The sequence below is a fragment of the Spirosoma terrae genome, from assembly GCF_010435915.1.
Lineage (GTDB): Bacteria > Bacteroidota > Bacteroidia > Cytophagales > Spirosomataceae > Spirosoma > Spirosoma terrae.
This window is the reverse complement of the sequence record NZ_JAAFZH010000003.1, coordinates 230,687-346,029: the sequence shown is the minus strand read 5'-3', so window position 1 is coordinate 346,029 and position 115,343 is coordinate 230,687. Positions and strand designations below refer to the sequence as shown.

Annotated in this window: 96 protein-coding genes; 44 read left to right on the top strand and 52 right to left on the bottom strand. The window is 47.4% G+C overall.

Translation table 11 applies throughout. The features are described from left to right. Window positions 1-82: 82 nt before the first annotated feature. Complete coding sequence (locus GK108_RS09375; protein ID WP_163946345.1) at window positions 83-676, bottom strand: YbhB/YbcL family Raf kinase inhibitor-like protein; 594 nt, start codon at window positions 674-676, stop codon at window positions 83-85. A gap of 86 nt (window positions 677-762) precedes the next feature. After that, window positions 763-1,446 (bottom strand): hypothetical protein, encoded by a 684-nt coding sequence (locus GK108_RS09370; RefSeq protein WP_170305387.1) that lies wholly within the window; start codon window positions 1,444-1,446, stop codon window positions 763-765. Between the two features lie 356 nt (window positions 1,447-1,802). Between GK108_RS09370 and GK108_RS09365 the strand changes: the two genes are divergently transcribed. The 5 genes from GK108_RS09365 (at window position 1,803) to GK108_RS09350 (ending at window position 5,646) form a co-directional block, all read left to right on the top strand. Further along, window positions 1,803-2,156: a PadR family transcriptional regulator gene (locus GK108_RS09365; RefSeq protein WP_163946342.1), complete on the top strand. Its 354-nt coding sequence runs from the start codon at window positions 1,803-1,805 to the stop codon at window positions 2,154-2,156. Between the two features lie 25 nt (window positions 2,157-2,181). Next, the gene (locus tag GK108_RS09360; RefSeq protein WP_163946340.1) at window positions 2,182-2,724 is read left to right on the top strand and encodes a hypothetical protein; all 543 of its coding nucleotides are present in this window, start codon (window positions 2,182-2,184) and stop codon (window positions 2,722-2,724) included. 160 nt (window positions 2,725-2,884) lie between these two features. After that, the gene (locus GK108_RS31250) at window positions 2,885-3,241 is read left to right on the top strand and encodes an alkaline phosphatase family protein (protein ID WP_246224775.1); all 357 of its coding nucleotides are present in this window, start codon (window positions 2,885-2,887) and stop codon (window positions 3,239-3,241) included. A gap of 36 nt (window positions 3,242-3,277) precedes the next feature. Beyond that, on the top strand, window positions 3,278-4,537 hold the full coding sequence (locus tag GK108_RS09355; RefSeq protein WP_246224774.1) for an alkaline phosphatase family protein: 1,260 nt from the start codon (window positions 3,278-3,280) through the stop codon (window positions 4,535-4,537). Between the two features lie 83 nt (window positions 4,538-4,620). Then, window positions 4,621-5,646, top strand: a complete 1,026-nt coding sequence (locus tag GK108_RS09350) for a PA14 domain-containing protein (protein WP_163946337.1) — start codon at window positions 4,621-4,623, stop codon at window positions 5,644-5,646. A gap of 52 nt (window positions 5,647-5,698) precedes the next feature. Here the strand turns inward: GK108_RS09350 and GK108_RS09345 are convergent, their stop codons facing one another. From GK108_RS09345 to GK108_RS09330, 4 genes are all read right to left on the bottom strand, one after another. Next, complete coding sequence (locus GK108_RS09345) at window positions 5,699-6,790, bottom strand: hypothetical protein (RefSeq protein ID WP_163946334.1); 1,092 nt, start codon at window positions 6,788-6,790, stop codon at window positions 5,699-5,701. Window positions 6,791-6,793: 3 nt separating this feature from the next. Then, on the bottom strand, window positions 6,794-7,546 hold the full coding sequence (locus tag GK108_RS09340) for a hypothetical protein (protein ID WP_163946331.1): 753 nt from the start codon (window positions 7,544-7,546) through the stop codon (window positions 6,794-6,796). Beyond that, entirely contained in the window at window positions 7,518-8,075 is a 558-nt protein-coding gene (locus GK108_RS09335; RefSeq protein WP_163946328.1) for an RNA polymerase sigma factor, read from the bottom strand. The genes GK108_RS09340 and GK108_RS09335 overlap by 29 nt, the downstream gene beginning before the upstream one ends. A gap of 149 nt (window positions 8,076-8,224) precedes the next feature. Beyond that, window positions 8,225-8,674, bottom strand: coding sequence for a winged helix-turn-helix transcriptional regulator (locus GK108_RS09330; protein WP_163946325.1), 450 nt, complete (start codon window positions 8,672-8,674; stop codon window positions 8,225-8,227). Window positions 8,675-8,776: 102 nt separating this feature from the next. On the opposite strand from GK108_RS09330, the gene GK108_RS09325 reads away from it, so the two are divergent. Continuing rightward, window positions 8,777-9,625, top strand: a complete 849-nt coding sequence (locus GK108_RS09325) for an SDR family oxidoreductase (RefSeq protein WP_163946321.1) — start codon at window positions 8,777-8,779, stop codon at window positions 9,623-9,625. 282 nt (window positions 9,626-9,907) lie between these two features. Here the strand turns inward: GK108_RS09325 and GK108_RS09320 are convergent, their stop codons facing one another. The 4 genes from GK108_RS09320 to GK108_RS09305 all read right to left on the bottom strand — a co-directional run bounded on the left by GK108_RS09320 (window position 9,908) and on the right by GK108_RS09305 (window position 14,537). After that, complete coding sequence (locus GK108_RS09320; protein ID WP_163946318.1) at window positions 9,908-10,702, bottom strand: SDR family oxidoreductase; 795 nt, start codon at window positions 10,700-10,702, stop codon at window positions 9,908-9,910. A gap of 92 nt (window positions 10,703-10,794) precedes the next feature. Then, window positions 10,795-11,373: a TetR/AcrR family transcriptional regulator gene (locus tag GK108_RS09315; protein ID WP_163946315.1), complete on the bottom strand. Its 579-nt coding sequence runs from the start codon at window positions 11,371-11,373 to the stop codon at window positions 10,795-10,797. 203 nt (window positions 11,374-11,576) lie between these two features. Beyond that, window positions 11,577-13,631, bottom strand: coding sequence for a tetratricopeptide repeat-containing sensor histidine kinase (locus tag GK108_RS09310; protein WP_163946312.1), 2,055 nt, complete (start codon window positions 13,629-13,631; stop codon window positions 11,577-11,579). A gap of 120 nt (window positions 13,632-13,751) precedes the next feature. After that, window positions 13,752-14,537 carry a LytR/AlgR family response regulator transcription factor gene (locus tag GK108_RS09305; protein ID WP_163946308.1) on the bottom strand — a complete coding sequence of 262 codons (786 nt, stop codon included), beginning with the start codon at window positions 14,535-14,537 and terminating at the stop codon, window positions 13,752-13,754. Between the two features lie 1,729 nt (window positions 14,538-16,266). On the opposite strand from GK108_RS09305, the gene GK108_RS09300 reads away from it, so the two are divergent. Further along, window positions 16,267-18,477 (top strand): penicillin acylase family protein, encoded by a 2,211-nt coding sequence (locus tag GK108_RS09300; RefSeq protein ID WP_163946303.1) that lies wholly within the window; start codon window positions 16,267-16,269, stop codon window positions 18,475-18,477. A 66-nt stretch (window positions 18,478-18,543) separates the two neighbouring features. Further along, window positions 18,544-20,094, top strand: coding sequence for an FG-GAP repeat domain-containing protein (locus GK108_RS09295; RefSeq protein ID WP_163946300.1), 1,551 nt, complete (start codon window positions 18,544-18,546; stop codon window positions 20,092-20,094). Window positions 20,095-20,235: 141 nt separating this feature from the next. Here GK108_RS09295 and GK108_RS09290 read toward each other — a convergent pair whose 3' ends face one another. Further along, entirely contained in the window at window positions 20,236-21,834 is a 1,599-nt protein-coding gene (locus GK108_RS09290) for a SusD/RagB family nutrient-binding outer membrane lipoprotein (RefSeq protein ID WP_317166501.1), read from the bottom strand. Window positions 21,835-21,853: 19 nt separating this feature from the next. After that, complete coding sequence (locus tag GK108_RS09285) at window positions 21,854-25,186, bottom strand: SusC/RagA family TonB-linked outer membrane protein (protein WP_163946294.1); 3,333 nt, start codon at window positions 25,184-25,186, stop codon at window positions 21,854-21,856. Between the two features lie 275 nt (window positions 25,187-25,461). On the opposite strand from GK108_RS09285, the gene GK108_RS09280 reads away from it, so the two are divergent. The 4 genes from GK108_RS09280 (at window position 25,462) to GK108_RS09265 (ending at window position 28,433) form a co-directional block, all read left to right on the top strand. Continuing rightward, window positions 25,462-26,697, top strand: coding sequence for an ROK family transcriptional regulator (locus GK108_RS09280; protein ID WP_163946290.1), 1,236 nt, complete (start codon window positions 25,462-25,464; stop codon window positions 26,695-26,697). 100 nt (window positions 26,698-26,797) lie between these two features. Then, entirely contained in the window at window positions 26,798-27,247 is a 450-nt protein-coding gene (locus tag GK108_RS09275) for a lipocalin family protein (RefSeq protein WP_163946286.1), read from the top strand. A 182-nt stretch (window positions 27,248-27,429) separates the two neighbouring features. Then, a complete protein-coding gene (locus tag GK108_RS09270) occupies window positions 27,430-27,834 on the top strand; it encodes a hypothetical protein (protein ID WP_163946283.1) in 405 nt (134 codons plus the stop codon). A gap of 20 nt (window positions 27,835-27,854) precedes the next feature. Continuing rightward, window positions 27,855-28,433, top strand: a complete 579-nt coding sequence (locus GK108_RS09265; protein ID WP_246224773.1) for a cupin domain-containing protein — start codon at window positions 27,855-27,857, stop codon at window positions 28,431-28,433. A 43-nt stretch (window positions 28,434-28,476) separates the two neighbouring features. Here the strand turns inward: GK108_RS09265 and GK108_RS09260 are convergent, their stop codons facing one another. The 3 genes from GK108_RS09260 to GK108_RS09250 all read right to left on the bottom strand — a co-directional run bounded on the left by GK108_RS09260 (window position 28,477) and on the right by GK108_RS09250 (window position 32,199). Continuing rightward, window positions 28,477-29,178 carry a head GIN domain-containing protein gene (locus GK108_RS09260; RefSeq protein WP_163946279.1) on the bottom strand — a complete coding sequence of 234 codons (702 nt, stop codon included), beginning with the start codon at window positions 29,176-29,178 and terminating at the stop codon, window positions 28,477-28,479. Window positions 29,179-29,413: 235 nt separating this feature from the next. Next, a complete protein-coding gene (glmS, locus tag GK108_RS09255) occupies window positions 29,414-31,252 on the bottom strand; it encodes a glutamine--fructose-6-phosphate transaminase (isomerizing) (RefSeq protein ID WP_163946277.1) in 1,839 nt (612 codons plus the stop codon). Between the two features lie 140 nt (window positions 31,253-31,392). After that, window positions 31,393-32,199 carry a glycogen/starch synthase gene (locus GK108_RS09250; protein WP_163946274.1) on the bottom strand — a complete coding sequence of 269 codons (807 nt, stop codon included), beginning with the start codon at window positions 32,197-32,199 and terminating at the stop codon, window positions 31,393-31,395. A gap of 137 nt (window positions 32,200-32,336) precedes the next feature. Here GK108_RS09250 and panC point away from each other — a divergent pair, with 137 nt between their 5' ends. Continuing rightward, window positions 32,337-33,176 carry a pantoate--beta-alanine ligase gene (gene panC / locus GK108_RS09245; RefSeq protein ID WP_163946270.1) on the top strand — a complete coding sequence of 280 codons (840 nt, stop codon included), beginning with the start codon at window positions 32,337-32,339 and terminating at the stop codon, window positions 33,174-33,176. A 52-nt stretch (window positions 33,177-33,228) separates the two neighbouring features. Here panC and GK108_RS09240 read toward each other — a convergent pair whose 3' ends face one another. Beyond that, complete coding sequence (locus GK108_RS09240) at window positions 33,229-33,816, bottom strand: hypothetical protein (protein WP_163946267.1); 588 nt, start codon at window positions 33,814-33,816, stop codon at window positions 33,229-33,231. Between the two features lie 222 nt (window positions 33,817-34,038). Here GK108_RS09240 and GK108_RS09235 point away from each other — a divergent pair, with 222 nt between their 5' ends. Further along, the gene (locus GK108_RS09235; RefSeq protein WP_163946264.1) at window positions 34,039-34,971 is read left to right on the top strand and encodes a sterol desaturase family protein; all 933 of its coding nucleotides are present in this window, start codon (window positions 34,039-34,041) and stop codon (window positions 34,969-34,971) included. Window positions 34,972-35,009: 38 nt separating this feature from the next. On the opposite strand, the gene GK108_RS09230 is transcribed toward GK108_RS09235, so the two are convergent. From GK108_RS09230 to GK108_RS09220, 3 genes are all read right to left on the bottom strand, one after another. Next, on the bottom strand, window positions 35,010-36,773 hold the full coding sequence (locus GK108_RS09230) for an ABC transporter ATP-binding protein (RefSeq protein WP_163946260.1): 1,764 nt from the start codon (window positions 36,771-36,773) through the stop codon (window positions 35,010-35,012). Beyond that, window positions 36,757-38,544 carry an ABC transporter ATP-binding protein gene (locus GK108_RS09225; RefSeq protein ID WP_246224772.1) on the bottom strand — a complete coding sequence of 596 codons (1,788 nt, stop codon included), beginning with the start codon at window positions 38,542-38,544 and terminating at the stop codon, window positions 36,757-36,759. The genes GK108_RS09230 and GK108_RS09225 overlap by 17 nt, the downstream gene beginning before the upstream one ends. A 124-nt stretch (window positions 38,545-38,668) precedes the next feature. Further along, window positions 38,669-40,105, bottom strand: coding sequence for a BamA/TamA family outer membrane protein (locus tag GK108_RS09220; protein ID WP_163946257.1), 1,437 nt, complete (start codon window positions 40,103-40,105; stop codon window positions 38,669-38,671). A gap of 119 nt (window positions 40,106-40,224) precedes the next feature. Between GK108_RS09220 and GK108_RS09215 the strand changes: the two genes are divergently transcribed. Together GK108_RS09215 and GK108_RS09210 are read left to right on the top strand one after the other, a co-directional pair. Continuing rightward, window positions 40,225-41,601 (top strand): MFS transporter, encoded by a 1,377-nt coding sequence (locus GK108_RS09215; protein WP_163946254.1) that lies wholly within the window; start codon window positions 40,225-40,227, stop codon window positions 41,599-41,601. An 81-nt stretch (window positions 41,602-41,682) separates the two neighbouring features. Then, window positions 41,683-42,615, top strand: a complete 933-nt coding sequence (locus GK108_RS09210) for a carbohydrate kinase family protein (RefSeq protein ID WP_163946250.1) — start codon at window positions 41,683-41,685, stop codon at window positions 42,613-42,615. 23 nt (window positions 42,616-42,638) lie between these two features. Here GK108_RS09210 and mtgA read toward each other — a convergent pair whose 3' ends face one another. Continuing rightward, a complete protein-coding gene (gene mtgA, locus GK108_RS09205; protein ID WP_212592760.1) occupies window positions 42,639-43,472 on the bottom strand; it encodes a monofunctional biosynthetic peptidoglycan transglycosylase in 834 nt (277 codons plus the stop codon). Between the two features lie 340 nt (window positions 43,473-43,812). On the opposite strand from mtgA, the gene GK108_RS09200 reads away from it, so the two are divergent. Beyond that, window positions 43,813-45,513 (top strand): DUF6909 family protein, encoded by a 1,701-nt coding sequence (locus GK108_RS09200; RefSeq protein ID WP_163946247.1) that lies wholly within the window; start codon window positions 43,813-43,815, stop codon window positions 45,511-45,513. A gap of 105 nt (window positions 45,514-45,618) precedes the next feature. Then, complete coding sequence (locus GK108_RS09195) at window positions 45,619-47,151, top strand: malate:quinone oxidoreductase (RefSeq protein ID WP_163946245.1); 1,533 nt, start codon at window positions 45,619-45,621, stop codon at window positions 47,149-47,151. A gap of 68 nt (window positions 47,152-47,219) precedes the next feature. Here the strand turns inward: GK108_RS09195 and GK108_RS09190 are convergent, their stop codons facing one another. Both GK108_RS09190 and GK108_RS09185 read right to left on the bottom strand, forming a co-directional pair. Beyond that, the gene (locus tag GK108_RS09190; protein WP_163946242.1) at window positions 47,220-48,278 is read right to left on the bottom strand and encodes a TolB family protein; all 1,059 of its coding nucleotides are present in this window, start codon (window positions 48,276-48,278) and stop codon (window positions 47,220-47,222) included. A gap of 118 nt (window positions 48,279-48,396) precedes the next feature. Next, window positions 48,397-49,212 carry a LytR/AlgR family response regulator transcription factor gene (locus GK108_RS09185; RefSeq protein WP_317166500.1) on the bottom strand — a complete coding sequence of 272 codons (816 nt, stop codon included), beginning with the start codon at window positions 49,210-49,212 and terminating at the stop codon, window positions 48,397-48,399. 95 nt (window positions 49,213-49,307) lie between these two features. Here GK108_RS09185 and GK108_RS09180 point away from each other — a divergent pair, with 95 nt between their 5' ends. Continuing rightward, on the top strand, window positions 49,308-49,970 hold the full coding sequence (locus GK108_RS09180) for a hypothetical protein (RefSeq protein WP_163946237.1): 663 nt from the start codon (window positions 49,308-49,310) through the stop codon (window positions 49,968-49,970). A 114-nt stretch (window positions 49,971-50,084) separates the two neighbouring features. Here GK108_RS09180 and GK108_RS09175 read toward each other — a convergent pair whose 3' ends face one another. From GK108_RS09175 to ygiD, 5 genes are all read right to left on the bottom strand, one after another. Further along, complete coding sequence (locus tag GK108_RS09175) at window positions 50,085-51,641, bottom strand: DHA2 family efflux MFS transporter permease subunit (RefSeq protein WP_163946234.1); 1,557 nt, start codon at window positions 51,639-51,641, stop codon at window positions 50,085-50,087. A gap of 115 nt (window positions 51,642-51,756) precedes the next feature. Further along, window positions 51,757-52,869 (bottom strand): HlyD family secretion protein, encoded by a 1,113-nt coding sequence (locus tag GK108_RS09170; RefSeq protein ID WP_163946230.1) that lies wholly within the window; start codon window positions 52,867-52,869, stop codon window positions 51,757-51,759. A 20-nt stretch (window positions 52,870-52,889) separates the two neighbouring features. Continuing rightward, the gene (locus GK108_RS09165) at window positions 52,890-54,221 is read right to left on the bottom strand and encodes a TolC family protein (protein ID WP_163946227.1); all 1,332 of its coding nucleotides are present in this window, start codon (window positions 54,219-54,221) and stop codon (window positions 52,890-52,892) included. Between the two features lies 1 nt (window position 54,222). Next, window positions 54,223-54,654 (bottom strand): MarR family winged helix-turn-helix transcriptional regulator, encoded by a 432-nt coding sequence (locus GK108_RS09160; protein WP_163946224.1) that lies wholly within the window; start codon window positions 54,652-54,654, stop codon window positions 54,223-54,225. A 340-nt stretch (window positions 54,655-54,994) separates the two neighbouring features. Beyond that, on the bottom strand, window positions 54,995-55,834 hold the full coding sequence (gene ygiD / locus GK108_RS09155; protein ID WP_246224771.1) for a 4,5-DOPA-extradiol-dioxygenase: 840 nt from the start codon (window positions 55,832-55,834) through the stop codon (window positions 54,995-54,997). 391 nt (window positions 55,835-56,225) lie between these two features. Between ygiD and GK108_RS09150 the strand changes: the two genes are divergently transcribed. Continuing rightward, window positions 56,226-58,568 carry a glycoside hydrolase family 3 protein gene (locus tag GK108_RS09150; protein ID WP_163946217.1) on the top strand — a complete coding sequence of 781 codons (2,343 nt, stop codon included), beginning with the start codon at window positions 56,226-56,228 and terminating at the stop codon, window positions 58,566-58,568. An 86-nt stretch (window positions 58,569-58,654) separates the two neighbouring features. Here GK108_RS09150 and GK108_RS09145 read toward each other — a convergent pair whose 3' ends face one another. From GK108_RS09145 to fumC, 3 genes are all read right to left on the bottom strand, one after another. Continuing rightward, complete coding sequence (locus tag GK108_RS09145) at window positions 58,655-59,359, bottom strand: class I SAM-dependent methyltransferase (protein WP_163946215.1); 705 nt, start codon at window positions 59,357-59,359, stop codon at window positions 58,655-58,657. A 9-nt stretch (window positions 59,360-59,368) separates the two neighbouring features. Next, window positions 59,369-60,241, bottom strand: coding sequence for an FtsZ/tubulin family protein (locus GK108_RS09140; protein ID WP_163946211.1), 873 nt, complete (start codon window positions 60,239-60,241; stop codon window positions 59,369-59,371). 70 nt (window positions 60,242-60,311) lie between these two features. Continuing rightward, a complete protein-coding gene (fumC, locus tag GK108_RS09135; RefSeq protein ID WP_163946209.1) occupies window positions 60,312-61,712 on the bottom strand; it encodes a class II fumarate hydratase in 1,401 nt (466 codons plus the stop codon). A 266-nt stretch (window positions 61,713-61,978) separates the two neighbouring features. On the opposite strand from fumC, the gene GK108_RS09130 reads away from it, so the two are divergent. The 8 genes from GK108_RS09130 (at window position 61,979) to GK108_RS09095 (ending at window position 68,197) form a co-directional block, all read left to right on the top strand. After that, the gene (locus tag GK108_RS09130) at window positions 61,979-62,836 is read left to right on the top strand and encodes a dienelactone hydrolase family protein (protein ID WP_163946206.1); all 858 of its coding nucleotides are present in this window, start codon (window positions 61,979-61,981) and stop codon (window positions 62,834-62,836) included. Window positions 62,837-62,967: 131 nt separating this feature from the next. Then, complete coding sequence (locus GK108_RS09125; RefSeq protein WP_163946203.1) at window positions 62,968-63,156, top strand: hypothetical protein; 189 nt, start codon at window positions 62,968-62,970, stop codon at window positions 63,154-63,156. Between the two features lie 228 nt (window positions 63,157-63,384). After that, entirely contained in the window at window positions 63,385-63,627 is a 243-nt protein-coding gene (locus GK108_RS09120; RefSeq protein WP_246224770.1) for a response regulator transcription factor, read from the top strand. Between the two features lie 114 nt (window positions 63,628-63,741). Next, on the top strand, window positions 63,742-64,656 hold the full coding sequence (locus tag GK108_RS09115) for a sugar phosphate isomerase/epimerase family protein (RefSeq protein ID WP_163946200.1): 915 nt from the start codon (window positions 63,742-63,744) through the stop codon (window positions 64,654-64,656). Between the two features lie 11 nt (window positions 64,657-64,667). Then, complete coding sequence (locus GK108_RS09110) at window positions 64,668-65,243, top strand: phosphatase PAP2 family protein (protein WP_163946197.1); 576 nt, start codon at window positions 64,668-64,670, stop codon at window positions 65,241-65,243. Window positions 65,244-65,400: 157 nt separating this feature from the next. Further along, complete coding sequence (locus GK108_RS09105; protein WP_163946940.1) at window positions 65,401-66,342, top strand: ribose-phosphate pyrophosphokinase; 942 nt, start codon at window positions 65,401-65,403, stop codon at window positions 66,340-66,342. A gap of 72 nt (window positions 66,343-66,414) precedes the next feature. After that, window positions 66,415-66,984 (top strand): 50S ribosomal protein L25/general stress protein Ctc, encoded by a 570-nt coding sequence (locus tag GK108_RS09100; RefSeq protein ID WP_163946194.1) that lies wholly within the window; start codon window positions 66,415-66,417, stop codon window positions 66,982-66,984. Window positions 66,985-67,186: 202 nt separating this feature from the next. Next, window positions 67,187-68,197 carry a bestrophin family protein gene (locus GK108_RS09095; protein WP_163946191.1) on the top strand — a complete coding sequence of 337 codons (1,011 nt, stop codon included), beginning with the start codon at window positions 67,187-67,189 and terminating at the stop codon, window positions 68,195-68,197. 104 nt (window positions 68,198-68,301) lie between these two features. On the opposite strand, the gene GK108_RS09090 is transcribed toward GK108_RS09095, so the two are convergent. Beyond that, a complete protein-coding gene (locus tag GK108_RS09090; RefSeq protein ID WP_163946188.1) occupies window positions 68,302-70,983 on the bottom strand; it encodes a sodium-translocating pyrophosphatase in 2,682 nt (893 codons plus the stop codon). Window positions 70,984-71,243: 260 nt separating this feature from the next. On the opposite strand from GK108_RS09090, the gene GK108_RS09085 reads away from it, so the two are divergent. Then, a complete protein-coding gene (locus tag GK108_RS09085; protein WP_163946185.1) occupies window positions 71,244-74,258 on the top strand; it encodes an amidohydrolase family protein in 3,015 nt (1,004 codons plus the stop codon). Between the two features lie 73 nt (window positions 74,259-74,331). Here GK108_RS09085 and ggt read toward each other — a convergent pair whose 3' ends face one another. After that, window positions 74,332-76,029 (bottom strand): gamma-glutamyltransferase, encoded by a 1,698-nt coding sequence (gene ggt / locus GK108_RS09080; RefSeq protein ID WP_163946182.1) that lies wholly within the window; start codon window positions 76,027-76,029, stop codon window positions 74,332-74,334. A gap of 162 nt (window positions 76,030-76,191) precedes the next feature. On the opposite strand from ggt, the gene GK108_RS09075 reads away from it, so the two are divergent. Continuing rightward, window positions 76,192-77,853 carry an FAD-dependent oxidoreductase gene (locus tag GK108_RS09075; protein ID WP_163946179.1) on the top strand — a complete coding sequence of 554 codons (1,662 nt, stop codon included), beginning with the start codon at window positions 76,192-76,194 and terminating at the stop codon, window positions 77,851-77,853. A gap of 52 nt (window positions 77,854-77,905) precedes the next feature. Here the strand turns inward: GK108_RS09075 and GK108_RS09070 are convergent, their stop codons facing one another. Then, window positions 77,906-79,786, bottom strand: coding sequence for a beta-N-acetylhexosaminidase (locus tag GK108_RS09070; RefSeq protein WP_163946176.1), 1,881 nt, complete (start codon window positions 79,784-79,786; stop codon window positions 77,906-77,908). A 237-nt stretch (window positions 79,787-80,023) separates the two neighbouring features. Continuing rightward, window positions 80,024-80,269 (bottom strand): hypothetical protein, encoded by a 246-nt coding sequence (locus GK108_RS09065; RefSeq protein ID WP_163946173.1) that lies wholly within the window; start codon window positions 80,267-80,269, stop codon window positions 80,024-80,026. Between the two features lie 167 nt (window positions 80,270-80,436). Here GK108_RS09065 and GK108_RS09060 point away from each other — a divergent pair, with 167 nt between their 5' ends. Then, window positions 80,437-82,956, top strand: coding sequence for a PIG-L family deacetylase (locus GK108_RS09060; protein WP_163946170.1), 2,520 nt, complete (start codon window positions 80,437-80,439; stop codon window positions 82,954-82,956). 50 nt (window positions 82,957-83,006) lie between these two features. Here GK108_RS09060 and GK108_RS09055 read toward each other — a convergent pair whose 3' ends face one another. Together GK108_RS09055 and nudK are read right to left on the bottom strand one after the other, a co-directional pair. Further along, window positions 83,007-83,357 (bottom strand): DUF4406 domain-containing protein, encoded by a 351-nt coding sequence (locus GK108_RS09055; RefSeq protein WP_163946168.1) that lies wholly within the window; start codon window positions 83,355-83,357, stop codon window positions 83,007-83,009. Window position 83,358: 1 nt separating this feature from the next. After that, window positions 83,359-83,949: a GDP-mannose pyrophosphatase NudK gene (nudK, locus tag GK108_RS09050; protein ID WP_163946165.1), complete on the bottom strand. Its 591-nt coding sequence runs from the start codon at window positions 83,947-83,949 to the stop codon at window positions 83,359-83,361. A 54-nt stretch (window positions 83,950-84,003) separates the two neighbouring features. Between nudK and GK108_RS09045 the strand changes: the two genes are divergently transcribed. Further along, window positions 84,004-84,759, top strand: coding sequence for a DeoR/GlpR family DNA-binding transcription regulator (locus GK108_RS09045; protein ID WP_163946163.1), 756 nt, complete (start codon window positions 84,004-84,006; stop codon window positions 84,757-84,759). 21 nt (window positions 84,760-84,780) lie between these two features. Here GK108_RS09045 and GK108_RS09040 read toward each other — a convergent pair whose 3' ends face one another. The 4 genes from GK108_RS09040 to GK108_RS09025 form a co-directional block, all read right to left on the bottom strand. Next, the gene (locus tag GK108_RS09040) at window positions 84,781-86,397 is read right to left on the bottom strand and encodes a Na+/H+ antiporter (RefSeq protein ID WP_163946161.1); all 1,617 of its coding nucleotides are present in this window, start codon (window positions 86,395-86,397) and stop codon (window positions 84,781-84,783) included. 31 nt (window positions 86,398-86,428) lie between these two features. Next, entirely contained in the window at window positions 86,429-86,953 is a 525-nt protein-coding gene (locus GK108_RS09035) for a class I SAM-dependent methyltransferase (protein ID WP_163946157.1), read from the bottom strand. Window positions 86,954-86,975: 22 nt separating this feature from the next. Beyond that, window positions 86,976-87,296 (bottom strand): nuclear transport factor 2-like protein, encoded by a 321-nt coding sequence (locus tag GK108_RS09030; RefSeq protein WP_163946154.1) that lies wholly within the window; start codon window positions 87,294-87,296, stop codon window positions 86,976-86,978. Between the two features lie 98 nt (window positions 87,297-87,394). After that, on the bottom strand, window positions 87,395-87,751 hold the full coding sequence (locus tag GK108_RS09025) for a DoxX family protein (protein WP_163946151.1): 357 nt from the start codon (window positions 87,749-87,751) through the stop codon (window positions 87,395-87,397). 224 nt (window positions 87,752-87,975) lie between these two features. Between GK108_RS09025 and GK108_RS09020 the strand changes: the two genes are divergently transcribed. The 6 genes from GK108_RS09020 (at window position 87,976) to GK108_RS08995 (ending at window position 96,581) form a co-directional block, all read left to right on the top strand. Beyond that, complete coding sequence (locus GK108_RS09020; RefSeq protein ID WP_163946148.1) at window positions 87,976-91,755, top strand: hydantoinase B/oxoprolinase family protein; 3,780 nt, start codon at window positions 87,976-87,978, stop codon at window positions 91,753-91,755. 68 nt (window positions 91,756-91,823) lie between these two features. After that, window positions 91,824-92,942 carry a hypothetical protein gene (locus GK108_RS09015; RefSeq protein WP_163946145.1) on the top strand — a complete coding sequence of 373 codons (1,119 nt, stop codon included), beginning with the start codon at window positions 91,824-91,826 and terminating at the stop codon, window positions 92,940-92,942. Between the two features lie 26 nt (window positions 92,943-92,968). Beyond that, window positions 92,969-93,706: a class I SAM-dependent methyltransferase gene (locus GK108_RS09010; RefSeq protein WP_163946143.1), complete on the top strand. Its 738-nt coding sequence runs from the start codon at window positions 92,969-92,971 to the stop codon at window positions 93,704-93,706. 92 nt (window positions 93,707-93,798) lie between these two features. Then, window positions 93,799-94,749: a sugar phosphate isomerase/epimerase family protein gene (locus GK108_RS09005; protein ID WP_163946140.1), complete on the top strand. Its 951-nt coding sequence runs from the start codon at window positions 93,799-93,801 to the stop codon at window positions 94,747-94,749. Window positions 94,750-94,840: 91 nt separating this feature from the next. Further along, on the top strand, window positions 94,841-95,314 hold the full coding sequence (locus tag GK108_RS09000; protein ID WP_163946137.1) for a Dps family protein: 474 nt from the start codon (window positions 94,841-94,843) through the stop codon (window positions 95,312-95,314). Between the two features lie 85 nt (window positions 95,315-95,399). Continuing rightward, window positions 95,400-96,581: an NRAMP family divalent metal transporter gene (locus GK108_RS08995; RefSeq protein WP_163946133.1), complete on the top strand. Its 1,182-nt coding sequence runs from the start codon at window positions 95,400-95,402 to the stop codon at window positions 96,579-96,581. 54 nt (window positions 96,582-96,635) lie between these two features. Here GK108_RS08995 and GK108_RS08990 read toward each other — a convergent pair whose 3' ends face one another. After that, window positions 96,636-97,634 (bottom strand): SlyX family protein, encoded by a 999-nt coding sequence (locus GK108_RS08990; RefSeq protein ID WP_163946130.1) that lies wholly within the window; start codon window positions 97,632-97,634, stop codon window positions 96,636-96,638. A 171-nt stretch (window positions 97,635-97,805) separates the two neighbouring features. Here GK108_RS08990 and GK108_RS08985 point away from each other — a divergent pair, with 171 nt between their 5' ends. Further along, window positions 97,806-98,792 (top strand): FAD:protein FMN transferase, encoded by a 987-nt coding sequence (locus GK108_RS08985; protein WP_163946128.1) that lies wholly within the window; start codon window positions 97,806-97,808, stop codon window positions 98,790-98,792. A gap of 134 nt (window positions 98,793-98,926) precedes the next feature. Here the strand turns inward: GK108_RS08985 and GK108_RS08980 are convergent, their stop codons facing one another. The 8 genes from GK108_RS08980 to GK108_RS08945 all read right to left on the bottom strand — a co-directional run bounded on the left by GK108_RS08980 (window position 98,927) and on the right by GK108_RS08945 (window position 107,251). Further along, on the bottom strand, window positions 98,927-99,442 hold the full coding sequence (locus GK108_RS08980) for a hypothetical protein (protein ID WP_163946125.1): 516 nt from the start codon (window positions 99,440-99,442) through the stop codon (window positions 98,927-98,929). A gap of 168 nt (window positions 99,443-99,610) precedes the next feature. Then, window positions 99,611-101,809 (bottom strand): PepSY domain-containing protein, encoded by a 2,199-nt coding sequence (locus GK108_RS08975; RefSeq protein WP_163946122.1) that lies wholly within the window; start codon window positions 101,807-101,809, stop codon window positions 99,611-99,613. Window positions 101,810-101,823: 14 nt separating this feature from the next. Further along, complete coding sequence (locus GK108_RS08970; RefSeq protein ID WP_163946119.1) at window positions 101,824-102,318, bottom strand: DUF2271 domain-containing protein; 495 nt, start codon at window positions 102,316-102,318, stop codon at window positions 101,824-101,826. A gap of 2 nt (window positions 102,319-102,320) precedes the next feature. Beyond that, on the bottom strand, window positions 102,321-103,820 hold the full coding sequence (locus GK108_RS08965; protein WP_163946116.1) for an ankyrin repeat domain-containing protein: 1,500 nt from the start codon (window positions 103,818-103,820) through the stop codon (window positions 102,321-102,323). A gap of 334 nt (window positions 103,821-104,154) precedes the next feature. Next, window positions 104,155-104,703, bottom strand: coding sequence for a hypothetical protein (locus tag GK108_RS08960; RefSeq protein ID WP_163946113.1), 549 nt, complete (start codon window positions 104,701-104,703; stop codon window positions 104,155-104,157). A 72-nt stretch (window positions 104,704-104,775) separates the two neighbouring features. Then, window positions 104,776-105,216 (bottom strand): nuclear transport factor 2 family protein, encoded by a 441-nt coding sequence (locus tag GK108_RS08955; RefSeq protein WP_163946109.1) that lies wholly within the window; start codon window positions 105,214-105,216, stop codon window positions 104,776-104,778. Between the two features lie 45 nt (window positions 105,217-105,261). Beyond that, window positions 105,262-105,876, bottom strand: coding sequence for a DinB family protein (locus tag GK108_RS08950; RefSeq protein WP_163946105.1), 615 nt, complete (start codon window positions 105,874-105,876; stop codon window positions 105,262-105,264). Window positions 105,877-106,435: 559 nt separating this feature from the next. Further along, window positions 106,436-107,251, bottom strand: coding sequence for a DUF6597 domain-containing transcriptional factor (locus tag GK108_RS08945; protein ID WP_163946102.1), 816 nt, complete (start codon window positions 107,249-107,251; stop codon window positions 106,436-106,438). A 236-nt stretch (window positions 107,252-107,487) separates the two neighbouring features. Here GK108_RS08945 and GK108_RS08940 point away from each other — a divergent pair, with 236 nt between their 5' ends. Beyond that, window positions 107,488-108,306 carry a hypothetical protein gene (locus GK108_RS08940; protein ID WP_163946099.1) on the top strand — a complete coding sequence of 273 codons (819 nt, stop codon included), beginning with the start codon at window positions 107,488-107,490 and terminating at the stop codon, window positions 108,304-108,306. A gap of 52 nt (window positions 108,307-108,358) precedes the next feature. On the opposite strand, the gene GK108_RS08935 is transcribed toward GK108_RS08940, so the two are convergent. Continuing rightward, window positions 108,359-108,688 (bottom strand): tetratricopeptide repeat protein, encoded by a 330-nt coding sequence (locus tag GK108_RS08935; protein WP_163946096.1) that lies wholly within the window; start codon window positions 108,686-108,688, stop codon window positions 108,359-108,361. A 169-nt stretch (window positions 108,689-108,857) separates the two neighbouring features. Here GK108_RS08935 and GK108_RS08930 point away from each other — a divergent pair, with 169 nt between their 5' ends. The 3 genes from GK108_RS08930 (at window position 108,858) to GK108_RS08920 (ending at window position 111,347) form a co-directional block, all read left to right on the top strand. Next, a complete protein-coding gene (locus tag GK108_RS08930; protein ID WP_163946093.1) occupies window positions 108,858-109,595 on the top strand; it encodes an electron transfer flavoprotein subunit beta/FixA family protein in 738 nt (245 codons plus the stop codon). A 110-nt stretch (window positions 109,596-109,705) separates the two neighbouring features. Beyond that, window positions 109,706-110,668: an electron transfer flavoprotein subunit alpha/FixB family protein gene (locus GK108_RS08925; protein WP_163946090.1), complete on the top strand. Its 963-nt coding sequence runs from the start codon at window positions 109,706-109,708 to the stop codon at window positions 110,666-110,668. 79 nt (window positions 110,669-110,747) lie between these two features. Next, the gene (locus GK108_RS08920) at window positions 110,748-111,347 is read left to right on the top strand and encodes a bifunctional nuclease family protein (protein ID WP_163946087.1); all 600 of its coding nucleotides are present in this window, start codon (window positions 110,748-110,750) and stop codon (window positions 111,345-111,347) included. 60 nt (window positions 111,348-111,407) lie between these two features. On the opposite strand, the gene GK108_RS08915 is transcribed toward GK108_RS08920, so the two are convergent. Beyond that, window positions 111,408-111,875: a PPC domain-containing DNA-binding protein gene (locus GK108_RS08915; RefSeq protein ID WP_246224769.1), complete on the bottom strand. Its 468-nt coding sequence runs from the start codon at window positions 111,873-111,875 to the stop codon at window positions 111,408-111,410. Between the two features lie 72 nt (window positions 111,876-111,947). Between GK108_RS08915 and GK108_RS08910 the strand changes: the two genes are divergently transcribed. Further along, complete coding sequence (locus GK108_RS08910; protein ID WP_163946084.1) at window positions 111,948-112,958, top strand: transglutaminase domain-containing protein; 1,011 nt, start codon at window positions 111,948-111,950, stop codon at window positions 112,956-112,958. A gap of 364 nt (window positions 112,959-113,322) precedes the next feature. On the opposite strand, the gene GK108_RS08905 is transcribed toward GK108_RS08910, so the two are convergent. Next, complete coding sequence (locus GK108_RS08905) at window positions 113,323-115,308, bottom strand: hypothetical protein (RefSeq protein ID WP_163946933.1); 1,986 nt, start codon at window positions 115,306-115,308, stop codon at window positions 113,323-113,325. Window positions 115,309-115,343 lie beyond the last annotated feature (35 nt).

Genomic DNA, 115,343 nt, shown 5'->3' with positions numbered 1-115,343 from the left:
GAACCGCATGCAGCTGTTGAAAAAGCAAAGTGTTATATCTTGAAAGAGAATTACTTAGCGCTGACAATGAAGTAGCTCACTCCTACTCAAAATAACCTTTCAGCTCGCCATAGCCAAGAATATGGCCCTTCATGACTTCCAGTACCTGCTGTTTGGTAGGCGCATCGGTAAACGCCAGTGGCTCGTCGAGCGCATAGACCCGAAATACGTAGGCATGACGACCTGCTGAAGGACACGGACCGATGTATTTTAGATTTCCCGTCGAATTTTTACCGATTTTTCCGCCCAGTAATTGCATCTGTTCAGACGTAACACCTTCAGGCAAACTCCGCACTGAGCCGGGCAGATTATAGAGCACCCAGTGGGATAAGTTGAAGATCTGGAGCGTAGGCATCAGCACATCATAGTCGGTTGCCAGAATTACGTAACTCTCAACATCAGGCAGGCTATCTTCCCAGGCGAGCGCTGGCGAAACCTCTGCTCCCCGGCATGTACAATTGATGGGCATATCGCCATTGGGAGGAAACGAACCGCTGGATAAAATAATATTTTTACGGATTTTTTTGAGGTCAGCATACTCGTTTTCCCGCTGGCTTCTTGCCCGGTAATGCATAATTATCATGAATACCCCAAAGAGTACGATCAATCCTAGAAGTATTCGAGTTGATAAGCGCATAAAAAAGCCGGTTAAGATCGTTGCATCGTTAACCGGCTGAATTTAAATAAATTTTATTAAGATGTAGGCTGCCTTGACAAAAGGATTTATGCCGCCCTTGTGCTCTGTGGCCGACGTAGCGGTGCAGACCGTACTGATTGAGTAGTATTACGGGCCTCTTCAACTACCTGCTCGGATACTAAACCAAGATGATTAGCCCGTTTCAGCACATAGTCGAATGGCAGATTGAAGTAATTCGCCACTTCGCTTCGAAAGCTATCCGGAAATTTCGCAAGCCGTAATCCAAAAAATTTACGTACTTCTTCTTCTGGCAACAGGGCGGCTAAAGCCACCCGCTCGGCTTCCGCGAGCAATTCCTGCCGGGATGGATACAAGTACTCCAAACCAATAGAAGCAGAGAGTATATTCAGGAATAGGTTTTTATACATTGCCGATAACTCAGCAGGCATAATTACCCAGCCCTGCTCTCGAAACATAGCCGAAAAGCCAGTCAACCCCTGCTCACCCCGGATCTCTCCGGCAATAAACTCACTGGGAAACCTTAAGCGGCTGTCCGTTTTTTGCAGTCGGAAAACAACAGCCTCAACGGGGCTTTTATGAAATAATAAATCGGCTGGCATAACCCGGGTGCTTTCCCACTGATCAGTCATGCGCATAAACAGGCTTTCGTTAACCGGCAAATTCTCCGGGCTGCCCAGACTAATAAGCATCCGGCGAAATGCTGCCAGAAAATCGATTTGCAGTTGATTCTGATTTGAACGTCGCTTCATGCAGTTGGTTCGCCAGTTTGCGGCTTTTTAATGCCCCAAACCAGCCTCATTAGTACTAGTTATCTGTTGAAAATTGGGTAGTAAATATAATCACAAAAATCCTGATTTCAAAGCGATAACTCAAACAATATCAGACAAGTTACCTCGTATATACTCCATCCGAATATCGCTATACCGGCGAAAAGTCCGGCTGCCAATACGTCGGTCTAACGCACTACGAAAATTATGGGTTGAATAAAAGCATTCTTAACAATGAATAGGTATCAGTGCATGCTCTTTTATTAATTAAATAACTAACATGCTATATATATAAGAAAACTTTATATATTTGACAGATTTTACTAGGTAGACTATCGATGAACTCTTCAACAACAGAATACCTCAGAGGCACCCTTAAAACAATTGTGCTGACCTTACTTGCTGAGAAAGAACGCATGTATGGTTATGAGATTACGCAAGAAGCTAAAGAGCGTACCAGTGGCGAAATCGTTCTGACGTTTGGCTCGCTATACCCGGTTCTGTATAAGCTGGAACAGGAGGGCTTAGTGCAAACGGAATCGGAGGAAGTGGAGGGGCGGCTGCGTAAATACTACGCCTTAACTCTGACGGGTCGGCAGGCCGCTCGCCAGAAGTTGCTCGACTTTACACACTTCACTCAGTTGATGAATCGACTGTTACAAACACCCCTAACTCTTTCGGCTCAGGTTTAGCACTCTTCACCCCCATTGGCTTTGTATGACTACGTTAACTCCTCAACAAACCCATTCTCTCCGCCAGCATCTGCGGCAAATCGGTACGCAAGAGCCATTGCTGGATGAGCTGGTTGACTACTTGGCCTGTCAGGCTGAAGACCTCATGAGCGGTGGCATTTCCTTCGAAAACGCCTTGTCCATGATTCGTCTGGAAGCGACTTCGCTCGCCGTTCGCCATCTCCATCAGACGTTGATCCGAGAAGGAACCTTGCCCCGAACCAGCTCTTACCGGAATCCATACCGGTTTGCGAAACGGGCAAAGGTAGCCACTGGTATTATCCAGCCGATACGTAGTACGCTGCTGATCGGGGCCTTTTTAAGTATCATCCTGGCTGGCTGGCTATTGGCTAGCCAGGGACTCGCGATCCCGGCTGGACTGGTTGCTACGTTACTATGTCCGTTGCTATTATTGCTATTTCTCTACGGAATCCGTAATGCGCGTATCCATCGAAGCACCAGCCTGATTCGCCCCCCTGCCCTACGCGAAGAATTCTCCCTTCGACCCCTCAATCGTAAAATCGGCTAAAGAAACTTGTCTGCCTGGCCGCTTTTGAACTACTAATGTAAGCCCTGGCCGGTTTGTTTCTACAATCGTTGCGTCTGGCATCGGTAATTAGTAACGCATCGCCATAATATAAAGAAAAACTATATATACCTGATTCTTTCTTACAACTCCGTTTGAATGTATGTTTATTCGACCTGTTTTTTTACTCACCCTATTCACGGTAAGTGCTGCCTGGGCACAATCCGTTCGTCCGCACTCTGCACCGTCGGGGACGGCCCCCAAACTGGTTGTTGGTATTGTTGTTGATCAGATGCGGGCAGACTACCTCTACCGATATGAAAAGAAATATGGGCCTGGGGGTTTTAAACGACTCATGAAGGCAGGCTTCAACTGTACTAATACGCAGTTTGACTATGCGTTGACCGCTACGGCAGCGGGCCATGCTTCCATTTACTCTGGATCACTACCTGCTATTCATGGGATTGTGGGCAATGACTGGTACAATCCTCAGCAAGCTACAGGCATCTATTGTGTATAAGACAGTAGCGTTCGCGTAGTTGGTCACCCTAGCGCGATGCCCGCCCGATTTTCGCCACGTAACTTACTGGTTACGACAATTGCTGACCAATTGGCGCTGGCTACTAATTTTCGCTCGAAAGCCATCGGTATTTCGCTGAAGGACCGTAGTGCCATTCTTTCGGCGGGTCACTCCGCCAAAGGAGCGTACTGGTTCGATAGCCGAACGGGCACCTGGGTAACCAGTTCCTTTTATCAGCCCCAATTACCAGCCTGGGTAAATGAATTCAACAATCGGAAGCTCCCCGCCGACTATAGCCAGCGGGGCTGGAAAACCATGCGACCCGTTGCAGACTATACCGAAAGCACAGCCGATGATCAACCCTACGAATATAAACTGCCGGGTAAATCGACGTCCAGTTTTCCCTACGAAATGGCCGGTCCCGCCGGAGCGGCATTCGAACTGCTGACCTACACGCCCTGGGGAAACACCTTAACTAAAGACATGGCGCTGGCAGCTTTGACAGGTGAAAATTTGGGAAAAGGCCCGGAAACGGATTTTCTGGCCATTAGCTTTTCTACACCAGATCTGGTGGGTCATTCCTTCGGACCAACCTCTGTTGAGCAGGAAGATATTTTCCTGCGGCTCGATGCAGAAATTTCTGATTTGTTACGTGCTCTGGATAGCTGGGTAGGCCCGGATCAGTATACGCTATTCCTAACCGGAGATCATGGTGTGATGGACGTACCGGCCTATTGGCAGGCCCATCATCTACCAGCTGGTCTGATTGAGCCCCGCCAGTTGAATCAGACGCTCACCCAGTCTCTGCTGGATGCGTTTGGACCGGGCAACTACCTGCAGATGGCGAGTATGAACGATCAGATTTATCTCAACCATGCTCTGCTACGTGAAAAAAACATATCGGTATCGGCTATCCAACAGACGCTACAGCGGAGCCTGGCCAAAATTCCCGGCGTAGTCGATGTAATTAACCTGCGAGCACTGAGTCAGGCTAATCTGACAGATACCCAACTGAGTCTATACAAGAATAGCTACCATGCCCAACGTAGTGGCGATTTGCAGCTGATTTACCAGCCCGGCTGGTTTGTGGGTCCTCCCGTAGGTACAACACACGGAACAGCGTATACCTACGATCGGCAGGTCCCTTGCATTTTCTACGGCTGGGGTATTCGGCGGGGCGAAACACTACGTCATACGAGTCCGTCGGACATTGCCCCAACGCTAACGGCCCTCCTTCGGATTTTACCACCCAGCGGCACAACGGGCCAGCCAATCGGCGAAGCTCTGCAACACTAAATCGGGAACGATCCGCCCAATCAGACTGAATCATGCTGTTCCATCGACTACGCTTCCTCCTAACGACCTTAATGGGTTTTCTTATGACGTGGCCACTATGGGCTCAACCGGGTCTGAAGGGCGAATATTATCGAGGAACTAATTTTGAACAGAAGGTGCGGACCCGTGTCGATCCGATGATTCAGTTTGATTGGTCGACCCGCGCCCCGATGCCGGAACTGGACTGGTCATATTACTCCGTTCGCTGGACCGGACAATTGCAGGCGCCAGTAAGCGGCCGTTACGTATTTTACAGCCAGGTTGATGATGGCATTCGATTGTGGGTTGGCAATCGGCTAGTCATCGATGAATGGCATCTGACGCCCTATCGACACTTTCAGGGGGAAATTAACTTGGTGGCGGGCCAAACTTATCCAATCCGTATCGATTATTTTAACGATATCAGGGGTGGACAGATTACGTTACGTTGGGAGCGGCCGGATCAACCCGCTCGCTGGTTTGAGTGGCTTGGTGAGCCTGGGGAAGTCATTCCGGCAACTTTCTTCCGGCAACCACCCCGGTCAGCTCCTCCTCGCCCTAAACCCGCCATCAGCAGCGAAACAAAAGCCTTGCCGTTGGTCTGGAAAACCTTGGCAGTAAAGCAAAAACGGCTACTAACAGCCAAAAAACTACCATCCTCCCAACCCTTGGTCGTACGTTCGCAGCCACCATCAGCCAACGTATCACCGCCAATAAATAAGCAAACGGTTCCCGCTACAACGCCACCCGCTTTGGAGCAGCCGATTACTCTCTTATTTGACCAAAGCAGCTACGTACTCACCGAATCGAGTCGTCGACAGCTGGACAGTGTGCTTGCCCATTGGAGAGCTAATCCACCAGCCCAAATTGACGTAGTGGGCCATGCCGATCAAATTGGCGATCGGGCGCTAAACCGAACCTTATCTGAATTTCGAACTCGTGTCGTAGTCAACTATCTGCGAAATCAGGGTATTGATTCAACGCAACTGCGCGGGCTTTGGCATGGCGATACGCAACTGCTTATTGATACTAACAACCCGGTGCTTCGCTGTCAAAATCGCCGGGTTGTTCTCATGCCCTACTATAAATAAATGGTCTTTTTAACCTTTAGCATCTCCAACGTACTCTTCTTCGTTACGTTAGTTAAAACCCAATACCAATTCGTACCCCAGGAAATACATTTTTAAAGAAACCATTCATGTATACTTCGGTATGCACTCGAAACAGATAGTTCTTATACACCACAGAACCTAGCTTGATCGTATTGGATTCGAAATACGATCCGGATCGATGAACCGGCATTCCTACGTAAAACGATGCAATATGCCGGTTGAAATTAGCGGTTCGGCTGCCTTTGTCTTTCCGGTAAAACGACACGCCCGCATGCACAAAATCGTTTCGATACGCGCGAAGGGCATTGTCGGCAGTTGATTGAAAAAAGAAATTAGCCGTATACCCGACAAAATAGCCAACCTGCTGGAATCGGTTCGGTACAATTTCCAGATCAAAATGAAAAGACGGAACCCACTGATTACGTATCAGGCCCACTCCTACGCCCGGATGAAAACTCAGAAAGGGTGCGCGGGCCAGACCAGGGGTGCGAAACGTCGATTTATTATCAAGGCCCTGAAGCAGTGTAAAGTTATAGCGGGGGCTGGTCAGATTATGGTGCTTGAAGTTACGTACCGAATCCAATGCCTGTTCTACTTTTCGATTCACGCCACCCGAGTTCAGGATTCGCTCCAGATCATGCAGACTATTGACCAGAAAATAAACGGCAAAATCGGCAGGAATCTCCTTCGACGTAGCAGATACCCAGGCAACCTGGAGGGTATCCTGCATTGTTTTTACCTCTACCGGGCTTTCCCCATCGCGGAAACGAAACGACGTAGCAGGTTGTGGGGTGTATCGTAAGGCCATATCCCGACTCTCGTCACCCAGTTTAAGCAAAGCATGTATGGCTTGGGTAGAATTCTGCGTTGTGTCCTCTATTTTACGATAATCAGCCACGAACAACCGTAGCACCGAATCAATATTACGTCGCGCCTGAACCTGAGCAAACTGGTCGAAGCCGATCAACAAAGTATTACGTTGTCCTAACTCAATTTCGATATGGCTCAGCCCAACAAACTTCGCCGTCGCTCTTGATTCTACTATATGTGTTCCAGCTGGCTGAGACATAACAATCCCGACTATGCTCATCATGAGCACAGTAATCAGACAAAATACTCGCATGAGTTATTGGTTTGGTTTATTCGTTAAAGGAATGACTAGTGCTGGCTGGCGTTCCGGCTGCTCTGTTTCATGCAGTTGACCAGTCCCTAGTCGGACAAAATTGCCGGTCTGGTATAGTTTTGGCCTGGCTTCTTCCTCGGCCTTTAATTCATTTTCATGGACAACTTTAAAACGAGGCTTTGCTTTAGTTTGCTTAGGAATATGTTGGGCTACAGGCGTTTTAGTGTCTAATCCAAGAAGAGTACTCTCCAGGGTACTGGGGGTTCGAATCCCTCGCTCTCTGCTTGCATCACTTTCTGATTCAGGAAAATCGACGGCCACTGTTACCTCACTATGCCCATCAACCTGCTGACGAGGAGTAACGGTCTCGGCCTTAACACGTTTACTCGCAATTTTTGGAACATTTCTTTCTTCTTTCTCTGATTCGGACACAGACTTTACAAGTTGCTCATCTGCCTTCAAGGGAATAGTCGAATGAGTGGTTGCCTGCTCATTTTTCACGGTAGTAGCCGATACAGGGCGAGTGTCGGGCCGATGCATACTCCCCCATAGTGTCACTAGGCCAGCGACAACGGCAGCCGCAGCCCAACCAATCCAGCGCGCTCGGCGACGTGGCTGCTCGACCTGAAGTTCTGGACGCATTTGCTGCCATAGCCGTTCTGAATCAAACGACGAGCCAGGGGGGGGCGTATCGGGAAGACGGCTAAGCGACTGCCGCACCCATTGATCAAGAGCTTCGTCGGGTTTCTGCTTCATAACCGTATTGAATTAACCACGTTTGTAAAAGTGTTCTGGCTTTACTTAACTGCGACTTTGAGGTGTTTTCTGAAATCCGTAATTGCTCACCAATTTCCCGATGCGTATAGCCTTCTACAACATACAGGTTGAACACGGTTCGATAGCCCGGTGGCAACTCCTGAATCAATTGGTGGATACGCTCGGCATCCAGCGTCATATCCTGCAATGGCTTAGGATCGGGCTGCACCTGCGCAACTTCTTCAGCCTGGAAAAGTGGTAGATTTCGGTTAGCCCTTAAATGCTGCAAGGCTTCATTAATAACAATACGTCGAAGCCACGCTTCCAGTCCCGCATCGTCGCGGTAGGTAAACTCTTGAATCGACCGAAAAGCCTTTAAAAAGCCGCTCATCAATACTTCTTCGGCATCAGCCTCGTTCCGAACGTAACGCAGGCTCACCCGAAACAGTCGGTTAACGTACTGGTCGTACAGTCGTTTCTGCGCAAAGGCATTGCCTCGTTGGCACTGTTCGACAAGTTGCTGCGACATAAAATGAAATTAGACCTTGAATGGGGTTACAGTAACAGAAATGCCAGTTTCGAATAAAGGGTTGCCTGAACACAAAAAAACACCGCAGCAAAAGCGGTATTTTTTTGTGTTCAGGCAATTACGTCGCAAACGAGTTCAGAAAGCTACTCTTAATTATTCAGGGCTGATAAGGTGTTACGTTCGCGGGCATCGTATTGAGCACGGGCCTGCATAATCTGATCGCCATGATCACTGGCCCATTCGCCTAATTCAATAACCTTCACCAGTAAGCTATTACCTAGCCCAGTCAGCTCATATTCTACGCGGGGCGGAATTTCGGGATAAACGCGCCGGGAAATCAGCCCATCGCGTTCCAGATTACGTAACGTAACCGTCAGCATCCGTTGGGAAATACCGTCGATCCGTTTCTTAAGCTCATTGAATCGTAGAATGCCCGCATTGCCTAAATGGAAGATTGACAAAATCGACCATTTATCACTAAAGCGGTCCAGAATGTTACGAGTTGGGCACGTACCGGTAAGATTAGCCGGATCGCCTAAAATTTTCTTCAACTTTATTTGCAGGATATCCTGTTGATTATCAACAATAGTTATGTCCATGTTACTGACGCACTAAAAAATGCCTTCTTGCGAACGGGGTAGTTACTAAATAATTTTGAGTTACTAAAAATAACTAAGTCACAAATATAACCTGCCAATATCATGATCGCAATTACTGGTGCTTCTGGCCATCTGGGAAAAGCCACCCTCAACTTTTTGTTAGCCAAAACCAATCCATCTTCACTGGTTGCCGTTGCCAGAGATACGGAAAAAGTAGCTGACTTGGCTGCTAAAGGCGTAACTGTTCGCCAGGGGGATTATACAGATAGAACTTCTCTGGTTGCTGCCTTTGCGGGTGTTGATACATTAGTACTGATATCCAGTGCCGTGTTAGGTGACGAACGCATTCGGCAACATACCAATGTTATTAACGCGGCCAAAGAAGCGGGCGTGAAACATATTTTCTACACCAGCGCTCCCAATCCTTCGCTTACAGCGCATTTCACGCCTGCCATTGACCACTTTCAGACGGAAAACCTGATCAACGAATCAGGGCTGGCTTACACCTTTTTCCGCAACAACTTATATCTGGATATTTTACCGGGCGTGCTGGGCGAGGCTCCTCAGTCGGGTAAACTCTATTTCCCGGCGGGCGACGGTAAGGTGAGTTTTGTATTACGTACCGACATTGCCGAGGGACTGGCGAATGCTTTACTGAGCGAAGGCCACGAAAATAAAATCTACGAAATTGGTTCGCCAGAATCCTACTCATTCAGCGATATCGCAGCCGCTTTGAGCCAGTCCGGCAAATCAGTCGACTATATCGACATCCCAAACAGCGCCTACGAAGCAGAACTCCAGAAACATCTTCCGGCACACTACGCCAAAATGTATGCTGGCATGGCCGAAGGCGTCAAACAAGGTGATTTTGACGTACCAGACGCTACGTTGGAAAATTTGCTGGGACGACAGCCGGTTACATTAACCGACTTTTTGAAAAATCTGTCCTAACCTATTTATTACGTAGCGTTCGGTGGTCAATGCTGCCAACAGAAGCCAGTCGACTTCCGTTGGCAGCATGTTGTGTTTACAACTCTTCCTATTCCTGGCTAATATGATCTCTCATTAGGTAAATCAAACAAGGAACCAAATACACGGTCAGATCAGCCATCAGTTGGCAGAAGAACCGTTCTCTCAAACTCGACTCTGAGGAGTGATTCTGTTTTTATTTAGTCCTTAATCATGTGTACCAGGTTTGACAGGCAAAAAATCGAGTTTGTCAAACCTGTCGTTTTACACAACCGGTAGGTTACCTCCATCTACTACATAATTTGTCCCAGTGATGTAGGAAGCTTTTGGCGACACCAGGAAGTGAACAAGTTCGGCTGTTTCTTCAGGTTCTGCCATTCTTCCAATTGGTATGCCCCCAAGTCGGGCAAATAGATGCTGAGTCATCGTTTCTGAACTAACGCCAGTACGCGCTGCAAAATCGTCTATGAATTTAGTCATTGCCTCGGTTTTGTTCAACCCCGGCGATACGGTAATGACGCGTATCCCCTGCGGAGCAACTTCGGTGGCCAATGTTTTACTATACGCATTCAGGGCTGCTTTGGCTGCACTATAAGGCATAGTAGACTCCCATAATGGAAACATACCACTCGTTGAGGATATGTGTATAATCACCCCACTTTTCTGTGACACCATCTTTGGTAAAAAAGCACGATCCAAACGTACAGACGCTAATAGGTTTACTTGGAGGGCTTCATCCCAGTGCTCATCGGTTAGCACACTAAATCCTCCAGAGGGTAATGTATTGGCTCCCATGTTATTGATGAGAATATCAACTCCGCCGAATTGAGCGTTCACCTCATTAAATACCTTCGTCACTTCTTCGGATTTAGACAGGTCTGCAGCAATAAAATAGTGGCTTCCCGCCGAATACCCTGGATTGGTTCTGGCCGTGGTAATGACTGTGGCACCCGATCGGGCCAAACGGTCGGCAATAGCTTTGCCAATCCCTTTTGTTCCGCCTGTAACCAGCGCAATTTTACCGTCAAGATCCAGGTTAACATCTTGTCTATTTTCCATTTGTTTTTATTTTTGAAATGAATGTTTCAGAATTACCGATCGATTTAGTGTAATCCATTCTGAATTGATCGTTTCAAAATGGATCAAAAAAATTAGCCGATGACTTGGCTAATCATGAACTGAGCCAGCTTTTTGATTTTCGCAGGATCTCTATAAAGTAGGTGAATTTCATACCAGCCGGTATAGGTACTAATAATGTAATCAGCCAGTAAATCAGGATTCGTATTATTTTGAAGCTCACCGATTTGTACTGCCTCTCTAATAAGTGAGGTTAAAAAGTGGTGGGTAAATTCATTATCGCTCTTTAAAATAGCTTTTATCTGGTCATCCTTAGGAGAAACTTCAAACGCTGTTTTTATAGCTAAACAACCATCAATCCCTTCTATAACGGCCATAACAACATCATGAATGAAGTTTGTCAGTGCCGCCACAGGTGATGTAGCACTTATTGCCCGCTTTTGTAGCGCTATTTTTCTGTTTCGGGTGTACTGGTTCAAACACTGGACAAACAGTTCGTGTTTATCGCCAATCGTATTATAGAGACTGCTACTATTGATTTTCATAGCATCGGTCAAATCTCTCAAAGAAGCCCCATTGTAACCTTTTTCCCAAAAGACACGAGTGGCTCTTTCGATTGCTTGTTCCTGATCAAATTCAATAGTTCTGGCCATACTTACTACAGGTTCGTATAGGTAACTTTATTTCTAAAACAATCGTTTCAGAAACGAAAGAAATTTAGTTGAAAGGCTAATCGACGGGTAGTACATCAGCCGGCCTTTACGCCTGGAAGTCGAGAGACCATCCGGAAACCTGCCATCAAATTTTAGAGATCAGCTCCCTTGCCACCCATCGCTACTTGTCATGAATTGAAGCTTCAAACCATCTTCTCCTTAATACTCTCCACTTGAGAAGCGTTGAAGCTAAGAGTGACTATAGTTCCTACATTGACCTTGCTTTGTATGTCGATCTTTCCCTGTTGTGCGGCCATTAGCTCATGGCTCAGCTTAAGGCCCAGGCCACTACCTTTTTCTCCCATTGTACCCTTCCGACTGTTATAGTTTAAAAAAAGAGTATTCAGCTGAGCCTCTGTCATACCGATACCATTATCCTGAATCTGAAGAATTAATTCGTCCTTTTCTATTCTGGATGATAGACTGATGGCTCCATGAACGGGAGTAAATTTGATTGCATTCGTAAGAATATTCCGGATAACGATCTCGGTCAAATTTCCATCAGCCAATACATAATCTTCCTCGACAGAAACGTTTACAGAAATAGATTTATAGTGAATTACGTGGCTTGACAACTCAAGAATATGCTCAACGGCTTCCAGTATATTTACTTTCTGAATTCTTGGCTTTATCCCCCCCATCTGGTTGATGGACCAGTTTAATAGATTATCTAATGTATTACTAACTACACCAACTTGTACTTCCAAATTAGAAAATGTCTCAACTGCTCTTTCTGGATTTTTAGTCCTGTTTATACTTCCCAGAAAAGTTTGTAGGCTGACTACCGGGCTACGTAAATCATGACTAATTATGCCAAAAAGCTTGTTCTGCATATCATTTAACTTTTTCAATTCAATAGACTGTCCTTTTATTTTCCTTGTTTGAACAACTACAAAAAGAATAATAAAAACCAAAGAAATAATAATTAAGACCGAGAGCCATTGAATTTTTTTAGACTGCTCTAGACTTTCTCCCTTATACTGGTTTTCCAGTTTTTGCAATTGAATTTGCTGGGTTAAACTATCTTCCTTTGTTTGCGCTTCAAAACGCTCCTGGCCTGCGGCTAATTCAAAGATGCGTTGATTTGCATTTATACTATCTTTAAGAGTAGCCAATTCATTAGCGGCAGCTAGAGCTTTCTGGAAGTTGCCTTCTTTTTCAAACAAGACTTTCCCATTTTTCAATAAGTCTATCCGTACATTAGACGGTATCCTTTCTTTTGATTTACGCTCAAATTCGTCAGCAAAAGCTACACCTTGTAAGTAATTTCGTTTCGCTTCTTTATAGTTATGTCCATGAAGATAAGCCTCTGATAAATAGGTAAAAAATGTAGCTTTATCAAGCGCAGGCATACTAGCCATAATGTCAGATTTACTCTGAACTTCAGTTCCTATCTCAATCGCTTTAGCGAAATTCCTCAGATTTATACAACATGAAATTATGCCCACATGAATCGTATAATCATAGCCTATTGCATCCTGTCTCATTTTATCGAGTTCGCGTAGGTTACTGGCGGCTTCTGCAAAGTTTTTGAAAAAGAAATTGTACTCAAGATTTGCACTAACCATAGATGGGCTATGCTTGTCAATAGCCTTTTCTTTAACTAGTATAGACAGGGCTTTTCTTAAGAATGCATATGCTAAGGAGTCGCTACAATTCACCTTATAAAAATTAGCTAATAGCCCGTAATTGTAACCCTCTAGAAGTTGTAATTTGTGCTTTTGTGCAAATTGAATATTTCCATATGTCTTCCGTAAAGATGTCGTAAAATCCGATTTATTCCGGCTCGATATAGCCTTGTCTGAATAAATTTTAGCGAATTCATAGTCAATAGTTGCAATTCGTTTTATCTGATTATTTTTTATTGCCCAGTAGCGCCCCTTGTTTAAATACGTTAAACTTAACTCCGGCTGTTGTTTACTAAAAAATCGACCACAAACTGTATAAAATTCTCCATGATACGTTGTATTTTTTGCCTTGTTTACCAATTCCAGTCCTTGATTGATATATAACAGACAGCTATCGTTTTTAAGCGAGGCCTTATAGAATTGAATTAGCTTAATGCAGGCAGCCAAACGAGCGGTATCACTTTTTGCGTGATCAAATTGATGTCTTAAAGATGGAGATGCATAGCTAATAATAAGAGAAAAACTTAATACTATAGTTAGAAAATAATATTGCCAGCTTAGTTGCTTCATAAATTTACTAGCTTATTTATCCACAAATCCCAGCGATTGATCTGACTTATTCTTTTTTGAAAATCTCCACAAAGTAGACTACTAAAGCATTCTTCGCCCGGTGAATTGCCTGGAATCTATTTAAATCATTGAGCCTACTTTATTTAATTGTTCCAGTCTATACTGCACTTTGGCTTTGTAAGTAGCCCCTATAGGAATTTTGTGAGAACCCAACCAGATCATTTTCGTTGAAAACTGAGTAACGTGATCAAGATTAACCAGGAAGGATTTATGAACCCGAATGAACTGATTCGTGCTGAGTTGGCCGTCCAGTTGGGATAACTGCTCAGTGACAACAACCTGGCCAGCTTTGGAAATTAGTTTAGAATAGATGGAATAGCCTTTGAAATATAAGATGTCGCTGAATTGGAACCGCTCATTTTTACGACCCACTTTCAGATAGACATAGGGCGATGAAGGCGCATCCGATGGAACCAGGGGAACAACCGACGGTTGAGCTACGGCCTGACCCGGTACATATTGAGGCAATACTGTGTTAGGAATCTCGAACTGAAAGATAGCCCGCCGTAACGCGCGTAGAAACCGACCAAAGCTTAACGGTTTGGTTAAAAAATCCTTTACCTCCAAATCGTAGCAGTCAACGGCATATTGAGGGTGAGCGGAAATAGCAATAGTAGGCGAATGTTGCGGAAACAGTTTTAGCAATTCAAAGCTATGCACGTCGGGAAGCACCATGTCCAGCAGCATTAAGTCAACAGAATGTTGACGCAGGACGCTAATCGCCTGCATGGTGTTGGTACAAATGAATGGGCGATCAAAAAGACCTGTTTGTTCGAGGAAACCAGCTAATTGCTCAATGATGATGGGGTCATCCTCCAGGATTAGAACTTGATATTTGGTTTTCATTACAGAGGCAAGAGTCCTAAGCAAATTTACAGTTTTTTATGTGTAGGGAGCTTCCGTTGCAGGCGAAGTTATGTGATTTCAATGACTAGTTAAGCAAACGACTGTTTTTTACTAGTAAACTGAAAAACGAAGCTACCCAACAAACTCATTCACACACAAAACTATCAGTTCACTAATTTATACTTCCGTTTGCATGTTTTCACGAGTAGGCTCAGTATTCTTTACAGCATAAATCAGCCAATTCACATAAAAACAGCAATTGAGCAAATTAATATAGTTGTTTGACTGATTTCTAGGGCATTACGTTAAATATACACAATTGAATATATACTATTATATACCTTTAATGAAAAAGGCAGATCGCCCAATTTTCACAGGTAGATAGATAAAATCACCGACTGTTCTTTTCTGGTATTTTTTTTAAATACCGCTAACAAATCCGAGCGGTCATCCGTCGCCTTTTAAAGACTATTTATAGTGATTATATAACCCAAAAAAATGTCATGATAGAACACATAAGTACCTGAATGTAAGCCAATAGACCAAAAATTCCGAGTTATTCATTACACTACTTTTCAGAGTTACTCAACTCAATTTAAAACTTTTGCTAATCATAATACTATGAAAAACATTTGGAGTGTACAGTTAATTTTGCCTTCGAGAAAATTGAATGCTGAATTGGTCGTAGAAAGTCATCAAATCTATACCGAGGGAATCGAGGGTCCACTGACCCCAGAATCGGAACTGTTATCAGACGAAATCGATTCCACGCCTGGAGATGAGGATTATGTCAAACCCTTTTACGCGACTGATCTTCTACATTTAATCCAGCATCACCATCAAGTGACCTTTGCTCACCCCAGAATGCTAGACTAATCCATAAGCTGGCAGAAGTTAGTCGAACCGAATTAGTAAGGTTATAGGCAAAGTCTGCCACTTTTGATTGGCTATCAAGTGTTCCTCGTTTCATCAGGCTGCTCTGCCTATTGACGCTATCTACAGAAACCTTGGGCATTCCCACATATGGCTCTCAAATGAGCTAAGGGATATGTTATGCCGATCCATTCGCCATTTTCCTCAGTCCTTGTCCCAGTCAATAGCTAATATATCCTATTGACTGGGACAAGGTCATAGGGAAATGGCGAATGGAAGTAATCCTAGTTGTCATCTGCCTGAGCAACTGCCAGCCCCCCTCCACATAAGGCCATTAGGTGCCAGTAATATTAGACTTGTCTGCCTGTCAGCAATTCCCTTGTTTGAGCCAGGAAAGGCACTCCTTTCACGATAGTTAATTGCTGACGGATAGCTGTCAATTCCTTTTTTTGAGAAAAGATTTCCAGGCATTATGATCGACAACGCCCAGCGTTAGCACTATTAGTTCGCTATAATTGCTCTCCGGTTCACCAGGCTGATTGATTTAACTGACCATTTACACCATCCAAAGAAAGGTTGGGGATTCTTGAAAACCCCACAACCCCCGCGACGGCTTTTGCTGGCCGAGCACGACTCCGAGACGAATTGTAAGTCATCGCCCCAAAAGCCAAAACAAACCCAGGTAATGAACCTGGTGCCTTTTTTAGATTTACCCATAATCTTATTTTTTCGAATTGATTCATATCTGCAAGGCGATAATTGTGCGCAATCATTGTTACTTTCAAGGAATTATTCAGTAGTCATTCCTGGCATCATTGCCGTTTTATTTCGCATTTACTCACTTCACTCATCATTAATGAATCGACCTCATCTTCTACGAATCCTCTCTACCTCCATTGTATTGGTTGCTCTGACAACGACTGCTACGTTGGCGCAACCTTTTACCAAAAGTGAGATTGCCCGCTGGCAGAAACAGGCCAAACAGATTACGATTACGCGCGATACGTGGGGCGTTCCTCACATTTACGGAAAAACCGATGCGGATGCCGTTTTTGGCGTGCTGTACACGCAATGCGAAGATGATTTCCCTCGCGTTGAAGAAAACTACCTCGACGCTATTGGCCGATTAGCCGAAGTTGAAGGCGAAGCGGCCCTGTATCACGATTTGCGAGCGCGGTTGTTTATGGATACTACGCAGGCCATTGCCATCTATAAGAAAAGCCCGGCCTGGATGAAAAAATTGCTGGAATCCTTCGCCGACGGAGCCAACTATTACCTCTACACCCACCCGGATGTAAAGCCAAGGCTCCTGAAACGCTTTCAACCCTGGATGCCACTGATGTTCAGTGAAGGAAGTATTGGCGGGAATATCAGCGTTGTGTCAGTCGATAAACTCAAAGACTTCTACGAACAGCGAAAAACGTCCTGGATTTATGACTTCGATAAGTTTGAGCGGGAACCCGTTGGCTCAAATGGTTTTGCCGTTGCTCCTTCCAAGAGCGCGACCAAAAATGCCTTACTGCTCATCAACCCTCATACATCCTTCTATTTCCGGTCAGAAGTCCACCTCACCAGTCAGGAAGGATTAAATGCGTACGGTGCCGTTACGTGGGGGCAATTCTTTATTTATCAGGGCTTCAACGAGAATTGCGGCTGGATGCACACCTCCAGTGGTGCCGACTCTATGGATGAATACCTGGAGACTATCGAAAAAAGAGACAACAAGTTCTACTACAAGTACGGCAATGAGTGGAAACCCGTCCGTGCCGAAAAAATTCGCCTTCCCTACAAAGTCGGCAACGAGATACAATACAAAGATTTTACCATGTATTTCACTCAGCACGGCCCTGTGGTTGCGCAGAAAGGAGACAAATGGGTGACAGTTGCGATGATGAATACACCATTGGAAGCCCTGGAACAATCGTATTTGCGGACCAAAGCGAAAGGCTATGACAGCTACAAGGAGGTGATGAAACTGAACGGTAATGCATCCAACAACACCGTTTTTGCGGACCGTAACGGCAATATCGCTTACTGGCACGGGAACTTTATGCCGAAACGCGACACCAAATTCGACTGGAATCAACCTGTGGATGGCAGCAACCCCGACACCGACTGGAAGGGCTTGCATTCGGTTGATGAGCTGGTACAGATACACAATCCAGCTAGTGGCTGGATTCAGAACTGTAACTCGACTCCATTTACCGTATCGGGCAGAAGTAGCCCAACCCAAAGCAGTTACCCTACCTATATGGCCCCCGATGCGGAAAACTATCGTGGTATCAATGCGGTACGTGTACTCTCAAAGAAATCAATCTTCACACTCGATACGCTGATTGCAGCCGCCAACGACCCGCATCTGGCGGCATTCGACGAATTACTTCCTGCCTTATTATCCGCCTACAAAACGGTTTCGGCGGACTTAGCTAACCAGCCAGCAGAATTGAAGGATGCTATGCAAATTCTGGAATCCTGGGATAAAAACTATGGCGTTACGTCGGTTGGAACGGCGCTAGCCATTTTCTGGGGCGAAAAAATACAGAAGCTGGCCCGTAGCCGCGTTCCTGCCGACAAACGGCTCGATTATCAGACCTTTACCGCTTTCACGATCGCCAATACCACGCCACAGGAAAAACTAACCGCTTTGCAGGAAGTCCTGACCGACTTTACCCGTGATTTTGGGACCTGGAAAACAGCCTGGGGCGACATAAATCGTTACCAGCGACTGACCGGTAACATTCAGGAAAGCTTTGATGATCAAAAGCCGAGCATTCCAGTTGGCTTTACCCCATCGGCCTGGGGCTCGCTGGCCGCTTATGGCGCTCGGACGGCTCCAAACACCAAAAAACGATACGGCTACGTAGGGAACAGTTTTGTTGCGGTTGTAGAATTTGGTCCAAAAGTAAAAGCGCGCTCGGTAGTTACGGGCGGCCAGAGCAACAAACCAGGCAATCAGCATTTCACCGATCAGGCTTCCCTTTATTGCAAAGGTCAATTTAAAGACGTCTGGTTCTATCCCGAAGACGTAAAACAACACGTGGAGAGGACGTACCATCCGGGCGAATAAGATTGTCATTAGATACGCCATGTCTTGGAGACATGGCGTATCTTGTTGTTTCAAATGTATTGCCGAATGCCATCGCTTAAGATCAGTCTGATTCTCGTAACATCGCTCGGAATCGCTTCCTTTTCCGTTCTTGATACGAACAGACCTCACATTACGTCACGCAGTAGGCTAACAACCAACAGCGATTCGGTTGCTGCGGGCAGACAGCTGGCGGTACGTTACTGCGGGAACTGTCACTTGTTTCCAGAACCGGAGCTGCTGGATAAGAAGACCTGGGTCACTGGCGTTCTGCCCGTTATGGCCCTTCGCCTTGGTCTGAAACTTCCCGGCCACGATACGTTACGAACCCTCCCTCCCGACGAAGAAAAAGCGATTAGTAAGCTGGCTATTTACCCCAGCGAAGCCGTACTCTCTAAGAGCGACTGGGATAAAATTGTTCGCTATTACGAAAGCACAGCGCCCGATGAACCGCTCCCCCAAAAGCCTCATCCAGACGTAACGAATCAACTGCCGTTATTCAGTGCTCAGGAAGTTTTTCTGAGCGACAAACCGGTTCCGCAAACTACTTTGTTGAAATATGATGTTACTACGTCCCGGCTTTACGTGGGTGATGCCCAGCAGTCGCTATACGTAGTGGATAGTCTGTTTCAGAAAGAGAATACATGGCCCATCGAAACACCCGCCACGGATATTGATTTTCCTAAGAATGCAGCTCCCCGACCGCTTACGATTGGGATTTTTAGCCCTTCCGATCAGCAAAAAGGAAGTCTGTTATCGCTGGCCAGCCCTTCGTCAGTCAATATCCGAAACTTGCCCCGGCCCGTTCAATTTGCCACCAGCGATTTAAACGCCGATGGGAAAGAGGACGTAATTATTTGCAGCTTTGGCAATAACGCCGGAAAACTAAGCTGGTTCGACGGTTTTAATCCAACGAAAGAGCATATACTGAAAGCCTTTCCTGGCGCCCGCAAAGTCGAAATTGCGGATTTCAACCACGATAATAAGCCCGATATTATGGTCTTAATGGCACAGGCACGGGAAGAAATCAGCATCTTCTATAACCTGGGCAAAGGTCGATTCAAGGAAAAAACAGTGCTACGTTTCCCGCCTGTGTTTGGCTCCAGCTACTTCGAACTCGCGGATTTTAACGGCGATGGTTTTCAGGACATTCTGCTTACCAATGGCGACAACTGGGATTACTCAGCTATTAACAAAAATTACCACGGTGTCCGTATTTTTCTGAACGACCATACCGATACCTTCAAAGAAATCTGGTTTTACCCGATGTATGGGGCCAGTAAAGCCATCGCTCGTGATTTTGATAACGACGGCGACCTAGACATTGCAGCTACGGCATTTTATTCAACTACCAATCAACCGGAACAGGGCTTTATTTATCTGTCGAATGCAGGGCGTTTTAACTTCAGACCGTTCAGCACACCCGAAGCGGCCAACGGCAAATGGTTGACAATAGAAGCGGCCGATTTTGACCACGACGGCGACCTCGACATTGTTCTGGGTTCTTATTTTCATACCGTTGGCGAAATGAGTCAGTTGCTGTTACGTGGCATTACGTCATTTCCTCAATTACTGGTTCTGAACAACCAGCGGAAGTAGAGCAGGGCATCTTCTAAGTGCTTTTCATCGCTCTTTACTACGTAGCAGATCGCGAAACAATAGACAAAAAAAGGGGCAAACCATCGGTTTGCCCCTTTTTCCATTACCAAATCTAAAATGTATGATCGTATTGGTCAGCGCTTATTTTGCATCCCAGAAAATCTTGGTAGTCAGATTATCCGTTGCCTTAACAGCCGCATAATTAGCACCGTTATAGGTGATCTCATTACTAGGAATAGGCCAGCGAACGGGTGGCAATGTCTGGTTATTGGCGTTATCCGTCTGAAAGCTCAGCGTTGGATAATCCAGCCGACGAATGTCAGCCCAGTTTTCGTACGGCTGAACCAGGTTATAATGCAACCACTTCTGCGTAGCAATCAGCTTCAGTTTATCCGTAGCGTTCGTAGCACTGCTCCAGTTAACACCAGTACCAGCGATGTAGGCGGTTATAGAAGCATCCGAAGCCGCCGTAGGCACTGGCGAGCCGGTAATACCGGTAGCATTGGTAAGCGCCAGAATGCCATTGTAGAATTGTACGGATTGGCGGATAGCAGTTTCATAAGCCGTTTTTGCCGACGCATCATTACCCGAGCGCAGATAATACTCAGCCTTGATCAAATTGATCTGCGGAGCATTGATCAGAATACCAGGGAAGAACTGATTCCGGCTCAAGGTATAGCGGTTGTAGATAGCAATCTGACCAGCATTATACTGAGCGGTTTGTGTAGCCGACGTAGCCGTTGGATCGATACCGATGTATTTACCACCAGCATTGGCACCTGGTTCGAACAGAATTGGCAGACGCGGATCGTTGTTGGCGTTCATGTTATCGATGATAGCCTTACCAGCCGTATTGCCAAACCAATCAGTCGACTCCAGACCATCGCGGAAGCCTTTCGAGTTCAGATCCGTGTTGATATCGTACACTCTGATCTGAATATTCTGCGCATTGGTCTCAACTACTGGATAGGTAGTTGGGTTATTCAAGATTTCAGCCATCTCAGTATTCGATCTCGACTGGAAGCTCGATACGCCCGAAACACGGTTCAGAATACGCAGACGTAATGAGTTAGCATAGCGTTTCCAGGACGCTACGTCGCCTTTGTTCAGGAAATCCTGCGTTTTGAAGGCAGTCTGATAACCAGCACTAATGGTCAGGGTATTCAGTTCCGTAGCAATGCTTTTCAGATCGTCCAGCAAGAATGTATAAATGCCTTCTGCTGTATCGAATTTAGCATTGGATGCTACGTAATCGCCACCTTTGGTGCTCAATAAACCCGCTTCGCTGAACGGAATCGGACCAAACAGGTCAACCATCGACTGGGTCTGATCATATACGTAGATCGAAGCGGCCAGCATGAAAATCCGAAGATCTTTCTGCTGTTCTGCCGTTTTCGACGCATATACTTTTTGCAGTTCACGGTATTGGGCCAGCATGTTGTAGTATGTGTACCACACATCCTCAACACCCGATGAACCCGGAACGTACTGGCCTGAATCGTTGATCCAGCCCGTTGCCTGATTGTAGTGGTTCAGGGTTGTACGTAACGTAACGAAGTAGAACCGATAGCCCGGTAGTACGTAATCGCGGTTAGCGTACATAACCCCCGTAAACTGCTTCTCAACAGTGGTTTGCGAAATCTTGGCGGGGTCTGGATAGGCCTCCGTAAATTCAGATTCCTTACACGATACGTTTGCCAGCAATAATCCTGACAAAAGCAGTAATGATATTTTTTTCATTTTCATGATTTCGTTAAGATTAGAAGCTAGCCCGTAACATAACGCCTGCTGTCCGGAACGATGGGTTAGCACCGGCATTGTTGATATTGTCGGTCCATTTCGTTCCTGTAGTGGTTTGTTCAGCATCCAGATCTTTAATGGTCCGGTAGATGAAGAACAGGTTACGACCAAATACCGACAGGGTCAGATTCTGCATACCAATTTTGCGGGTAAAGTTGGCAGGAATCCGGTAGCCCAGCGACAGCTCACGCATTTTGATGTAGGTATTCTCTTTTACGTATAGCTCGTACCGTGAATTACTGTACTGCGGACCACCCCAGTTGTAAGTCTGGTTGTAGTAAACAGCCTGCGAAACAATGTTCGTGTTTTTCTCGCCAGAAGCCAGCACACCATCCATTAGCATACCGTCGTTGTAAACACGTTCGCCATTTGGACCCGCACTACCTGTTGTCTGAATACCTTTACCGTTGGCATCGATGTAGTAACGAAGACCGCCATGTTCAGCATCCATAGCCGTTAAGCTTTCTTCGGTCAGACCACGTGACGTCATCCAGTTGATACCCGTTGGCATAATGGCACCACCGATGCGGAAGTCGGTAATTACGTCCAGCGTAAAGCCTTTGTAGGTGAAGTTGTTCAGCAAACCACCCGTTAACTTAGGCATGGCGTTTCCGGCTTTGATCCAGTTGGCTCCATCCAGCTGATAGATACCGTTTGGACCAACGATTTTCTCGCCGTTTGCATTTTTCAGGATACCGTGCACGTAAATATCGCCCATTGGCTGACCCACAACCGAACGTAGCTGAGCAGCATTACCATCGTAATCGGCATGCAGCAGTTCACTAGAGCCATTCGCCAGCTTTTCAACTTTGTTCGAGTTTTTAGCCAGGTTCAACGTCAGATCCCAGTTAAATCCGTTCAGGTCAGTCGACCGGATTGGCGATACGTTGAAGGCTACTTCCAGCCCCTGGTTACGTAGCGTACCGATGTTGGCCAGAATCGTTCTGGCACCCGACGAAGCGGCAATGTTTAAAGGCAGGATCTGGTCAACGATTTGCGCATTGTAGTAAGCAATATCAAAGCGTATGCGGTTTTTGAACAAACGGGTCTCTAAACCAAACTCAAATTCACGCTTTTGTTCGGGACGGATTTTATCGTTACCGTAGTCGCTGCTGATCGTTGTGTACAATACCGAGCTACCACCCGTTTGCTGTACGTTCAGGTTACCCTGCGTGTAGGCCGTGTTGGCCCGGTAGATAGATGGGTAGTTACCCACAATACCGTACGAAGCTCTCAGTTTAGCGTAGCTGATGGCGGTTGGCAGTCGGAACAGATCGCTGAATACAAACGATGAGTTGACCGATGGATAAACGAATGCGTTGTTGCCCGGAGCAAGCGTCGACGTTTTATCACGACGTAATGTTCCTTCTACATACACAATATCCTTGAAGTTGAAGTTCAGCGTACCCAGGAAAGCATCCCGCACCCAACGATCACGCGTATTGAACGTCGTGTTATAAGTCGGTGTATTTACAGACGCCGATAGATCGAAGAAATTCTCGGTGCTCAGGCCGCCGTTAGTCGAGCGCTGCATCAGCGTATTGATCTGCTTGTAGGCGTTGTAACCCGCCATGGCCGACAACGTAATATCTTCGTTGATCTTCTTGTTGTACGACAGTAACAGATCGCCATACACGTTGTTATACAGGTTGTTACTTAGGCCAAATTCACCTGAGTAGCCAAATGCTAATGGAATATCACTACGTTTCTTGTCTTCGATACGTTCTGAGGTGAAATCCGTTCCGATACGTCCGCGCAGGTTCAGATTAGGAACAATCTCCCAGTTCTGCGTAATGCTGGCAATAATACGGTTGCTGTATTCATCGTAGGTATTAGCCCGTGTATTCCACACATAATCACCAATATCTGCCTTGAAGCCGTTACGAATAATGTTTTCGCTTGGCGTCAGACTTTGGTTGGTGCCCGTTACGAATTTATAGCCCAGGCTGGTTTGGTATTTATTGAAATACCAGTCGGCTGATTCAAACCGATTCATCATGCCCGAAAAGTTATTGATCATACGATCCACTTTAAACGGACGGTTGTGTGTGTACTGGTTGATATAGTTTACAATCAGGTCTGTTTTCAGCTTTTTGCTAGGATTAAAGCTGGCATTCAGATTCATGATGTTCTTGCTGTTCTTGGCATTGTAGCTGATCATGCCATTATCCTGGCGTGTATACGAAAAGCGGATGGACGAATTTTCCGTAGCTTTAGAAACCGATAGATTAATATTGGCACTGCTCGCATTCTGGAACAGATCGGCGTAGCTATTACCTGATGGTGAATACGGACGAACAACGCCATCAAACGCCATAACAGGCTGGCCGTCAAACTTAGGTCCGAAGTTAACCGTAGCGTTCAGCAGACCGCGCGTATCGCCAACACCATCTCCGTTGGTATCGTACATGATGAACCCATTGGCATCCTGGCCGCCATTCGCGTAATTCTGCATGTAACCAGGACCTCTTACGTTCTGATAACGTGGCAGGTAAGCGATTTTATCGACACTGTAGCTCGCGTTGAAATCGACGCCCAGCCCTTTCCGGCCTTTACCACTTTTGGTAGTTACCAGAACAACCCCGTTAACTGCTTCTGAACCATACAGAGCAGCCGCCGAAGCACCTTTCAGAATCGAAATGTTTTCAATATCGGCCGGGTTCAAATCCAGAAGTCCGTTACCACGAATACGCTGATCACCCCAGTAATCGTTGTTTCTTACTTCACCATTACGAATGGGGATACCATCCATAACGATCAGCGGCTGGGTATTTCCGGTGATAGACGATAACCCGCGAATGTTGATGTTTACAGCACTCGTGGCTCCCCCTGGCGTTGCATTGATCGTTACACCCGGTGCTTTACCATAAAGCGCCGTAGCGAAGTTTGGTGTAGCCGTTTTAACCAGTTGGTCATTATTAACGATTGCCGTAGCATAGCCCAGCGCGCGTTCTTCTTTTTTGATGCCCAACGCTGTTACAACGACTTCGTTGATCATAGACGCATCTTCGTCCAGCGTTACGTCTACCACTTTCTGGCTCCCAACAGCCACCTCTTTGGCTTTATAGCCAATAAAGGAATAAACCAGGGTTTTACTAGCACCCGTGGCAATACTGTACTTACCATCTGCATCTGTAATTGTACCTACTTTAGACCCTTTTACCACGATTGATACGCCTGGTAAAGGCTGGCCATCATTACTTGCAGTTACCCTTCCCGTAATTGTCTGAGCTACTACGGGAGCGCTTATTACCAGCAATAGGATAATAAGCCTGAGTAGATTTTTTGCCATAGAAAAATTCGATATAGTTAAATTCAAGGGAATTTGTTACAATATTAACGTTAATTAATTTCAGAACTAACATTGAATTAATATTTTTTTTTAAAAACTTTGCCCTACAGTATAAGTAAAATAAAAATCCTTTAACATAAGGATAATACGTAAAATTACTTACAAAGCTTCGCTGAAAGGCAAAGCCAGCTATCTACCTTACTTCGTTACCGTCAAAATAAAAAACTTACTCAAACGCGCAGCTATAGACGTATACTCTATACATAATTGCCTGTATGCCTTTCTCTGATAGTCTCCTGGAAGACGAATTACCTGCTCAGCAATCAGTTGTTGACTATAAAAAAAGCCAGAAACAGCGGAAGGTCTTAGCTCACCTCTACGTGAACGGGACCTGTACACTCGCTAATCTGGCTACGCTGCTCCATAGTAGCGTTCCTTCTGTGACAAGCCTGGTGGACGAGCTGATACAAACCGAATGGGTAGCCTCAATGGGGCCAGCTATCGGCAACAATGGTCGACGACCCGTACTGTTTGGCCTCAATACCAAACGTAATTTTGTAGCCGTCATCGACGTGAGTATCCACGATACGAAGATTCTGTTTATGGATACACAGCGACATATCGTTTTTCGGGACGATATCGACCTCCAGTTGAACAACCACAGTTCTTTTCTTTCGTCGCTGGTAAGCTATTTCAATACGGCGCTGCTGAAAGCGGGCTTATCAGAAGACGAGTTGATTGCCGTTGGTATCTCAATGCCCGGCCTAATTGATGCCCGACGAGCCAGAAACCTGACGTATAAACAACTGAATCAGACAGAAGAGTCGCTGGCCAGATGGTTCTCAGCGGAAACCAACAAACCGGTTTATCTCATTAACGACACCAAAGCAACGGTTCTGGGCGAAAGCCGGTTTGGAGGTGCGCAGGGTAAAAAGCAGGTACTGTCTATTAATATTGACTGGGGTATTGGCCTCGGTATTATTGTCAATGGTGAGGTTTTTCACGGTGCCAGTGGCTTTGCCGGCGAATTAGGCCATATTCAGGTCGATCCCGATGGCGAACTTTGTCACTGTGGCAAAATTGGTTGCCTGAATACCTGCACGTCAGCCGCAGCGCTGGAACAGCGCGTACAGCGAGATATTCTGTCGGGGCAGGTTTCGAAGCTGGCTATTTTTAAAGATTCTGTTGACCAGATTGGTATTACAGAACTCATCGACGCGGCTCATCAGGGCGATTCGTACGCCATCGATATCTTACATGAAGCGGGCTATTTATTGGGTAAGGGACTAGCCATTGCCATCAATTTATTTAACCCCGAGATTATTATCATCGATGGTGTTTTGACCAGTGCGGCCAATTTTATTCTCAGTACGATTGAGCAGGCCATCAGTAAATACTGTTTGAGCGATTTCCGAAACGACATGACGATTGAGCTAACCCAGTTAAACGGAAGCGCCAAGTGGCTGGGCACGCATACATACGTAATGGAGAATATTTTCGCCAACCATTGAGACTGCTACGTAGCAAACCGATACGTAGTAGTCTGTATCAGTAACATTCCGGTCAGTACTTCTTATAATGATTGTTTTCCTGAACTCTATTTCTCTGACTATGTCTTTCAAATCTGTACTCGCTCTGGCTTCCGGCATTTTGTTCCTGAGCAGTTGTAAACCCCAGCCAACCGACCCACCCATTGTTGGCACCTGGGAACTGGTTGCGGCCACAACTACCGAGAAAGATTCCACATTCTCTACGTTCGACTCAAGCCACAAAATGATAAAAATTATCAATGCGTCGCACTTTGCCTTTTTAAATCACGACATTACCGGTAAAGACTCCTCGGCTACCCGGTTTTCGGGCGGTGGTGGAAAATATACCCTGAACGATAGTACGTATACCGAATACCTGGAATACTTTACCGACAAAGCCTGGGAAAACAATAAATTCTCGTTCGTTGTGAAAATAGCCGACGATACGCTGGTTCAGAAGGGCGTCGAAAAAGTAGAGAAACTGGGCATCGATCGGGTTATTATTGAAACCTACAAACGGGTCAAAAACTAGTCACTTCGACTAAGAACGTACTGACAATACCATTTGCATCAAGCCGACCCATTAGTCGGCTTGATGTGTTTTCCACCTGCCAAAAGTAAAGTCTTCGATAGCCATTTGTCGATAATTTGAGTTTATACTACGTAGTATGGTTGCTTACTCAACGAAAAGAAGGCTTGACCTTCACCGAAATAATGAAAGGATTATTCACCATGGTGCTGTCGTTACTGATGGGAGCGTCAGTTTCAGCACAAACCAAACCTGCTTCATCCACCTCAACACCGGTTGTATCGGTGATTGAAGACGTAACAGGAAAACACTTCCAACCCGACACGGCCTATGCGACCCTGTCGAACGAAGATAACGATGTACTCGCCAAAGCGCCGGTTGCAAACTGGGGGCTACCGCAGGAATCAGGTAAGTATATTACGTATTATAACCTGATTGTCGGCACAAGGTCATATCAGCTACTAGTTGCCAAGTCCCCTAAAGATGGCCAGTCTACCGCTACATTATTACGTTTCACGAACCCCAAATCGAAGCCCGAACCTATTGCTCGCGGCCTTTTGACCCCTAAAGAGAATGAAAAGCTGAAATAAGCTTTCGGCTTTTGTCACGCATGAACCGACAAACGTTTCTTTCTTTATTAGGGCTGGCCTCATTAAGCCTGCCACGTAACGCTATGAGTTATTCTCTGAAAGTACCCGAAACGCTTTTCTTCAAAGACGACGGCACCATTCCAAACAGCAAATATCCTTTGTTAGTCTATCGAAACGCCTTCAGCGAACGTAATGGCCCAGGGGCCGAGTGGTTGGAAAGACGGTTTGCGGCCAATAATTGGACTAACTCCTGGCGAAATGGGGTGTACTCGTTTCACCATTACCATAGCACGTCGCATGAGGTTTTAGGCATTTATTCAGGAAAGGCTCTGCTGCACCTCGGTGGAGAAAATGGTCGGAAAGTAAACGTACAGGCGGGCGATATTCTGGTCATTCCGGCCGGTGTTGGCCACAAAAATCTGGGCAGTGATCAGTTAGGAATCGTGGGTGCCTACCCGGATGGACGAAGCTGGGACGTAAACAAAGGCTTACCAGGCGAACGTCCGCAGGCTGATAAAAATATTGCGGCAGTGCCTCTCCCATCGACCGATCCCTTACTCGGTAAAGAAGGCGGCTTATTGACACATTGGCTACTCTGATTAGCTCGTCCGCCGTTACGTAGCGGACGAGCTAATCAGAGTATTACTCCTGTACGACAATACTGGCACCGGATACGTCGATATACTTCTGAGGGTTGCCGCGATACCGAACTTTGCTGGCTCCGCTTGCCTTCACCTTAAGCATATCATTGATACGAATACGCACTTCACTAGCGCCTGATACGTCGAGGTCAGCTTCATCAGCCGGGTAATCGTACGCTTCCAGTTGACTCGCACCCGACAATTCACTGACCAATTTTTTGCCTTCACCCGTCATCGTTAACGTCGATGCACCCGATAAAACCGACTTTACTAGATTGACATTCCCTTTATAATCGGTTTTTGATGCACCACTTAGCTCTATATCCAGTTCATTCATCGTCAGAAAGCCGGTAATTGTTGCGTGGACGGCCCCTGAAAAATTAACGGCCCGTATGGCCGGCATGGTGATCATAATAAACGTATCGTAGCGGTTTCTACGTCTCGAATTTTTATAGTTTGCATATAATACTCCCTGACGAACCGTTAACACTAAGTCGTTAACATCTTCCTCATTACCCCGAGCAGTAATGCTAAAGTTGTTGCCGGGTTGGACATCAACCCGAAGGCCGCTCTCCATAGTAAGCTTACTGAATGTATCGAGTGAGTATGCCCGAGTAACTTCTTTGTACGGCCCCAAATCCTCTTTACAGGCGTTCAGAAGAGTTGCTACGCATAGAATCACGAAAAAAGAAATCCGTTTCATAGGAATAACCTGCGTTGTCTGAGCGGCAAAATTCCACTCTGGAGCCGCAACAACCCATTTATTCTGATACGAACAGCCGCTTAGCCCGGATGAAACGGATTAGTATCGTACTGAAACGTAATATCCCTTAATACGTTGGCTTTTCTCCAACAAACTGTTACGTTCACTACTTACTATATAAAAAAACGGGCGATCAGAACTCCTCTGTCGCCCGTTTACAGTGTTACTATCTTTCTTATTCGACCGTAACCGATTTGGCCAGATTCCGGGGCTGATCGACGTTACGGCCGCGCATAACGGCAATATCATAAGCCAGCAACTGTAGCGGCACAACCGACACCAACGGCACCAGCACTTCGTGTACTTTCGGGATTTCAATGGTGAAGTCGACCATACTCGGCAGATGCGTATCGCCCTCGGTTGTGATGGCAATGACGCGTCCTTTACGCGCTTTTACTTCCTGAATATTCGATACAATTTTTTCGTATGAGCTGTCTTTGGTCGCAATTACTACGACCGGCATATCTTCATCGATAAGCGCGATTGGGCCGTGTTTCATTTCAGCAGCCGGATACCCTTCCGCATGAATGTAGCTGATTTCTTTCAACTTCAGCGCACCTTCCAGCGCAACGGGGAAGTTCAGACCACGGCCCAGGTAAATGAAATTGCGGGCATAGGTGAAAATGTAGGCAATCTCTTTGATTTTATCAGCAGCCTGCAACACGCGCTCAACCTTTGCCGGAATGCTTTCCAACTCAGCCAGTAACTGGCGAAACAGCGAGTCCGAAATAGTACCTTTCCGTTTCGCAGCCGCCAGAGCCATCAAGGTCAGCACGGTTACCTGCGCCGTGAATGCTTTCGTACTGGCCACGCCGATTTCGGGACCAGCGTGTGTGTAAGCACCGGCATCCGTTGCCCGCGCAATCGATGAGCCGACTACGTTACAAACCCCGAAAATGGTAGCGCCTTTCGACTTAGCCAGCTCGATAGCCGCCAACGTATCGGCGGTTTCACCCGATTGCGAAATAGCAATCACAATGTCGCCTTCTTTAATGATCGGATTGCGATAACGAAATTCCGACGCGTATTCGACTTCGACCGGAATGCGGGCCAGCTCCTCAAAAATATATTCAGCAACCAGACCAGCGTGCCACGACGTACCGCAACCAATGATCACGATACGCTTCGATTTAGCCAGTTTATCCAGATAATCGCGTAATCCACCGAGCTGTAGCATCCCTTCGTCGGCCTGAACCCGACCACGCATGGAGTCGGCAATAGATCGCGGCTGCTCGAAGATCTCCTTGAGCATGAAATGGTCAAAACCGCCCTTTTCAATGGCTTCCAGCTCCAGTTCAACTTTCTGTACGTAAGGCGTGGTGGTCGTGTTATCGAGCGTAACAACGGTCAGCTCCCCATTTTTAATGACGGCTATTTCGTAATCGTTGAGATAGATTACATCTTTCGTGTATTCAACAATAGGCGTAGCATCGGACGCCAGGAAAAACTCCTTCTCGCCTACCCCAATCACCAATGGCGACCCTTTCCGGGCGGCCACCAGTTGCGTGGGATCAGCTTCATTCATGATCACGATGGCATAGGCTCCTACAACTTCCTGTAAAGCTAAGCGCACAGCATTCTCCAGACTTCCTCCCTGATTTTCCCAGATATCTTCGATAAACTGGCCCAGAACCTCCGTATCAGTTTCGCTCGTGAACGTATGCCCTTTTTTGAGCAGCGTTTGCTTGATAGCCGCATAATTCTCAATTATACCATTGTGAATGATGGCCAGCTTTCGGTGAAAGGAATAATGGGGATGTGCGTTAACATCGTTGGGTTCGCCGTGAGTAGCCCATCGCGTGTGGCCCATACCAATTGTGGACTGCGTTTCTTTGCCCTGAAGCTCCTGCTCCAGCGCCACAACCTTACCTTTCTTTTTATAGATCCGTAAGCCCTGCTCATTCATGAGCGCCACACCCGCACTATCATACCCTCGATATTCGAGCCGTTTCAGGCCCTTTATCACCAATGGGCACGCTTCCCGATACCCGACGTACGCTACAATGCCACACATATTCCTTTTTCGTTTTTAGATTTGGTATGCTCATTACGTGTTATGGAAATGAGTAGAAGCAAAATAACGCCAAAAGCCGGAATTTCCGGCTTTTGATACGTTGAGTTTTCGTGTTTGACCAGTAAAAAAACGATGCCCGACTATCCGGCAAGCTGCGTGTAGAGATTGTAATACCGTTCTGTAACATCTTCATCATCAGCACCATCGAACTTGTGCTCCGGTAAATCTTCCAGCACAGCATTTAAGCTCTCGCTCGACTCTTCCTCTGCTCGCACAACGGCATCGGCGTAGGCACAACCAATCCGAATAAAGCCCTGAAAATCAGCAGTCTTCAGTTCTTCCAGCATCGAGTCATCGATATCCATCATACGGGCTTTATCAATAATATCGCCTTCGAAACGGTGCTCAAACGCATTGTTGTAGACCGTGAAAACCGACTTCGTATCCTTGAACATCGGATCGTTTTTGTAGGTCGTTTTCAGATAAAGTGGAATAAGCGCCGTCATCCAGTCGTTACAGTGAACGATATCGGGTGCCCAACCTAATTTTTTAACTGTTTCCAGAACGCCTTTGCAGAAGAAAATCGCTCGCTCATCATTGTCATCGTAGAATCGATTTTCTTTATCGTGGAAAACGTACTTACGCTGAAAATAATCCTCATTGTCAATAAAATAGACCTGCAACTTGGCTGTTGGAATCGACGCAACCTTGATAATCAGGGGTTTTTCTTCATCGCCAACGGCAATGTTGATACCCGAAAGCCGCACAACTTCGTGCAGCCGATTCTTGCGTTCATTAATAAGCCCGAAGCGTGGCACTAAAATGCGAATCTCCATTCCCCGCTCCTGCATAGCCTGTGGCAGTTTGCGGACAAAATCGGCGACGTCGGACGTTTTCAGGAAAGGATTGATTTCACTGGCCACGTAAAGGATGCGTAATTTGCTCATAAAAACGGGCGGGGTGTGTTGTTTAAACTCCGAAAAAACTTGCAAAATTATACAATTTTTTCCCGTATTTCAATACATTTTGTCCAAAAAAGATACTAAATCCCGTATCATTGCAGCCTAAAAACTCCTCGATTCGTATGAATAGCTTTGCTACGACAACAGATCTTCGTCAACACCTGAATCCTCTTCGTGCTACCCACAAAATTGGTTTAATTCCCACAATGGGGGCTTTACATGACGGCCATCTGAAGCTGGTTGAAAAGGCTAAACAGGAAAATGATGTGGTTGTTAGCAGCATCTTCGTCAATCCGGTTCAATTCAATAATCCAGACGATCTGGCTCGTTATCCACGTACCCTGGAAGACGATCTGGAAAAGCTGGCTACTGTGGGTTGCGATGTTGTTTTTGCTCCTTCGGTTGACGAAATCTATCCCGAGCCTCCAACCATTCGCCTGAATTTTGGAGAGTTAGAAATGGTGATGGAGGGTGCATTCCGACCGGGTCATTTCAACGGCGTTGGGATTGTGGTGGCGAAACTATTCAATATCATACAACCCGACCGAGCTTATTTTGGCCAGAAAGATCTCCAACAGGTAGCGGTAGTCCGGAAGTTGATCCGGGATTTGAGCTTCCCGATCGAAATGATCCGTTGCCCAACCATACGCGAAGAAGACGGACTGGCAATGTCGTCCCGTAACCGTAACCTAACGCCTACCGAACGCGTTCAGGCACTTGCCTTATACAAAGCGCTTAATCTCGCCCATGACTTATTGCATGAGGGACAAAGCACGGCCCAGGCAAAAGCAGCCATAACGGGTTATTTTGCCAATCTTCCCCACTTCCGGCTAGAGTATGTTGAAGTAGTCAATGCTGATACCATGCAACTAGTCAATGAAGTACTAGCTCCGGGCCAGACGGCCATTTGCCTGGCGGCTCACATTGGCAACGTTCGCCTGATCGATAACATCGTGTTTTAAAAACAAACGCCATGTCTTGAAGACATGGCGCCTGTTGTGACGTAGCCAATTCTTACTTCGCTGAGGCTGTCATGACACCACCGTTGGAAGCGATTTTTATTTTCAATCCGAAATCCTTTCCTTTTGATACGTCCTTTAGCGTAATCTGGTGACCAGCCTTGCTGGTCCACGTAGTAATGCCGTTTGCAGCTTTTGCGGGCCCGTAGCGTGCATCAAAATAAGAACCTAGTTCCCGTTGACATTCACCTACTGACTCCCGATTATTTAAAAAGAGGTCGACTTCAATAGACGACACCTGCTGATTAGTTTGATAGTAGAGAATATCAGCTGATTCCAGATTTTTGAATTCTACCGTGTAGCCTGCATGCTTGTCGTCACTTTCGAAGAGTTCGGCTTTTTCGGTGGTTTTAACTTTTGCAAAATCATCGCCCAGGTTAATACCCCGCCAATCACTATCGGGGGTTAGGCCCAATGCTGCCAAACGCCCTGTCATTGCTACGTTGGCATTCATACTACCGGTAGATGATTGCTCACTAACCGTTGAATCGCCAGCCTCATTGCCGGTCTGTTTCTTATTACCACACTGTTGGAAAAAGAACGATCCAATAAGAAGAATTATGATCGAGTAATTTTTAATCATGCTTATTCAATTGATCTTGCAAAGGTAAGTTGTCTATTCAACTTATTACGTTTCCAGTATGTTACGTCGACTATCTCCGTATAAAGGCAATCAAAGGGACTTATTATAACTTTTTTAAGTTAGTTTTATATTCTCAACGCAAAAAGTGTCCCTTTCTGAACGAAAAGAGTTAAACTAGACTAATAATTATATTCTACCAATTTCCATAGACAGCTTCGCGTTATGCCTTTTTCCTTATTTGGTGCAGAAAAGATTCCTTTCGACAGCGTACACAACCTTGAGAAAAACATTCCGAATATCATTTTATGGGCAGTTCCTGTCATGCTGTTTTTTACAGTAATTGAAATGGTAGTCGTGTATTATCAGGAACGTGATTATTACGAAAAGCAGGAAACAATCGGTTCGATTCTGGTTGGTCTGGGCAATCTGGTCGTAACGGCGGCACTGAAGCTGGGATTACTTTACCTATGTATCTGGATTTATAATCTGCTTCCCTGGCGGATGGAGTTACAATGGTGGACATTGCTACCCTGCTACGTTATCTACGATTTTTTCAGCTACTGGGCTCACCGGGTTTCGCACGAACAACGGTTCTGGTGGGCAACCCACGTTGTACACCATTCCGGAGAGCACTATAACCTTACGGTTTCGTATCGGCTAAGCTGGATTCAGCATTTGAAAATCATTTTCTTTTTGCCCGTGGCCTTCATGGGCTTTCACCCCATTATTTTCTTCGTTACGAATCAGATTGCGGTTCTATTCCAGTTTTGGGTACATACCGAATATATCCGTCGTATGCCAGCCTGGGTAGAATACATTTTTGCTACGCCATCGAACCACCGGGTTCATCATGGCTCGCAGGAGCAGTATATCGATAAAAACTTCGGTGCTACGTTCATTTTCTGGGATCGGATATTTGGCACGTTTGAACCAGAAGACGAGCCTGTGATCTACGGTATCACGACCAACATTCCTAATAAAGCCAACCCGTTGTTCATTAATTTCCATGAAGTAACGGATATGATTCAGGACGTAAAAGCGGCCAAAGGCTTCCGGAAAAAGATGTTCTATATTTTTGGCAGCCCGGTAAAGATTGCGGAAGAAAAGAAACGAATGGCGGTCAACGAAGAAGTTGAAGAACAACTGGCAGCCTAGATAAAACAGAGCGACTTTCAGAAATGAGGGTCGCTCTGTTAGCTTATACGCTTTCCGTGAAGGAGCATCTCAACTGCATCCTGAAGCGATCCTGCCCGCGTCACTTCACCCGTATTGATAAAAAAGATTTCATCGGCGCTTTCGATCGTATTGAGCCGATGCGCAATAACGATACGGGTTGTTCGCTCCGGCAAATTCGTTAGAATCTCGCCCAATAGCTGTTCCGTAACCGTATCAATATTCGCCGTTGCTTCGTCCAATATTAATAAATCGGGGTTACGTAGCACGGCTCGCATAAAAGCAATCAACTGCTTCTGCCCCAAACTCACAGCCTCACCACTTGCCTGTACCTTAGTGTCCAGTCCGTCATCGAAACGTTCCAGTAATCCTTTCAGATTGGCGTCGCGAATTACAGTAGCCAACTGTTCGTTCGAATAGTGCTGGTACTGTTCGTTGCCGTACAGCAGGTTATCACGTACCGTTCCGGTGAATAGAAACGGTTCCTGTAAAATAAATCCAATCTTCTGCGTGCGCTCCTGTGGCGTATACGAACGAATATCTCGACCATCCAGCAAAACCACACCACTGGTTGGATCATACAGTCGGGCAATCAGCGAAGCAGTTGTGGTTTTCCCACCGCCCGTTGGGCCAACAAGCGCATAGGTTTTGCCCCGTTCCAGCTCAAAACTAATAGTATGCAGGACTTCCCGGCCATTCGGATAGCCGAACGATACGTTCTGAAAAGCCAGCAGCGCCGATGATGTCTTGTTGCTAGTATCGTGGATGGTTTGCAGATTCGTTTGTAGCGATAGCAGTTGCGAGATACGATCCCAGCCCGCCAGGGCTACCTGAAAGCCTGACCATAAGGTTGCCAGTTGACGAAGTGGGTTATAAAAGTTGTTCACATAAGACAGGAAACTAATCAGCAAACCAATCGAAAATCGGTTTGTAGCGATCAGATAAATACCAAACGAGAGCACAATCAACTGCCCTAACTGGGCCGAAAAACTGTAGACCGGCATGAAAATGTTATTCGCCAGGCCAGCCTTGACGGCCGTCTGATAATTCTGCTGGTTTACCTCCGCAAATCGTTTCCGAAAATAGTCGCGTCGATTAAAGGCAACAATCACTTTGAAGTTATTGAGGCTCTCCTGAATTTCGGCACTCATACCGCCAACGCTTTTCAGGTTTATGGCATTCTTCTGTTTCACCCAGGCGGACGTCGCCAGTGTAAACAGCCAGGCTAACAAAGCCGGAGCCAAAGCAGCCGCCCCCAGTGGCAAATCGACAAACAACAGGAATAAAGCCGACCCGATCATCATGGCGATGCTGCCAATAAACTGCATCAGCGACTGCGCAAAAAACAGGTTTAGTTTGTCGGTGTCGTTATTGACTCGTGAGATAAGATCTCCTGCTTTGTTCTGATTGAAAAAAGCGACAGGCAATTCCTGTAACTTCGTAAAGACGGCATTTCGGAGCTTAAACAATGTCCGCTGCCCGACTCCCCCCATCAGGCGGGTTTGGGTATAGCCGGTTCCCAAGGCTACTACATACATTCCCAGCAGAAGGCTGGCATTCCGTAAAACGCTGTCAAACTGCTTCGTCACTACGTAGTTATCGATCGTGTAGCCAATAATTGTTGGTCCAAGCAGCGTCAGCCCTGAGTTAACAAGAACGGCTATAAAAGCCAGCGTCAGCGTTCGATGATCATCTTTAATGAGCGCCAGTAACTTCTGAAGGGCTTTATACGTAGCATTTTTCTCCGCTTTCTGCCCAGTAAACTGATTAAGATCGTAGTTCATACTGACTGGTGCTACGTTGCGACTGATAAATCTGGATGTATTCAGGGCTGGTTTCCAGCAGCTCAGCATGCGTACCCCGAGCAATAATTTCGCCTTCCATCAATAGAATAATCTGCTCATAATCCTCTACCGAAGCAATTTTCTGCGTAACCGAAAGCAGCGTTAAGCCAGGGTAATGCTCTCGTACATTTTGCAGAATATTTTGCTCTGTGCTGGTATCAACACGAGCTGTAAAATCGTCCAGGAAAAGTATTTTAGGGTTCAGTGCCAGCGCACGGGCCAACATGATCCGTTGCTTCTGTCCGCCCGACAGACTAGTGCCTCGCTCCGATACAATCGTCTGGAGCTTTTCGGGTAAAGACTCTATAAACTGTCGGAGTTCTGCCGCGTCGATAGCTTTGTTCAACGCTTCGTCCGTTACGTTGTCGCTAAAGGCAATATTGTCAAGAAGGCTCATGTTGAACAGAATACTATCCTGAAACACAAACCCCACCTGACTATGAAATGTATCACTATCGTAATGCCCAATGGGCTGTCCATCGTATAGAACGCGACCTTCAGTAGGGTTAATAAGCCCAGTTAACAAATACAGCAACTGGCTTTTTCCCGCTGCCGTTGGCCCAACAATAGCCGTGCGAGTCCCTGGCTTTACCGTAAAGGATACCTCTTTTAAGGCTGGCTTTTCACCGTAATAGACAGACGCGCAGTCCAGCTCGATAGTGCCAGTCAGCATGGTTTGGGCAGTACCGATTTGAATTGGTTCAGGTGCCTGCAACACCTGATTGACGCGCTCGTAGGAAGCAGATGCCTGCGCAATCACATTACTCATAAACCCAATCACAATAATTGGGAAAACCAGCAGAGCCAGATAGCTGTTAAAGGCGGCAAAATCACCCAGCGACATCTGATCCGTAATCACAAATCGCCCGCCTAGCACCAGAATAGCCAATGCCGCCATGCTCGCGGTAAAACTGATAATCGGAATCAGTGCAGCAAATAAACGTAGTATGGCAATGCCAATGTCTTTAGCATCCGTATTGGCGGCAACAAACTTATCGTATTCAGGCTGTTGCGAATTAAGAACCCGAATCAAAGCCGCCCCTAAAACGCTTTCATTGATTACTTTATTCAGCCAGTCAACGACCTCTCTGCTACGCATAAATAAGGTTCTTACCTTCCTCATCAGCCCATAAAACGTAGCACCGATGATGGGAACGATGGCCAGTACAATCAACGCCAGTTTCCAGTTGATACTGATTAATAAGGCACTGGCGCCCAGAATAATGCACAACGATGATACGATGGAGACAATAGCCTGCGATACAAAAGATTTAACCGAATCGACATCCGATGTCAGGTTGGTCAGCAAACGCGACGGATTGGCCTGCTGGATATACGAGAAGTCCTGCCGCGAAATCTTATCGGCCAGTTGCGTTCTCAAATCCCGGGCCACTCGCTCCGACGCATAGGTCTGAACAATACTCTGAACGTACGTAAAAACGAAAATCAACAACGTAGCACTCAGAAATTCCAGCACAATGGTTCGCCAATCGAACTGGCCTGCCGAATAGCTATCGATACTTTTTGAAATAAGTATGGGAATAACCAGGTTCAGTCCGTTGCTGATGAGGGCCAGAACAATCAACCACACAATCATTCGGGAATATGGCTTTAATAAACCCGACAGAGGAAATGATGCCTTTTTGGGAGGAGCTGCCGACGAAACTGCTTTAGCCATGCTGGTCGTATTCTTCGAAAATAATACGCTCAAAGGTAATCAGATAAACCTATTGTCTAACGCTTGATTGTCCCATACAGCAAGATGCTGTCCAGGACAATCTGAGCCACAGGCATCAGCGCCTTTTCAGATAGAGCGATGTTTAATGGCATCACCATTAAAATTCCTGAGCCAGATTAAAGAAGAATCCGCCTTTCCCCTCTCTGTTTATCGACCCGCTGAAACGTACCACGAAATTGTAATACGTAACGACATCGAGGCTCATACCTGTTCCGAGTAGCAACCGATTGGCAAGCTGACTTTGATACTGCTCAGCCACCGTACTACGTACGTAACCCGCATCGCCAAAGGCGGTAATATAGGCCGCAATTGGAATCGTATTGAACTGCCGGATGTGCAACCAGTTCAACTGCTTGCGTGTATTGAATAGCTGGTAACGAATGCTATTTCGCCAGATAGCCGTGCGCTGCCCATCCACTACGTAGAGTTCATAACCACGTACCATATCGTTGGAGCTGCCTAAACCACGTAGATTGAAATACGGTTGGCGCGTAGGCCAGGTAGACCGCCCGCGAAGAGTAGCCGCTGCGTAAAACTTTTTCCCTAACGGCCAGTATTTGGTCAGCGAAGCGGCCAGATCCAAAAAGCGAAAATCGTCAGTTGGCAGGATACCCGAAACACCAGCACCGCCCGTAAACAAGGTTCCCTGAAGCGGATAGGCTACATTATCCCGACGATCATAGCGATAGGAATAACTCAGGCTCATGAACTGCTGGCGGGTTCGACCATCCAGAAAATAATCGGGATTTAGTTTCGCAATGGTGTCGGCAATAGTATTTCGGGTATAGCGGGTGTCCAGCGAATGATAATGGTATAAACCCCGCCGATGCGTCAATAGCAGCCCAATGTAGGCCCGTTCCCGAAGAACCTGCTCGTCCTTGACATACACCCATTTGTCGCCCAGCGTCCGGTACGGAATTTCCTTATTGGTCAGGTAAGCCAGATCAACACGCATACCGATCTGTTGCGCTTTATCAATGTAGGGTCTGGAATAAGACACGATGGTTCGCTGGAGAAAACCCCGCTCAATAGCTACCTGAAGCTGATCATTGTTTCCCGTTACGTTCCTGTAACTCAATCGTCCGCCATAAATGACCCGCCGAAAATCGCGCCCTCGTTCATACCACCACTCATTAAAATTTCGGTCGGCCAGATCGAATACGGGATAGGCAATCAAATACCACCGTTCTTTCATGGTTACCGTCAGATCGAGTAGTCCTAACTGGGTTGAATCGTCGGGGGTAACCTGAACCGTAGACACATCAACCGTTACAAACAGGTTAGTATTATTAATGTTACGTTGATCCCAGGCAATTCGACTGGTAAGATCGCCCAGATGGATTGTATCGCCAGCGTGCAACGTCATTTCCCGGAGAATAATCCGGTCGCGAGTGCGGTAATTCCCCTTGAGCGATACGGAGCGAACAATCACGGATCGTGCTGAATCGGCAGGGGTATCCGCTGAAGCGGTCAAAAAAGAGAAAAGAAAAGCCGTGAGCAGCAAAGCAACCGACAGCCGACAGTTCGGAACCATGCTTAAAATTACGACTTTTCAGAAAAATAAGACAAAAAATTCTCTGTATCCTGCAAACCTCTATGTATAATTGTCGTCTTTTCTTTAAAACTACAGCGAGTAGTTAAAACTTACCGTACATGCAAACTGAAAAAATTCAGAAACCGAGCACAAGGCCCAAACCCAACCTGAGTTTCTGGCAAATCTGGAACATGAGTTTTGGCTTTTTGGGGATTCAATATGGCTTTGGTCTTCAGCAAGCCAACATGAGCCCAATTTTCCGGTATCTGAACGCCGATGAAGCCAATATTCCGATTTTATGGCTGGCGGGTCCTATCACCGGATTAATCGTCCAGCCCATTATTGGTTCAATCAGTGATCGAACCTGGTCGCCACGCTGGGGTCGTAGAAAACCATTTTTTCTGATTGGTGCTATTGTAACGAGTCTGGCGCTATTTCTAATGCCCAACTCGTCGGCACTCTGGATGGCAGCCAGTCTGATGTGGATTCTGGACACCGGCTTAAACATTACCCAGGAACCTTTCCGGGCCTTTATTGGCGACAAACTCAACGAGCAACAACGTGGCCTTGGCTTTGCTATGCAAAGTTTTTTTGTTGGCTTTGGGCAAACCCTGGCCAATCTGATGCCTGCTATTTTTCGGGTACTGGGGCTGACCTCGGCAGCCGTAGTCACGGCTGGCGTTATTCCAAACAGTATCAAATATCCTTTTTACATCGGTGGCGCTGCCGTGTTAGTGTCCGTTCTGTGGACGATCTATACAACAGACGAATATCCACCCGACGATATGGCCGAGTTTGAACAGCTCAAAAAGGAAAGTAGCGGCATTGGCGGAGCTTTCAGTGAGATATTTCTCGCCTTAAAAGAGATGCCTTCTACCATGCGGCAGCTCTGGTGGGTAAAGTTTTTTACCTGGTTTGGATTACCGCTTATGTGGCAATACCTAACACTGGCCGTTGCCCGGCATGCCTTCAACGCCCCCACCGCTCAGTCGCCCGGTTTTCAGGAGGGCATTGAATGGGGAAATATTTGCTTCGCGATGTTCAATGTGGGCTGTTTCACGATTTCGTTCTTCCTGCCAGCGATTGCCAACGTCATTGGTCGTCGGGCCACTCACGCTGTTTTCCTGACCATAGGCGGTCTGGGTTTCCTGTCCATGCTTCTTTCTTCGGACAAATACGTCTTTTTCGTTGGCATGACACTCGTTGGCCTAGCCTGGGGCTCTATTCTGTCGATGCCTTATGTGCTCTTATCCAGCTCGGTTCCTGCCGAACGAATGGGCGTTTACATGGGCATATTCAACGGTTTTATTGTGGTGCCACAAATCGTTAATAACCTCACGATCCAGTTCATTTATCCGGCGCTCAACAACGACCCACGTAACGCGCTGGCGCTGGCTGGTGTCTGTCTATTACTGGCAGCCGCTTCCTGCTTTCTGGTAAAAGAAACAAGACGTAGCGAAGAGGCTGCGTTTCCGGTCAACCCAGGAGGTAATTAACAACCAAACTCACCACCTATTTTTGTTATTCCGATCTGAACGCCTAACTGTTGTCAGATTGGAATAACACGTAGTATAGCCATGACTCCACGTCCATATACTTTATTAGCTGTCGGCGAACTACTAGCCGACTTTATTGGGCATTACGTAGCGACAAGCCTGCTCGATTCTGTCGATTTTCGGCGTTTCCAGGGGGGTAGCCCCGCAAACATGGCCGCCAATATGGCTCGTCTGGGCAATAAAACGGCAATGATCGCCTGTGTCGGCAATGATAATATTGGTCGTTATGTAACTCGGGAAATTTCTGAAATAGGCGTCGATACGCAGTTTATCGCAGTCGATCCGCTGGAACCTACGACAATCGTTTTGGTGTCACGAACGGCCGGAACGCCCGATTTCGTTGCCTATCGCCATGCCGACTGCCAGTTAACTCCTAGTCAGATTCCCGATTCGCTCTTAGAACAGGCCCAGATTTTTCATACAACCTGTTTTGCACTAAGCCGCCAGCCTGCTCAGGACACGATCGTCGATGCCGCTAAACGCGCCCAGGTGGCTGGTTGTCAGGTTAGTATTGATGCTAATTACGCCCCATCCATCTGGCCCGACCGCGAGCAAGCCTGGCGTGTCCTAAGCGATTATTGCTCAGCGGGGGCACTGGTCAAATTAAGCGAAGATGATGCCTTTCGTTTATACGGCGAAGCGCAATCGACCGACCGGATTCTACGTGACTTTCATGACATGGGTGCATCCGTTATATGCTTTACACTGGGTCGGGAGGGCAGTATTGTATCCTATGAAAACGGCGTTCAGCGGTCTGTTATCCCCGGCAAAAAAGTGGATGTTGTCGACGTAACTGGTGCTGGTGATGCGTATTGGGCTGGTTTTTTAACCGCTTTTGTGGATGGGAAAGACCCAGAACAATGTGCCAGATCAGGGGCCGCATTAGCCCAAATGAAACTCACCCGTCAGGGCCCGCTGCCGGGAATAGTGGAGCGAGACATACTGTATCAGTAATCAGTAGACGTAGCAACGGAACCCTAGAGGTTTCGAATATACTTCTGGCCGCCCAGATAACGCATTTGCCGGGCAATTTGCCGAGTCCGGCGCTGGATATAGGTCGATGGCTTTTTAATCGAAAATTGGCGTGGATTTGGTAATACGGCCGCAATTCGGGCAGCCTCATCGCGGGTAAGAGTTGCGGCCGGGTGGCCATAAAAACGCTGCGAAGCCGCTTCAACCCCAAACGTCATCGGCCCTGTTTCGGCTACGTTCAGATAAACCTCCAGAATCCGTTTCTTTCCCCAGATCAGTTCAATCAATACCGTGAAATAGACCTCCAGCCCTTTGCGAATGTAGCTTCGCCCATTCCAGAGAAATACATTTTTAGCGACCTGCTGCGAAATGGTACTGGCACCGCGTGGTCGTTTCCGATGCTGATTTTCTTTAATGGCATCCTGAATTTCGTCAAAATCAAACCCCCAGTGAATGGGAAAATCCTGATCTTCCGACGATACCACCGCCAGAGCAGCCTCTTTACTAATTTCGTCGTAGGAACGCCAGTTTTTATAGATATGGCTACTCTCATCCGTTCCGAATGTATCCATCCATCTGGATATCATCAAGGGTGTTATAACAACAGGAACGTATTTGAGAACGACAACGTAGCCGAGAGAGCCAAAGAATAGCCATAGAAACGCCTTGACACAGAACCAGTAAATACGTTCCAGCAAGGGCCGTTCGCGAATGAAACGACGAGCCTGCTGCCAGCGACCTCCCTTCTGAAGGCGCTGCGTTGACGAATGACCTACTTTAGGCCTGGGTTGTTGCGGAGTCGTCCTGAATGTATTGGCAGGGCGCTGAGGAGGATTCATATAAGCGAGTCTGTTACGCGAAAATGAAAATTTTTCCAGTAGCGTGGACGGTTTTTCTCTGCTTTTGTTCCAAAAGCTTATTTAATCGTCAAGCCACTGTGGCCTCCGCTGCCCTGCTTTTGTAAAACGAGAAATTGTCGTTCTCATTTTGCATATTGACACGCCACACGCAATTTAGTTTAACTATAACCTACTTTTTTAGCGAACTCATCCACAATAACCCTATTATCGTTCAGATAAACCATCTGTGATCATTAGTAAATGGGTGAACTAAACTGTCGCTTATCCTGTCAAGTACGATAAGACTGTAACGTACAATCAGCATTATCTTCGTTTTTTCATGGATCTACTTCCTTCTCCCCCTCTTACTCGTGCGCAGGAATCGCGCGTTGCCATTGAGCGGTTATACATTACGATGCGTCACCTGTTCAATCGGGGCTTTTATAAACCATCGGGGGTTTCAGGCGAAGAGATCCGCCGGGCCTTACTTACCCTTCAGCCCGAGATTTATGGACTGGTGGGCGACCCACAGCGAGTAGAGCTAGATGGCCTTGTCTACGTAATGGATCGGCTTCCTAAAGGCATCGAATCGTGTCGAATTATATCGCTGGCCTCCCGCGAAGGGTTTGAACACTCTCACTTTCCGGTTCTTGTTCCGGCCAAACGTCGTCGAAATTGCTATCGCATCGACAATGAGCAGATGATTATTGAGGTAACCAACGGACGTAGTGAAATCTATGACATTCTCACGCACCTGACGTTTATGTTTATGGAAGCCGACAAAATCCGACGCAACGCTTTTCAGGAAAAAGGTGGCCGCACCCGCGAATGGGAGAAACTGGAAGCAATTGTGCAGTCGGGCGGAACCGTTTCGGACGATGAACGTGAACTCGCTCTGATGTATCTGAGCTCAATTCTGGGTCGTACATTCGAAGAAACCCAGCACGCCTACCAGCGCTTTGCCGAGAACAGCAATACCAATAGCGGTCTGTTCCAGATTGTGTACGGACTAGGTAGCGTATCGATCCGCGAAACGCGGGAGGCCAACACAGGCAGGGAGATTAATTTCACGCCCATGCTTCGCGAACGTATTGGGCAGCATTTGTACGGCGAACGCTGGGCTACCCGGATCAAACAATACATCTGGCAGCATAATCTTCAGGAACGGCCCATTCACATTATCAGCGCCAATCCACACAGTGTGATGAACTGCCTCTATGGACCTGCCGCGCTGGCCGAAACAACCACCTGGGAAAATCTATACGACCTGGCCCTCACCTTAAGCCAGCCCTCTCAGCGCGAGCTACGTAAACAGGTAATCAGTTACGCGTCGGAGCATGGTATGCATATTCTGGAAGATATAGCCGGTACCAGCCTTCTGGTTCAACTGATCGATACCGCTCAACTCGATACGTCGCTGCTTTCGCCCGAAATCACCCACGACCCGGACCATGTTCGCACAACCCAACCGCTGCTGCTTATTATGGACTATGCTTTTGGTGAACAGGCATTCGAAACAATGGACGAGTTGCTAAAACCTTATGAACACGGCGACCAGACGTTTCCACTCAACGTAGCGTCGATCTCGGTTATCGGAAAAGCGGGAATCCTGACCGGCGACAAAGGCGACCTGATGATTCCAACCTCCCATATTTTTGAGGGAACGGCCGACAACTACCCACTGGATAATGATTTCTGTAAAGAAGATTTTGAAGGCCACGGACTCGATGTGTATCAGGGTGCCATGATTACCGTACTCGGTACGTCTCTGCAGAATAAGGACGTATTAAGCTACTTCCGAAACTCGTCGTGGCAAGCCATTGGCCTGGAAATGGAAGGTGCTCACTATCAGAAAGCTATTCAGGCTCAATCGAAAATAAGAGGCAGCGTATCGCCCAATATTAAGGTTCGTTACGCTTATTATGCATCCGACAATCCATTACTGACGGGCGCTACGTTAGCGTCTGGCAGTTTGGGCACGCTGGGCGTTAAACCAACGTATCTGATTACAGTAAAATGCCTGGAAAAAATATTGCAATAAAACTAATTAAAGCGGATTCGCCAACTTATTTGTTATTGAATAACAGTACAAAAAAAGCAATACACGAACTTTGCGGCTGGATAGAATACAGACCTGCCTATTATCATGGCGAAACAAAATAAACCAGTACAGAAAGGACCCGATGTTATTTTAATTGGGGCCGGTATAATGAGCGCCACACTAGGCGTATTATTGAAAGAGTTACAGCCCGATATTACTATTGACATCTACGAACGGCTCGACAGTGCAGCGGCCGAAAGTTCGGATGCCTGGAATAACGCAGGCACGGGTCACTCAGCGTTTTGTGAACTTAACTACACGCCCGAAAAAGCAGATGGGTCGGTAGACGTAACGAAAGCCATTAAAATTGCCGAGTCTTTTGAGCAATCGAAGCAATTCTGGTCGTATCTGGTTGAGAAAGGCTTCCTGAACGATGCGCCGAACTTCATTCGTCCCATTCCCCATCTAAGTTTTGTTTGGGGCGACGACAATGTGAAGTACCTCCGTAAGCGCTACGATAATCTGCAGAAAAATTACCTTTTCCACGGTATGCAGTACTCCGAAGATCGCGAGCAACTAGCCGACTGGATGCCGCTGGTGATGAAGGATCGTAATCCCGAGCAACCTGTAGCCGCAACACGCATGGATATTGGAACCGACGTTAATTTCGGTGCATTGACGCGGGCTATGTTCCGCCGTTTATATGACCTGCCAGGCGTTCGTTTGCATTTTGCGCACGAAGTTCGTGATCTATGGCGTTCCAAATCGCTGGGCGGTTGGAAAATCCGGGTGGAGAACGTAACCACGAACCAGGTACGTGACGTACAGACCCAGTTTATTTTCATTGGCGCGGGTGGCGGTTCGCTACGTCTGCTCGAAAAATCAGACATTCCCGAAAGCCGTGGTTTTGGTGGCTTCCCCGTAAGCGGTCAGTGGCTTAAATGCGTTAATCCCGATATTATTGAGCAACATCAGGCGAAGGTGTATGGAAAAGCGTCGGTGGGTGCTCCGCCGATGTCGGTTCCCCACCTGGATACCCGCATGATCGACGGCAAACGGGAGTTGCTATTCGGTCCCTATGCTGGTTTCTCAACCAAATTTCTAAAGAGCGGCTCCTACATGGATCTGCCTAAATCGATCCAGTTGAGCAACATGGCTCCTATGTTGATGGCTGGTCTGCACAATATTCCGCTGACGAAGTATCTGATTCAGCAGGTCATGCAATCGCCGGAAGATCGGTTATCTGCGCTACGTGAGTATTATCCCGATGCCAGAATGGAAGATTGGGAACTGGAAATTGCGGGACAACGTGTGCAGGTGATCAAGAAGGATGAACACGAAGGTGGCGTTCTCGAATTTGGTACTGAAGTGGTTAGCGCAGCCGATGGCAGTATTGCGGCTCTCCTGGGCGCATCGCCCGGTGCATCGACGGCCGTATCGATCATGCTTGACTTGCTCAAACGCTGTTTCCCACAGCAAGTATCTACGGAAGTCTGGCAGGAAAAACTAAAAGAGATGATTCCCAGCTATGGACAGATTCTGGCCAACAATCCAGCATTAGGTCAGGAAATTCGTAAACATACCAGCGAAGTACTGGGTCTGGATGTACACGAGTTTACACCCGACGAAACGTTATAACTGACGGATTCTAGAAACGACATAGCGCCACGGTTCTGGAACCGTGACACTATGTCGTTTCCAGCGGTTTATTTCGCTACGCCAACCATATATAGATCAAACCCACCTTTTCCACCTGGTCGATTTGATGAAAAAATCATGAGCTGATTTGTATACGAATCCGTACCCGTTAAAATTGGCCGATACTCATCCGAAGCGGTATTGATTGATGGACCAAAATTGACAGGCTCCGACCAGCCATCGCCGTTCCACTTGCTGTAATACAAATCGTAACCACCAAATCCGCCCGCTCTATTCGATGTAAAAACCAGCATATCGTTCAGAATAAACGGGCATTTATCATCAGCTCCCGACGATAATCCCGCAACTCGTTCGATCGGTACGTCTGTCAATACGGAAAGGCCTGTATGTAGTTCTGTTGGCTTTAGGACCGGCAAACTGGCTTTGTATACATCAAATGACCCCGCCCGGTTTGATGTAAAGTAGATCGTTCTAAAATCCTTGTCGAACGTTGGATACGCATCATCGGCTGAAGAATTCAAAAACGGCACACGAATGGGTTCTACAAACGGTTTATTCGTTGATGAACTGCCCGATGTACCCGTCGGGTTTTGCTGGAAATTATGAGTCAGATAAATATCCAGATTACCTGTACGATCAGAGGCAAACAGCATAAAGTATTCGGCATAGTGTCGATTATAGCCATCCTTAATGAGATCGCGATCGTAAGACAGCATATAAGGTCCTAACTCGTTGGCACTTGAGTTGGCTGCGTTAACCGCCAAACCGATTGGCGCCTGCTCCTGCAAAATATCCAGTCCGCCGTATGGTTTATTATCGACCGAAAACTTACCCGAACTTCGGTCAAAACTATAATTAATCGACTCCCGAACGAAGTTAAAATCACTACGCCCTCCCCTCTTTGAGGAAAACACTAATGGCATTACATCACCGAAAGCCGGAACCGTTGAGTTGTAGTCATCCTCAACAGAATTTACGTCGCCTAGATTAGTTACTATCTCAGGAAACGTACCCCGATCAAAGCGATAACCCGACAAACTGTTGTTACGCTCACACGCTACTAAACAAATAGCGACACCGATAGACAATAGAACAGTCAGCTTCATATCACGTAACGTTTGGTAATACGAATAAAATAACTTTTTTTTTAAATAAACGTATATCTCCTGTTCGGTACATGATCCCCTGCAGTATTTTCAACTCATTTGCCTTATCCGTTGTAATTTACTCACTGGCAAACTGCTCCGCTACGTATCGTTTATAGACCTTACCGATACGCAGTTCTTTTGACCCTATCCAGACGGAGTCCGGCTCTTTGTTGTTTATATGTATCGCATTGACAATATAAGACCGGCTAATTCGAACGAACGGCGGCTTTGGTAGCCGTTCTTCGGCCTCTTTGAGCGTCAGTCGCGTCACATACGTTTTCTTGTCCGTAATAACCTTTACGTAGTTCTCCAGACTCTCCACGTACTGAATGTCGGTATACTCAATTTCCAAGCGAGTGCCATCAACCATACAACTAAAAGAGCCGGATTCTTTAGATAAAAGAGGTTCCGGAAGTAGCGTTGAAACAGGCTCCTTCGGCGAGCTATAGAGCTGTCGATAGGTGATGTAGACGCCTATCCCGGCAATTGTATAGACCCAGAAATTAACCAGGAGCGGCAACGTATGCGTAACAGCAAAGTCGTTATGCAGAATCAAATTCATATTGAACGACCCCATTGCCATACATAGGGCAAAGCAAGCAAAATAGTATGCCCGTTTCCCTCGCATGAATAGTCTTTCAACTAAGATTCGATTATGAAAAACCAGCCAGCCGTAGAGCGAAATCAAGTAGAGATAAGGGGAGAATTTAGAAAAGCCTGGCCGTTGATCTATAGTATACAAATCGGACAGGTAATGAGCACCGATCAAGGCCAGAAGCCCCAACAGATTACGGATCAGGAAGTTATCCAGAAGCCAGCTACGTTTCATCATCACAAGGTACAACGCAGACGCAATATGGAGATCAATTACGTGACGAAAAGCGTTCGTCACAGACAAAAGTTGCTGGTCACACAAGTCTTGCTACGCTCTTTATAGTCCTGCAATTTTGGGTACGTCCTGGACAAACCAAATCGCCAGACTTACCCATGCAAACGCTCCATACAGCTAACATCGTTATCCACGTTCTTTTCGGTACGTTCAGCCTGATAGTAGGGCTCGTGACTTTATTTTATCAGAATCGCCTTCGCCAGCATGTCCGCTATGGACGCATCTTCCTCTATTTACTGACGGTCGTTGTCGCGACCGCATTCGTCGGGATTCTCTTTTTTCGGTCAGACCCTTTTTTGCTGGTCCTAACGCTCCTGTCGGGTTATGTAGGTTATTCTGGCTATCGCGCCGTCCGACTCAAGGAACAAAAAACAACTACTGTCGATATGCTCGTAACGTTTGGTTTGTTACTGGGCGGTAGTTTGTATGTAAAGTCCTTGCAACTGAGCGAAGGGCATTGGTCTCCTACTGTGGTCTACTCAACTTTTTCAGCCCTAATTGCCGTAGCGGCTTATGATGTAATCAAGCATTTCTGGCTTTACAAGCGACTCAAAACCTGGTGGCTTTATGAACATATTTACAAAATGATGTCAGCCTACAGTGCTTTGGCTTCTGCGTTTTCGGGCTCGGTATTATCTGACTACAAACCGTATAGCCAGATTCTACCGTCGGCCCTTGGTACGCTCGCCCTTATTTATTTTATCGGGAAGAAAGCCAGGACCAGAAAGCGAACGGCCAGATCGATACCACAGTTGACGTAGTACTTGACGGCCACGTCCAGTTTTCCTAAAACTTTAGGCTACAAAAAACATCGGACAGCCGATTGGCCGTCCGATGTCGAAACAAAACAAACAAAACAGAAAACACACGTTCTTTTATTCCATCACCATTTCCGTATGGGCTGGTGCTTCAATTTTCTTACCAATAAACAGCAACAACAGCGGCACGCAGGCCAGGAAGAAACCACCAATAATCAGGAAGCTGTCGGCATAGGTCATTACCAGAGCCTGCTTCATGACGGCACCCTGCATGACACCGTAGGCTTTACCGGTGGCCGTTATCAACGCATCGCCTTTCGACAGAAACAGATTGGTGTACTGGCGAATACGTTCGGCTGACAGCGGATTGTAGATCGATACGTTGTCCGATAAACGAGACGCGTGCAACACAGTACGTGTTGAGATATAGGTGGTCATGATGGCCGTACCAAACGTACCGCCTAACTGACGAATCATGCCTGAAAGCGCCGATCCCTGCGGGATCTCGATGTTTTCCAGATCGGCCAGCGTAATGGTTGTTAACGGAATGAAAATCATGCCCATACCAATACCCCGGATGATGAGCGGCCAGAAGAAATAATCCGGCCCAGCATCCAGGCTAATCGCCGACAGATCAAAACAGAAACCAAAAAACAACAGAAAGCCAATAGCTGCGTACCAAACGGGGGATATATAGTTTTTACTAAGCAATCCACCCACCACGGGCATCATCAACCCGGTCATAATCGATCCCGGCATCAGCAAAAGGCCGGTTTGGCTAGCCGTAAAGCCAAGAATAGTCTGGCAGAAAACCGGAATGATAAATACCGACGCAAACAGACCAAATCCAAGAATAAAATTGAACAGCGTACCGACCGCAAATCGCCGTTGTTTCAACAAGCTCAAATCGAGGATCGGCAATTTTACCGCTAATTGACGCCAGATAAAGCCAATCAGACCGACAGCCGCTACAATCGACATAAGCACGATAAACTCAGACGTGAACCAATCTTCTTCCTGACCTTTTTCCAGCACGATCTGCAACCCGCCAATACCCATGGTCAGGAGTATGAGCGCCAGCCAGTCCATCTTACCGGCCTGCACTTTCTCGGCGGGCTCTTTGATGAACATGTAGGTCAGCACCGTAGCCGCAATACCGAATGGAATGTTGATGTAAAACACCCAGTTCCACGACAGGTTATCGGTGATGTAGCCACCCAGGGTTGGACCAATAGACGGGCCAATAATAACCCCCATCCCGAATATGGCGTTGGCGATACCGATCTGCTCTTTGGGAAATGTCTGAATCAGAATCGATTGAGCGGTTGTTAGCAACCCTCCTCCACCAATTCCCTGCACAACCCGGAAAAATACCAGTTCCCAAACGTTGGTCGACGTACCGCAGAAAATAGATGCAATCGTAAAAAGGACGATTGAAGCCGCAAAGTAGTTTCGCCGACCCAGCTTGGCCGTCAACCAGCCCGACATCGTGATCATAACCGCACTGGCAGCGGCATAGCCCGTTACCACCCAGCTAATATCGCCCAGCGACGCGCCCAGATTACCCATCATCTGGTTAAGCGTTACGTTTACGATCGACGAGTCGATGGTTTGCAACAAAGCAGCCGTCGTAACCGTGAGGACTATAATCCATTTATCAAATCCTAATTTCATTTTTCCCAGATTTTCAGTTTATGGTTTATAGTTTTCGGTTTATAGTAGCTGATTTACAATAACTATGTATGCGTCAGCCACTACAAACAAAAAACTATAAACCATAGACTATAAACTATTTACCCTGCAGATCCACGGCTACGTTCACGCTCATACCAGGGCGTAATTTGGCATAGAGCGGGCTACTTTTGTCGATGTCGATACGTACCGGAATACGCTGTACGACTTTCACGTAGTTACCGGTAGCATTGTCCGGTGGCAGCAGCGAAAACTTAGCACCGGTTGCCCCCGCAAATGAGCCAACATGACCCGTTAGTTTCTCACCACCAAACGCATCTACGTCGATATCAACCGTTTGTCCAGGCAACATCTGATGCAATTGTGTTTCTTTGAAGTTTGCCGTTACCCACAAATCGGAGTGGCCTACTACTGAACAAACGGCCTGACCCGCCTGTACTAACTGTCCAATCTGCACCGCCCGCTTCGATACAACGCCCGAAGCCGGAGCCCGTACTATCGTGTATGACAGTTGTAGTTTAGCCATATCCAGATCGGCCTGGCGTTGCTTGATGGCAGCCTGCGCTACCGTAATCTGACCTTCCGTTGCCCGACGCTGCGAACTGGTTACGCTGGTTTGCGAGCCAGCCGCGTTCACCTGCGACTGAGCCGTTTGCAATTGAGCCTGAGCAGCCTGCAACTGCGCCTGAGCCGCATCGCGCTCCGCCTGTACTACGTCGAACTGCTGTTGTGGAACCGTTTTTTCGGCCAGCAAACGGCTGTAACGTTCAAAATCCTGATTGGCTTTACGAGCGCGTGCCTGAGCAGCCGCTACGTTCGCCTGCGCTGTGGCTACCTGATTCCGGGCGGTTTGTACGCTTGCCTGCGAACTCTGTACGGTTGCCGACGCTACGTTCACCTGCGAACGCGACACGCCAGCCGCAGCCATGGCACTCTGTAATGCCGCTTCCGCCTGATCGACCCGAATCCGATAGTCGGCATCATCGAGTACAATTAACGTATCGCCTTTTTTTACCAGCTGATTGTCTTTAAAACGAATCTCTTTTACGTAACCGCCCGCTTTAGGAATAACCGGGTTTACATCACCATCAATCTGCGCGTCGTCGGTTGTTTCATGACGTTGCAGGTAGCGAAATTCGCTGTACCCGAAAAAGAGAGCGATGGCCAGTACAACGACGCCCCCTACGCGGAATAAAGTTTTCTTATCCATGAGTTTTGTTCGAAACAAGATTAATTGAGATTAGTACCCGTAGCTTTCAGTAGGCGTTGGTAAGCCAGTTGCGCATCTACGGTTGCATTGATGACGTTGAGTTGAGCCTGAAGCAGAAAGCTGTTGGCTTCCAGCAGGTCGGTAGACCCCACCAGTCCATTGCGGAATCGGGATTCGGTTAGGCGGTAGTTTTCCTGTGCCTGTCCAACAGCAGTCCGAATGACATTTTGCTGTTCCAGAGCCAATTGGTAATTGTTATAGGACGAAACCACTTCGCTCCGAATCTGATCATTTTGCTGTTGTCCTTGCAGATTAGCCTGATCGATAGCCGTTTGAGCGCTGTGGAGCTTCCCTTTCAGATTATACAACGATCCGATGTTGTAAGTCAAACCGGCTCCGACGTTCCAGGCACTAACAAACGAAGCGGCTTCTGGAACAAGTTTGGCCGTTGGGTTAATGTAGTTATAGCCAGCCGATACGCCCAGATGCGGATACAGATTACTTTTCGTGTTCCGTAGCATTTCCTGAGCCGATTGCACACGTAACGCATTGGCCTGCACTTCGGGACGGGTCTGTACAGCCCGCGCCAGGAATGAACCCAATGGTTCTGCCGTAGCGGCCGGGTTGGTCAGCAACGTATCGATAGCTACCTGCTGATCATCGGGCAGGCCGACCAGAAGATTGAAATTGTACAGAGCCGTTTGGCGGGCCTTCTCCACTTGCAGGCGACTCAATTGCAGGTTATTTTTCTGTAACTGGATTTTCAGTACTTCGTTAGCCGTTACAATGCCCTCTTTCTGCAGGTTATTAGCTTCTCTTTCTTTCTCATCAAACTGCCTGATATTTTGCTCGATAACGCCTATCGAACGGGCCAGCTTGACAATATTATAATACGCATCCGTTACCGTATAGACCAGCTCCGACCGATTGCGCTGCGCATCCAGCTGGCTGGCTTTAGCTAACAGTTCGGCTGACTTCTCTGCCGATTTTTCGGCAAAACCGCCGAACACTTCTTTGCTTATGGTAACGCCACCAATCGTAGCATTAAAAGCGCCAGCCGGAATGGTCAAAGCTGTTTTTCCATCGCCACCAGCGCCCAGCGAAAAAGGGCCGGTAAGGCTGTAACGCGAGTAGGCCAGCGATGCGTTAGCCTGGGGCAAACTCCGATCTTTGGTTTCCTGCAATCGGGCTTCGGCCGCCTGTATTCTTGAATCGGCCAGTTTAATGCCTTTGTTGTTCTGCAAAGCCAGTTGAATGGCTTTATCCAGTGGCATTACCATTGGAGCGGGCTGCGCTGCTGCCAGTCCTAAGCCTGCCAGCCAAAGGCCAACTCCTATCACATACTTTTTCATGTCAACGATTTCTAATTTTTTCAAGGAGTGTATTCAGTGTATGTACTTCCTCATCGGTGAGGTGTCTGATGATCAGCTCAAAATCACTAAACTCGACCGCTACTTTTTCTATAAACTGATGCGATTCTGGTGTCAGCCGTAAATTCACCTTACGGCGATTAGTGGGATCGATCTCGCGCACAACCAGACTTTTAGCGACCAAACGATCAGTCAAACGGGTCATATCGGAGTTAATGTCAGTCATTTTCTCCTTTAGCTCGCCGGCCGTTAGACTATTTGGATAAACTTCCGATAACCGTCGTAAAGCAATGTATTGCTGCACCGACAGATCAAACGGAGACAGCTTCTGCTGAAAATAGTTGAAGATGTATCCGTCGGTCTGGTGGATATTGGCAATCAGCCGGTGATATTCATTTTTATAGTTCTTTTCCATCTTCCGTATTGGTGCGACAAATGTATAACCAACATTTGTTTAAACAAGTTTTGTCTAAACGACAGTACTAATGCGCTTTTTAAAAATTTGTATTATTCAACTAATTAATTTACAAGCCACACATAAACAGAAAGTCGCAAACTACTGACAATCAATCAATTATTTATGAAATGACTTATACAGCAACCCATTTCAAGTAAAACATTTCTTTTGTATTGCGTAAATTTTAATCACATTTTAAGAAGAGCTCGCATCTATAATTAGTCCAACAAAGGCCGATGCCGCCAGGGATTTCCCTGGCGGCATCGGCCTTTGTTATGAAACTCATTTTGTTGATTTTTCAGGCATTGGCAATCTTCACTGACGTCATAGTCAACGAGCCAGCCACCGCTTTATCGTTGAAAAACGAGACAGTGTCACGCTTTCCATGAAGAGCCAGTGTATACAATAAAGGCAGGTAATGCTCGGGCGTTGGAATAGCCAGACGGGCTTCTGGCCCTAGCTGATCATAGCGAATCAACGCATCGTGCGTACCGCTTGAAATTAGTTTTTTGAACGTATCATTCATATGGATTGCCCAATCGTGGCCATAGGCCTCATTAAAGCTACCCGATCTGGGCAACGCCAGCATTCGAAGGTTATGCACCATATTACCGCTTCCCAAAATCAACACACCTTTCCGGCGTAACGCCGAAAGCTCTTTAGCCAGATTGTAGTGATATTGAGCATCTTTCGTATAGTCGATGCTCAACTGCAACACAGGAATAGTAGCCTGGGGATACATCTGCCGGACAACGCTCCACGTACCATGATCCAGGCCCCAGTCATGATCCAGCCCTACTACGGTTGAGTGGATCAATCCGGCGGTTTCCTTCGCTAAAGCAGGATCTCCGGGCGCGGGATATTGCACATCAAACAACGCCTGCGGAAATCCACCAAAATCGTGAATCGTTTTAGGAAAATCCATGGCGGTAATATGCGTGCCCCGGCTTAGCCAATGGGCCGAAACGACCAATACTGCTTTAGGAACCGGTATTTCCTGCGCTAACTTTTTCCAGTACTGACTAAATTCATTATGTTCTATGCCATTCATGGGCGAGCCATGTCCGACAAACAGAACAGGCATTTCTGGTCCCTGTTCAGGCAACTCATCTGTAAACTGTTTAAAACTTGTCAACATGGCTGTACCAACTATGGTGGTTAAAAAATCTTTTCGCTTCATCTGATCTTTATGATCACATCCTGACGATTGACAATCGGGTACATACAACCTACGCGCCAATTACATGTATATACACGTATTTTTTAGTATTTTAGTTCAGTGATGATAAAAGCACTAAACCAGTACCCTACACCTGATTCTTGAATGGATGACGGTGGGTTATCCACAGCAGTCTTTATAACAAAACCTCACTGGGTATGCATTCATTTTAACAAGCTCAGGCAGATCTACTCGTATATTTTTAAGGTAATTGTACTTACGAGACGAGAAAAAGTGATTATTTTGACGCTCCATTACGTACTTTTTACGCATTAAAAGCTATTCGCTTAAATCAGCATCACGCTAACCTATGATTAAGTACATACTCCTCGGCGCTGGCCTGCTTCTTGTTGGACCAGTAAGCTTTGTTTCAGGCCAAAACTGGACTGAAACCAAAGTAGGAACTTGGGTAAAAGTCGCCAACAAAGGTGGACAGACGCTAGGCTACTCCCCTACTTCCAGCGTAAAACTATTGACAGTTAATGGACTAGCGTTCAAAGACCTCAATAAGAACGGCAAACTCGATCCTTACGAAGACTGGCGGCTCCCCGCAGCGGCACGGGCCAAAGACTTAGCCGCAAAGATGTCGGTCGAGCAAATTGCCGGTCTGATGCTTTATAGCAGACACCAGCCTATTCCGGCAGCCCCCGCTGGTCCGTTTGCGGGTACATACGGCGGCAAAGTGTTTACGCAAAGTGGCGCCAACGTAGCAGACCTCTCCGATCAACAGCGGGAGTTTTTGACCAAAGACAATCTAAGGCACGTGCTTATTACGTCGGTGCAAAGCCCGGAAGCCGCTGCCCAATGGAACAACAATGCACAGGGACTGGTAGAAGGACTGGGATTAGGTATTCCAATCAACAGCAGTTCTGATCCCCGGCATGGTACGCGTGCCGACGCCGAATACAATGCCGGAGCAGGTGGCTCTATTTCCATGTGGCCCAGTTCACTGGGCTTAGCCGCTACGTTCAATCCTGATCTGGTACAACGTTTCGGGCAAATTGCCGCAACCGAATATCGCGCTTTGGGTATTGCCACTGCCCTGTCGCCCCAGGTCGATTTGGCCACCGATCCGCGATGGAATCGGGCCAATGGTACGTTTGGAGAAGATCCGCAACTGGCTACCGACATGGCCCGTGCTTATATCGATGGCTTCCAGACATCAACCGGAGCGGATGAAATTACGGGGGGCTGGGGTTACCATAGCGTCAATGCGATGGTAAAACACTGGCCTGGTGGCGGCTCGGGCGAAGGCGGACGCGATGCTCACTATGGCTATGGCAAGTACGCGGTTTATCCAGGCAACAATTTCGCGACGCATTTTTTACCCTTTATCAATGGCGCTTTCAAGCTTAAGGGCAAAACAGGCATGGCCTCGGCGGTTATGCCATACTACACGATCTCGTTTGACCAGGATAAAAAGTATGGAGAAAACGTCGGCAACAACTACAGCAAGTATATTATTGGTGATTTGCTTCGGGGTAAATACAAATACGACGGCGTAGTCTGTACCGACTGGCTCATTACCGCCAACGAAACAGCCGTCGATGTGTTTCTAACCGGGAAATCGTGGGGTGTCGAAAAACTGACTGTTCCTGAGCGCCACTACAAAGTACTGATGGCCGGAGCCGATCAGTTTGGCGGCAACAACGATGCGGGTCCCGTTATTGATGCGTACAAAATGGGGGTTAAGGAGAAAGGAGAAGCCACCATGCGGGCACGATTTGAACAATCGGCGGTTCGATTGCTGAAAAATATTTTCCAGGTTGGCTTGTTCGAGAATCCTTATCTAGACCCTGAGCAATCAAGTAGCGCAGTGGGCAAAGCCGAATTCATGCAGACTGGCTATCAGACCCAGCTCCAATCGGTCGTGATGCTGAAAAACAAAGCGAAAGCGCTGCCATTAGCCAAAGGCAAAAAGGTGTACATTCCGAAGCGCTTTACGCCCGCTGGCCGGAATTTCCTGGGCATGGAAATACCCGAATCACTGGAGTATCCGGTTAATCTGAACATTGTGAAAAAGTACTTCACCGTAACCGACAATCCAGATGAGGCCGATTATGCGCTGGTCTTTATCCAGAGTCCAAATTCTGGGGGAGGCTACAACAGTGCCGATGCTAAAGCGGGTGGTACGGGATACGTTCCCGTTAGTCTTCAATACGGCGACTATACGGCGCAAGGCACTCGTAATCCAAGCATTGCTGGTGGAGACCCACTCGAAAAATTCACCAACCGTACTTATAACGGCAAAACCGCGAAGACAATCAACGCCACCGATTTAGGCATGGTAACCGACACCTACGCCAACATGAAGGGAAAACCGGTAATTGTTTCGCTCCTCGTATCCAATCCGACAGTTGTGGGCGAATTTGAAAAACAGTCAAACGCTATTCTTGCCCATTTTGGCGTTCAGGATCAGGCCTTAATGGATATTCTGACCGGCGCTCACGAGCCTTCGGCCCTGCTGCCCATGCAAATGCCCGCCGATATGAAAACCGTTGAAGCACAGGCCGAGGACGTGCCGCGCGACATGAAGCCCTACGTTGACTCAGAAGGAAATTCGTATGATTTTGGATATGGTCTGAACTGGAAAGGCATCATTCAGGATTCCCGAACCGCCAAGTACAAAAAGGCGGCCTTAAGTATGAAGTAGTTTTTGATAAGACGTATGCCATGTCTCCAAGACATGGCATACGTCTTATCAAAAACTACTCGTTGAGCGTTTACATTTGCCTATACTTAGTTCAACCGAAAGGCGAATACGGCATCTCTGCCCTTAGGCGGATTCACGATTGTTTTCGTTTCAAAGCGAAAGCCATTTTCTTCAACCAGTTTGATTAGTGCGTCATCCATGAACATAGGCATGCCACAACCCTTGTGCTTTCGATCCGGTTTAGTCGCTGTTTCTTCCCAAATCAACAGCACTCCATTGGGTTTGAGATTTGCCCGAATGCTACGTAGCATTTCAGGCTGATACGTAAATTCATGCAAACTATTTTCTACGATGATTTTATCGAAGAAGCCTTTAGGAAGCCGCGTTTCTTTCTCTTTGCCCCGTATGGGAATGAAACGCGATGTGCAGGTAGTTCGGCCCGCCCGGTCATAAATTTTCCGGATCGTTTTACTCAATTGGTCGGGTTCCAGCCAATACGGATTCACATCCTGCACGTAAACGAGAAGGCTATCGGCCATTAACGAAAAAACAACCTCCCGCACGCCCTGTCCCGCACCAATACTCGCAATGGTTTCCCCAGGGCGAAAATCATAGATCGGGCGAAAGGAGTCCAGTAGCCAATCGATACCTTCTGGCTCACTATACCACGTATTGAAGGTGCCGTTTTCATCAACATCCTGGGCGTTTACTAGGCTGTACCCCGTTAGCAAACAGCAACTAAGTAGCAGGCTTTTAATCAACACAAAACCGTTCTTAACGAATGCAGTCATAATTACTACTCAGACAGGCATCCAAAGCATGATGACAAGCTTCAATGTTTCGCCCAACCAGTCATCCTGAATATATCCCATTTTAAACATAGCGGCATCCCTTCCCATTCGGCTGTTGATTCCCTCGTTGATAATAAGCTGCTCCCTCATCGTAGCTGGCTTTGCCCCCCCGTAGGCCATAACCGCCAGTACGCGTTGTGCCTGCTGCCAATCAAACGAAAAGCCTTCTATTGTCTCAATAGCCTTTTTTATTACATCAGCAGCACGCTGCTCGCCCTCTGCTTCACCACTGGTAATAACCGCACGTCCTCGTCCTTTCAGTATATGCTTAACATCAGCATAATCAACACTAATGACCCCACCGAAAGCCTGAATCATATCGATCAGGGCATTGGCTGTGTGAACTAATCGATTTACTGTTTCCTGCGGCTCATCTTCAGTTGGCAGCACGACCATGAGTCCGTGAGCATACGCCTGCAAGCGCTCCAGGAACGTATCGTTTTGGCCCGGTTCACTAACGACAATAGCAATACAGGTTTGGCCTCCTTCCTGAACATATTGAGCAATAAGTAAGACCAGAGAGGCAGTATTGCTATCGCTGAGATCAGCAACGATAAGAACGGGTTCCTGCTCCGTTAAAACCGTCTGGAGCGATGCTACGCCCAGGCTGTTCCCCGATTCTAGTTCCTCCGGTAAGAAAAGAATTTTATAGGGGACCCTTGAAGCCCTGATTTCGTCCGAATCGGTACCACAAACGATCATGTTCACCCCTTTCACCCCGGTTTGATGCAAATACTCAACGGCTGCGATGCCCGTGCTGCCAACTCCAACGATTGTACTATCGCCCTGCTGGCCAGAGAAGGAATAATCTTGAGAGAGCATAAAGAAAGGTCGGCTTAGTTAGTAGCCGACCTCCTAAAGTAAACAACTATATTGATTCTCGCTGGATCAATTATTTAATCTCACCAACCATATCTTCGGGTTTAACCCATTCATTGAACTCCTCTTCAGTCAGGTATCCGAGTTTCAGCGCCGTTTCTTTCAGCGTCGAACCGTTCTTGTGGGCGGTCTGCGCAATTTCAGCAGCTTTATAGTAGCCAATTTTCGTATTCAGCGCCGTTACCAGCATCAATGACGAATCAACGTGTTTTTTGATATTCGCTTCGATTGGCTCGATACCTTCCGCACACTTATCGTTGAACGATACGCAAACATCGCCAATCAAACGGGCTGAATGCAGGAAGTTATAAATCATCACTGGCTTGAACACATTCAGTTCGAAATGCCCCATAGCGCCACCAAAGTTGATCGCTACGTCGTTGCCCATTACCTGAGCGGCTACCATCGTCATGGCTTCGCACTGGGTTGGGTTCACTTTACCCGGCATGATCGACGAACCCGGCTCATTGTCAGGAATATGTAACTCACCAATACCCGCCCGTGGTCCACTCGCCAGCATCCGGATATCGTTACCGATTTTCATCAGGCTGGCAGCTACCGTTTTCAGGGCTCCATGCGCTTCTACGATAGCATCGTGAGCTGCCAACGCTTCGAACTTGTTTTCAGCCGTAACGAATGGTAGGCCCGTCAGGTCGGCAATGTGTTTCGCTACGTTCTCCGAATAGTTTGGCGGGGTATTTATTCCCGTACCAACAGCCGTACCACCCAGGGCCAGCTCGCTTAGATGAGCCAGTGAGTTATTGATAGCCCGCAGACCATGATCGAGTTGCGATACGTATCCTGAAAACTCCTGCCCTAGCGTCAGTGGCGTAGCATCCATAAAGTGCGTACGACCAATTTTCACAATATTCATGAACTGCTTCGACTTGGCAGCTAACGTATCACGCAGTTTGGTGATGCCCGGAATCGTTACGTCCAACAGGATTTTGTAAGCCGCAATGTGCATGGCCGTTGGGAACGTATCGTTCGACGACTGCGACTTATTCACATCATCATTCGGGTGCAGGAATTTCTTCTCATCGGTAAGCTGACCGCCCTGCAGTACGTGACCGCGATAAGCCACCACTTCATTGACGTTCATGTTCGATTGCGTACCTGAACCAGTCTGCCACACCACCAGCGGAAACTGATCGTCCAGTTTACCTTCCAGAATTTCATCGCAAACCTGCCCAATCAGATCACTTTTTTCTTTTGGCAATACACCTGCATCGAGATTCGTCAGAGCCGCTGCTTTTTTAAGATAAGCGAAGGCTTTGATGATTTCGCGCGGCATTTTATTGATGTCCTGAGCGATTTTGAAGTTTTCAATTGAACGCTGGGTTTGAGCGCCCCAATAGACATTGGCCGGTACCTGAACCGGGCCCATGGTGTCTTTTTCGATGCGGTATTCCATGAATAGACGAAAGATATAAGAAGTTAGACAAAAGACTGTCTGGCCATTTCAGCGGCAAAGGTAGGACGGGGCTTGTGTTTTACCATGCTTTTAGCTGGTTTCCTCACTGATTGATCCTATTAGCAGGCCAAATTTCCGTAAAAACCGGCAACGCAATAACCCATAGGTGCTAGCGTCCCTCCAGCCGGAAGCTTTACTTATACAATGCATTGCGTTTTACTCGCTGATTCGTCAGCTTTGTGGCATGAACTAAACCAAAACCGCTCATGGATCAGCGAATTATCAATCTGTTCGACGAATACACGCATAAGCCCCTCAAACGCGATGTTTTCTTAAAACGTCTGGCCAAACTAACCGGCAGTATGGCCACCGCCCTCGCTACGTTACCACTGCTCGAGATCAACTACGCCAAAGCGGAAACCATCGGATCGCAGGATGAACGTATCAAAACGGAATCTGTTACGTTCCCCGGCGCCGACACGACCATGAAAGGCTATCTGGCTCGTCCGGCCGCGGCTGGCAAGTATCCGGCGGTAGTTGTTATCCATGAGAATCGTGGCTTAAATCCTCATATTGAAGACGTAACACGGCGGCTGGCACTGGCCGGTTTTCTGGCCCTCGCTCCCGACGCCCTGTCAGCCTCAGGGGGCACGCCAACCGACGAAGCGCAAATCCGTGACTTGTTCGGGAAACTAGACCCACAGAAAACGCGGGAGAATTTCGTGAAGGCGCTCGACTACCTGAAAACCCGGCCCGACAGTACCGGCAAGTTGGGAGCCGTTGGTTTCTGCTGGGGTGGTGCCATGGCTAACCAACTGGCTGTTCATGATGCTGACTTAAAAGCATCAGTTCCGTTTTACGGTCGTCAGCCCGACGCAGCCGACGTGCCAAAGATCAAGGCAGCCGTGCAACTTCACTATGGCGGTTTGGATGAGCGGGTCAATGCTGGTATTCCAGCCTATGAAGAAGCCCTGAAAAAAGCGGGAGTTCCCTACGAACTCTATGTGTATGAAGGTGCCCAGCACGCATTCCATAACGACACTGCTCCTACTCGTTACAACGAGGCAGCCGCTAAGTTGGCCTGGAGCCGAACAATTAAATTTTTAAAGGATAAACTAGCATAATAGCTATAGTTAGCCATAGAAAATATGTTTTTATGAAAGAATTATAAAAAAAATAGAAAATGATGGGTTACTTCTTTCTATTATTTGGATTAAAGACATATAACTTCAATTCATCTAATTCTCTGAAAAACATGGCTAAATATGCGTTCTTTCTGCTGTCGATGATGGCGCTGGCTACCTCTTGCTCTAGCTCTAAAACCGAATCAACCGAAACATCTACGACTGTAACGGATTCGACGGCTTCGACGGATACTGCTTCAACAATGTCGGCCGACACTACGATGGCTGCTGATACTACGAAAAAAGATTCGATCAAGTAATCGATCTGTACTTATATATTTCCAAAAACGGCTCTCAGTACGAGAGCCGTTTTTTTTATTCGCTTCACTACGTACGTAAGTGCCTGTACAAAAACATAAACAACCGCTTAACTAAGCGAGAACTGGCTCTACTACCGTTAACTCACATGATTTTGAAAACGGTACGCTACGTACTTACTTTCAGCTAGTTAGCTAGACATGTAGTTAGCTATCTAAACGCACCGTACCATGACAGCCTATCTCCCTCTCCTTTCCGGCCATATTCCTACGTCGTTTTGTTTCAAACGCCGGGAACTTCTGTTCCTCCAGTTAGCCTGTACTGAATTAACCTACGTCCAGATCGCGGATCAAATGTGCGTTAGTCCGCGCACGGTTGATGGTTATCGAGAAGCCTTATTTGACCGTTTACAGGTAAAAAGCCGGGTTGGTCTGGCCATGTGGGCGGTCCGTATGGGCATTGTTCTCCCCTAACATCAACATTTTCGGGCACATACTATCTGGGAAATAGAGCACAAAGTAGGTCGAGCGACTCTCCGAACAATCGCCTATCTTAGCGTTTTATTTCCTTACGATAGTTTATTGCTCATGCTCAACCTTGGTTTTGTCTCGGCAATTCTGGCCGATTACGATCTGAATGGCGTATTGAAATTTGCGTCAGAACATAAGTTTACTTGCGTTGAACTGATGTGTTGGCCCAGTAGCAGCGCCGACACTCGTCGGTATGCGGGTGTAACTCACATTGATGTAGACAATCTGAACGTTGACCAGATTCATAGCCTCACCCGGTTGTATGGCATATCGATTTCAGGCTTAGGTTATTACCCCAATCCGCTCGATCCCAACCCCGAGCAGGCCGAATTTTACCGGGAACATATCAAGAAAATAATTCGGGCAGCCGCTAAACTTGGCGTACCGGTTGTGAATACATTCATTGGTCGTAACCCATCGCTGAACATCAGTGAAAACCTAAAATTGTATGCCGAACACTGGCCGACAATTGTGAAGGTTGCCGAAGAAAACAATGTTAAAATCGGCATTGAAAACTGTCCGATGTGGTTTACGGATGACGAATGGCCTGGTGGCAAGAACCTGGCTACAACGCCCGCCATCTGGGACCGCATGTTCGAGATCATTCCATCGCGAATACTGGGGCTAAATTATGACCCTAGTCACCTGATTTTTCAGATGATGGACGAGGTGAAACCCATTTATGATTATCGCGACCGTTTGCATCACATTCACCTCAAAGACGTTAAGATTTATCGTGACAAGCTCAATCGGGTGGGCATCATGGCAAACCCGCTAGAGTATCACTCCCCCAAACTACCGGGTCTGGGAGATGTTCGCTGGGGTAATTTTTTCGCAGCCCTAACCGACGTTCGCTATCGGGGACCTGTTTGTATTGAAGTAGAAGACAAGGCCTACGAAGGAAGTCCAGAGGACGTGAAAACAGCCATACTGACCGCCCGAAATTATCTGAGCCAATTTTTAGTGCTATAACCCATCCTGCTTTGCTCGACGAGATCAATCAACTCGATACCAACCTCTTTTTGCGGTTGAATAGATTATACGCATCCTGGCTCGATCCTATCATGATTTTGGCAACAGAACGGAATACCTGGATTCCGTTCTATGCATTGCTGATCGGTTGGCTGGCTTACCGATATCGCAAACAGGCCATCTGGATGGTACTGACACTCATAGTGGCCGTTGCCATCAGCGACCAGACGGCGTCTGCCTTACTCAAACCCATCACGCATCGGTTACGCCCGTGCCACGTTCCGGCTTTGCAAAAACTGATTCATCCCGTCATGGAATGCGGTGGTTTATATGGATTTGCGTCCTCCCATGCCGCCAATACGTTTGCGCTGGCAACGGGGGTATGGCTACTGATCGGCAAACAATACGCATGGGCAAAGTGGATCTTTGTCTGGGCGGCTTTTGTTTCATACAGCCGAATCTACGTAGCAGCCCATTATCCGCTCGACGTATTGACCGGTGCAGGTATTGGCGTTCTGGCCGCTATGCTCTGCGTTACTATTTTTCGTTCACAACAACACCGATTCGAAAAGAGTAAGACAGCCTAATCTCAGACAACGTAGCATCAAGCATAAATCACAGTAATCCAAAGGATTACTAAACCAACGAATTACCGTTTTTAGTTTACGGCGGAATAAACAACAGACATAAAGGAGCGAACTGGATATTTTTTTCGTACCTTTGCGGGAAATTTCTCAGGTTCTAATGGCTTCGTTCAATCCGGTTAAGATTTTTTCAGGGACTCAATCCACGTACTTAGCCGAAAAAATCGCTCACTATTACGGTAAAGACTTAGGCGGGTATACCTGCCGTCGGTTCAGCGACGGTGAAATGTCGCCTAGTTTTGAGGAATCGGTTCGGGGATGTGACGTTTTCCTGATTCAGTCGACACCGCCCCCCGGCGATAACCTGATGGAGTTGTTATTGATGGTCGATGCCGCCCGACGAGCGTCTGCTCACTACGTTACCGTCGTGATTCCTTATTTTGGCTACGCACGCCAGGATCGGAAAGACAAGCCTCGGGTATCCATTGCGGCAAAATTAGTGGCTAATATGCTGGCAGCATCGGGAGCCGACCGGTTAATGACCATCGATTTACACGCTGGTCAGATTCAGGGCTTTTTCGACTTCCCGGTCGACCATCTGGAAGGAACATCGGTTTTCGTACCGTATATCCGCAGTCTGAATCTGGAGAATCTGGTTGTGGCATCGCCCGACGTGGGTGGCGCCAATCGTGCCCGTACATTTGCCAAGCATTTTAATGCCGACATCGTGCTGTGCGACAAACACCGGAAACGGGCCAATGAAATTGCGTCGATGCAGGTAATTGGTGATGTTGAAGGAGCCAACGTAGTGCTCGTTGACGATTTGATCGATACGGGCGGAACGATGGCAAAAGCGGCTCAGATCATTATGGACAAAGGAGCGGCTTCAGTACGTGCCGTGTGTACGCACCCAATTATGTCGGGTAAGGCTCACGAGAATATTTCGAATTCGGTACTGGAAGAACTAGTCGTAGCCGATACGTTGCCCATGCGGGAGCCGAATTCAAAAATCAGGGTACTTTCAGTAGCGGAGCTGTTTGCTAAAGCGATTGGCCGTATCCGGGATCATGAATCTATTAGTTCACTTTTCATAAAATACTGATTGATCGATAGTTGAATGAAAATCTCATTCATGCATTCGCTCAGTCATTCATTCAAAAATTAATTTTAAGTCATGAATAAAATCGAGATTGTAGGGTATAAACGAGCGAATCTCGGCCGCACGGAATCACAAGCGATTCGGGCCGAGGGCAATGTTCCGTGTGTGTTGTATGGTGGTTCAGAACAAGTGCATTTCTATGCACCAGCTATTTTGTTCCGCTCACTGATTTACACGCCTAACGTGTATGAAGTAACGCTGAACATTGAAGGTACTGAGTACCGGGCCATTCTTCAGGAAACCCAATTCCACCCAGTGAGTGACACACTGTTGCACGCTGACTTCCTGCAGATTGTTGACGATAAGCCTGTTAAACTGGCTGTTCCAGTTCGTCTGGTAGGTTCAGCTCCAGGTGTTCAAAAAGGTGGTAAATTAGTGACGCGCGTTCGTAAACTGCGCGTGAAAGGTACGGTTGATAAAATCCCTGACTTCATTGATGTAGACGTATCAGGTCTTGACCTGGGTAAATCTGTTCGTGTTGGTCAAATTCAGGTTACAGATATTGAACTACTTGAGCAGGCGTCTAACCCTGTTGCCAGCATCGAAATCCCACGTGCACTACGTGGTCAGGTTTCTGCCAAGTAACAATATTCTTACTAACTAATAGATACGTAAAAGCCCTCCTGAGCAATCAGAGAGGGCTTTTTGTGTCGCTCATCGTGACTAATGTCGCCTGCGTCCGTCTCGGATACATACCATTAATCATTGTAGCATAAGACTGACAGGATCAACATTACTCGTCGGCTTATTTATTTACCAAAAGAACCTATCAACATCATCTGTACGTATGCACACAGGACGTAGCTATACCCTCAAAGAACTAATCCTCTGGACTAGACGCGAAATTTATGTGCTGACTCTATTAGCAGCACTGGCAACCGTATTATATGCCGTTATCGGCTGGACGTGGCTGTCGATTCCCTGGGTCCCCATTGCTTTGCTCGGCACAGCAGCCGCCTTTCTTGTCGGTTTTAAGAATAACGCTACCTACGCCCGCTCCTGGGAAGCCCGGCAGATTTGGGGTGGTATCGTCAACAGCAGCCGTAGCTGGGGTATTATGGTGCGGGATTTTATTCATGATACGTCGGCATCCGAAGCCGATGTAAAGCAGGCTCATCAACGACTAATTTATCGCCATGTTGCCTGGCTAACCGCACTACGTTACCAATTACGCGAACCTCGTAACTGGGAAACCATCTATACCAGAAGCTATAACCTGGAATACATATCGGTTTATGGTATACCGGAGAAGAACGGCAATCTGACGGAAGAACTGCGGAAACTACTATCGACCGAGGAGCTTTCGTACGTATTGAGCAAGAAGAATCGGGCTACCCAGATAATCAGCTTGCAATCGAAGGATTTAAAACAACTTTCCGCGCAGGGCTGGATTGAGGATCTTCGTTATATCCAATTGGAGACCATGCTCAAAGAGTTCTATGATCATCAGGGGAAGAGTGAACGGATCAAGAACTTTCCGTATCCACGTCACTTTGCAACGATCAACCGCTTCTTCATTCGCCTGTTTGTCATTATGATTCCTTTTGGTCTATTGAAGGAATTCGACAAACTCGGTGATAACTTGGTCTGGTTGGCGATTCCGTTCAGCGTGGCCGTATCCTGGGTCTTTACTACGCTAGATCAGATTGGCGAAAGCACTGAAAACCCGTTTGAGGGCGGCCCAAACGATACGCCTATTACGTCGATGAGCCGAACTATTGAGATTGACTTACGCGAAATGCTGGATGAAACCGATCTCCCCCCTGCCATTCAGCCCGTCAACAATATTCTGATGTAGATCGTGGGAGTATTGTTTATGGTTCATAGTCTATGGTTTATGGTTGTGCTGGTTAGTAACCACAAACTATAAACCATAGACTATGAACCATAAACCCCAACTCGTTATTTCTTCGTTACCCGGATTGAGATTCGGCGATTTTGTGCCCGTCCTTCTTCCGTATCGTTTGATGCCACCGGATGCTCCTGGCCGTACCCTTCTGCTTCCAGCCGATCTTTATCAACCCCTGACTTTTCGAGCTCGGCACGTACTGAATTCGCCCGATCCTGCGATAGTTTCAGATTGCTCGCGGCATTGCCCGTATTGTCAGTATAACCGCCTAGTTTGATGTTTACTGCGGGATAGGCTTTCAGGATTTCAGCAATATTCTTTAACTGCTCCTGCGATTCGGGTTTTAATGTAGCGGCACCCGTTTCGAACGTCAGCCGGTCAAAGTCGAACCAGGTCGTTTTATCAACGGGCTTGTCACTTTTAATAAAAGTAAGCAGCTTGTTTTCAATGCCAAACTCCGGAATGTTCAACTCAACACCACTGGTCAGCTTTTGAAGGCTAAACTCTCCAAGAGCTGCGTTGGGTGTGCTCACGTCAGCATTATCAGCCGCCGTCGATCGTTCCAGCGGTACATTGGTTCCTGCCGCTTCTTTACCTTCGCGGGCATGGCCAGGCGTTTCAGATGATTGTACGGCGATGTACGGCGCAATAACCAGCGATACAATCGACATCAACTTAATCAGAATATTCATGGATGGGCCGGACGTATCTTTAAACGGGTCGCCGACTGTATCGCCCGTTACCGACGCTTTGTGCGGCTCCGATTTCTTGTAATACGTTTCTCCATTAATAACAACGCCTTTCTCAAAGGATTTCTTAGCGTTATCCCAGGCTCCGCCCGCATTGTTCTGGAAAATTCCCATCAACACGCCCGAAACCGTTACGCCTGCCAGCAAACCACCGAGTACTTCGGGACCAAAAATAAAGCCAACAATAACGGGTACAGTCAGGGCAATAGCGCCCGGCAATACCATTTCCCGAATGGATGCCTGGGTTGAAATAGCGACGCATTTATCGTATTCGGGCGTACCGGTTCCTTCCAGAATACCAGGAATTTCGCGGAATTGACGACGAACCTCCTCAACCATTTTCATAGCGGCCCGCCCTACAGCGGCAATAGCCAAAGACGAGAAAATAAACGGAATCATAGCGCCAACAAACAGTCCGGATAATACGTCGGCTTTATAAATATCAATCGCCGAAATACCCGATATACCAACGAAAGCGGCAAACAGTGCCAAGGCTGTCAACGCAGCCGATGCAATAGCAAACCCCTTACCCGTAGCAGCGGTCGTATTCCCAACCGCGTCAAGAATATCAGTACGTCCCCGTACTTCCTCGGGCAAATAACTCATTTCCGCAATACCACCGGCGTTATCAGCAATTGGCCCAAACGCATCGATAGCCAGCTGCATCGCCGTCGTGGCCATCATACCAGCTGCCGAAATAGCCACGCCGTATAAGCCAGCAAAATGATAGGATGTATAAATACCAGCCGCCAGAACCAGAATAGGCAGTACGGTCGATTCCATCCCAACAGACAGGCCACCGATGATGTTCGTAGCTGCCCCCGTCGCCGACTGGCGAATAATTGATAGCACAGGACGGCGACCCATCGCTGTGTAATATTCTGTGATAGAGGACATTAATGCGCCCACAACCAACCCCGTTACGATAGCATAAAAGACGTCCATACGCGTAAATTCAACGCCCCGAATCTCCATCGTTACGTCGGGCAGGTAGCTCGTCACCAGAAAATAAGAAGCAACCAATGTAAGACCGATAGAGACCCAGTTGCCCAGATTCAGCGCGCCCTGTACACTACCGTTATCGTCCTTAACCCGAACAAAATACGTAGCAATGATCGAAAAAATCAGGCCAAGACCGGCAATAACCATCGGCAACACAATCGGCGCATGGCCATAAATATTGGCATCTGCCGGAATAACAATTTCCCGACCCAATACCATGGTAGCCAGAATCGTTGCTACGTATGAGCCAAACAAGTCAGCTCCCATACCCGCTACGTCGCCCACATTGTCGCCTACGTTATCGGCAATGGTCGCCGGGTTTCGTGGATCATCTTCCGGAATACCGGCTTCTACTTTACCAACCAGGTCGGCGCCAACGTCGGCGGCTTTGGTATAAATACCACCACCAACGCGCGCAAACAACGCAATCGATTCAGCCCCGAGTGAAAAACCAGCCAATACTTCCAGCGTTTTTTCCATTTGCAGGCCATTTACATCGCCCGTCGCACCCACATACATTTGGTAGAGCACGATAAACAGACCACCCAGACCAAGCACCGCCAGGCCAGCCACGCCGATTCCCATAACAGAGCCGCCGGTAAATGATACTTCCAGCGCACGAGTCAGACTAGTACGGGCCGCGTGTGCCGTACGAACGTTGGCTTTAGTGGCAATCGTCATCCCGATATAACCTGCCAGAGCCGACAGGAACGCTCCGAGGATAAATGACAAACCAATAACTGGGCTGGAATTTTCAACTAATGTCCCCGAATACGCCAGTACTATGGCGACAACAATTCCAAAATAAGTAAGAACGCGCCACTCTGCTTTCAGAAAAGCGAGGGCACCACTGGCAATGTATGCTGCGATTTCCTGCATTCGGGCATCTCCGGCATCCTGCCGAGACACCCACATATATTTGGTGAACATTACCAATAGGCCAATGACACCTAGTGCGGGAACCAGATAGACACTATAATTCATGCGATTAACTAAGTAGGTTATAAAATGGATCTAGAAAATAGGAATACGCACAAATATAAAATTTACCGAATCCCTAAAGCAGAGCACGTTGACTTTTTTTAAGGATAAGTACGTTTTTTTAAGGAGATTTTCACGAATCGGACGACAAACAAAATGCAGGCTTGGAAGTAAACTAATCGCTGTGTAGGTTCAGAAAGGAAATAGTAAGTATTACACATTCTTCTCGTAATCAATACGTTGCCTTCCCTCTAATGACACCTATGCGTAACAATCCTCGCCTAAAAATAGCCTTCTGCGGCTTAATTCTATTTTTTCTCCATATAACCCAAATACGAGCCAACGGGATCGACTCAATTCGGGTGACTGTTACGGAGGGTACAAACATGGCCGCCGACCTATCGCCCGACAAGCGTACCATTGCGATTGATCTACAGGGAACTATCTGGGTAGTACCAGCCACCGGAGGAGTGGCAAAACCCATTACCGACAACCTCGGCGACTGCCGACAACCAAGCTGGTCGCCGGATGGCAAAACCATTGCATTTCATGCCTTTTGGGATGGCCGCTACCATATCTGGACCGTTCCGGCAACCGGGGGCAAGCCGACGAAACTGACTGATGGCCTTCAGGATGACCGCGAACCGCATTGGTCGCCCGATGGGAAATACCTGGTTTTTTCGTCGGACCGAAGCGGTAACTACGACATCTGGCAACTCAGCCTGGCCGATGGCAAACTCACCCAGCTAACGACCGATTCTGGCAACGATTTTAACCCAGCCTTTTCGCCCGATGGGAAACAGGTCGCTTATATGTCCGATCGAACTAACGCACCAGGTATATACGTAGTAACGATTGCCCAACAGACAGAAAAACTCGTTTCTCCGTCTAATGCTAAACTGGCCGCTCCATCCTGGCAACCCGATGGATCGACTTTGTATTATAACGCGCTCACCAATACAAAAAGTGGTTTAGAAACAGCTTCGCTGGCCGATGGCAAAACGCAGATGCTTACCGAAGCCACTGACGATGTTTTTCCTTTTCGAACCAGTTGGTTTTCATCCACTGACTATCTTTTCACATCCAGCGGTTTGCTGAAACGGGGCAAAATTGGTTCGTCAGCGCTGCAAACCATTCCTTTTCAGGCTATCATTACATTACCGCGTACGTCCTACAAACGTAAGCGTTACGATTTCGACAGTAAAAAACCTCAACCCGTTCAGGGTATCAAAGGCTCAGCCATCTCTCCAGATGGTAAACAGATTGCCTTTGCCGCTCTGGGTGATATCTGGATTCTGACGAAAGGAACGAAAACGCCGGAACGGATCACTCAGGGGCCAACGATGGAACTGGAGCCCGGCTGGTCGCCCGACGGCACTAAATTGACTTATGTTTCTGATCGAAACGGGAACATGGATGTCTGGATTCGGGACCTAAAAACCGGCCAGGATCGACTGCTGGTTGATATGCCCGACGACTTGCATTATCCAACCTGGTCGCCGGATGGCAGTAAAATCGCCTTTTACCAGAGCGACCCACGTAACGCCTGGGGACGTAGCACGCTCTATACGGCCGACGTAACGTACACCGCCGACGTAACGGTCCCCAAAACGCAAAAGCGTCACGAATCAGTCTTTGTACCCAGTCAGGCGAGTTGGTCGCCGGATGGCAAAACCATTGCGATTTCTGCCCTTCATCCTTACTCGTCTCGTTACCGCGAGGGCGTCAGCGAAGTGCTGCTACTCTCACTCGACGGCAAGAATGATCGATACGTAACACCAGCGCCCGGCCACAGTCTGGCAACACGCGGGCAGAATGGCCCTGTATGGTCACCCGACGGCACCAAGATGGCCTACGTACTGGACGGCTTACTGTGGGTTACCGACGTAAAACCCGATGGAACGATCACGGGTACACCCCGCCAGCTGACATCGGAACAATCGGATACCCCCACCTGGACCGGCGATTCGAAAAGCCTGCTGTTTCTGGCAACGGACGTATTAAAACAGGTTTACCTGACCGACGGCCATATCGACACACTTCCAATGGATTTAACCTGGACAGCCAGCCAGGCAACTGGGCCAACAGTTATCCATGCCGGGCGCTTGTTTGACGGTAAGACAAATACGTATCGTACCAACGTCGATATAATCCTCGATGGGCACCGTATTAAAGCGATTGAGCCTCACAAAACGGGTCGTTCTGGTAAACTGATTGACGCATCGACCAAGACCGTTATTCCTGGTCTGTTTGAGATGCATACGCATCAACATTCCATGGTTGGCGAAAAGATCGGGCGACTATGGCTATCGTTCGGCATTACGTCGGTACGTGAGCCCGGCGCAGACCCCTATGATGCGCTCGAACGCAAAGAATCCTGGGCAAGCAGCACCCGTCCTGGCCCCCGTCAGTTCTTCACGGGTGGCCTGACCGATGGCAATCGCATTTACTACGGAGCCGCTACCAGCATTAACTCCGACGAGCAACTCGACCGCGAACTCAACCGCGCTATCCGATTAGGGTATGACCTGATCAAAACCTATGTCCGTATGCCCGATGCCCGCCAGCAACGAATCACTACGTTTGCCCACGCGCACGGCATCCCGGTGTCATCGCACGAAATTTTCCCGGCCATGCGGTACGACGTTGACGCCGTTGAGCATATCGGCGGAACGAGCCGCAGAGGGTATTCCCCCAAAATCACGGCTACGAATCGGAGTTATCAGGATGTTATACAGCTGCTGGCCAAATCCGGCATGAACATTACGCCGACCGCGTCACTACAGGGTGGTTTCGCAGTATTGGGTACTAAAGATCCCAGCCTCTACGAAAATCGGCAGTACAGGACTTTTTATTCAGAGGAGTTCAGCAACGCGCTTCAGGCCAGTTCGGCCCAGTACGCAAAAATCAGTCCGGGGTACCTGACAAACTTCGGCAATTTGCAGAAAGGCGTAAAAGCGCTGATCGACGCGGGCGCACACGTAACAACGGGTACCGACAGTCCATTTGTACCCTATGGTTTAAGCTTACACACCGAGCTACAATCGTTTGTTGGCGCTGGTCTGACTCCCTATCAGGCGCTACGTTCGGCCACACTCTGGGCCGCCGAAACAGTTGGCGTCAGTAAAGACCTAGGTTCCATTGAGCCGGGCAAACTGGCGGATATGGTGATCGTCAATGGCGATCCGCTGACCAATATCAAAGACGCGCTGCAGGTTGAGCAGGTCATTAAAAACGGCGAAGTCATGCCAATTGAGCGCCTGTTAACCCGACCGTAGTCTGTTTCGAACTGTCTCTGGCTGTTTGTGTTTTAAGATTAATATAAACAAACAGCCAGAGACAGTTTGAGACTTAAAAGCCAGCGGCCTGACCGTCTTTGCGGGATTCGGTGGCTCCGTGATAAACTTTGTTTTTGGCGTCGTACATAATGGCCTGATACCCACCGTAGCCACCCATGCCATAGCCCATTTTATGGCCTCGGCGCATCAGTTCGCGAATAGTTTCGTACGGATATCCTGATTCTAACGTAACAATGCCCGAATCAACCATTTTTTCGCCCGTCGGCTCCGACGATCCCTGATGATCGATACGGGGTGCATCGCCCGCTTCCTGCGGATTCATGCCATAATCGATCATATTCATAATGATCTGCACATGGCCCAGCGGCTGGAAACTGCCCCCCATCACTCCGAAGCTCATAAATGGTTGTCCGTCTTTAGTGATGAAAGCGGGAATAATGGTCTGAAAAGGGCGCTTGTGAGGAGCAAACGTATTATTCTGACCGTCAATTAAACTATATAATTCGCCCCGGTCCTGAAGCATAAAACCCAGTCCATCAGGCACCATACCTGAGCCAAAACCCCGATAATTGCTCTGAATCAGTGATACCATGTTCCCTTCTTCATCGGCTACGGTCAAATAGATGGTATCGCCCTGCCGAAGCGCCGGATTACCCGCATCGACACGGCTGGCCGCACGATTCAAATCAATCAGTTTGCGCCGGTCTGACGCGTAATTTTTAGAGACCAGTTCCTGCACCGGAATCTGGGCAAACGCAGGATCAGCGTAATACTTAGCCCGATCTTCGAAAGCTAGTTTTTTCGCTTCAACAAACCGATGAATGTGCTCTGGACTTCCCCACGGAATCTGCGAAAAATCGTATCCTTCCAGAATATTCAGCATCTGCAATGCTGCAATACCCTGACTATTGGGGGGCAGCTCCCATACGTCATACCCCCGATAATTAGTCGAAACCGGCTCAACCCAGGTCGATGTATGATCAGCCAGATCTTTGGCGCTCAGGTAACCGCCCATCTTTTTCATAAACGCATCAATGGTCTGGGCAATTTCGCCCTTATAGAAAGCGTCCCGGCCACCTTTGGCAATTTTTTCGAGCGTGTTCGCCAGATTCGGGTTTTTAAATACGTCGCCCCGCTTCGGTGCCGCTCCAGTGGGCGCATAGGTTTCCTTCACGTTCGGATATTTACTGAACCGACCAATCATACTCGACCAGTAAAAAGCCGCTTCGTCATGAACCGGGTAGCCCTCACGCGCATAGTTAATGGCATGCGACAAAATTTTCGGCATGGGTGTCCGGCCAAATCGTTTATGCAGTTCAAACCACGCATCGACGCAACCCGGAACCGATACCGGCAATGGCCCATCCGACGGAATATGCGTCAAGCCTCGTTTCTGAAGCTCCGCTAACGTAAGCGTATACGGCGACCGGCCCGATCCATTCAAGCCGTATAGCTTTTTCGTTTTGGCATCCCAGACAATGGCAAACAAATCACCACCAATTCCATTGACGTGTGGTTCAACCAGTCCTTCCATAGCATTGGCAGCAATGGCGGCATCAATGGCATTCCCTCCCGAACGTAGTACATCAACAGCGGCCTGGGTCGATAAGGGATGCGACGTACAGGCCATCCCATGTCGAGCCATCACAACCGCTCTGGTAGCAAATGTCTTACCCGTCAGCCGATCCTGGGCCTGCAAAAACGAACTACTCAAACTAAGCAGAGCAGCAGCAAAGAAAACGTGTTTCATGAAGATGAAGGAGAAGTTAGTTGGTTAAGTCCGGTAATTCCACTCAAGACAGATTTAAAAATAGTGATTATTTTAATTTTAAGCGGGTTTTTGACTTCCAGAACGGGTAAAACCCCAGCAATGACCTCTTAGTTGTTTACATAACCATCTCGTCAAAGCTCAATGAATAAAGTCTTTTCAGTAAGTCTTCTTCTTAGCCTGGTATTACTGCTGCCGGGCTATACTGTTGTTAAAACAAAACCTACCGCCGTTCGAAAAGCCGATGTTATCATCTATGGTGGAACCTCAGCGGCTGTTACGGCAGCGGTTCAGGTGAAGAAAATGGGCAAATCGGTCATTATCGTGTCGCCCGATACGCATCTGGGTGGCTTATCGTCGGGAGGGCTGGGCTTTACGGATACCGGCAATAAAGAAGTGATCGGTGGACTTTCCCGCGAATTTTACCAACGGCTCTATCAGCATTATCAAGATCCTGACAACTGGAAATGGCAGAAAAAAGAAGAATATGGCAACAAAGGTCAGGGAACACCCGCCATCGATGGCAATGAGCGCACCATGTGGATTTTTGAGCCGCATGCTGCCGAAAAGGTTTTTGAAGACTTTATCAAAGAATACGAAATCACGGTTTATCGGGACGAATGGCTCGATCGTTCTAAAACCGGCGTTACTAAAAAAGCGGGCATTGTTAGTTCATTCCGTACGCTGAAAGGCAATGTATATGCCGGTAAAATGTTCATCGACGTTACGTATGAAGGCGATTTGATGGCTGCATCCGGTGTCAACTACCACGTCGGCCGGGAAGCGAATAGCGTCTATGGCGAAAAATGGAACGGTGTTCAAACAGAAGTGTTTCAGCATGGTCACTATTTCAAAGCCAACGTTAGTCCGTATAAAATTGCCGGAGATCCCAAGAGTGGTCTATTGCCCGAAGTGTCCCCGAATCCGCCCGGTGAAAAAGGTTCTGGCGATAAAAAAATTCAGGCCTATTGCTTTCGGATGTGTTTGAGCAATAACCCCGAAAACCGCGTTCCGTTCCCCAAGCCAGATGGCTATGATCCGGCTCGCTACGAACTACTGGCACGAGTGTTTGCTACCGGCTGGCGCGAAACCTTCGATAAGTTCGACCCCATCCCGAACCGCAAAACGGATACGAACAATCACGGGCCGTTCAGCACCGACTACATCGGCAAAAACTACGATTATCCCGAAGCTACGTACCAGCGCCGGAAACAGATCATTAAAGAGCATGAACTGTATCAGAAAGGGCTAATGTACTTTCTGGCAAACGACCCTCGCGTGCCCGACGATGTTCAGTCGAAAATGAAACAGTGGGGACTGGCCAAAGATGAATTCACCGAAAATGGTAACTGGCCCCGGCAGCTATATATCCGGGAAGCCCGCCGGATGCTGGGCGAATTTGTTATGACCGAAGAAGATGTGCTGGGCCGTAACACGGTCCCCGATCCGGTTGGTATGGGCTCCTACTCGCTGGATGCGCACAACGCCCAGCGCTACGTTAAAAAAGATGGCTTTGTGCAAAATGAGGGCGACATTGGTGTTCATCCCGATAAGCCTTATTCCATTGCTTATGGCGCTATCGTTCCCAAAGAAAGCGAATGTAAAAACGTACTGGTGCCGGTCTGTGTGTCCAGTTCTCACATTGCCTTCGGTTCTATTCGTATGGAACCTGTTTTTATGATTCTGGGCCAATCAGCGGCTACAGCGGCTGTTCTTGCCATTGAGAACAACGTATCGGTTCAGAAACTGCCGTATGCCAAACTCCAGGAGGTTTTATTGAAAGACAAGCAGCGCTTGACGTTGTAAGTTTAGTGCTACGTTCCCGAAAGCTCAAAACTTCCGGGAACGTAGTCAGACATTACCGACCAGCCCGCTTCTGCAACGTATCGCGCGACAGAACAATCAGGTGACCGATTGGCTTACCAGCCCGATACGTAACAACACGCAGCGTAATTGGCCCTTCCGGTAGCTCGACCGGTTGACTATACTTTGTCGAAAAATTATCGGGCATCGTGTCATCAATCGAATAGAAAATATCCAGTCCCGGCACTTCACTTTCCAGCTCCAGCACCAATTTCCCGTTCTTTAGGCTGGTTTTGACAATGGCATCATAAACCGCCCGCGAATAATTAACCTGTGCTACGTCGGCCCGGTCGAAATGCGTTTCCATCCGCGTAACGAAGTTGTCCCAGTTTTTTGATTCTTTCGGTGACCAATATACGTCAGACAAGGCCCAGGCACGCGGATAGAGCATGTATTCGGCATAGCGCAGATTAGGAATTTGCTCCGTCCAGAGGTTTCCCTGGCCACCCAGAATGTATTTTGCCTCCACACCATCGGGAACAGGCTCAAAGCTGTAACTTTTTTTAGTACGAAGACTCGCATAAATAGGCGGATCGATATCGCTCTGCTGGTAATCCAGATAAGCAAACGTAGTAGGCGTCATCACTACGTTATGCCCCAGATGCGCGGCTTCGATTCCCCCTTTCACACCACGCCAGCTCATAACGGTGGCTTCGGGCGAAATACCACCTTCCAGAATTTCGTCCCAGCCCAGCAGTTTCTTTCCTTTAGCTTTCAGAATCTTCTCCACCCGATTCATAAAATAGCCCTGCAAATCCTCTACGTGCCGGATATTCAACTGCTTCATCAGGGCCTGGCAACCAGGGTCCTGCTGCCAATACCCTTTATAACATTCATCGCCACCTACGTGGATATAAGGATTCGGGAAAAGAGCCGCGACTTCGGTAAAAACCTTGTCCAGAAACTCATACACTTTCTCGTCCGACGGATTCAGCGTATTCTCGACCAGCATTTTGAACGTACCGTTTCCGTACCATTCTGAGAAGGCCGTTCCAGGGTTTACGCTAACCTGCGCTTTGGTACAGCTCAATTCCGGATAAGCCGCCAAAGCCGCCATACTATGCCCCGGCACATCTATTTCGGGAACTATCGTGATATTACGTTCCTGCGCGAACTTGATAATTTCTTTGATATCCTCCTGCGTATAAAAACCGCCATACGTAGCGGCTTCACCCGGTTTTGGCTCTGCCCTATTACCAAAATGACCAGCTCGCTGAACCCGCCATGCCCCTACTTCGGTCAGTTTGGGCAGCGATTTTATTTCAATCCGCCAGCCGTTATCGTCTGTCAGGTGCCAGTGTAAGGTATTGTATTTAAGCCGGGCCAGCTGCTCCAGATGCCGTTTGATATCCTCTTTTGGAAAGAAATGTCGGCTTACATCCAGCATAACACCCCGCCAGCCAAACCGGGGGTAGTCCGTTATCCGAACGGCCGGAACGGACCACGCTACGTTCGCCAGCGACTTTCCCTCCACTTCTTTGGGTAGCAGTTGCAGCACCGATTGCATACCATAAAACAACCCGGCATAGGCATTGGCCGTAATCGTTACCCCCTTAGACGTAACATTGAGCCTGTATCCTTCATTACCCAATTTCGAGTCTGGCGTATCGTTTAACGAGAATAAAAGATCGGCTTTCTTTCCTTGTTTTGCTTTCAGGCTATAGCCAGTGGGTACGCTCAGCTTTTGAACAAGCATATCGGCCACGGCTTTTCCGGCGGGTTTATCGTAGCCAACAGTCGTATTTTTTGTAATTGTAAACGTCCCTGTTTGTATCTGTACTTCAGCGGGTTGAGGAATCAGTTGAACGGATTGCTGGGCGTGTGCAAGCGTAATAGAAACCAGCCAAAGCCAAATAGCAGCCTTATATAGTCGCATGTCGAATGAGGGTTATAGATATTCGTAAAAGTAGAAAATGCTATCATTATAATATCCTATCCTAACCAAGCGACCCAATCATTATTAAGAATAAATACTTATAAATTTCGTAAGTAATCATACACAAAATAGACTAGTAAAAAATATAACACATCCGCTATTTTATTATGTATATAATATAAAATTCCACTATATATCATTTTACTAAAATTATATTTTGAACAATAAATATTTATACTAGTTTTGCAACATCAAGATTTCTCTTTTAAAAAAATTTAAAATTATGAAGAAATCACTACTCGTTAAGCAACAGCCAGCCAGTTCAGAACATTGGCTTTGGATAGTTTTGGCCAGATAAACAGTAGTGACTTTTTCGACAAAATAAGCGTTCGCATCCATCATTAGCTGGCGTGGAAAGCGACCTTTTACCAATGAATAAACGGTTTGGCAATGTCTATACCAGTCCATTTCAGAAAATTCCATTTTCCCAATCAGTTCTTTAGTTGTTAGGTAATGTGTCAAAGGGCTATTCCACTTGGGATAGCCTTTTCTACGAGCAACATTCCATCTGACAAAAAACACTGCTACGTAATCAAACCAGTGACTAAATCGTAAATTTGTCCGATACGTCATCAATCCATTCACTACCTGTGCTATTACGTAACCGTTTACCAGGATTTATTGTCGCCCTCACCCTCGTCACGGCGTCTTTTGCTCAAGTTCCCTACGGTTCCATTAAACCGACTCCCTCCGGCGAAATTCTATCGAACCTGAAAAAGCTGAACGTTCTTGGTTCAGTCTTATACGTAGCGGCTCATCCTGATGATGAAAATACGCTCATGCTGGCTTATCTGGCCAAAGATCGGCTCGTACGAACAGGCTATTTATCACTAACCAGGGGCGACGGAGGCCAAAACCTGATTGGCTCCGAGCAGGGCGAAAATATAGGGGTCATTCGCACGCAGGAACTGCTGGCAGCCCGGCGCGTTGATGGGCCAGATCAGTTTTTCAGCCGTGCCTATGACTTTGGGTTTTCCAAATCAACGGACGAAGCCGTCCGTACCTGGGGTCAGGAAAAAGTACTTGCCGACGTAGTCTGGATGATTCGCAAATACCAGCCCGACGTGATCATTACGCGTTTTCCGCCCGATTCGCGCGCTGGTCATGGCCATCATAGCGCATCGGGCTACCTGGCCGAACAGGCGTTTAAAATTTCTAATGATCCGACCAAATTTCCTGAACAACTCACGTACGTAAAACCCTGGCAGGCTAAGCGAATTCTGTGGAACGTATTTATTCCCGGCGCATTTATGAGTGCTAAAAAACCCGACGAAGCCGGTAATCTAATTGGGATCGAAACGGGGCTCTACAACCCATTACTGGGGAAATCGTACGGCGAAATTGCTTCTGAAAGCCGAAGCCAACATAAGAGCCAGGGTTTTGGCGTACCAGCTAACCGAGGTGCCCGATTAGACTATTTGCTGCTTAAAGGTGGCGATCCGGTCGAAAAAGATCCGTTTGATGGCATCGATTTAACCTGGAAACGAGTGCCCAACAGCGAGCAAGTGCAGTTGCAGGTAAACCAGCTTCTCAGTGCGTTCAAGCCAGAGCAACCCGATGCGTCTGTTCCGGCGCTGGTCCAATTATACAGTTCGATCAGCAAACTGGATACGGCCAACCTGTATGTCAAAAGCAAACGGCAGGAAGTTGAGCAACTGATTCGTCAATGCCTGGGCTTATGGCTCGAAACAAATCCGACCGATTATGCGGCCACACCGGGCGAAACGATCAAACTCAATACGAACGTAGTCAATCGGTCTGATGTTGCGGTTAAGCTTCTCCGTGTCCAATACTCAACTGGGAAAGATACAACCGTAAGCGCCCCTCTGAAAGCAAATGACGTCGTTAGCTGGTCTACTTTCGTTACCATACCTAAAGGCGAAAAAATCTCACAGCCCTACTGGCTCGAAAAACCAATCATCAAGGGCTTGTTCCAGGTCGATAACCAGCAATTGATTGGGCTTCCGGAGAACCCACCTGCGCTGACGGCAACCTATACCGTCGAAATCAGTGGTCAATCGTTTACGTTTAGTCGGCCCGTAGTGTTTAAATCGACCGATCCGGTCGACGGAGAAATTTATCGTCCGTTCATTATTCAGCCCGACGTAACGGCGAACCTGAATGAGCGCGTATATGCGTTCTCGGACGCAACGCCCAAAACCGCTGAACTTATCCTTAGAGCTGGCCGGGCCAACGTATCGGGAACGGTTAAACTCAACGCACCCGCTGGCTGGCGAGTAGAGCCCGCTTCGCTCCCATTCTCGTTGACTGGCAAAGGCAGTGAGCAGCGCGTATCCTTCAAAATTACCCCAACGGCACAGGCACAAAACGGTTCGTTACAGGCATTGATGACCACTGGCGACGGTACGTTCACGACGGGGCTACGCATTATTGGTTATAAGCATATTCCGACCCAAACGCTGTTCCCGCCCGCCGAAGCTAAACTCGTCAAGCTGGATGTTAAAGTAACCGCCAAAAACGTCGGCTACATTGTGGGTGCGGGCGATGAAGTTCCGGCCGCCCTCCAACAGATGGGTTGCCACGTAACGCTGTTGGGACCTGCTGAGCTGAGTAGAAACCTATCGGCTTATGACGCCATTGTGGTCGGTGTAAGGGCTTACAATACGAACGATTATCTGGCTCACTACCAAGCGAATTTGATGGATTACGTTAAAAACGGAGGCACGATGGTCGTTCAGTACGTAACGCCGGGCGGTTCAGGATTTATCCAGAATGGTCTTAAAGTAAGTCAGTTTGGCCCTTATCCGTTCAAGGTTGTTAATGAGCGGGTTACCGAAGAAGACGCCAAGATGACGTTTACCAATCCGCAACACCGACTGCTGAACTACCCGAACAAAATCACAGAAGCCGACTTCAACGGCTGGATTCAGGAACGCGGTATTTATTTCGCGCAGGATTGGGATAAAGCCTATGAAACTATTTTCTCGGCCCACGACCAGAACGAGGCTCCCAAGCAGGGAAGCCTGATTTATGCCAAATATGGTAAAGGAAATTTCATCTATACCGGCCTGGTTTTCTTCCGCGAGCTGCCCGCCGGTGTCCCTGGCGCCTACCGCCTGTTTGCCAATCTGATTTCGGTCGGTAAGTAAATTTGCCTAAGGGCTGTAAAATCAAGTGTCAAAAGCTGATTTTATAGCCCTTAATTTTTTAGTTCCTCTAGTTCCCAATACGTCTTCTTCCCTTTCAGTTCAGCCTGTTTCATCATTTCGTCGGCTCCAACCGAAGGGCCGCCAATACGTACTACAGCATCGCAATGATCGATTAAGCGGACGGCTACCGGGTGAAAAATTTCGTTAAAAACAGCGTCGCCCAATTGTGTCGAACCGGCCTGATGAATGAGCGGCAACGCGATCCACTCCCCGCAAACAGGCGTGTGCCCCTTTCGATATATGGCTAAAGCAGCCTCTTCCATTCGGTGCATGTTCTGAGCAATCCGTTCGGGTTCATCATTGGTGTTGGAGCGATATGGCCCAGCGATTAAAATCAGCATATTAGTTTTGATACGTAGCGGTGAGTTGTTGTAATCGCAAATGTTGCAGCAGCATAATCGTTTTTCCGTCCATAATTTCGCCACGTTCCATCATGGCAACAGCCTCCGTAAAAGGCAATTCCAGAATATCGATTTCTTCTTCTTCGATACCTCCGCCTGCGCTACGTTCGGTATCGGTTGTATATTGAGCAATGTAGAAAAACAGTTTTTCGGTTACTGAACCGGGACTCATATACGCTTCCATCACTTTCTGCACCGATTGAATCCGATAGCCGGTTTCTTCTTCCGTTTCGCGAATGATGGCCGTTTCGGGATCATCGTTGTCGAGCAGGCCAGCACAGGTTTCTATTAACATACCCGATGAATTACCATTCACAAACGTCGGTAACCGAAACTGCCGCGTCAGAATAACCATATCCGTTTGTGGGTTATGGAGCAGAATCGTAGCTCCGTTACCACGATCGTAGGCTTCGCGCTGCTGCGTTGCCCATTGCCCATTCTTACCCAGATAGTTGAACGTAAATCGCTTCAGCACGTACCAATTATCTGACAGCAGTTTCTCTTCGGTTATTTGTACGCGTTCATTAGCCATTTGTTTTAATTTGTTTAAAATTGTTTATTTTTGTTCAAAACAAATCAATAACGTATGAATTTCCAAAATCGGAAGCAGCTAATTGTACAAACGGTCGAAGAACGAGGCTCAGTTGATGTACGTGAACTGGCCGATTTATTACGTACTTCAGAGATGACGGTCCGGCGCGATTTAGTTCAACTGGCGTCAATGGGGCTCATTTACCGTACGCGCGGGGGCGCTATGCGAGTAAGTCTGGCTACTGATAAACATACGTTTGCCAACAAAACGGCGGTTAATGCCGAGCGTAAGGATTACATCTGCCGGTTGGCAGCTCAGGAAATCCAGGAAGGCGACGTTATTTTCATGGATTGTGGGAGTACCGTGTTTCGTTTGTGTCAGTTTATTCGCAACAAACGGATTACGGTGGTCACCAATTCATTGCCGGTAATGGCCGAATTGATGACCTCCGACGTTTCAATCAATCTCGTTGGTGGTGAAGTTGATAAAGAGCGGCAGGCTATTCATGGCCTGATAGCCGAAGAACACATGGCTCGCTACCGGGCCAATCGGGCGTTTATCGGTATCGATGGTATTTCGTTGGCAAACGGACTGAGCGCCAACAGCGAAAAAGAAGCCAGCACAGCCACAACAATGGCCCGGCAGAGTGATAAGGTGTATTTGCTTTGCGATTCATCGAAGCTGGAAACGAACAAATATTTACACTTCGCTCCGCTCACGATGTTCGACGTATTGATTACCGATCAGGAAGCTCCAACAGACGTAGTAACAGCCTATCGGCAAGCCGGTGTTACGTTACTTAACGAATAACGTAACACCAGCCTAACGCCATCAGTGACCGGCATCGGCGATACGCAACTCATTGATATCCAACTGAAGCTCAGCTTTACGAATTTCCTCATCCGTAAAAAGCTTGTTCTGTCTCATCGCAAAAAGTTCTTTACGCTGTTGGGCGTATATGTCCAGCAGGACGTGGTTATAGTGTTCAATACGCTCTTCCTCTTTTTCCGCTCCATCATACTCCAGCGAGTCCAGCCGCTGCTGGATTACGTCGGTCTGGTGCTGGAGATCTTTCACCAATAAGCCAACCAGCTCGTTGGCTGCTACTTCTGCCGAGAATTTCTCATTCAATCGCTTGAGCGCTACACGATTTAACCGCAATTGAATCCCCGTCCGCTGTTCATGTTCAGAAGCATACTGATCGATTTCTCCAATCTTAATCCATTTAATAATAAAGGGCAACGTCAGTCCCTGCACGACCAACGTAATAAAAATGACAACGAACGTGATGAAAATAATTAAACTACGTAGTGGAAAAGGGACTCCGTTTTCGTTCATCAATTCAGGAATAGATAAAGCCGTTGCCAGTGACACCACACCACGCATCCCGGCCCATCCCGTAACTAGCGGCCCTTTCCAACCCGGCGATCCTTCCTTCCGAATCGTAGCACTTAGCCAGCGCGGTACGTGCGAAGCCGGGAATACCCATAGAAACCGAAGCACTATTGTTATAGCGCTGATAATCAACCCATACTTAATCCCATCGGCAATAGAATAATTACCCAGCCCGTCAACAATATCCGGCAAGGCCAATCCAATCAGGACGAATACAAGGGCATTCATCACAAAAATCAACGTTGTCCATACACCCAGCATATTCATCCGGGTGCTGCCCGTCTGAAACACTTCGTGCGAACGATACGAAATAAATAACCCTCCACTGACAACAGCCATGACGCCCGAAAAATGAAATTGTTCAGCAGCCAGAAACAATATGTAGGGCGTCATAATAGTGAGAGCGGCATCAATAGCAGGCGTGGTGGGCAAAAACCGGTGAACAGCATACATGATATGAGCCCCTGCCAAACCGACAACGATGCCCATGCCCGCTACTAAAAAGAATTGTCCGGTGGCTTCCTCCATTGAGAAAGAACCAGTCATAACAGCCGCCAGCGCAAACCGAAACACAATCAGGGAAGAGGCATCGTTCACCAGACTTTCACCTTCCAGAATGGTCATCAACCGTTTCGGAACGGGCAGTCCTTTCATAACCGTGGCGGCCGCTACAGCATCGGGAGGAGAGATAATACCACCCAGCAAAAAGCCTAACGCCAGGGTAAAACCGGGAATTAGTGCAACGCTGGAATAAGCCACTACTGTGGAGGTAAAAAACACCAGCCCGAAAGCAAGTAAGGCAATGGGTCGTTTCCATTTCCAGAATTCATTCCAGGAGGTGTACCAGGCGGCTTCGTATAAAAGTGGAGGTAGAAAAATCAGGAAAATAACATCCGGATCAAGATGCATTCGAGGAATGCCAGGTATAAAGCTGATACCCAGCCCTGCCAGAACCAGAAAGATTGGATAAGCAATTTTTATCCGCTGGGCTACCATGACCAGCAGAAACACCGAAAATAATAAGCCAAGAATCAGTAAAAGGTTATGATGCATAGATATGAAGGCAGAGTAGACAAAGAAGGTGCTATGGGTGTAGCAAGGCAGCATACATGTTCCCCTGCCGGTACGCCGATGGCCGTTCACCCAGTTTCTGGCCAGCCGTAAATCCTATGGCTGAAAATAAGTGCTGCAACTGACTGAACGTAACCGGATAAGGCACCCACGGATTCGATTGGGTAGTTTCGTATTCCACAATCAGTACACGGGCTTCCGCTGAAAACTGTTTTTTGAGTTGTTTCAGGAAGCGCGGTTTATCGGCAACGTAGTGCAGCGAATTCGCCATTAATACGCCGTCCAGCAAAGGCAATTCAGGCAGATTTCTCTCAAAATCTGCCTGAATAAACTCAATATCGACCGACCGATTGCCAGATACTTTCAGGCCATACTGCCGTTGCTGATCAATAGCATAGATTTGGCTGCCATCGGGTAAAAAAGAAGCCAGTGCCTGCGTGAACAAGCCGCTTCCACAACCCAGATCGGCCCAAACCTGAGGCACGTTGCCAGGTATAGCCTCGGACCCAATCAAATCAATTGCATCTTGTAACTGCATAGCCGTATGCTACGGTCGGTTATTAGTTGGCCTGCCCAATATCGAGCCGGTTGAATTTACCGTCCGCGTTAAGATAAAATTTAAAATACGTTTTAAAGTCGCCCCAGCTCTGCGTGTGGAAGTTTCCGTAGATCGCTTTCCCGTCATCTTCCACTTTATCAATGCTGGTGAAACGTTCATGGCCGCAGGCTTCCTTTACAAACCGATGGAAATCGCGGGCGTTCCCATCATCATAAAGTTTAGCGTCCGATGTAAAAAACGATGACCAACGAGCGGCATCGCCTGCCTGCCAGGCATCAAAAGCAGCTTTAACGGTGGCATTGGTTAGTTTACTGGTATCCATAGTTGTGGTGGTTTTTGTTACGTTATTTTTTGGTTTAGATTGTCCACAAGCGACAACGGTCATAAAACCCGTCATCAGCATCATTAAGGCTATCGTCCTCATTTAAAGCCGTCTTTAAACGGATGTTGTAAGTAAATAATAATCAGGTTCAGCAGCAGAAAAGGTAATTCAATGCCAACCCCTTTCATGTCTTTGTCGAGTAGGTGGAAACAGATGATCAGCAAAATAGTACTGGCCATCAGAAAGTTACCCCAAACAAAGGTCTTCGGGAAAATAATCAGTACGGCACTGAGCAGTGTGACAAAGCCCAGCACCGCAACGCCGGTTTTACTGAATTCCCATTTGCCAAACATCTCGAGCATTTCGGCTTTTCCCGACATCATGGCCCAGCCTTGCTTGAAACCCATATAGACGGCCACCAGCATCAAAATCGAATTGATCAATTTAAGAATCATACGTAGTGTAGTTTTTAGCAAGAAATTTAAACAAAAAATTATACCAACTTAAGACTTTTCGATGACAAACAGATCGCTGAATTTGCTAGAAGGCTTTTTGATAAACCTGCTTTGCCAGTCGAATTAGCAAAGCCCGATTTATCTGCATGCCAAAACTTCCCCGTTGAAACCAGGAATAGTTGCCCGCATTTAGCGAATTTTACGCAAAACGATAGCAGACTCCCATGTGGAAAGTATGGATTGATACGGGCGGTACGTTTACTGACGGACTGGCGCTGGATACCGAAGGCAACTTACACCGAACTAAAGTACTCAGTAGTAGTCGACTACGTGGCCAGCTTATCAACGGTAAACTAGTAGCCCCGTGGCTTATTGCTCCAATTTTCGACGGTTATCAACTTCGTGTAATCGAAACCAACGACGTATTTGTCATCTCTTCTCTGAGCTTAGACGGTTCGCTGGAAATTAGTAACACGCTATTCAGCCATCAATCCTATACAGTCGAACTGTTTACCGGCGAAGAAGCACCGATTCTGGCGACGCGTCTTCTCACAAAAACACCGCTTGACCAGCCGTTTCCGACGCTCAACATGCGACTGGGCACCACGAAAGGTACCAACGCGCTGCTGGAGCGGAAAGGTGGATGCGTTACGTTGCTGGTGACGAAAGGCTTCGCCGATTTGCTTAAAATAGGTACCCAGCAACGTCCGAACCTCTTTCAACTAGCTATTCCGCCCGCCGACGTTCTCTACAATTCGGTGCTGGAAATAGAGGAACGTATCAGCGCTGATGGGCATCCTCTCACTACGTTAACTGACGATACCATAACTACGTTGCTGGACCAGCTTCGGCAAACAAAACCCGATGCCATTGCCGTTTCGCTGCTGAATGCCTACAGAAATCCCGTCCACGAACAGAAGCTCCGGGAAGCTCTTACGAAAGCTGGTTTTGACTACATAACCCTTTCGACCGACGTATCGACAGCCCCGCAATACGTATCGCGCACGCAAACAGCGGTTGTAAACGCGTACCTAAACCCCGTCATGCGGTCGTATCTCGACAATGTCCAGCAACAGTTGAGCGCGGGTAATGCACTACGTATCATGACCAGTGCCGGAGGCCTGGTACGCGCCGATCTGTTTCAGGCGAAAGATAGCTTGCTGAGTGGCCCGGCTGGGGGCGTCATCGGGGCCGCTACGGTTGCCAACGACCAGCCAATTCTGACACTCGATATGGGTGGCACCAGCACCGACGTAGCACGGATTCAGCAGCAACCCGATTATCGATTCACGACAAAAATTGGCTTGTTCGATTTACAGCTTCCGTCGTTAGCGATCGAAACCGTAGCAGCTGGGGGCGGGTCAATCTGCTGGTTCGAAGAACACGGTGCGACACTCGCTGGTACCACACCTAACGGAGCCGCTTCGGGGCAGTTACGGGTTGGTCCGCACAGTGCGGGAGCAAACCCAGGGCCAGCCTGCTACGGAGCGGGCGGCCCCCTGACTATCACCGATGTCAATTTGCTGCTGGGCAAACTGCATCCAAAGCAGTTTGGTATTCCGGTTTTTCCCGAAAAAGCACAGGCCGCCCTGAATGAGATCATTGACAAAATTGCCGCCCAAACGGGCAACCAGCCTGATGCGCAGGTATTACTACGTGGCTTCGAACGTATCGCCAACGAAACAATGGCCGGGGCTATCCGAAAGATTTCCGTATCGCAGGGGTTCGATCCCAAGGAGTATGCATTGCTTGTTTTCGGCGGAGCAGGTGGCCTTCACGGATGCGCCATCGCCCAACTACTGGGTATGGAACAGATGCTATTACCGTTCGATGGTGGCTTGCTGAGTGCCTACGGTATTGGTCAGGCCCAGATTGAGCGGATGGCTTCGCAATCGGTGCTACGTCCGCTGGAAGTAGTTGAATCAGACTTAGATCAATTGCTTGATAAGTTGACTGAGCAGGCTACCCAACAGTTACGACAGGATATTGGTAACGTTACGTCGATCGGACTAAAATCAGCGTCTGTGTTTCTGCGGATGTCGGGTCAGGAGTCAACGATCGATGTGCCGTTCAGCAACCAGATCGAAACTGATTTTCAGCAGAAATACCAGCATTTATACGGCCACTATCCGGCCAACCGCGCTATAGAAGTCGAGAGTATTCGGGTACTTGTGAGCACAACGGATCAGGAACGTAGCACCAGCGACGCACCCGTTACGCACCGGCACGCAGTCCCAGCGTTTGAAACCGATACGTACCCGGCTTACGACTGGATGCAGTTGCAGGAAGGCGATACGTTCCGGGGGCCAGCGTTGCTGTTAAACACTACGTCGTCGGCCTTTATTGAACCCGGCTGGCGAGTGATTGTACAGGCAGATAAGAACGTAGTAGCTGATTACATCGCCGATATTGACGATAATGCTCTATCGTCTGACAACCAGGAAAGCAATGCAGTCATTCAGCTCGAACTATTTACGCAACGCTTTCGGGCGATTGCCGAAGAAATGGGCGCACAGTTACAGCGAACGGCGTTTTCAGTCAATGTAAAAGAGCGGCTTGACTTCTCCTGTGCACTCCTGAATCATAAAGCCGAACTGGTAGCCAACGCCCCCCACATTCCAGTACACCTGGGTAGTCTGGGCATCTGTGCGCGGCTGGTCCTGGAAAAACTCCCGCTCGAACCGGGCGATGTGATTATTACCAATCACCCCAAATACGGTGGCTCCCATCTGCCCGACGTAACGCTGCTGAGTGGTGTTTTTAGCGATACCAACGAACTGATCGGTTACGTTATCAACCGCGCTCATCACGCCGAAATAGGCGGTAAAGTGCCGGGATCGATGCCGCCCGATGCTACGTCGCTGGTGGAAGAAGGCGTTGTGCTAGAACCACAATACGTAGTAAAAGCCGGTAAATTTTTGTGGGAAGCAAGTAGCGACAACGCAGCCGGTGGCGTAGCCTCGCGCTTTACGGACTGCCTCTACCCTACCCGCGCCCTGGCCGAAAACCGGGCCGATATTGAAGCGGCTCTGGCATCGCTACGGGCGGGCGAAACAGCTCTGCAAAACCTGGTTCGTCAATACGGTCTGTCGATTACGCATGAATACATGCAACGACTGCATCAATCGGCAGCAGCTGCTATTACCAGCGTTTTACAACCGCTGAACGGACAAACGTTTCAGGCCGAAGAATCCCTCGACGATGGACATACTATTCACGCAAAAATCAGTATTGAGGAGGGTCGTGTTACGTTCGATTTTACGGGTACGTCGGGTGTTCATCCCAATAATCTGAACGCCAATATTTCCATTTTATACAGCGCCGTGCTGTACGTATTGCGGCTATGGTGCGGGAAAGATATTCCGCTCAATGAAGGGTTGATGACACCCGTTACGTTCATTCTGCCCGACTCATCGTTTCTGAACCCGATTTTCCCCGACGATTACAGCCAATGTCCGGCGGTAGTTGGTGGCAATACCGAAGTAAGTCAGCGGCTGGTCGATACGTTATTGAAAGCGTTAGGTTTAGCGGCCTGTAGTCAGGGAACGATGAATAATTTTCTGTTTGGCAATTCGACCTTCGGCTATTACGAAACCATTGGCGGGGGCGCCGGTGCTACGTCTGGAGCCGATGGACGTAGTGCTGTCCACCAACACATGACCAACACCAAACTCACCGACCCCGAAGAACTGGAACGACGCTATCCGGTACGTCTGCATCAGTTTAGCATACGTAGTGGTTCGGGCGGTTCGGGACAATGGCGTGGTGGTAACGGAATTATCCGTGACATTGAATTTCTGGAACCCGTACAGGCCACGTTGGTAAGCCAGCATCGTACCGTAGCCCCTTACGGTCTTAACGGCGGAGAATCCGGGAAAACAGGCCAGCAAACACTGATTTTTACAGACGGCCACCAGGAAGCTTTACCGGGGATTTTCACACGAGCCATGCAACCCGGCGAGCGGATACGTATCGAAACACCGGGAGGTGGCGGAGTTAGCTAATTGTGGTAATTTGGCTGTAAAGTTCGCCTTGAAACACGACAACTTTCACATTAAAAAACGGAAGCTTTATGTCTCTTTTTTATAGAACGTTAGTGTTATTATCCGCTTGGATGCAGACCGTATTCCAGCTATACGCACAGGCAGATCAGCCTAAGCCAACTACATACAGCGATTTTGTTATTGATGGCAATCAGGTTTGGCTACTCAATTCTAAAGGATTCGTCATGGTAGGTAATCTACATTCCGAAAATTATGTCGATTCAACCATAGCAACAGATGCGCCTATAATCGCTCTGACGAAAGATCGTAAAGAGAATATCGTTATTGGCGATTCCAGCCATACAATCAGGCAATATGACAACCAGCAAAAAGTTTGGCTCACCATCGGTCGTACGACGAATAAACTAACCAATATTATCTTCAATAGCCACAATACGTGCTTTGGGGTAACCAACCTGGGCATTGTTGACATAGAAACCGGCAAATGCTATTTTCCAGCGGATTCTCTTTCTGAAAATAGTTACGTTCGTTATAAAAATGGTTGGTTTCATGCACCAACCTGTTTCATCGATCATCAGGATAAGCTATGGCTTGGATTCGATCATGGCGAATGGGGTGGAGATGTGTTTGCTTTTGATACACGCAAAAAAACATTTATTCCGCTCAAAACTGCTGCAGTTAATATGGCCATGAATCCGGTCGATGGTTTTTGTGAAGCAGAGGGCCATGTGTATATGTCTGGCGGCTTATCTCATATTAGTCTCACCCATGGAAGTATTGTTAAGTTCACGGATAACGTCGCTTACTCTATTCTGGAGTCTAAAGATGTTGAAACACCGGTTAATGTTGGTAGTGATAAACTGACTGGTAAAGTTGAAAAATGGATCACTTGGACAGGTGGGCATCAAATTGGCCCGATTACCTATAATGCTCTGAATAATTGCCTTTATTTCTACTCTCAGAATGGCATTTTTAGAGGCCGTTTAAAGGCCACGCTAGGTGATATTAACCAATGGAAGAATGTCCTTAAACCTCAACTTAAATGGGGTAGTGGTCGACACAATGCCGTGGGCTCACCTATGAATGTTTTAAAAATGGAGTTTACGCCAAACGGTGCTCTGGTCTTTCTAGCAGAATACGACGGACTTGGCATTTACGACGGGAAATCCTTACATTTCATCCGTTAATTATTTCCTCCTACCAGCCTACTAGTTTGTCTTTCCAGAAAGCCAAATCGCCTGACTCGATTTATGACCCTGCGTTTGTGCAGGATCTCTTTAATGAAATGAGTCTGACGTATGAGCGCATGAATACCATAACGTCGTTTGGTTTCTCCAATCGGTGGCGACGGCAGTGTGTTCAGGAGCTTGCGATTCAACCGGGTAACGTAGTGGTTGACCTCATGACAGGCATGGGCGAAACCTGGGATTATATCTGCCAACGAATGGGTCCGAACGGTACGCTGATCGGTGTTGATTTTAGCGACGGCATGCTCCGTTACGCCCACCAGAAACGCCAGCGAAACCGATTTGCTACCTATACGATCAACCTCGAAAAACAGAATGTGCTGGCCAGTACGTTGCCCGATCAGTCGGCCGACCACGTTGTTGTTTCCTTTGGGTTGAAAACATTCAACGAAGAGCAAATCAGCTTGTTAGCAAAGGAAATTTATCGGATCTTAAAACCTTCTGGGCAATTTTCCTGCATCGAAGTATCGGTCCCCAGGCCAATTCTGTTACGTATCGCTTACCTGTTTTATCTGCGCCAGATTATTCCCATTCTGGGTACTTTATTTCTGGGCAATCCAGAAACGTATCGCATGCTGGGGATTTACTGCACGCTATTTAAGAGCGCCAAACAGGTTCAGCAACTCTTTCAGGAAGCCGGTCTTCACTGCCACTCAACCAGCTATTTTTTCGGTTGCGCATCGGGCATTGTTGGTAAAAAGTAGGCCAATTCCTCTGGTTAATCTACGCATGGGAACGGTAAGTTTGCCATAGGCCTTTGCTTTGTTCGATATACTTCACCGTAGATCTGTATCATATGGATTCTTTAGAGCAATCGTCGCGTCGGCAATTCTTAACTTCGTTAGCAGCTGTGGCCGGAGTCGCTGTTGGACCTACCCTAACAGTCGGGCAGTCTTATTCAGCTGCCCCCACTTTTCCTGTTTCGTGTAACTCCTATTCCTGGGTAACGTTCTATGGTCGGCAGAATAAAACCTGGATGGCCGATCCCGACGCTTCCCTTACGGAATACGCAAAGGCAGGCTTTACAGCCTACGAGCCTGCTTTTACCAGTGCTGATGAAGTTAAAAAGCTACTGCCCTATTTGGCAAAATATAAGCTCAGTATGCCGTCGCTGTACGTAAACAGTACGCTCCACAAAGCCGACGAAGCCCAGCAATCCATTGAGTCCGTTCTGGCCATTGCCGAAGCGGCAAAACCTGCCGGGACCCGTATTTTTGTGACCAATCCCAGTCCAATAAAATGGGGAAGTACCGACGACAAATCCGACGCGGATTTACTGGAGCAGGCCAAAAATCTCGACCGCTTAGGAGCTGAATTACAAAAACGTGGCATTACGTTGGCTTATCATACCCATGCCCCCGAACATCGGCAGGCGGCCCGCGAATTTCACCACATGCTACTGGCAACCGATCACAAGAACGTATCACTTTGTCTGGATGCTCACTGGGTGTATCGGGGTTCGGGCAACTCGCAGGTAGCTTTATTCGACGTGGTGAAACTATATGGCAAGCGCATTGTAGAGCTACATATCCGGCAATCGAAAGAAGGGATCTGGCAGGAAACCTTTAGCAACGGCGACATTGATTATCAGCGCCTTGCCAACTACTTAACTGCTCAGAACGTTCGTCCGCTGCTGGTCCTGGAGCAATGTCTGGAAGCTAATTCGCCAAACACAATGGGACCCGTAGAAGCCCACAAACAAGATTTGATGTATACCAGATCTGTATTAGGCAGCTTGCTTAAATAACAAAACAAACGGGATACTTGGTGGTTATTCCCCTGAGCAGTACGCACAGTGCGCACAAGGAATTTTATTAACATACCAAACTCACGTTATTATGCAACCCAATATTGGTCTTGATGAAGATGTCCTCAAACAGGACAACACGCTGCTGAACGACTTTCTTTCTGATCTACACGTACTGTATATCAAAACCCGCAAATACCACTGGAACGTAGCTGGTCCGAATTTTATGGAATACCATAAGTTTTTCGAGAGCCAATACAAAGCCATCGAAGCAGAAATCGACGAAGTGGCTGAACGCATTCGCCAGCTGGGTGGTAAACCTCTGGCTACTATGGCTGAGTTCATCCATAATACCAGCCTGAAAGAAGATACAGGCAAAGTCAACGGCACAGCAGAGATGTTCAAAAACTTGCTTTCGGATCATGAACAGATCGTTCGTGAACTCCGCGATGATGTCGATAAATGTTCGGAAGAACTCAACGATGCCGGTACGGCCGATTTCCTGACCAAGCTTATGGAAGACCACGAAGCTATGGCCTGGATGCTTCGCAAGTACCTTTCGTAAAAGAGTAGCGTTAATTATGAAGCGTGATGAATACGGGATAATTTCCTATATTCATCACGCTTCATAATTAACACCCCACTCACTCGTGCCCAAGTCTCTTTCCCTACGTGCCGGTCTCGGCAATGTTTTATTCTGGTCGGTTATTTCGGCCGCGTTCATTGGTCCTGGCACCGTAACTACCTGTGCGATGGCCGGCTCTCGTTTTGGCTTACAATTACTTTGGGCACTTACCTTTTCAACGTTCGGCACCATTATTCTCCAGGAAGCAGCGGCACGCGTTACGATTGCTTCGGGGCTGAGTCTGGGGGAAATATTAACGCAAACCTATGGCTCACGAATCCGATGGATTATGATTGCTCTTGCGGGAGCCGTAACCCTTGGTTGTGCCGCCTATGAGGCCGGCAACATATTAGGGGCAATGTCGGGGTTAGTGCTGCTGACCACTGGCTCCTCTCAGTTAATCACTTTACTGATCGGTCTCTTATGCATTGTTCTTCTTTGGCGAGGCTCTACCAAGCTTATTGCCAATGTTTTGGGGCTTATCGTTTTTTTAATGGGTGGTGCTTTCGCTTACGTAGCCCTGAGCGTATCGCCGGGTCCACAGCCTGTTCTGCATGCCATGGTTTCTCCTTCTCTCCCACCCAACTCACTCGTGCTGATAATTGGCCTTATTGGTACGACCATTGTTCCATATAACCTGTTTCTAGGCTCTGGCATCGGGCAAAATCAATCTTTATCAGAAATGCGCTGGGGTATTACACTGGCCGTTCTGATTGGTGGCCTGACCTCGATGTCCATTTTAGTAGCTGGTACGTTGGTCACCGGCGATTTTTCCTTTCAACAGATTGAACAGGCGCTTAGCTATCGATTAGGGAACTGGGCAGGAGCTTTGTTTGCCTTCGGTTTGTTTGCAGCAGGTTTTACGTCCTGTTTAACGGCGCCATTGGCAGCTGCCGTAACCACTAAGAGTTTGCTAGGATGGTCGGAACATTCACTTTCCTACAAGGCTGTCTGGCTGCTGGTTATCCTGTTTGGGTTGACCTTCGGCTTATTGGGTGTTAAACCGGTACCTGTTATTGTTTTGGCGCAGGCCGCCAACGGTCTTTTGCTACCTGTTGTAACGGTTTTCCTGCTGATTGCAGTTAACAACAAAACAATCCTTCCCGCTCAATACCGTAACTCGATATGGCAAAACATATTGATGCTTATTGTTGTAATTGTTACAACTTTTCTGGGACTTCGCAACCTCTGGCTGATAACTCAATAAATATAGAAAGGGCGCGAAGTTGCATTCGCGCCCTTTCTATATCTTACTAATTTATTATTTCTTTTTCATCAATTCGCGGTTCTGTTGCTCCAGGCGCTCAATCCGTTTTTGCTGTTCAATTACGTGCAGAGTTAACTCCTCATTTTTCTTAACGATGATCGATAACAACGTTGTTAGATCAACCCCTTTCTTAACCATTTCTTCTGAACTGGGAATGCCTGGCAAGTGCTTATTCTTTTGGATGTACTGCTCTACTTCAGTTAGTGACTGCAACTGATAATTGGGCTCAAATACGTAGTCGGCCCATTGGTCTTCTGACTTTGGCTGCACTTGCATCGCCACTGCCGAAAGCCGACCAGCTAACGTAACGTCGCCCTTATTATCTACGGTCAGGAATTTACCAACGCTGGTTTCCGACGCCTGCGAATTAGCCGTCATGTTCGTTAGCCGAAGGCCACTACGTCCATCAACACCCGCCGTTAGTTCCAGGCGATTCTGAGGAGCCGATGTACCGATTCCGACGTTAACATTGTTACCAAGCACCATGGCATTGCTGGTTAAAACACGCGCATTCGCTCCAATAGCCGTTGCATTCGATAAGCCAACACCAACCCCGATAGCATTAGCACCCAGCAACGTATTGTCTTTTCCATCCATCGAATCAAACCCGGCATTGGGGCCAATGATCAGATTGCGGCTACCGCGCTGATTTTTCTGCCCGGCATTATATCCAATAAATACATTGTCGCTACCGTCGGTATTTAACAAGCCCGCTTCATAGCCAACGAAGGTGTTATGGCTACCTGTTGTGTTGGGGAAACCCGCTTTATAGCCAAAGTACGTATTGTACATACCAGACGTATTACCCTGCCCAGCCTGACTACCCATAAACGTATTGAACGTAGCGCTTTGCCCAATCACAAGGTTATTGATCCCGTTCACAGACTGAAAGCTTACCACCTGATTGTCAGGAGTAATAACCTGACTTTGTGCAAAGCCACTCAACGTTAAACCTGTAGCGAGTGTAGTTATAGCGAGTGTAGAAATTTTCATACAAGATTGGTTTTGGATATGGCAATAAAGATACAAAATTTCAAATTTGATCGCTGAGTTTTTCGTTTACGGTAGGCCATATTACTTTTTAAGTGACAAGCCGGTTGACGTTCATGCTATTTTTTGCGCTATTCTTCAGGCATTGGAGAGAATAGTGTCGATGTTTGCAGCATGAAAAAGTGGGTTTTTCTCTTTCTGATTTTTTCAGGATTCAGTACCCTTGCGCAGGTCCAGCGAAAACGAACCGTCAAATTAATGGGTAGCCGATTCGACATCACGATTGTAGCCAATGATGCGCTGACCGCCGAACAACGTATCGATACCGTTATTGCCGAAGTAACCCGGATTGAAAACCTGATTTCAGACTGGATACCCACTACGCAGATTTCAGCGGTTAATAAACAGGCTGGTATTGCGCCCGTACAAGTAGATCCTGAAGTGTTTGCACTAACGGAGCGGGCACTTCATTTATCGACCATCACCAATGGTGCTTTCGACATCAGCTTTGCCGCCATGGACCGAATCTGGAAATTCGACGGTTCGATGACAAAAATGCCCAGTCCGGAAGCCGTTAAAAAATCCGTTGAGAAAGTTGGCTATCAGAACATTGTTCTGGATCGAAAAAAGTCGACAATCTTCCTCAGAAAGAAAGGAATGAAAATTGGTTTTGGTGCTCTGGGCGAAGGCTATGCTGCCGACCGCTGCCGCGATATGATGCTGGCGCAGGGAGTCCAGGCGGGTATCGTGAATGGTTCCGGCGATATGAGTACCTGGGGCAGGCAACCCAACGGAGAGCCCTGGACGATCGGCATTACGAACCCACTTCATCGCGATACGATTTTCGCAATTATTCCACTACGTCAGTCGTCCGTCGTTACGTCGGGGAGTTACGAAAAATTTGTGCTGTTTAACGGGAAGCGATACGCTCACATTATTAATCCCAAAACCGGGTATCCGGCAACGGGCCTCAGCAGCGTAACGGTTTTCGGGCCCAGTGCCGAAATCGCCAATGGTTTCAGCACGTCGGTTATGGTTTTAGGTAAAGAAGCTGGCCTGAAACTACTCAAAAAGCAACCCGATTATCAGTATATTCTGATCACTGACGACGGCCAGATTTTCTCATCGCCCGATTTGCCAATCAAGCAGCGTCGTTTATAGAATTAATTACCTTATTGATGCGTAAATGGGTTTGTAAAGGTGGAACATGCCGTCAGCTATCATCGTTGACAACGTTTAAAACCGCCAGACGGCCCGCTTTGTCAAAGGCGGCATTACAGATCAATAAAACTTTTTTAGCTTATTGCTAAACGTTTTTTATAGTCAATATACCATCGACTATTCGTTCTTCTCAGACAAACTATCCAGCTCAGTGTTACTTCACCAGATAACTCATAAAAGAATACAGCTTGATCCTGTCGTGAATTGACCGTTACATGCGACACATTAAGATACCCCAACTCATTGTCTTTCAGTTCTCTAGGCAAAAAATCAGCTAATTCCAGGTGCACTCGCTGGTTCGAAAGCGTTTTTAATTCCTGTTGGCCAATACTTTCAATGGTATTTTTGCCAGCTTCCTCTATTAAATCCAAATAGGATTTATCAACATCTATGTGTAATGGTCGCCCCATCACCCGCATTAACAGGTTAGGCTTTGTTTGTCTTATGTAACCGATATAATGGGGTTCTATCTTTTTATCTAAAAAATTACGTGGCCAACAACTTGGAAGACATGAATCGCTAAGAAGAGCTGTTGCTTCCATAATAATTACTAAGCTGCTATCCATTGGCAAATTTCGAATTTCCTTCACACTTGTATGATGTTGACACGCCAACATCAAGAATAAGCATAGTATACTTGTAATAGCTCTTATCATCATGGTGGGTGAAGTTTCATGAATTAAAGTCTGAGCAAGTAATGTAAAAAGAGCGTGCCCTTAACTCATAAAAGTGAGACAGACAGTTCAAGTCCCTCTCCATTAATAACAATCCATCAGAATCTGCCCATGAGATTGGTACAGACTAACACTGTTGCCCAGCTTATTCTGACAGACCTCTTCAAGCAGCGCCAGTACGTCCTTTTGCATAGCCAGTGATCCACAAATCATCAGTACGCCCCTGGTAGCCAACACATCCGCAATAAACGTAGCATCGCTGGCGATAAGATCGCTAACGTATTGCTTTGTTCCTTCCCGCGAAAAGGCAAGGTGCAGCCTTGCTACTTTCTGCTCCGCCTGGCTCATTTCCAGAAACTTCTGATACTTAGCAAACGACGCCGTCGACCGGAAACCGCAATAGAGATGACAAGGTACGTTCCGCCTGTTCTCACTAACCATACCCAAAAAGGGGGCTATCCCCGTACCGTTGGAAATCATGACAACGGCCGGAGCTTCCTGCGGAAAATGAAAATGGGTATTGCTTACAATACGAGCCTGTAGCGTTTGTCCGGGCGTTAGTGCGTGTAGAAAACCTGACCCCAGCCCATAAGGATGTAGACGTACACTTAGTTGCAATTCCTTATCAACTACGCCAATTGAGTAAAGTCGCTCACGGTGATCGTTGGCGGGATAGATAGCCAGTAAATCACCAGACGCTACGTTACGTAGTCGTTTGGTACGCAAACGAAGCAGGAACGTACCATCCGATTGAGCTGTACGGGAATTGGCAGTCACCGTGAGCGTTTCCAGTGGAATTTCCTTCGCGTTCAGTTGATCTGCCGAAACCGTAATTAACAAATCAGCCTGTTGCGACCAGGCCTCGGCCCACAGACTGAAATCGTCCGGCGATTTATCATTGACGGTATGAATATCCACCAGCGGGATCGCCCACGACTGTTTGGATAACAACTGATTGACCTCAAACGCAAACTTACAGAAGTCAGGGTACGAGCGCGAGCCAAATCCCACCACCGAATACCGTACTGACCGCCCCTGCTGCTGTTTGCTGAGCAACGTAGCAAATCGGCTGGCGTTGGTCGGCGCGTCGCCTAACCCATACGTAGCAGTCAGAACAATCAGGTGTTCGGCGTTTGGGAACGTTGTATGCTGGTTTAACTCGGCCAGATAAACTTTTTGGCCCTGTTTAAGTAGTTGATCCTGCACCAGTCGGGCAAACTGGAATGTACTTCCATTCTCCGAACCCACCAGAATAATAACCCGACTCTCATCGGCCGTATAGTTATTTCTGACTCTGTTTGCCCGGCGTCGGAACGTAATAACAAAGCCAGAATAGATGAAAAAGAGAATGTTACCAGCCGCAATAGCCAGAATAATGGCCCACACAGCATTTCCGCGCCCTGTGTGCAAATCCAGACTTAGATTAGTCAGCAACGTAGCGGTTGGGTACGGCGTTTCGGTCAGAATATCGCCAGTGACCTGATTCACGGTCAATTCACGATCGTTGAGTTTGAGCGTATAGTAATCCTCTACGTCATCCGAAAACGGAAACTCTATGCTTTGCACATCGGCCAATTTTGTACGCTGCAATACGGGTATATCGGCCAGTTGCCGTTTGGGTTTCGACTGGATGGCATCAAGATCAACATCGGACGACATAATTTTTGTTGAGCCAACCAATTCGAACCGAGCCAGCGACAGGTACGTTCCCGACAAGGCGATAACAAAAATGGGGATGAGCGATAAGCGACCCAGTACTACGTGGTAATACTGTGCGAAATTATCCCGAACGATACGTGTAAAAAACCGTTTCAGCCCGCGTTGTCGCTGGATAATCAGGGCAGTTCCCGACACGGTAATCAAGACCAGTAAGAACGCCGTTAAGCCAATAAAAAACCGACCAATTTCTTTCAGAAACAACGATCGATGCAGCGCTGTTACCCACTGGAAAAACTCGCTTTGTGGCGTAGGCTTGCCCAATATACTGCCCGTTCGCGGATCGACGTAGACAGTCAGATTTTTACCATCAGCACTTCTGCCTGTCAATTGCATAAACCCATGAGCATCGACAGTCAGTTCGCTGATTTCAGAGAAGTTTTTTTTGAGAACTGGTAACGTCTGTGCCAGCCTAATGTCAGAAAACCCTTCGACACGATACGGCTGCGTCTCCTGCAAAATGGGTTCAAAAGCCAGGATTATACCCGTAACAGACGCCAGTATCAATAAAAGAAAAGAAGATACAGCCAGAGCTAAGTGGCTGTATCTCCAAACAGAAATGGTCATAGAGTGGGCCTCAATTAATTGGGGCTGAAACGAACGTAACGAATGTAGCCTTTGCCTTCGCTTTTGGCCGAAATACCTTCGGTGGTGAGCGGTATTTCGAGGTCTTTTACGTAATATTCTTTATCCTCAACCGCACTTTCAAACCGTATTTTATAATCCTTGTTTAGCTTGGTATTATCGATGTCGAGCTGAACAACACTGCGATCTCCTCCGGCCACCGATGCACCAGTAATGGCGCTGACAGCAGGTGTTTTTTTACCCAGTGCTTTATACCACTCCTTTACGTCAGGATACCACTTTTTATTCGAGCCAAGTACGTAAAGTGTTTTCTCGTAGGCACCTTTCCCGTTAATAAGCGACACAACGATATAGGCACCTTCGCCCATATAATTGGTCATCTGGATCATGCACTTGTAGGACGAGGTGCCCGATTGCTGAGCCAGCGACACCGATGATCCGGCCATCGTTAGCGCCAGAAACAGCAAACCAATTTTCTGTAAACCCGACATACTTATTTTAAGAAATTAAGGGAGATATTGCCTTTCGAGAGCGATTCATTTTCACTGGCCAGATCAAAGGCGGTTTCTTTAAAGCCGGTAGCAATGTCTTTCTTAGCTCCTATCGACAACAGATATTTCAGAATGCTGTCGTCTTTCGATACCATAGCCGCTTTGTGCAAAGCCGTAATACCCTCCTTGTTTTTGGCATTAACATCAATCTGAAGCGGTTCCAGCTTTTTCATCAACCCCAGATCATTTTTAGCCACGGCCAAATGATACAAGGTATTGCCATTTTTCTGGGGAGCTTTTACGTTCAGGCCTTTTTGCTGAAGAATTGTCAATTTCTCCGTGAACTCATCTTTCGCCGGACCGCCTTCACCCCGAGCACTACCAACTGCCGCATTGGACTGAATCAGATAGGCCGCCAGGTTATCCCCCGCTTTGTCTGTTACGTTCACATCGGCACCTTTATCGATCAGATACGCCACTACGTCAGGCGAGTTCCCTTTTACGGCCATAGCCAGCGCTGTTGCGCCTTTCTCGTTGGCCTGATTGATATTTTTCACGTTCGGAGCCAGCATTTCCAGCACCGCTACGTCACGATTCGAGGCAGCTGCATTCATGAATACCGTATTGCCTTCCTCATCGGCCTGATTTACATCAACACCTTTGCTTAGAAAATACTGAATGAGTTCGTTCTGACGAGGGCGACGAACAATGGCGTGCAGCGCATTTTCACCATTTTTGTTAACGACCGTTGGTTTCAGCTTCAGGCTTTCCAGATAGTTAAATACTTCCGGCGAATTAGGCCCCCGGCGCGACCCCTGACTAGCCATAATAAACGCATTATCCTGAGCCGGTACGCCTTTTTCCAATAAAGCTTTCATCGTAGCGATATTGCCGCCCCGAGCTGCGTAACTAAAAGCGTTATTCCCAGCCGCATCGGTACTTTTCAGGTCCAATCCTTTCGACACGAAATAATCGGTCAGTTTCAGCTCTTTATCGTTGGCAATGGCAATCAGCAGCGCATTGGCCCCATCATGGTTCAGATCTTTTTTCAGGTTTGCACCGTTTTTCAGACACAAATCGTATACCTGCGTATTCGATTGCCCACCAGCAGCGGCAAAGTTCAGGACCGTCATCCCATGATTGTCTTCCACATTAGCTTTCGAACCTTTACTGAGCAGGTATTCCATCAGCTCTACGTTGCCCTTGTTGGCCGCCCAGTGGATGTAAATCCGCCCGTCGTGAGTCAGTTTTGATACGTTATTACCCGGCTGTTCCAGCAGGTATTTAACCGTTTCATTAGGTGCGCCTACATTGATGGCCAATACGACGGGATCGAACCCTGAAGGATTGAGTTGGGATGGATTATTTCCTTTTTCAACTTCGGTCTTCACCTGAGCCACATCGGGTTTACTTTGCCAGAACGACTGGTCGAGCAGTGTATTTTTCTGCGCCTGAGCAGATAAGGTAATGAGTGTAAAAAGAGCAACAGCTAGTTTTTTCATGCTGACACAATAAGAGCATTAATTGCTTTTGAGCGTGCGTCAATCTAAGTTCAAAAGCAAAGCGCCTGCAAATTAATAAGATCCAGTCTAAATAAGGCCAAAAAAAAATTGATTAATGCCTTTTTAAGATGAAATCTGACAACTACTACGATCATCCAGAGCCCTGGCAAATTCAAAAGAGGCTTTGTTAGCACAAAGCTTATCCGGGTAAGCATTAAAGCAGCGCCTATATAACGACATATGGGCAGTCGTCCTGAGAAAATATAGTTTTCAATTAATCGAAAAAGCTTTTCTGTAATGTACCAATTCTGTGCGAACGAATTACTAAAAAAGACTAAAAATTCTCGATATATCCGTTTCTCCCATAAAGAGCTCGAATATCGATTTTACCGCCAAAACTTCGCATCACCCCTGCCGACAAACCAATACTACGTTCAAAAGCAACATGGATGATCGGATTGTTGCCAGGGCGTTCTTCTGCGGCCCAGATGTCAGCAACAACAGCGGTCAGATCCTGAATTTTTGTAATTATTTCATAGTACTCCTTCATGTCTTTAAGATCCTTAATCAGCTTTGTGTACTTCTGAACCGATGCGACGGGTATATCGACGCTGAATCCCCATCCATGCCCTAACGACTGTTGTTCTATATACCCCAAATTATACCTGCAATTAAAGAAAATGATAAGGCCCAAACCGAAGTTACCTCCCAAACCGGCTCCCAATCGAAAGTTTTTACAGGTAAATGTCAATACGTTATGAACAGGATCATCTAAACGCCACATCACACCAGTGTGCGACTCATAACCTACAGCAACCAAATCTCCAGACGATTTAAAAACAAACCCTGCCCATGTTCGCTCTCTACTCAATGCTCCTGCCATAACTTATCATGTAGTTTAAGTAATACATAGAACTATTCCTTATCGAGTGAGTGGGTTCTGCTCAAATTGTTTTCAAGCGCCTAACTGCTTGCCGAAGCTAGCGTGGTCCCAATTGATATCCAGATGCGTAATCTGATCGGCCTCATTGAACCGAAACACAAATACGTGATCGCTATTGAAAGAGAGTCCCTGATTCGAAATGCCCATAAAATCCTGGGCCTGTGTACCGAAAATTGTTACCTTGGCAATGATGGTATCGCCCTCAGTTTTCATACTATCCACCGTATTATCGACATTGGGAAAGCTATCCATAATCAGTTGCCAGACGGCCTTGCCAAACTCCCATAACGATCCTTTTCCGTCTTCGCCCATCGGCATAAAATACACCGTAGCATCGGACGTAGCGAGCTGTATCATTCGAGCTGTATCCAGATCCTGATAAGCCGAAAAAAATGCCAGACAGGCCCCTTTACGGGTTTGTTCTGTCAGCGAAGCTTTAGTTTGTGTTTCCATCTGTTTAGTGATTAGTTGAAGCGATGTATAGACTTGATGGTGGCTCTATTTAGCCAGCGCTTCTGCTTTGGGATAAGCAGGATGTGCTTTAATCTTGCGGATCTGACGCATATGTCGATCCACATGCCCCCATTGATAAATGTATACCTGATGCATGTTACGTGGTGATTTTGTGGCCGTAAACTCAAAACAAGCCCGCATATCGGCGTCCGTTTTTTCGGCAAACGCAATGTTTTGATTCCGCAGCCTTGTGAAAAACGTCAGATTGTCTTTCCCCTTAATGTAGCCCGTCGGCCGCGATATATCGGGCGAAACATGAGCCTTTTCTTCCATAATAAATTCGTGGTAATAGCTATCGGGCTGGCTGGTTTTAATCAGTTCTGGCTGTGGTGTATTCCGGCTGCCAATACTGATTTCGCGCGCCCATATAATTTCCCAGAGGGCCAGATGCTCAACCACTTCGGCAATACTCCACCGATCAGGCGATTCATGGAAATGCCACTGCGTATCACTCAGGTTTTCAACTTCGCGGGTGAGATCATCGCGAGTACGTTTGAGATTATCGACCGTGTATTTCCGGTCTTCTTCGGTCCAAAGTTTCTGGGCATAACTACCCGAAACCGCCAACGTAACCAATACGGAAATCAGTAGTGTTTTCATTGCAGATTTACAGAATGATGTAGATACAGAAGCGGCCAATGAGCTTCCTGAGCAGTACGTCATCAGCAAACGCCAGAAAAAGAATACCGTTTGGCACTCTATAATCAGTCGGCGTGTTGCAGCGTACTGATAACAAAGCTATTGAGCGTAGATCGGGGAAGATTGTAAAAATGCGACATTATCGGATCGGGAAACCATTGATACGTAGCACCGTATCGGCAGTTAGCCGAGGAACTAAAGCTTTCTATAATCCAGTGTTTCGCCAGTCTTCAATTCAGCAAACAGCCTCTTTTTCAAGATAGTACGTTACTACGTTACGCACTGTTACTGCTCATTCATAGCGAATCCGTTAACAGGCTGCCGGATTTACGGTATGACATTAGTGGCTCAGCTAACGTAGCGTTCGATACGTCGGTAGGTGTCTGTTCTGTGTTCCAGCTGACGATTGCCTTATAATTAACAGTACATGACGGGCATCCTCAATCAGGAAGTATCGCTGATAAGCCAACCAACGTAGTGTTTTCGTCAATAGATGGTATACGACGCAGTCCTTTAAAGCTCATGACAAATAGTTCGTCAACTCCAGATTGTCTTTTATGTAGAGCGTTGGTCGCTTGCCCGTAAACTGCGTGAACTCACGAATAAAGTGCGATTGGTCGTAGTAACCGCACGTATAAATCAGATCGTGCCAGTCGGCCACTTTCCAGCGCTGACGGGCCAATTGAGCGCAGAGGTAGCTTATTCGACGAATTCGGGCGTAGTATTTAGGACTAACGCCTACCTTATGCAGAAACTGTCGCTCGAACTGTCTCCGACAGACATACAAGTCGTTGGTGAGCTCATTGATATTGATGATCCCTTTCCGGTCAACGATCAGATTGGCAATAAAATCGGTACGATCAAACGAATCTCCTTTTTTGAGCAGTTGACGATTTAGAAACTGTTCGAGCAGTTGAACGCGCTGATCCGTATGGGCTGCCTCCAGAATCTGCTCCCGCAGTTGGGTCATTGGCCGACCAAACACATCCTCCAGATTGACGCGGTCATCCGCAAATTCGTACATCGATAAGCCAAACAAGGTCGAGATTCCGGCTGGCTTAAAAACAATCCCAATCATACCAATACGACCGCTAATGTCCAGCTTGTAGCTTTGCGTAGCCTGCCCCGTCAGAAAAGCCGGTGGAACTCTCAATACTTCGTGCCTGCCGTTATCTACAGTATAGGCATCGCCGTAGTTAAAAACCATTGACACGAAGCCGGTAGGTGGCGACTCAATACGTATCGGCTGTGCTAACGTGGGCTTATTCTCCCAAACGTAATAGCACTCGATATACGGTGCCAGATGCGACGATGGACTGAATTTGCGATAGTACATGGGTGGGTGGATTGCGCTATGTACTCAAGTTGTCACTTTACGGGGTATTTCGGTCCATGCAATACTGACCTTTTATTAATCGGTCATAAGGCGTCTATGGTTAGTCAATTGTAAAGTGCCTGCAACCAATGTTCGGATTAGCGCATCTTGATAAAACCGACAGTCACTAAAGTTGTTGCATGTATATAATCCGTAACTTTACCGTAGCAGAGCAAGCCAAATCAATCCATCTGGCCATGAACTATTTTTCCTGTCTTCGCTATATTCTGGCAGCTACCATTCTTATTGGGTCATTAAGCAGCTGTGCTCCTACGGTCAGTCCAACCACTACGTATCGGCTCGAGCCGGTTTCCGGCGATGTGGCGATGATCGATGGGCGTCCCGTTACAAAAGCCCAACAGCATGGTGTAGGTGTAGTCGCGTCGTTTGAGCGCGAGGACATGGAATTTGTTACGTTAGATATTGAGGTAAAAAATCAAACAGACCATCCTATCGTTGTCAATCCGGCCGATTTTCGGTTTGTGGCTTTGGGTGCCTCGCAGGATACATTAACCGATCCCATTAACCAGAGTCTTGCTCTTGAACGTTTGGCGGCCAACCCTTCCTATGAAGCCGGGCGGGTAAAAATGAAACGAAAACAGGAAGAAAAACGCCTGAAACGAGCCAAGGTTTTCAATACTGTGTTGATGGTTGCCGCCATTGCTTCCGATGTTTCCTCATCGGGCAATAGTCGAACGTATCGTGAATTTGCCAATAAGCAGGCGGCTCATTATGCTGCCTATCAGGGCATTGCGATCAAACGAGCGATCGATTATGGTACGTTCGCCAATCGGATGCAGCAATACGATTATGAAGAGTATCGCTGGCGCGAATTAGCCTTGAAAGAAAATACACTAGCCGCTGGCGAATCGGTACGTGGGTTCGTTTACTTACCTAAAGTGGCCAACGCCAGCTTTCTAGCCCTGACTTACAACGTTCCCGAAATAGCCAGCGTACCGATTCTGTTCAAGCAGGAGCAGGTAAAACAGAACCGGACGAAAAGAAAAAGACACTAGTACGGTACAACAGAAATGCCCCAGCTCTTATGCTAGAGTATTCTTTTTTTGATTACCACTCATCTTCATCATCGTCAAATGCCTGCTGCGCTCGCTGCAGCTCCGACAGTGTTTTCTGGTTATTTTGCGCCTGGGCTAAGGCTATGCCTGTTTCATATAATTCGGCGGCCCGATCCCGCTCGTCCAGGTCAGCGTATAAAGCCGCTGCATGGTAATACGTTGGTAAATAATCAGGATGCTGGGTCAGAAGTTGGTCAAAATAAACCTTGGCCTGTTGAGGCTGCCCATTCACATATTCCATCGCCAGGGCATAAACATTGAAGGGATCTCCCGGTTCTTCCTGTACAAATCGAATTAATTGTTGGATACGATCGTTATTCATCCGTTAATAAAAAAATAGTATGCATGCATACTTTTATTTAACACAGTTTGTATTTTAGCCGCCAAATTAGGGATTTAGCAGGGCTAATGGCAGAGCAACCGGCGAAATAAGTTTATGGTGCCTGCACTGCCACCTATTCCAATTCTATTCAAACAAAACCCCAAGTACCATGAAAATTTTAGTGTGCGTGACGAGTGTGCCCGACACCACTACCAAAATTGCCTTTACGGACAATAATACTAAATTAAATAAGGCAGGGGTAACATTTATCACTGGCCCATACGACGACTACGCACTGGCAAGAGCCGTTGAATTAAAAGAGAAAACGGGGGCATCGGTAACCGTACTCAACGTAGGAGAAGCCGACTCTGAGCCGGTAATTCGTAAATGTCTGGCTATTGGTGCCGATGATGCCATCCGGGTCAATGCTGAACCGACTGACGCTTATTTCGTGGCCGAACAAATCGCTGCTATTGCGAAAGAAAATAACTATGATCTTATTCTGATGGGTCGTGAATCGATCGACTATAATGGTGGTCAGGTTCATGGGATCGTTGGCGAAATGCTGGGTTTACCGTCTATATCGCCCGTTATGCAGCTAGATATTGATGGTGATACGGCCAAAATAACTCGGGAAATCGAAGGCGGCAAAGAGCAACTCGAAGCCAAACTACCTCTCGTGTTAGGCTGTCAGGAGCCTATTGCTGAATGGAAGATTCCTAATATGCGAGGCATTATGACTGCCCGGACAAAGCCGCTAAAAGTTGTAGAGCCTGCTGGAACCGACAAGCTGACAACCGTTGCCAGCTACGAGTTGCCAGCGCCCCGTGGAGCGGTAAAAATGATTCCAGCCGATCAGGCCGAAACATTGATTCAATTACTACGTACTGAAGCTAAAGTCATATAATCCGTTTCTGGCTGCTGGTTTATGTTTCAAAGTATAAGGCTGATTGATTCGCTCAGCACCTTGTCCAAGAGCCATAAACGAAGTGCCATAAACCACAAACCGATCGTTCTATGTCAGTTCTCATATTTGCCGAAGTTGACGAGGGTAAACTAAAAAAATCGTCGCAGGAAGCTATTTTTTACGGTGCAAAGGTTGCCGAACAGACTGGTACAACCGCAACCGCTATCATTGTTGGTGAGGCTAGTGATACCGAATTAGCATCGGCCGGGCGTTTTGGAGCCACTAAAGTTCTCCATGCAGCCGACAGTAAGCTGGCTGAACCAAATGGTATGGCCTATGCATCAGTTGTTGCCGCAGCTGCCCAGCAGGAAGGCGCCAACGTAATTGTACTGGCCAAATCCTCATTAGCCGATGCGATGACGGCCCGTCTGGCCGGGAAACTAAAGGCTGCGCTGGCTGCCAACGTAGTTGAACTGCCCGATTTATCGAACGGTTTTCGCGTAAAAAGCAGCATATACACCGGCAAAGCATTCGCTTATAATGATCTCAAAGCCGATGTAAAAATTCTGGCCATCAAGAAAAACACAATCACGCCAGAGGAGTCAGAAGCTACCGCTCCTGTTGAAGCGTTCACGCCAGCATTGAATGATAAAGACTTTGCGATAGCCGTTAAAGGCTCAGAAAAAGCCTCCGGCGACGTATTATTGCCCGAAGCAGACGTAGTGGTTTCGGCCGGGCGTGGCCTGAAAGGTCCGGAAAACTGGGGTATTGTGGAAGATCTGGCCAATGCACTGCACGCGGCCACTGCCTGCTCAAAACCCGTGTCCGATCTGGACTGGCGTCCACACGCTGAACACGTTGGCCAGACAGGTTTAAAAATCAGCCCCAACTTATATATCGCTTGTGGCATTTCCGGTGCTATACAACATTTGGCGGGTGTAAACTCCTCGAAGGTAATTGTTGTTATCAACAAAGACCCCGAAGCACCCTTCTTTAAATCAGCTGATTATGGTATTGTCGGCGATGTGTTTGACGTATTACCAAGGCTAACAAAGGCGGTGAAAGCTTTGTAGTGGTTCGTAGACGGTGAAAATTGATAAAATGGATTATTCTCACCGTCTACAAACGACCAAAAATTGCTAAATTCGCGCCGTGGATAAGATTAAACTGGAAATATTAGGTCTGTCGCCCAGCCAATCGCAATCAGGTTCGTTTGCGCTGGTGTTGGGAGAAGAATATGGTAACCGACGGTTACCGATTATCATCGGCATGTTTGAAGCACAAGCCATTGCCATCGAGATTGAAAAGATTGTCCCGAATCGGCCAATGACGCACGACTTGTTCAAACAGTTTGCTGAACAATTTAAGTTTACAGTACGCGAAATTGTCATTTCTGATTTACGAGAAGGTATTTTCTTTGCCAAAATCGTTTGTTTCGACGGTGTTCGCGAATCAGTTATCGATGCCCGCCCGTCCGATGCCATCGCTATTGGTATTCGCTTCGACGTACCGATTTATACCAACGAGTCAATCTTATCTGAAGCTGGTATTACGGCAAGTTCGAACGATGAGGAAGACGATGAGCAGGAAGAATTGGTAAAGTCGCCAAATCGTCCATCTAACCGCTCATTCGGCGATCAGCTAAAAAATGCTTCTTCGGAAGAACTACAACGGATGCTTGATGAAGCCCTTGGCAATGAAGAATACGAGCGGGCTGCTAAAATCCGCGACGAGATGAGCAAGCGAAATTAATTTCTTATATACGTAATGCCAAAAGCCGCTCCGTGAGCGGCTTTTGGCATTACGTAGCATTCATTTTTTCTTACGTTTTCTCACAACCAATTCTTTATACCCAAAAGCAGGATCGACTTCACGAACATAATCGATCTCTGGCATTACGCCAATCACGAGTTCAGCTGTTGTGTAGATCGTGCATCCATCTACTAAATGTCCACCCAGCGTTTTGCCGGTTGAATCGGAGACCGATAGATGCAGATGGCTACCATTCATGGATAATGTCCCGACCAGAGAAACAATTTCGAAATGGCCACGCCATACAGTCGGCCCATCCTGGTTGGCGAGACGTAACGCTACGTCAGTAAGGCTACCCACACACGTCAGAACAGCACCTGCTCCAATACGTTGCTGCGTAACAATTGCGTCTATTTCCTTCTTCAAATCCTGTCCTGATCGTAGTCGGACAGAGTAGGTCTGCATGGAAGCACCAATAACTGGCACGGGCACTTGATCAGACTTAACCTGAGCATTGGCTGGTATCATAAAGCAAAACGAAACGATTAGCAATAAAAAACGCTGCATTTGTGTTATCAATTCGTGAGATTGAACCGAGGAATGCGAAACTACATAATCCTGCCAATATTGGCTTTAGCTTTCTTTGCCAGCACTGCCTTAACAAGCCCAACATATACAGGTATTCCCCGGCCGTCAAAGTTTGTCGAGATTGATTATTCTACAATCGACAACTATGCCCGAAATACTCCCGAATCGGCTGCCCGCAATTTAAAAACATTAAGTTCCTATCTGAATACACCCGCCCGGACAGACCTTGCCAAAGCGCGTTCGGTATATGCCTGGATTACGTCGCACGTACGCTATGATGAATCGGCATTTAGCGGCCATCGGTATTCATCAGAAATCGAGTATGCCAATAGGGTTTTAAAAAACAGGAAAGCTGTCTGTACAGGCTTTGCGCTTTTGTTTAAGCATCTTTTAGGACAAACTGGAATTCCAGTCGTTAGTATTAAAGGGTACTCTCGCACGAATGATAGTGAAGCAGGCCAGCCTATTCAACGAATCGATCATGAATGGAACGCCGTACAACTTGACGGAGACTGGTATTTACTGGATATCGCCTGGGCCCAAACAACCGCCAAAGCTGGGCCCGATGGTAAGCTGCAACCAAACGATTTCTTCTTTTTAACGGAGCCAATCGCCTTTGCAGCCAATCATTTTCCGATGGATACGCGTTGGCAATTGTTGAATCCTGCTCTGAGCAAGATACAATTCGATCAATTTCCTAAGATTTACGATGCCTATTTCCGGTTGGGTTTTGATGCTGACTTTCCTAAAAACGGTCAGTTACGGGCTGGCGAAGTACTTACACTATCCTTACAGAACGAAAAAGAAGTTGAATTTACCTGCTCAATAGGTAAACAAGGGGGAACGACAGCCGTTCAGGTTCCAATCAATACCCGACGTAACGGCGATACGTATCAGGTCGTAATACCAATCACTCAACGAGGAGCTTCAACACTATATCTTTTTGCCAAACCGAAAGGACCACGCTCGGAACGTATAAAATCGTATGAAGGTATTGCTTCTTTCACTATTGTTAGAAGCTAACCACAAGCTGTCCTATCGACTCATTGTTGTAAAAAAGAATAAGTCAAACTCCCTCTCAAGGCAATTTCGCCTTCATACCCTGACGTAAGCCATCAAAAAAAGCCTAAAGTAGGCTCCCTATCAATACGGAAAGGGTGTCAAGTTTTCTTGAGCGTCAAACAGACTATACTTCAGAATACGTAGGCAATCGCTATCCACGTAACGAAGCTTTGCGAAACCTGTCCAGTTGATTTCTGAACAAATTTATAACCGTAACAGATTGACACTGGGTACTACTTTGATATCTGTTTCTATTCTTAAAAACCGTTTATACGCAAAAAGCCGAGAGCAATGCCCTCGGCTTTTGTATTGTTTGCCTTATAGCTTATTCGACACCGAACATCACATCCGAACGACGGCCGCTGTTACCAGCGCGACGACGTGTCGCTTTTTTCTTAGCAGGTGCTGGTGGAGCCAGCAGTTTCGCTTTCTGATCATCTGTCAGTGGCTTCAGGTCAGTGATCGAGTAGCTGTTATCGCTAATCGTTGTGTTGAAGCTACCCACTGGCTGCTCAGGCTGACCGTTGCATGGAAGCTTGGTAACCGTGAAGACAGCTTTGAAGTATTGAACCTGAGGACGTACACGACGGCCTTTGAAACGAATCGCGTTGCCGCTTTCGATTTTAGCTTTCTCAGCCTGCAGTTGTTGAGCCAGATCGCCAGGGATATCGCGTAGGTTCAGAATAACCGTGTTGGTATCGAACTCAATTGCGTTGCTCGCCAGACGACGGTTCAGACCACGGTAGCGAAGACGTGTAACTGTGTCGCCAACTGATGTGATGGTACCATTACAGTAACAAACGTTAGCAACTTCGCGGGTGTATGGCGTGCGGTAGTATACTTCCAGACGCTCCAGACGGTGGCGGTACTCGCATTCAACAACTTCTTTTCTTGGACGAATTACAGAGAAGCTTGTTGTTGCTACTTCACTCATACAAGAACCACACTTAGCCGTTTGACGATTGTGAACCGTTACGTAGTAGAAACCTGGGTTCATCTGACCGTTCGCAAAATAACCCGTTGGGAATGTCAGCGTGGTATCCGTTGTGTTTTCTAACTGAGCGATCACTTGGTCAGCAGCACTGGTCGTTACTGAATCTGGACGATAGTAAAGACGAGCGGTGAAGGTTTCGTTTCTCGGATTTGGAGTAGTACTACGCCAGCTAATAACAGGAGCAGCTGCTGATGTATTAACAGGAGGCTGTTGTTGAGCGTTTGTGCTATCCACATAAGCCAGTGATACCCCTTTAAGCGTGTTACCGTTAAACTGTACACGAAGCTCTGGAATCGAGTCGCAAGTTGGGCAAACCGTTGGTGTTTTTGGGATAAGCTTTTTCTGAACAAATCCTTTACGAACCGCCAGACCAGCACTAAAGCCACCGTGTGTACGCTTGAATTCATACAACACATCCTGCTGACCGTTTACGATCAGGTAGTTCAGTTTTGTAATAAAGCCCTGTCCCTGGATACCGATGTTCCAGTTGTTACGTCCAATTGGGAAGAAAATAGCCAAATTACCAATAGCTCCTAAATGATACAGGTTAGAGCTTGGATTTACCGTACGAATCAGACGACCACCTTCTACCAGAGGACCACTTGGAATAATGTTGCCTTGTGATGGGATGAAAGCCGAAATCGTAGCGGCTTCGGTCCGGAAAAGTCCGCCGTAAGCGCCTGCTTCGATAAACGTAGTAGCATCTGGATTCTTACGGCTCCGGGCTATCGTAAATGTTAACGCTGGACCAACGGTCAGGAACATATCCTCAGAAGCGCGCTGGCGGATTGTTACCTGATCACGGTTAACGCCCTGGGCAGCAGCCAGACCATATAAATAGTCTTTATAGATGCCCCGAGTGATGTAGTTCTGATAGCCGAACGCTGACCCTACTGCAAAACGAAGGCGTCTGGTCGCTGGCGTAAAGAAATACTGAACAGTACCGGTGATGTTAAAACCAGCTCCGTTATACAGGGTATTATCCCGCTTGGTAGGCCCAAACGTATTCTCCCACGTACCGCAATAGGCGAAGTTAGGGCCTGCAAACAAGCCAATACGCCAGGGTGAGAGCCTACGAACCAGAATAAAGGTTTGGAAGGTGGTGTCGCAGTCGTCCAACTCTGCAACATCGCTGGCCTGAGCCTTAAAGTCATCCCGACGTAACGTATCGGTATAAACTCCTTTACCCAAGCGGTAAATATTTTCCCGTTGGTAAGAATTAGTGGTTGTCCCGGAAGTAGCCCGGACAGTGTCGGCCTGTTGGGCCTTTGTGCCTAAAGGGGCAGCAAAACTCAGCAACACGAGTCCAGCCAGCATCCGCAGGGGGTGTCGTTGGATAAATGTTCGCATAG

Excerpts from the sequence above, each read along its gene's own strand:
- GK108_RS09045 (WP_163946163.1), top strand. The coding sequence starts at position 84,004 with ATGAATTTCCAAAATCGGAAGCAGCTAATTGTACAAACGGTCGAAGAA.
- GK108_RS09035 (WP_163946157.1), bottom strand. The coding sequence starts at position 86,953 with ATGCAGTTACAAGATGCAATTGATTTGATTGGGTCCGAGGCTATACCT.
- GK108_RS08960 (WP_163946113.1), bottom strand. The coding sequence starts at position 104,703 with ATGGCAGGAGCATTGAGTAGAGAGCGAACATGGGCAGGGTTTGTTTTT.
- GK108_RS08945 (WP_163946102.1), bottom strand. The coding sequence starts at position 107,251 with ATGTACTATCGCAAATTCAGTCCATCGTCGCATCTGGCACCGTATATC.
- GK108_RS09235 (WP_163946264.1), top strand. The coding sequence starts at position 34,039 with ATGCCTTTTTCCTTATTTGGTGCAGAAAAGATTCCTTTCGACAGCGTA.
- GK108_RS09030 (WP_163946154.1), bottom strand. The coding sequence starts at position 87,296 with ATGGATACCAGTAAACTAACCAATGCCACCGTTAAAGCTGCTTTTGAT.
- GK108_RS08975 (WP_163946122.1), bottom strand. The coding sequence starts at position 101,809 with ATGACCATTTCTGTTTGGAGATACAGCCACTTAGCTCTGGCTGTATCT.
- GK108_RS09340 (WP_163946331.1), bottom strand. The coding sequence starts at position 7,546 with ATGAAGCAGAAACCCGACGAAGCTCTTGATCAATGGGTGCGGCAGTCG.
- GK108_RS09170 (WP_163946230.1), bottom strand. The coding sequence starts at position 52,869 with ATGGATAAGAAAACTTTATTCCGCGTAGGGGGCGTCGTTGTACTGGCC.
- ggt (WP_163946182.1), bottom strand. The coding sequence starts at position 76,029 with ATGAAACACGTTTTCTTTGCTGCTGCTCTGCTTAGTTTGAGTAGTTCG.
- GK108_RS09335 (WP_163946328.1), bottom strand. The coding sequence starts at position 8,075 with ATGTCGCAGCAACTTGTCGAACAGTGCCAACGAGGCAATGCCTTTGCG.
- GK108_RS09310 (WP_163946312.1), bottom strand. The coding sequence starts at position 13,631 with ATGAAGCAACTAAGCTGGCAATATTATTTTCTAACTATAGTATTAAGT.
- GK108_RS09100 (WP_163946194.1), top strand. The coding sequence starts at position 66,415 with ATGAATAAAATCGAGATTGTAGGGTATAAACGAGCGAATCTCGGCCGC.
- GK108_RS09085 (WP_163946185.1), top strand. The coding sequence starts at position 71,244 with ATGCGTAACAATCCTCGCCTAAAAATAGCCTTCTGCGGCTTAATTCTA.
- ygiD (WP_246224771.1), bottom strand. The coding sequence starts at position 55,834 with ATGTTGACAAGTTTTAAACAGTTTACAGATGAGTTGCCTGAACAGGGA.
- GK108_RS09295 (WP_163946300.1), top strand. The coding sequence starts at position 18,544 with ATGCCATCGCTTAAGATCAGTCTGATTCTCGTAACATCGCTCGGAATC.
- GK108_RS09120 (WP_246224770.1), top strand. The coding sequence starts at position 63,385 with ATGACAGCCTATCTCCCTCTCCTTTCCGGCCATATTCCTACGTCGTTT.
- GK108_RS09360 (WP_163946340.1), top strand. The coding sequence starts at position 2,182 with ATGACTACGTTAACTCCTCAACAAACCCATTCTCTCCGCCAGCATCTG.
- GK108_RS09200 (WP_163946247.1), top strand. The coding sequence starts at position 43,813 with ATGGATCTACTTCCTTCTCCCCCTCTTACTCGTGCGCAGGAATCGCGC.
- GK108_RS09180 (WP_163946237.1), top strand. The coding sequence starts at position 49,308 with ATGCAAACGCTCCATACAGCTAACATCGTTATCCACGTTCTTTTCGGT.
- GK108_RS09250 (WP_163946274.1), bottom strand. The coding sequence starts at position 32,199 with ATGAGCAAATTACGCATCCTTTACGTGGCCAGTGAAATCAATCCTTTC.
- GK108_RS09305 (WP_163946308.1), bottom strand. The coding sequence starts at position 14,537 with ATGAAAACCAAATATCAAGTTCTAATCCTGGAGGATGACCCCATCATC.
- GK108_RS09090 (WP_163946188.1), bottom strand. The coding sequence starts at position 70,983 with ATGAATTATAGTGTCTATCTGGTTCCCGCACTAGGTGTCATTGGCCTA.
- GK108_RS08905 (WP_163946933.1), bottom strand. The coding sequence starts at position 115,308 with ATGCTGGCTGGACTCGTGTTGCTGAGTTTTGCTGCCCCTTTAGGCACA.
- nudK (WP_163946165.1), bottom strand. The coding sequence starts at position 83,949 with ATGGCTAATGAACGCGTACAAATAACCGAAGAGAAACTGCTGTCAGAT.
- GK108_RS31250 (WP_246224775.1), top strand. The coding sequence starts at position 2,885 with ATGTTTATTCGACCTGTTTTTTTACTCACCCTATTCACGGTAAGTGCT.
- GK108_RS09325 (WP_163946321.1), top strand. The coding sequence starts at position 8,777 with ATGATCGCAATTACTGGTGCTTCTGGCCATCTGGGAAAAGCCACCCTC.
- GK108_RS09365 (WP_163946342.1), top strand. The coding sequence starts at position 1,803 with ATGAACTCTTCAACAACAGAATACCTCAGAGGCACCCTTAAAACAATT.
- GK108_RS09330 (WP_163946325.1), bottom strand. The coding sequence starts at position 8,674 with ATGGACATAACTATTGTTGATAATCAACAGGATATCCTGCAAATAAAG.
- GK108_RS09095 (WP_163946191.1), top strand. The coding sequence starts at position 67,187 with ATGCACACAGGACGTAGCTATACCCTCAAAGAACTAATCCTCTGGACT.
- GK108_RS09165 (WP_163946227.1), bottom strand. The coding sequence starts at position 54,221 with ATGAAAAAGTATGTGATAGGAGTTGGCCTTTGGCTGGCAGGCTTAGGA.
- GK108_RS08950 (WP_163946105.1), bottom strand. The coding sequence starts at position 105,876 with ATGAAAACACTACTGATTTCCGTATTGGTTACGTTGGCGGTTTCGGGT.
- GK108_RS09285 (WP_163946294.1), bottom strand. The coding sequence starts at position 25,186 with ATGGCAAAAAATCTACTCAGGCTTATTATCCTATTGCTGGTAATAAGC.
- GK108_RS09345 (WP_163946334.1), bottom strand. The coding sequence starts at position 6,790 with ATGCGAGTATTTTGTCTGATTACTGTGCTCATGATGAGCATAGTCGGG.
- GK108_RS08910 (WP_163946084.1), top strand. The coding sequence starts at position 111,948 with ATGCGAAACTACATAATCCTGCCAATATTGGCTTTAGCTTTCTTTGCC.
- GK108_RS09270 (WP_163946283.1), top strand. The coding sequence starts at position 27,430 with ATGAAAGGATTATTCACCATGGTGCTGTCGTTACTGATGGGAGCGTCA.
- GK108_RS09315 (WP_163946315.1), bottom strand. The coding sequence starts at position 11,373 with ATGGCCAGAACTATTGAATTTGATCAGGAACAAGCAATCGAAAGAGCC.
- GK108_RS09290 (WP_317166501.1), bottom strand. The coding sequence starts at position 21,834 with ATGAAAAAAATATCATTACTGCTTTTGTCAGGATTATTGCTGGCAAAC.
- GK108_RS08970 (WP_163946119.1), bottom strand. The coding sequence starts at position 102,318 with ATGTCGGGTTTACAGAAAATTGGTTTGCTGTTTCTGGCGCTAACGATG.
- GK108_RS09025 (WP_163946151.1), bottom strand. The coding sequence starts at position 87,751 with ATGATTCTTAAATTGATCAATTCGATTTTGATGCTGGTGGCCGTCTAT.
- GK108_RS08940 (WP_163946099.1), top strand. The coding sequence starts at position 107,488 with ATGAACTATTTTTCCTGTCTTCGCTATATTCTGGCAGCTACCATTCTT.
- GK108_RS09355 (WP_246224774.1), top strand. The coding sequence starts at position 3,278 with ATGCCCGCCCGATTTTCGCCACGTAACTTACTGGTTACGACAATTGCT.
- GK108_RS08990 (WP_163946130.1), bottom strand. The coding sequence starts at position 97,634 with ATGAAAATTTCTACACTCGCTATAACTACACTCGCTACAGGTTTAACG.
- GK108_RS09040 (WP_163946161.1), bottom strand. The coding sequence starts at position 86,397 with ATGCATCATAACCTTTTACTGATTCTTGGCTTATTATTTTCGGTGTTT.
- GK108_RS09320 (WP_163946318.1), bottom strand. The coding sequence starts at position 10,702 with ATGGAAAATAGACAAGATGTTAACCTGGATCTTGACGGTAAAATTGCG.
- GK108_RS09065 (WP_163946173.1), bottom strand. The coding sequence starts at position 80,269 with ATGGAATTTTCTGAAATGGACTGGTATAGACATTGCCAAACCGTTTAT.
- GK108_RS09370 (WP_170305387.1), bottom strand. The coding sequence starts at position 1,446 with ATGAAGCGACGTTCAAATCAGAATCAACTGCAAATCGATTTTCTGGCA.
- GK108_RS09075 (WP_163946179.1), top strand. The coding sequence starts at position 76,192 with ATGAATAAAGTCTTTTCAGTAAGTCTTCTTCTTAGCCTGGTATTACTG.
- GK108_RS09375 (WP_163946345.1), bottom strand. The coding sequence starts at position 676 with ATGCGCTTATCAACTCGAATACTTCTAGGATTGATCGTACTCTTTGGG.
- GK108_RS09175 (WP_163946234.1), bottom strand. The coding sequence starts at position 51,641 with ATGAAATTAGGATTTGATAAATGGATTATAGTCCTCACGGTTACGACG.
- GK108_RS08935 (WP_163946096.1), bottom strand. The coding sequence starts at position 108,688 with ATGAATAACGATCGTATCCAACAATTAATTCGATTTGTACAGGAAGAA.
- GK108_RS09020 (WP_163946148.1), top strand. The coding sequence starts at position 87,976 with ATGTGGAAAGTATGGATTGATACGGGCGGTACGTTTACTGACGGACTG.
- panC (WP_163946270.1), top strand. The coding sequence starts at position 32,337 with ATGAATAGCTTTGCTACGACAACAGATCTTCGTCAACACCTGAATCCT.
- glmS (WP_163946277.1), bottom strand. The coding sequence starts at position 31,252 with ATGTGTGGCATTGTAGCGTACGTCGGGTATCGGGAAGCGTGCCCATTG.
- GK108_RS09280 (WP_163946290.1), top strand. The coding sequence starts at position 25,462 with ATGCCTTTCTCTGATAGTCTCCTGGAAGACGAATTACCTGCTCAGCAA.
- GK108_RS09240 (WP_163946267.1), bottom strand. The coding sequence starts at position 33,816 with ATGATTAAAAATTACTCGATCATAATTCTTCTTATTGGATCGTTCTTT.
- GK108_RS09190 (WP_163946242.1), bottom strand. The coding sequence starts at position 48,278 with ATGAAGCTGACTGTTCTATTGTCTATCGGTGTCGCTATTTGTTTAGTA.
- GK108_RS09055 (WP_163946168.1), bottom strand. The coding sequence starts at position 83,357 with ATGCTGATTTTAATCGCTGGGCCATATCGCTCCAACACCAATGATGAA.
- GK108_RS09215 (WP_163946254.1), top strand. The coding sequence starts at position 40,225 with ATGCAAACTGAAAAAATTCAGAAACCGAGCACAAGGCCCAAACCCAAC.
- GK108_RS09350 (WP_163946337.1), top strand. The coding sequence starts at position 4,621 with ATGACGTGGCCACTATGGGCTCAACCGGGTCTGAAGGGCGAATATTAT.
- GK108_RS09210 (WP_163946250.1), top strand. The coding sequence starts at position 41,683 with ATGACTCCACGTCCATATACTTTATTAGCTGTCGGCGAACTACTAGCC.
- mtgA (WP_212592760.1), bottom strand. The coding sequence starts at position 43,472 with ATGAATCCTCCTCAGCGCCCTGCCAATACATTCAGGACGACTCCGCAA.
- GK108_RS09070 (WP_163946176.1), bottom strand. The coding sequence starts at position 79,786 with ATGCGACTATATAAGGCTGCTATTTGGCTTTGGCTGGTTTCTATTACG.
- GK108_RS08925 (WP_163946090.1), top strand. The coding sequence starts at position 109,706 with ATGTCAGTTCTCATATTTGCCGAAGTTGACGAGGGTAAACTAAAAAAA.
- GK108_RS09140 (WP_163946211.1), bottom strand. The coding sequence starts at position 60,241 with ATGCTCTCTCAAGATTATTCCTTCTCTGGCCAGCAGGGCGATAGTACA.
- GK108_RS09230 (WP_163946260.1), bottom strand. The coding sequence starts at position 36,773 with ATGAACTACGATCTTAATCAGTTTACTGGGCAGAAAGCGGAGAAAAAT.
- GK108_RS09265 (WP_246224773.1), top strand. The coding sequence starts at position 27,855 with ATGAACCGACAAACGTTTCTTTCTTTATTAGGGCTGGCCTCATTAAGC.
- GK108_RS08930 (WP_163946093.1), top strand. The coding sequence starts at position 108,858 with ATGAAAATTTTAGTGTGCGTGACGAGTGTGCCCGACACCACTACCAAA.
- GK108_RS09005 (WP_163946140.1), top strand. The coding sequence starts at position 93,799 with ATGGATTCTTTAGAGCAATCGTCGCGTCGGCAATTCTTAACTTCGTTA.
- GK108_RS09115 (WP_163946200.1), top strand. The coding sequence starts at position 63,742 with ATGCTCAACCTTGGTTTTGTCTCGGCAATTCTGGCCGATTACGATCTG.
- fumC (WP_163946209.1), bottom strand. The coding sequence starts at position 61,712 with ATGGAATACCGCATCGAAAAAGACACCATGGGCCCGGTTCAGGTACCG.
- GK108_RS09000 (WP_163946137.1), top strand. The coding sequence starts at position 94,841 with ATGCAACCCAATATTGGTCTTGATGAAGATGTCCTCAAACAGGACAAC.
- GK108_RS09125 (WP_163946203.1), top strand. The coding sequence starts at position 62,968 with ATGGCTAAATATGCGTTCTTTCTGCTGTCGATGATGGCGCTGGCTACC.
- GK108_RS08955 (WP_163946109.1), bottom strand. The coding sequence starts at position 105,216 with ATGGAAACACAAACTAAAGCTTCGCTGACAGAACAAACCCGTAAAGGG.
- GK108_RS09300 (WP_163946303.1), top strand. The coding sequence starts at position 16,267 with ATGAATCGACCTCATCTTCTACGAATCCTCTCTACCTCCATTGTATTG.
- GK108_RS08915 (WP_246224769.1), bottom strand. The coding sequence starts at position 111,875 with ATGATACCAGCCAATGCTCAGGTTAAGTCTGATCAAGTGCCCGTGCCA.
- GK108_RS09195 (WP_163946245.1), top strand. The coding sequence starts at position 45,619 with ATGGCGAAACAAAATAAACCAGTACAGAAAGGACCCGATGTTATTTTA.
- GK108_RS09150 (WP_163946217.1), top strand. The coding sequence starts at position 56,226 with ATGATTAAGTACATACTCCTCGGCGCTGGCCTGCTTCTTGTTGGACCA.
- GK108_RS09275 (WP_163946286.1), top strand. The coding sequence starts at position 26,798 with ATGTCTTTCAAATCTGTACTCGCTCTGGCTTCCGGCATTTTGTTCCTG.
- GK108_RS09130 (WP_163946206.1), top strand. The coding sequence starts at position 61,979 with ATGGATCAGCGAATTATCAATCTGTTCGACGAATACACGCATAAGCCC.
- GK108_RS09160 (WP_163946224.1), bottom strand. The coding sequence starts at position 54,654 with ATGGAAAAGAACTATAAAAATGAATATCACCGGCTGATTGCCAATATC.
- GK108_RS09145 (WP_163946215.1), bottom strand. The coding sequence starts at position 59,359 with ATGACTGCATTCGTTAAGAACGGTTTTGTGTTGATTAAAAGCCTGCTA.
- GK108_RS09105 (WP_163946940.1), top strand. The coding sequence starts at position 65,401 with ATGGCTTCGTTCAATCCGGTTAAGATTTTTTCAGGGACTCAATCCACG.
- GK108_RS08985 (WP_163946128.1), top strand. The coding sequence starts at position 97,806 with ATGAAAAAGTGGGTTTTTCTCTTTCTGATTTTTTCAGGATTCAGTACC.
- GK108_RS09220 (WP_163946257.1), bottom strand. The coding sequence starts at position 40,105 with ATGGTTCCGAACTGTCGGCTGTCGGTTGCTTTGCTGCTCACGGCTTTT.
- GK108_RS09260 (WP_163946279.1), bottom strand. The coding sequence starts at position 29,178 with ATGAAACGGATTTCTTTTTTCGTGATTCTATGCGTAGCAACTCTTCTG.
- GK108_RS08965 (WP_163946116.1), bottom strand. The coding sequence starts at position 103,820 with ATGAAAAAACTAGCTGTTGCTCTTTTTACACTCATTACCTTATCTGCT.
- GK108_RS09015 (WP_163946145.1), top strand. The coding sequence starts at position 91,824 with ATGTCTCTTTTTTATAGAACGTTAGTGTTATTATCCGCTTGGATGCAG.